The organism is Streptomyces aurantiaciflavus (genome assembly GCF_049808595.1).
Taxonomy (GTDB): domain Bacteria; phylum Actinomycetota; class Actinomycetes; order Streptomycetales; family Streptomycetaceae; genus Streptomyces.
Genome location: NZ_JBNCAQ010000013.1, coordinates 1 through 110,763, shown reverse-complemented (window position 1 = coordinate 110,763; position 110,763 = coordinate 1). Strand labels below are relative to the sequence as shown.

110 protein-coding genes, 1 pseudogene and 2 riboswitches are annotated in these 110,763 nt (G+C 72.5%); of the genes and pseudogenes, 50 read left to right on the top strand and 61 right to left on the bottom strand.

The window, feature by feature from the left end; translation table 11 throughout:
- The first annotated feature begins 136 nt into the window (after positions 1-136).
- Together ACPT94_RS17820 and ACPT94_RS17815 are read left to right on the top strand one after the other, a co-directional pair.
- Positions 137-388, top strand: a complete 252-nt coding sequence (locus ACPT94_RS17820) for a toxin-antitoxin system HicB family antitoxin (RefSeq protein ID WP_360342411.1) — start codon at positions 137-139, stop codon at positions 386-388.
- Positions 389-392: 4 nt separating this feature from the next.
- Positions 393-767, top strand: coding sequence for a fic family toxin-antitoxin system, toxin component (locus tag ACPT94_RS17815; protein WP_360342414.1), 375 nt, complete (start codon positions 393-395; stop codon positions 765-767).
- Positions 768-833: 66 nt separating this feature from the next.
- Here the strand turns inward: ACPT94_RS17815 and ACPT94_RS17810 are convergent, their stop codons facing one another.
- Positions 834-1,526 (bottom strand): class I SAM-dependent methyltransferase, encoded by a 693-nt coding sequence (locus ACPT94_RS17810; protein WP_360342417.1) that lies wholly within the window; start codon positions 1,524-1,526, stop codon positions 834-836.
- A gap of 101 nt (positions 1,527-1,627) precedes the next feature.
- Complete coding sequence (locus ACPT94_RS17805) at positions 1,628-2,314, bottom strand: esterase/lipase family protein (protein WP_360342420.1); 687 nt, start codon at positions 2,312-2,314, stop codon at positions 1,628-1,630.
- Between the two features lie 115 nt (positions 2,315-2,429).
- Between ACPT94_RS17805 and ACPT94_RS17800 the strand changes: the two genes are divergently transcribed.
- On the top strand, positions 2,430-5,144 hold the full coding sequence (locus tag ACPT94_RS17800; RefSeq protein ID WP_425246260.1) for a LuxR C-terminal-related transcriptional regulator: 2,715 nt from the start codon (positions 2,430-2,432) through the stop codon (positions 5,142-5,144).
- Positions 5,145-5,453: 309 nt separating this feature from the next.
- On the opposite strand, the gene bioD is transcribed toward ACPT94_RS17800, so the two are convergent.
- The 3 genes from bioD to bioB are packed head-to-tail and all read right to left on the bottom strand — an operon-like array spanning position 5,454 to position 8,663.
- Positions 5,454-6,176 (bottom strand): dethiobiotin synthase, encoded by a 723-nt coding sequence (gene bioD / locus ACPT94_RS17795; protein ID WP_425246259.1) that lies wholly within the window; start codon positions 6,174-6,176, stop codon positions 5,454-5,456.
- A gap of 2 nt (positions 6,177-6,178) precedes the next feature.
- Positions 6,179-7,459: an adenosylmethionine--8-amino-7-oxononanoate transaminase gene (locus ACPT94_RS17790; RefSeq protein WP_425246258.1), complete on the bottom strand. Its 1,281-nt coding sequence runs from the start codon at positions 7,457-7,459 to the stop codon at positions 6,179-6,181.
- Positions 7,452-8,663, bottom strand: coding sequence for a biotin synthase BioB (gene bioB / locus ACPT94_RS17785; RefSeq protein ID WP_360342429.1), 1,212 nt, complete (start codon positions 8,661-8,663; stop codon positions 7,452-7,454). The genes ACPT94_RS17790 and bioB overlap by 8 nt, the downstream gene beginning before the upstream one ends.
- A gap of 148 nt (positions 8,664-8,811) precedes the next feature.
- Here bioB and ACPT94_RS17780 point away from each other — a divergent pair, with 148 nt between their 5' ends.
- Positions 8,812-9,939, top strand: a complete 1,128-nt coding sequence (locus tag ACPT94_RS17780) for an 8-amino-7-oxononanoate synthase (RefSeq protein WP_425246257.1) — start codon at positions 8,812-8,814, stop codon at positions 9,937-9,939.
- A gap of 57 nt (positions 9,940-9,996) precedes the next feature.
- On the opposite strand, the gene ACPT94_RS17775 is transcribed toward ACPT94_RS17780, so the two are convergent.
- Together ACPT94_RS17775 and ACPT94_RS17770 are read right to left on the bottom strand one after the other, a co-directional pair.
- Positions 9,997-10,239 (bottom strand): DUF397 domain-containing protein, encoded by a 243-nt coding sequence (locus ACPT94_RS17775; protein WP_360342435.1) that lies wholly within the window; start codon positions 10,237-10,239, stop codon positions 9,997-9,999.
- A 9-nt stretch (positions 10,240-10,248) separates the two neighbouring features.
- Positions 10,249-11,109 carry a helix-turn-helix domain-containing protein gene (locus tag ACPT94_RS17770; RefSeq protein ID WP_360342438.1) on the bottom strand — a complete coding sequence of 287 codons (861 nt, stop codon included), beginning with the start codon at positions 11,107-11,109 and terminating at the stop codon, positions 10,249-10,251.
- Between the two features lie 213 nt (positions 11,110-11,322).
- Between ACPT94_RS17770 and ACPT94_RS17765 the strand changes: the two genes are divergently transcribed.
- Positions 11,323-11,781: an ATP-binding protein gene (locus ACPT94_RS17765; protein WP_360342441.1), complete on the top strand. Its 459-nt coding sequence runs from the start codon at positions 11,323-11,325 to the stop codon at positions 11,779-11,781.
- Between the two features lie 149 nt (positions 11,782-11,930).
- Here ACPT94_RS17765 and ACPT94_RS17760 read toward each other — a convergent pair whose 3' ends face one another.
- The 3 genes from ACPT94_RS17760 to ACPT94_RS17750 all read right to left on the bottom strand — a co-directional run bounded on the left by ACPT94_RS17760 (position 11,931) and on the right by ACPT94_RS17750 (position 13,917).
- Positions 11,931-12,404, bottom strand: coding sequence for a C40 family peptidase (locus tag ACPT94_RS17760; RefSeq protein ID WP_360343966.1), 474 nt, complete (start codon positions 12,402-12,404; stop codon positions 11,931-11,933).
- 3 nt (positions 12,405-12,407) lie between these two features.
- A riboswitch (cyclic di-AMP (ydaO/yuaA leader) is annotated at positions 12,408-12,549 on the bottom strand.
- Positions 12,550-12,965: 416 nt separating this feature from the next.
- On the bottom strand, positions 12,966-13,274 hold the full coding sequence (locus ACPT94_RS17755) for a hypothetical protein (RefSeq protein ID WP_360343969.1): 309 nt from the start codon (positions 13,272-13,274) through the stop codon (positions 12,966-12,968).
- Between the two features lie 7 nt (positions 13,275-13,281).
- Complete coding sequence (locus tag ACPT94_RS17750) at positions 13,282-13,917, bottom strand: ATP-dependent Clp protease proteolytic subunit (protein WP_360343972.1); 636 nt, start codon at positions 13,915-13,917, stop codon at positions 13,282-13,284.
- Between the two features lie 64 nt (positions 13,918-13,981).
- Between ACPT94_RS17750 and ACPT94_RS17745 the strand changes: the two genes are divergently transcribed.
- Complete coding sequence (locus tag ACPT94_RS17745; protein ID WP_360343975.1) at positions 13,982-14,260, top strand: type II toxin-antitoxin system Phd/YefM family antitoxin; 279 nt, start codon at positions 13,982-13,984, stop codon at positions 14,258-14,260.
- A gap of 124 nt (positions 14,261-14,384) precedes the next feature.
- Here the strand turns inward: ACPT94_RS17745 and ACPT94_RS17740 are convergent, their stop codons facing one another.
- Positions 14,385-15,398 (bottom strand): ABC transporter permease, encoded by a 1,014-nt coding sequence (locus ACPT94_RS17740; RefSeq protein ID WP_360343978.1) that lies wholly within the window; start codon positions 15,396-15,398, stop codon positions 14,385-14,387.
- A gap of 139 nt (positions 15,399-15,537) precedes the next feature.
- Here ACPT94_RS17740 and ACPT94_RS17735 point away from each other — a divergent pair, with 139 nt between their 5' ends.
- From ACPT94_RS17735 to ACPT94_RS17700, 8 genes are all read left to right on the top strand, one after another.
- Positions 15,538-16,185 (top strand): TetR/AcrR family transcriptional regulator, encoded by a 648-nt coding sequence (locus ACPT94_RS17735; RefSeq protein WP_360343981.1) that lies wholly within the window; start codon positions 15,538-15,540, stop codon positions 16,183-16,185.
- A 111-nt stretch (positions 16,186-16,296) separates the two neighbouring features.
- Complete coding sequence (locus ACPT94_RS17730) at positions 16,297-16,599, top strand: urease subunit gamma (RefSeq protein WP_360344269.1); 303 nt, start codon at positions 16,297-16,299, stop codon at positions 16,597-16,599.
- Positions 16,600-16,609: 10 nt separating this feature from the next.
- Entirely contained in the window at positions 16,610-16,921 is a 312-nt protein-coding gene (locus ACPT94_RS17725; RefSeq protein WP_360343984.1) for an urease subunit beta, read from the top strand.
- Positions 16,914-18,635 carry an urease subunit alpha gene (locus ACPT94_RS17720; RefSeq protein ID WP_360343987.1) on the top strand — a complete coding sequence of 574 codons (1,722 nt, stop codon included), beginning with the start codon at positions 16,914-16,916 and terminating at the stop codon, positions 18,633-18,635. Before ACPT94_RS17725 ends, ACPT94_RS17720 begins: the two co-directional genes overlap by 8 nt.
- 10 nt (positions 18,636-18,645) lie before the next feature.
- On the top strand, positions 18,646-19,320 hold the full coding sequence (locus ACPT94_RS17715; RefSeq protein ID WP_360343990.1) for an urease accessory protein UreF: 675 nt from the start codon (positions 18,646-18,648) through the stop codon (positions 19,318-19,320).
- Positions 19,321-19,457: 137 nt separating this feature from the next.
- Positions 19,458-20,135 carry an urease accessory protein UreG gene (gene ureG / locus ACPT94_RS17710; RefSeq protein WP_360343993.1) on the top strand — a complete coding sequence of 226 codons (678 nt, stop codon included), beginning with the start codon at positions 19,458-19,460 and terminating at the stop codon, positions 20,133-20,135.
- A gap of 1 nt (position 20,136) precedes the next feature.
- Complete coding sequence (locus ACPT94_RS17705) at positions 20,137-20,892, top strand: urease accessory protein UreD (protein ID WP_360343996.1); 756 nt, start codon at positions 20,137-20,139, stop codon at positions 20,890-20,892.
- A 140-nt stretch (positions 20,893-21,032) separates the two neighbouring features.
- Positions 21,033-22,631: an alpha/beta hydrolase gene (locus ACPT94_RS17700; protein WP_360343999.1), complete on the top strand. Its 1,599-nt coding sequence runs from the start codon at positions 21,033-21,035 to the stop codon at positions 22,629-22,631.
- An 82-nt stretch (positions 22,632-22,713) separates the two neighbouring features.
- On the opposite strand, the gene ACPT94_RS17695 is transcribed toward ACPT94_RS17700, so the two are convergent.
- From ACPT94_RS17695 to ACPT94_RS17670, 6 genes are all read right to left on the bottom strand, one after another.
- Positions 22,714-23,436, bottom strand: a complete 723-nt coding sequence (locus tag ACPT94_RS17695; protein ID WP_360344002.1) for a lysophospholipid acyltransferase family protein — start codon at positions 23,434-23,436, stop codon at positions 22,714-22,716.
- Between the two features lie 146 nt (positions 23,437-23,582).
- Positions 23,583-24,824 carry a PP2C family protein-serine/threonine phosphatase gene (locus ACPT94_RS17690; RefSeq protein WP_360344005.1) on the bottom strand — a complete coding sequence of 414 codons (1,242 nt, stop codon included), beginning with the start codon at positions 24,822-24,824 and terminating at the stop codon, positions 23,583-23,585.
- Positions 24,825-24,892: 68 nt separating this feature from the next.
- Positions 24,893-27,325: a SpoIIE family protein phosphatase gene (locus tag ACPT94_RS17685; protein WP_425246256.1), complete on the bottom strand. Its 2,433-nt coding sequence runs from the start codon at positions 27,323-27,325 to the stop codon at positions 24,893-24,895.
- A gap of 1,040 nt (positions 27,326-28,365) precedes the next feature.
- Positions 28,366-29,592: an ornithine--oxo-acid transaminase gene (rocD, locus tag ACPT94_RS17680; RefSeq protein WP_360344011.1), complete on the bottom strand. Its 1,227-nt coding sequence runs from the start codon at positions 29,590-29,592 to the stop codon at positions 28,366-28,368.
- Positions 29,589-30,401 carry a dimethylargininase gene (gene ddaH / locus ACPT94_RS17675; RefSeq protein WP_425246255.1) on the bottom strand — a complete coding sequence of 271 codons (813 nt, stop codon included), beginning with the start codon at positions 30,399-30,401 and terminating at the stop codon, positions 29,589-29,591. The genes rocD and ddaH overlap by 4 nt, the downstream gene beginning before the upstream one ends.
- 126 nt (positions 30,402-30,527) lie before the next feature.
- Positions 30,528-31,031: an Lrp/AsnC family transcriptional regulator gene (locus tag ACPT94_RS17670; RefSeq protein ID WP_360344016.1), complete on the bottom strand. Its 504-nt coding sequence runs from the start codon at positions 31,029-31,031 to the stop codon at positions 30,528-30,530.
- A gap of 90 nt (positions 31,032-31,121) precedes the next feature.
- On the opposite strand from ACPT94_RS17670, the gene ACPT94_RS17665 reads away from it, so the two are divergent.
- From ACPT94_RS17665 to ACPT94_RS17650, 4 genes are read left to right on the top strand one after another with little or no spacing between them, the layout of a single operon-like run.
- The gene (locus ACPT94_RS17665) at positions 31,122-31,886 is read left to right on the top strand and encodes a LytR/AlgR family response regulator transcription factor (RefSeq protein ID WP_189940031.1); all 765 of its coding nucleotides are present in this window, start codon (positions 31,122-31,124) and stop codon (positions 31,884-31,886) included.
- 2 nt (positions 31,887-31,888) lie between these two features.
- Positions 31,889-32,251 carry a hypothetical protein gene (locus ACPT94_RS17660; protein WP_360344271.1) on the top strand — a complete coding sequence of 121 codons (363 nt, stop codon included), beginning with the start codon at positions 31,889-31,891 and terminating at the stop codon, positions 32,249-32,251.
- Positions 32,252-32,270: 19 nt separating this feature from the next.
- Positions 32,271-33,986: a sodium/solute symporter gene (locus ACPT94_RS17655; protein ID WP_360344019.1), complete on the top strand. Its 1,716-nt coding sequence runs from the start codon at positions 32,271-32,273 to the stop codon at positions 33,984-33,986.
- The gene (locus ACPT94_RS17650) at positions 33,983-35,188 is read left to right on the top strand and encodes a sensor histidine kinase (protein WP_360344022.1); all 1,206 of its coding nucleotides are present in this window, start codon (positions 33,983-33,985) and stop codon (positions 35,186-35,188) included. Before ACPT94_RS17655 ends, ACPT94_RS17650 begins: the two co-directional genes overlap by 4 nt.
- A gap of 3 nt (positions 35,189-35,191) precedes the next feature.
- On the opposite strand, the gene ACPT94_RS17645 is transcribed toward ACPT94_RS17650, so the two are convergent.
- The 6 genes and pseudogenes from ACPT94_RS17645 to ACPT94_RS17620 all read right to left on the bottom strand — a co-directional run bounded on the left by ACPT94_RS17645 (position 35,192) and on the right by ACPT94_RS17620 (position 40,871).
- Positions 35,192-35,362 carry a hypothetical protein gene (locus ACPT94_RS17645; protein WP_360344025.1) on the bottom strand — a complete coding sequence of 57 codons (171 nt, stop codon included), beginning with the start codon at positions 35,360-35,362 and terminating at the stop codon, positions 35,192-35,194.
- A gap of 28 nt (positions 35,363-35,390) precedes the next feature.
- Positions 35,391-36,575: pseudogene (locus ACPT94_RS17640) on the bottom strand (septum formation family protein); the annotation flags it as partial.
- Positions 36,576-36,609: 34 nt separating this feature from the next.
- Positions 36,610-37,560 (bottom strand): cytochrome c oxidase assembly protein, encoded by a 951-nt coding sequence (locus tag ACPT94_RS17635; protein WP_360344031.1) that lies wholly within the window; start codon positions 37,558-37,560, stop codon positions 36,610-36,612.
- A 107-nt stretch (positions 37,561-37,667) separates the two neighbouring features.
- Positions 37,668-38,693 (bottom strand): 6-phosphofructokinase, encoded by a 1,026-nt coding sequence (locus ACPT94_RS17630; RefSeq protein ID WP_360344034.1) that lies wholly within the window; start codon positions 38,691-38,693, stop codon positions 37,668-37,670.
- Positions 38,694-38,883: 190 nt separating this feature from the next.
- Positions 38,884-39,612, bottom strand: coding sequence for a type 1 glutamine amidotransferase (locus ACPT94_RS17625; RefSeq protein ID WP_360344037.1), 729 nt, complete (start codon positions 39,610-39,612; stop codon positions 38,884-38,886).
- Positions 39,613-39,632: 20 nt separating this feature from the next.
- The gene (locus ACPT94_RS17620) at positions 39,633-40,871 is read right to left on the bottom strand and encodes a DUF1727 domain-containing protein (RefSeq protein ID WP_425246254.1); all 1,239 of its coding nucleotides are present in this window, start codon (positions 40,869-40,871) and stop codon (positions 39,633-39,635) included.
- A gap of 158 nt (positions 40,872-41,029) precedes the next feature.
- On the opposite strand from ACPT94_RS17620, the gene def reads away from it, so the two are divergent.
- Positions 41,030-41,584, top strand: a complete 555-nt coding sequence (gene def, locus ACPT94_RS17615) for a peptide deformylase (protein WP_425246253.1) — start codon at positions 41,030-41,032, stop codon at positions 41,582-41,584.
- Between the two features lie 80 nt (positions 41,585-41,664).
- Here def and ACPT94_RS17610 read toward each other — a convergent pair whose 3' ends face one another.
- A complete protein-coding gene (locus ACPT94_RS17610; RefSeq protein WP_360344046.1) occupies positions 41,665-42,306 on the bottom strand; it encodes a TetR/AcrR family transcriptional regulator in 642 nt (213 codons plus the stop codon).
- A gap of 170 nt (positions 42,307-42,476) precedes the next feature.
- Between ACPT94_RS17610 and ACPT94_RS17605 the strand changes: the two genes are divergently transcribed.
- Positions 42,477-43,703, top strand: coding sequence for an acyl-CoA dehydrogenase family protein (locus ACPT94_RS17605; protein ID WP_360344049.1), 1,227 nt, complete (start codon positions 42,477-42,479; stop codon positions 43,701-43,703).
- A 185-nt stretch (positions 43,704-43,888) separates the two neighbouring features.
- Here the strand turns inward: ACPT94_RS17605 and ACPT94_RS17600 are convergent, their stop codons facing one another.
- From ACPT94_RS17600 to ACPT94_RS17580, 5 genes are all read right to left on the bottom strand, one after another.
- A complete protein-coding gene (locus ACPT94_RS17600) occupies positions 43,889-44,125 on the bottom strand; it encodes a DUF6213 family protein (RefSeq protein WP_057580803.1) in 237 nt (78 codons plus the stop codon).
- A gap of 25 nt (positions 44,126-44,150) precedes the next feature.
- Positions 44,151-45,536 carry an NADP-dependent succinic semialdehyde dehydrogenase gene (locus ACPT94_RS17595; RefSeq protein ID WP_360344053.1) on the bottom strand — a complete coding sequence of 462 codons (1,386 nt, stop codon included), beginning with the start codon at positions 45,534-45,536 and terminating at the stop codon, positions 44,151-44,153.
- A gap of 72 nt (positions 45,537-45,608) precedes the next feature.
- The gene (locus ACPT94_RS17590; protein ID WP_360344056.1) at positions 45,609-46,133 is read right to left on the bottom strand and encodes an NUDIX hydrolase; all 525 of its coding nucleotides are present in this window, start codon (positions 46,131-46,133) and stop codon (positions 45,609-45,611) included.
- Entirely contained in the window at positions 46,130-47,668 is a 1,539-nt protein-coding gene (locus ACPT94_RS17585) for an ATP-dependent DNA ligase (RefSeq protein ID WP_425246252.1), read from the bottom strand. The genes ACPT94_RS17590 and ACPT94_RS17585 overlap by 4 nt, the downstream gene beginning before the upstream one ends.
- A gap of 29 nt (positions 47,669-47,697) precedes the next feature.
- Positions 47,698-48,675: an NAD(P)/FAD-dependent oxidoreductase gene (locus ACPT94_RS17580; RefSeq protein ID WP_360344062.1), complete on the bottom strand. Its 978-nt coding sequence runs from the start codon at positions 48,673-48,675 to the stop codon at positions 47,698-47,700.
- Between the two features lie 70 nt (positions 48,676-48,745).
- Between ACPT94_RS17580 and ACPT94_RS17575 the strand changes: the two genes are divergently transcribed.
- The 6 genes from ACPT94_RS17575 to ACPT94_RS17550 all read left to right on the top strand — a co-directional run bounded on the left by ACPT94_RS17575 (position 48,746) and on the right by ACPT94_RS17550 (position 54,049).
- Positions 48,746-49,336, top strand: a complete 591-nt coding sequence (locus tag ACPT94_RS17575; protein ID WP_425246251.1) for a helix-turn-helix domain-containing protein — start codon at positions 48,746-48,748, stop codon at positions 49,334-49,336.
- 85 nt (positions 49,337-49,421) lie between these two features.
- A complete protein-coding gene (locus tag ACPT94_RS17570) occupies positions 49,422-50,399 on the top strand; it encodes an NADPH:quinone oxidoreductase family protein (protein ID WP_360344068.1) in 978 nt (325 codons plus the stop codon).
- Positions 50,396-51,616, top strand: coding sequence for an acyl-CoA dehydrogenase family protein (locus ACPT94_RS17565; protein WP_360344071.1), 1,221 nt, complete (start codon positions 50,396-50,398; stop codon positions 51,614-51,616). Before ACPT94_RS17570 ends, ACPT94_RS17565 begins: the two co-directional genes overlap by 4 nt.
- Positions 51,613-52,704: an acyl-CoA dehydrogenase family protein gene (locus ACPT94_RS17560; protein WP_360344074.1), complete on the top strand. Its 1,092-nt coding sequence runs from the start codon at positions 51,613-51,615 to the stop codon at positions 52,702-52,704. The genes ACPT94_RS17565 and ACPT94_RS17560 overlap by 4 nt, the downstream gene beginning before the upstream one ends.
- A 173-nt stretch (positions 52,705-52,877) precedes the next feature.
- Positions 52,878-53,741 carry a phosphatidylinositol-specific phospholipase C/glycerophosphodiester phosphodiesterase family protein gene (locus tag ACPT94_RS17555; RefSeq protein WP_360344077.1) on the top strand — a complete coding sequence of 288 codons (864 nt, stop codon included), beginning with the start codon at positions 52,878-52,880 and terminating at the stop codon, positions 53,739-53,741.
- Between the two features lie 113 nt (positions 53,742-53,854).
- Positions 53,855-54,049 carry a hypothetical protein gene (locus ACPT94_RS17550; RefSeq protein WP_360344080.1) on the top strand — a complete coding sequence of 65 codons (195 nt, stop codon included), beginning with the start codon at positions 53,855-53,857 and terminating at the stop codon, positions 54,047-54,049.
- 12 nt (positions 54,050-54,061) lie between these two features.
- Here the strand turns inward: ACPT94_RS17550 and ACPT94_RS17545 are convergent, their stop codons facing one another.
- Positions 54,062-55,246 carry a phosphodiester glycosidase family protein gene (locus tag ACPT94_RS17545; RefSeq protein ID WP_425246250.1) on the bottom strand — a complete coding sequence of 395 codons (1,185 nt, stop codon included), beginning with the start codon at positions 55,244-55,246 and terminating at the stop codon, positions 54,062-54,064.
- Between the two features lie 646 nt (positions 55,247-55,892).
- Here ACPT94_RS17545 and ACPT94_RS17540 point away from each other — a divergent pair.
- A complete protein-coding gene (locus ACPT94_RS17540; RefSeq protein ID WP_425246249.1) occupies positions 55,893-58,322 on the top strand; it encodes a molybdopterin oxidoreductase family protein in 2,430 nt (809 codons plus the stop codon).
- The gene (locus ACPT94_RS17535; protein WP_360344086.1) at positions 58,319-58,813 is read left to right on the top strand and encodes a hypothetical protein; all 495 of its coding nucleotides are present in this window, start codon (positions 58,319-58,321) and stop codon (positions 58,811-58,813) included. The genes ACPT94_RS17540 and ACPT94_RS17535 overlap by 4 nt, the downstream gene beginning before the upstream one ends.
- Positions 58,814-58,953: 140 nt before the next feature.
- On the opposite strand, the gene ACPT94_RS17530 is transcribed toward ACPT94_RS17535, so the two are convergent.
- From ACPT94_RS17530 to ACPT94_RS17500, 7 genes are all read right to left on the bottom strand, one after another.
- The gene (locus ACPT94_RS17530; RefSeq protein ID WP_360344089.1) at positions 58,954-59,529 is read right to left on the bottom strand and encodes a Dps family protein; all 576 of its coding nucleotides are present in this window, start codon (positions 59,527-59,529) and stop codon (positions 58,954-58,956) included.
- Positions 59,530-59,807: 278 nt separating this feature from the next.
- Positions 59,808-60,257, bottom strand: coding sequence for a carboxymuconolactone decarboxylase family protein (locus ACPT94_RS17525; RefSeq protein ID WP_360344092.1), 450 nt, complete (start codon positions 60,255-60,257; stop codon positions 59,808-59,810).
- A gap of 79 nt (positions 60,258-60,336) precedes the next feature.
- Positions 60,337-61,365, bottom strand: coding sequence for a Gfo/Idh/MocA family protein (locus ACPT94_RS17520; protein ID WP_425246248.1), 1,029 nt, complete (start codon positions 61,363-61,365; stop codon positions 60,337-60,339).
- Entirely contained in the window at positions 61,362-62,390 is a 1,029-nt protein-coding gene (locus tag ACPT94_RS17515) for a Gfo/Idh/MocA family protein (protein WP_360344098.1), read from the bottom strand. The genes ACPT94_RS17520 and ACPT94_RS17515 overlap by 4 nt, the downstream gene beginning before the upstream one ends.
- A 28-nt stretch (positions 62,391-62,418) precedes the next feature.
- On the bottom strand, positions 62,419-63,291 hold the full coding sequence (locus tag ACPT94_RS17510; protein ID WP_360344101.1) for a carbohydrate ABC transporter permease: 873 nt from the start codon (positions 63,289-63,291) through the stop codon (positions 62,419-62,421).
- A complete protein-coding gene (locus ACPT94_RS17505) occupies positions 63,288-64,136 on the bottom strand; it encodes a carbohydrate ABC transporter permease (RefSeq protein ID WP_425246247.1) in 849 nt (282 codons plus the stop codon). Before ACPT94_RS17505 ends, ACPT94_RS17510 begins: the two co-directional genes overlap by 4 nt.
- A 131-nt stretch (positions 64,137-64,267) precedes the next feature.
- Complete coding sequence (locus ACPT94_RS17500; RefSeq protein WP_425246246.1) at positions 64,268-65,632, bottom strand: ABC transporter substrate-binding protein; 1,365 nt, start codon at positions 65,630-65,632, stop codon at positions 64,268-64,270.
- 218 nt (positions 65,633-65,850) lie between these two features.
- Here ACPT94_RS17500 and ACPT94_RS17495 point away from each other — a divergent pair, with 218 nt between their 5' ends.
- From ACPT94_RS17495 to ACPT94_RS17480, 4 genes are all read left to right on the top strand, one after another.
- Entirely contained in the window at positions 65,851-67,134 is a 1,284-nt protein-coding gene (locus tag ACPT94_RS17495; RefSeq protein WP_425246245.1) for an ROK family transcriptional regulator, read from the top strand.
- 118 nt (positions 67,135-67,252) lie between these two features.
- Positions 67,253-67,399: a hypothetical protein gene (locus tag ACPT94_RS17490; RefSeq protein WP_425246244.1), complete on the top strand. Its 147-nt coding sequence runs from the start codon at positions 67,253-67,255 to the stop codon at positions 67,397-67,399.
- Positions 67,400-67,552: 153 nt separating this feature from the next.
- Positions 67,553-69,271, top strand: a complete 1,719-nt coding sequence (locus ACPT94_RS17485; protein WP_425246243.1) for a VanW family protein — start codon at positions 67,553-67,555, stop codon at positions 69,269-69,271.
- Positions 69,272-69,708: 437 nt separating this feature from the next.
- Positions 69,709-72,027 carry a protein kinase domain-containing protein gene (locus tag ACPT94_RS17480; protein ID WP_425246242.1) on the top strand — a complete coding sequence of 773 codons (2,319 nt, stop codon included), beginning with the start codon at positions 69,709-69,711 and terminating at the stop codon, positions 72,025-72,027.
- A gap of 50 nt (positions 72,028-72,077) precedes the next feature.
- On the opposite strand, the gene ACPT94_RS17475 is transcribed toward ACPT94_RS17480, so the two are convergent.
- Together ACPT94_RS17475 and ACPT94_RS17470 are read right to left on the bottom strand one after the other, a co-directional pair.
- Positions 72,078-73,115, bottom strand: coding sequence for a PQQ-dependent sugar dehydrogenase (locus ACPT94_RS17475; RefSeq protein WP_425246241.1), 1,038 nt, complete (start codon positions 73,113-73,115; stop codon positions 72,078-72,080).
- Positions 73,116-73,219: 104 nt separating this feature from the next.
- Positions 73,220-74,212, bottom strand: a complete 993-nt coding sequence (locus tag ACPT94_RS17470; protein ID WP_360344125.1) for a glycoside hydrolase family 5 protein — start codon at positions 74,210-74,212, stop codon at positions 73,220-73,222.
- A gap of 362 nt (positions 74,213-74,574) precedes the next feature.
- On the opposite strand from ACPT94_RS17470, the gene ACPT94_RS17465 reads away from it, so the two are divergent.
- A complete protein-coding gene (locus tag ACPT94_RS17465; protein WP_360344128.1) occupies positions 74,575-75,027 on the top strand; it encodes an SRPBCC family protein in 453 nt (150 codons plus the stop codon).
- 127 nt (positions 75,028-75,154) lie between these two features.
- Here ACPT94_RS17465 and ACPT94_RS17460 read toward each other — a convergent pair whose 3' ends face one another.
- From ACPT94_RS17460 to ACPT94_RS17450, 3 genes are all read right to left on the bottom strand, one after another.
- On the bottom strand, positions 75,155-76,348 hold the full coding sequence (locus ACPT94_RS17460) for an FAD-dependent monooxygenase (protein WP_425246240.1): 1,194 nt from the start codon (positions 76,346-76,348) through the stop codon (positions 75,155-75,157).
- A gap of 111 nt (positions 76,349-76,459) precedes the next feature.
- Positions 76,460-76,792 carry a branched-chain amino acid transporter permease gene (locus ACPT94_RS17455; protein ID WP_360344134.1) on the bottom strand — a complete coding sequence of 111 codons (333 nt, stop codon included), beginning with the start codon at positions 76,790-76,792 and terminating at the stop codon, positions 76,460-76,462.
- Positions 76,785-77,531, bottom strand: a complete 747-nt coding sequence (locus tag ACPT94_RS17450; protein ID WP_425246239.1) for an AzlC family ABC transporter permease — start codon at positions 77,529-77,531, stop codon at positions 76,785-76,787. Before ACPT94_RS17450 ends, ACPT94_RS17455 begins: the two co-directional genes overlap by 8 nt.
- Before the next feature lie 62 nt (positions 77,532-77,593).
- Here ACPT94_RS17450 and ACPT94_RS17445 point away from each other — a divergent pair, with 62 nt between their 5' ends.
- A complete protein-coding gene (locus tag ACPT94_RS17445; protein WP_425246238.1) occupies positions 77,594-78,052 on the top strand; it encodes an Lrp/AsnC family transcriptional regulator in 459 nt (152 codons plus the stop codon).
- Positions 78,053-78,089: 37 nt separating this feature from the next.
- On the opposite strand, the gene ACPT94_RS17440 is transcribed toward ACPT94_RS17445, so the two are convergent.
- Together ACPT94_RS17440 and ACPT94_RS17435 are read right to left on the bottom strand one after the other, a co-directional pair.
- Complete coding sequence (locus ACPT94_RS17440; protein WP_360344143.1) at positions 78,090-78,716, bottom strand: DUF6629 family protein; 627 nt, start codon at positions 78,714-78,716, stop codon at positions 78,090-78,092.
- 96 nt (positions 78,717-78,812) lie between these two features.
- Entirely contained in the window at positions 78,813-79,763 is a 951-nt protein-coding gene (locus ACPT94_RS17435) for a LysR family transcriptional regulator (protein WP_360344146.1), read from the bottom strand.
- 81 nt (positions 79,764-79,844) lie between these two features.
- Here ACPT94_RS17435 and ACPT94_RS17430 point away from each other — a divergent pair, with 81 nt between their 5' ends.
- A complete protein-coding gene (locus ACPT94_RS17430) occupies positions 79,845-80,786 on the top strand; it encodes a DMT family transporter (protein ID WP_425246237.1) in 942 nt (313 codons plus the stop codon).
- A 224-nt stretch (positions 80,787-81,010) separates the two neighbouring features.
- Positions 81,011-82,162: an amidinotransferase gene (locus tag ACPT94_RS17425; protein ID WP_425246236.1), complete on the top strand. Its 1,152-nt coding sequence runs from the start codon at positions 81,011-81,013 to the stop codon at positions 82,160-82,162.
- 48 nt (positions 82,163-82,210) lie between these two features.
- Here ACPT94_RS17425 and ACPT94_RS17420 read toward each other — a convergent pair whose 3' ends face one another.
- The 4 genes from ACPT94_RS17420 to ACPT94_RS17405 form a co-directional block, all read right to left on the bottom strand.
- Positions 82,211-83,806: a polyamine aminopropyltransferase gene (locus tag ACPT94_RS17420; RefSeq protein ID WP_360344155.1), complete on the bottom strand. Its 1,596-nt coding sequence runs from the start codon at positions 83,804-83,806 to the stop codon at positions 82,211-82,213.
- A gap of 11 nt (positions 83,807-83,817) precedes the next feature.
- Positions 83,818-84,255, bottom strand: a complete 438-nt coding sequence (locus tag ACPT94_RS17415) for a DUF350 domain-containing protein (RefSeq protein ID WP_360344158.1) — start codon at positions 84,253-84,255, stop codon at positions 83,818-83,820.
- 75 nt (positions 84,256-84,330) lie between these two features.
- Positions 84,331-84,732 (bottom strand): DUF4247 domain-containing protein, encoded by a 402-nt coding sequence (locus ACPT94_RS17410; protein WP_360344161.1) that lies wholly within the window; start codon positions 84,730-84,732, stop codon positions 84,331-84,333.
- A complete protein-coding gene (locus ACPT94_RS17405; RefSeq protein WP_360344277.1) occupies positions 84,729-85,235 on the bottom strand; it encodes a DUF2617 family protein in 507 nt (168 codons plus the stop codon). The genes ACPT94_RS17410 and ACPT94_RS17405 overlap by 4 nt, the downstream gene beginning before the upstream one ends.
- Positions 85,236-85,650: 415 nt before the next feature.
- Between ACPT94_RS17405 and ACPT94_RS17400 the strand changes: the two genes are divergently transcribed.
- Positions 85,651-86,925: a glycosyltransferase gene (locus ACPT94_RS17400; protein ID WP_425246235.1), complete on the top strand. Its 1,275-nt coding sequence runs from the start codon at positions 85,651-85,653 to the stop codon at positions 86,923-86,925.
- Here the strand turns inward: ACPT94_RS17400 and rfbD are convergent.
- From rfbD to rfbA, 5 genes are all read right to left on the bottom strand, one after another.
- Complete coding sequence (gene rfbD / locus ACPT94_RS17395; protein WP_425246234.1) at positions 86,922-87,836, bottom strand: dTDP-4-dehydrorhamnose reductase; 915 nt, start codon at positions 87,834-87,836, stop codon at positions 86,922-86,924. The genes ACPT94_RS17400 and rfbD overlap by 4 nt on opposite strands.
- Positions 87,833-88,807: a dTDP-glucose 4,6-dehydratase gene (gene rfbB / locus ACPT94_RS17390; protein WP_425246233.1), complete on the bottom strand. Its 975-nt coding sequence runs from the start codon at positions 88,805-88,807 to the stop codon at positions 87,833-87,835. The genes rfbD and rfbB overlap by 4 nt, the downstream gene beginning before the upstream one ends.
- A gap of 79 nt (positions 88,808-88,886) precedes the next feature.
- The gene (locus ACPT94_RS17385) at positions 88,887-89,900 is read right to left on the bottom strand and encodes a hypothetical protein (protein ID WP_425246232.1); all 1,014 of its coding nucleotides are present in this window, start codon (positions 89,898-89,900) and stop codon (positions 88,887-88,889) included.
- A gap of 172 nt (positions 89,901-90,072) precedes the next feature.
- Positions 90,073-90,762 carry a dTDP-4-dehydrorhamnose 3,5-epimerase family protein gene (locus ACPT94_RS17380; RefSeq protein ID WP_425246231.1) on the bottom strand — a complete coding sequence of 230 codons (690 nt, stop codon included), beginning with the start codon at positions 90,760-90,762 and terminating at the stop codon, positions 90,073-90,075.
- A 4-nt stretch (positions 90,763-90,766) separates the two neighbouring features.
- Positions 90,767-91,705 carry a glucose-1-phosphate thymidylyltransferase RfbA gene (gene rfbA / locus ACPT94_RS17375; RefSeq protein ID WP_425246230.1) on the bottom strand — a complete coding sequence of 313 codons (939 nt, stop codon included), beginning with the start codon at positions 91,703-91,705 and terminating at the stop codon, positions 90,767-90,769.
- Positions 91,706-91,833: 128 nt separating this feature from the next.
- On the opposite strand from rfbA, the gene ACPT94_RS17370 reads away from it, so the two are divergent.
- On the top strand, positions 91,834-92,367 hold the full coding sequence (locus tag ACPT94_RS17370) for a P-loop NTPase family protein (protein WP_425246303.1): 534 nt from the start codon (positions 91,834-91,836) through the stop codon (positions 92,365-92,367).
- A 126-nt stretch (positions 92,368-92,493) separates the two neighbouring features.
- Positions 92,494-93,948 carry a WGR domain-containing protein gene (locus ACPT94_RS17365; RefSeq protein WP_360344182.1) on the top strand — a complete coding sequence of 485 codons (1,455 nt, stop codon included), beginning with the start codon at positions 92,494-92,496 and terminating at the stop codon, positions 93,946-93,948.
- Positions 93,949-93,974: 26 nt separating this feature from the next.
- Here the strand turns inward: ACPT94_RS17365 and ACPT94_RS17360 are convergent, their stop codons facing one another.
- The gene (locus ACPT94_RS17360) at positions 93,975-95,741 is read right to left on the bottom strand and encodes a protein kinase domain-containing protein (RefSeq protein ID WP_425246229.1); all 1,767 of its coding nucleotides are present in this window, start codon (positions 95,739-95,741) and stop codon (positions 93,975-93,977) included.
- Between the two features lie 287 nt (positions 95,742-96,028).
- Between ACPT94_RS17360 and ACPT94_RS17355 the strand changes: the two genes are divergently transcribed.
- Positions 96,029-96,319: a DUF6355 family natural product biosynthesis protein gene (locus tag ACPT94_RS17355; protein ID WP_360344188.1), complete on the top strand. Its 291-nt coding sequence runs from the start codon at positions 96,029-96,031 to the stop codon at positions 96,317-96,319.
- A 225-nt stretch (positions 96,320-96,544) separates the two neighbouring features.
- On the opposite strand, the gene ACPT94_RS17350 is transcribed toward ACPT94_RS17355, so the two are convergent.
- Positions 96,545-97,120, bottom strand: a complete 576-nt coding sequence (locus ACPT94_RS17350) for a GNAT family N-acetyltransferase (RefSeq protein WP_425246228.1) — start codon at positions 97,118-97,120, stop codon at positions 96,545-96,547.
- Positions 97,121-97,253: 133 nt separating this feature from the next.
- On the opposite strand from ACPT94_RS17350, the gene ACPT94_RS17345 reads away from it, so the two are divergent.
- Positions 97,254-98,768: a carboxylesterase/lipase family protein gene (locus tag ACPT94_RS17345; RefSeq protein WP_425246227.1), complete on the top strand. Its 1,515-nt coding sequence runs from the start codon at positions 97,254-97,256 to the stop codon at positions 98,766-98,768.
- 7 nt (positions 98,769-98,775) lie between these two features.
- On the opposite strand, the gene ACPT94_RS17340 is transcribed toward ACPT94_RS17345, so the two are convergent.
- Positions 98,776-100,341, bottom strand: coding sequence for a hypothetical protein (locus tag ACPT94_RS17340; protein WP_425246226.1), 1,566 nt, complete (start codon positions 100,339-100,341; stop codon positions 98,776-98,778).
- A 118-nt stretch (positions 100,342-100,459) separates the two neighbouring features.
- Here ACPT94_RS17340 and ACPT94_RS17335 point away from each other — a divergent pair, with 118 nt between their 5' ends.
- The 3 genes from ACPT94_RS17335 to ACPT94_RS17325 all read left to right on the top strand — a co-directional run bounded on the left by ACPT94_RS17335 (position 100,460) and on the right by ACPT94_RS17325 (position 102,008).
- On the top strand, positions 100,460-100,654 hold the full coding sequence (locus tag ACPT94_RS17335) for a hypothetical protein (protein WP_360344200.1): 195 nt from the start codon (positions 100,460-100,462) through the stop codon (positions 100,652-100,654).
- 144 nt (positions 100,655-100,798) lie between these two features.
- Positions 100,799-101,206 (top strand): hypothetical protein, encoded by a 408-nt coding sequence (locus ACPT94_RS17330; RefSeq protein ID WP_360344203.1) that lies wholly within the window; start codon positions 100,799-100,801, stop codon positions 101,204-101,206.
- Between the two features lie 82 nt (positions 101,207-101,288).
- Positions 101,289-102,008, top strand: a complete 720-nt coding sequence (locus tag ACPT94_RS17325) for a DUF6766 family protein (RefSeq protein ID WP_425246225.1) — start codon at positions 101,289-101,291, stop codon at positions 102,006-102,008.
- 36 nt (positions 102,009-102,044) lie between these two features.
- On the opposite strand, the gene ACPT94_RS17320 is transcribed toward ACPT94_RS17325, so the two are convergent.
- The 5 genes from ACPT94_RS17320 to ACPT94_RS17300 form a co-directional block, all read right to left on the bottom strand.
- A complete protein-coding gene (locus ACPT94_RS17320; RefSeq protein ID WP_360344209.1) occupies positions 102,045-103,235 on the bottom strand; it encodes an amidohydrolase in 1,191 nt (396 codons plus the stop codon).
- Between the two features lie 147 nt (positions 103,236-103,382).
- Positions 103,383-104,243 carry an energy-coupling factor ABC transporter ATP-binding protein gene (locus ACPT94_RS17315; RefSeq protein ID WP_425246224.1) on the bottom strand — a complete coding sequence of 287 codons (861 nt, stop codon included), beginning with the start codon at positions 104,241-104,243 and terminating at the stop codon, positions 103,383-103,385.
- A complete protein-coding gene (gene cbiQ, locus ACPT94_RS17310) occupies positions 104,240-104,989 on the bottom strand; it encodes a cobalt ECF transporter T component CbiQ (protein WP_360344215.1) in 750 nt (249 codons plus the stop codon). The genes ACPT94_RS17315 and cbiQ overlap by 4 nt, the downstream gene beginning before the upstream one ends.
- A 6-nt stretch (positions 104,990-104,995) precedes the next feature.
- On the bottom strand, positions 104,996-105,379 hold the full coding sequence (locus ACPT94_RS17305; RefSeq protein ID WP_360344218.1) for an energy-coupling factor ABC transporter substrate-binding protein: 384 nt from the start codon (positions 105,377-105,379) through the stop codon (positions 104,996-104,998).
- Complete coding sequence (locus tag ACPT94_RS17300; RefSeq protein WP_425246223.1) at positions 105,376-106,086, bottom strand: energy-coupling factor ABC transporter permease; 711 nt, start codon at positions 106,084-106,086, stop codon at positions 105,376-105,378. The genes ACPT94_RS17305 and ACPT94_RS17300 overlap by 4 nt, the downstream gene beginning before the upstream one ends.
- A 30-nt stretch (positions 106,087-106,116) precedes the next feature.
- Positions 106,117-106,299, bottom strand: a riboswitch (cobalamin riboswitch).
- A 203-nt stretch (positions 106,300-106,502) separates the two neighbouring features.
- Here ACPT94_RS17300 and ACPT94_RS17295 point away from each other — a divergent pair.
- The 6 genes from ACPT94_RS17295 to ACPT94_RS17270 all read left to right on the top strand — a co-directional run bounded on the left by ACPT94_RS17295 (position 106,503) and on the right by ACPT94_RS17270 (position 110,589).
- Positions 106,503-106,727, top strand: a complete 225-nt coding sequence (locus ACPT94_RS17295) for a heavy-metal-associated domain-containing protein (RefSeq protein WP_360344224.1) — start codon at positions 106,503-106,505, stop codon at positions 106,725-106,727.
- 404 nt (positions 106,728-107,131) lie between these two features.
- On the top strand, positions 107,132-107,614 hold the full coding sequence (locus tag ACPT94_RS17290; RefSeq protein ID WP_360344227.1) for a MarR family winged helix-turn-helix transcriptional regulator: 483 nt from the start codon (positions 107,132-107,134) through the stop codon (positions 107,612-107,614).
- Between the two features lie 80 nt (positions 107,615-107,694).
- On the top strand, positions 107,695-108,699 hold the full coding sequence (locus tag ACPT94_RS17285; protein WP_360344230.1) for a YihY/virulence factor BrkB family protein: 1,005 nt from the start codon (positions 107,695-107,697) through the stop codon (positions 108,697-108,699).
- Positions 108,700-108,772: 73 nt separating this feature from the next.
- The gene (locus tag ACPT94_RS17280) at positions 108,773-109,333 is read left to right on the top strand and encodes a phosphatase PAP2 family protein (protein ID WP_360344233.1); all 561 of its coding nucleotides are present in this window, start codon (positions 108,773-108,775) and stop codon (positions 109,331-109,333) included.
- Positions 109,334-109,485: 152 nt separating this feature from the next.
- Complete coding sequence (locus ACPT94_RS17275; RefSeq protein ID WP_425246222.1) at positions 109,486-110,181, top strand: DUF4328 domain-containing protein; 696 nt, start codon at positions 109,486-109,488, stop codon at positions 110,179-110,181.
- A gap of 102 nt (positions 110,182-110,283) precedes the next feature.
- Positions 110,284-110,589: an SCO0607 family lipoprotein gene (locus tag ACPT94_RS17270; RefSeq protein WP_360344283.1), complete on the top strand. Its 306-nt coding sequence runs from the start codon at positions 110,284-110,286 to the stop codon at positions 110,587-110,589.
- The last annotated feature ends 174 nt before the right edge of the window (positions 110,590-110,763 follow it).

The following is a 110,763-nucleotide window of genomic DNA, read 5'->3' as shown; positions in this document are numbered from 1 at the left end:
GGTGCCTCCTCGCTCGCGTGGACGTGCCGACATGCCTGTCCGGCCGAGCGTAGTGTGACCGGGCCCACACTCGGTATCCCTTTTCGGCCCGAGGCCGCCCTTGCCGGTGCTAGCAGCCCGGCGCTAGCGTCGAGGTATGGCGAAGACCCAGCTGAACGTACGCGTCGACGAGGGCACGGCCCGGGCCGCCCGTGAGCGCGCCACCGCGCGCGGCATGAGCGTCAACCGCTACATCGAGGAACTGGTCCGACAGGACACCGGGGAGGCGGGGCACACCTTCGTGGAGGCGGCCGCCGACTTCATGAAGCAGTACGAGACCGTCTTCGCCGAGGAGTTCGGCGCGGCACGCGAGGGCGCGCACCCCGGCACGCGCGAAGGTCGCCGCTGAACCCTTGGACCATCTCAGCATCGACCTCGCCTGGCTCCTGATGCTCGCCGAACAGAAGACACCGGGAGACCCACAAGTCACCGACTGGGGAGCCCTGGTGGCCGCCGTGGCACGCCACCGAGCCGAGATCTTCGACGTCCCCGTCTACGACACCCCGCACGCCCGGGCGGCATCGCTGCTCCAACTGCTCCTCCACGTCCCCGCCTTGGAGCGCTCGAACGCCCTCTTCGCCTGCTCCGTCGCCTACGCCTACCTCGTGGCCAGCGGGGCGAAGGTCGTCACCTCGCCCGAACAGGTCCGTGACCTGGCCCGCCTGGTCAAGAGCGGTGAGGCCTCGGTGTACGACATCGCGCAGGAGCTGCGCCAGTGGAGCCTGTGAGGCTCGCGCCGGCCTGGTGCGGATCGAGCCGGAGCCCTTTGAAGCTCCGGCCGGAACGCGCGCGGCTCAGCTCCCGTCCATGACCGGCCCCCAGGCCGTCCCCAGCACGCAGTAGGACACCGGCAGCCTCGGCCCCTTCTCCGGCAGCACCAGACTCCGGTACGGGCCGAGTTCGAACCCGGCGTCGCGCAGCGCCCCCACCGGATCGCGGGACAGATGGCAGCCGCCGCTGAGGTGCGGCCACACCGTCCGGTCCAGCGCCCGCTGGGTGCAGGTCATCGCCGGCCCGCCGCCCAGACCGTGCTCCAGGAACCGCACCTCGCCCCCGGGCCGCAGCACCCGCCGCAGCTCGGCCAGGGCCCGCGGCACGTCCCGCACGCTGCACAGCACCAGCGACAGCACCGCCGCGTCGAAGGCCTCGCTCTTGACCGGCAGCGCCTCCGCCGCGCCCGGGGCGACGTCGACGGGCACCTCGGCGCGCAGCGCCGCCTCCCGCGCCAGCTTCCGCAGGTGGCGCTCCGGTTCGATCGCGACGACCTCCGAGACCGTACCCGGGTAGTGCGCGAAGTTCAGGCCGTTGCCCGCGCCGATCTCGATGACCCGGCCGGAGAGCCCGGCGAGCAGCCGGCCGCGCAGGCCGCCGAGACCGGCACGGGTCTCCGCGGCCACGCTGAGCCGGGCGTAGCAACGGGCGAACAGCGGGTGGCGGACGGGATCGCCGGGCACCTTGCCGGAGCCGGTGGCGGACCGTGGCGGCATGGCGACCTCCCGGGCAGGACGGGCCTACCGGGATTCTCCCCCGTACGGACCCGCCGCACCCCCGCTGTCCTCACGTGATGCGTCACGGGACGCGTCACCGGTCACCGGACGAAATCGCGCACCTGCTCGTAGATCCCGTGGTCGTTGTTCGTGTCGGTGTGCGAGACGCAGCCGACACCGACGTTGGCCGCCCCGCTCAGCAGCGCCGAGGAGTCGGGGTTGATCGCCTCGTCGCAGTTCGACCAGTACGCGGCGTACGAGACGCTGCCCGGTGTCTCGTCGCCGGAGTTGAGCGCGGTGAGGAACGAGCTGTTCGTCTGCATCTCGACGCACGAGGTGTACAGCCACCCGCACAGCGAGGCGACCGACGTGCCGTGGTTGGTGCCCGCGACCGAGACGAAGTCGTCCACGTACGCCGTCCCGCCGAGGTTCTTGAGGTAGTAGCGGGAGCTCAGCGCGCCCATGGAGTGGACGACGAGGTCGACCTTGCTCGCGCCGGTCCGCGCGAGCACGTTCTGGATCTCGGTGGCCAGCTGCCGGGCGGTGGTGACGTTCGACTGGGACCAGCTGTACGACCAGGCGTCCAGTTCGGCGGCGGTGTAACCGTCCGCCTTGAAGTCCGCGACCCAGTCGGTCCAGCTACTGGAGGAACTGCTGATGCCGTGTACGAAGACGACCGGGTTGCGGGTCGCCGCCTGGGCCGGGGGAGCGGAGAAGGAGAGTGCCAGAAGGAGCGATGAGGCCACGGCCGAGAGGGCCGCGGCGATGCGACGCTTGTGGCGCTGCATGATGCCTCCTGAAACGGGTGGGGTCGCCAGGAGTGTCCGGTGGGGTCTACGCGCGCCGCATCGGTGAAATCGCCGGTCTTTACGGTTCAAGTAACCCATCGGTAACGTCATTTGGGTGGTGACTCCGGTGAACCCCCCACCTCTTGACCGCACTTCGCCACCGCCGCTCGCCGACGCGTGGCCGCGCCCGGCCTCCGCGCTTCCCGAACGTGTCCGCGTCCGGGTGCTGCGCCTGGTGTACGGCGACCCGCGCGCGGCCGCCGAACTCGCGGCGCGGCTCACCGAACGCCAGGTGGCCGGCCTCGATCCGCTCCCGGTCGAACCCGCCCGTCTCGCCCCCGGGTTGCTCGCCGCCCGCCGCCGCGCGGTGCGGGCGCTGCCGGACGACACACGGCTGCTGCTCCTGCTCGCCGCGGCCGACCAATACCCGGTCGCCACCCACGCCTTCCTGCGGGCCGTGGCCGCCGCCCGCCTCGACACACGGCCCCTGGAGGCCGCCGAGGCCGTGGGCCTCGCCCACGCCACCGCCGGCGGCGTCGGCTTCGTCGACCCCTGGACCCGGATCGCCGTGTACGACGCGGCCACCCCGGCCGACCGGCGCGACGTCCACCGGCTGCTCGCCCGGGTCCTGCACGGCGCGGGCGAGACGCCCCGGCGGTCCTGGCACCGGGGAGCGGGCGCCCTCGGCCCCAGCGAGCGGCTCGCGGCGGAGCTGACGGCCGCCGCCGCGCAGGCCCGCGCCGCCGGGGACCCGACCCTGGCCGCGGCCCTCGCCGAACGCGCCGCCGCCCTCTCCCCGGACCCCCGCGCGCACGCCCGCCTGCTCGCCGAGGCCGCCGCCGACGCCTGGAACTCCGGCGACGGCAACCGCGCCCGCCTCCTCGCCGCCCACACCCCCACCGAGGCCCTGTCCGGGATCCTCGCCCTGCGCACGGGGCACGCGGGGGAGGCGTTCGACGCGCTGGTGGAGGGCGCGGCTCATACGGGCGCGAGTGTCGCTCTGCCGTCTGCGGCGGCGGGCGGCGCGGGCGGGCGTGCCGGTCCGCCGTCCGTGCGAGCCGACGATGCCGGCGGGCGCGGCGCGTTGCCCGACGTCGGTGCCGGTGCCGCGTCGCCGTCTGCGGGGGCGACTTTCGTGGGGGCGGGTGGTGGGCTGGTCGGGCGTGGTGTGTCGGCGTCTTCGGGGTCGGTTGACGCGGGCGGATGCGCCGCCCGCGCGCCGGGTGCGAGTGTCGCGTCGCCTCCTGCGGGAGTGGGTGGTGCGGTCGGTTGCGCCGCGTCGCCGTCTGTGGGAGTGGGTGGTGCGGGTGGTTGTGCTGCGTCGCCGTTTGCGGGAGCGGGTGGTGCGGCTGGATGTGCCGCGTCGCCGTCTGTAGGAGCGGGTGGTGCGGCTGGTTGTGCTGCGTCGCCGTCTGCGGGAGCGCGTCGCGCGGGCGGGCGCGCCGTGCCGCCGGGCGCGGGTGCCGCGTCGCCGTCTGCCGGGGGAAGCGCCGTGGAGGCGGTCGCCGAGCTCACGGCGAGGTTCCACCAGGACCCCCGCCACCTCCTCGCCCGCGCCGGGGAGGCCGCCGTCTACACGGGTGACCTGCGCCGCTGCCGCGAGGCCGTGCGGGTGGCCGGGCGGCTGGGCATCGCGCCGCCGGGTGTGCTCGGCGGGCTCGCGGCGGCCGTCGACGGCCGGTACGAGGACGCGCGGGACCTGCTGGAGGCGACCGCCGGGCGGTGCGGTCCGGGTGGCGACCCCACCCTCCTCGTCCACGCGGCCATCGCCGCCCTGATGCTCGGCGACCACGCCCGCGCCGCCACGGCCACCGTCCGGGCGGCCGCGGCCGCCCGCATCCGAGGCGTCACACCCGTCGTGTCCCAGGCCATGGAGTTCCGCGCCTACGCCGACTTCTGGACCGGCCGTACCCGCGCCGCCGAGACCGCCGCGCTGGACGCCCTGCGCCAGGCGTACATCACCGGGCAGGACAACGGCGCCTGCCATCTGCAGGCCGCACTCGCGATGTTCGGGGCGCTCGCCGGCGACGCCGACCTGTGCCGTGAGCGGGCCGCAGCCGCCCGTTCCCACGCCCTCGCCCACGGCCTCGGTCTGCCCGCCGCGCTCGCCCAGTGGGCGCTCGCCTTCCTCGACCTCGGCCACGGCCGCCACGACGCCGCCGCGGCGAGGCTGCGCGCCCTCGCCGGGTTCGGACCCGGCCACGGCCACCGGGCCATCCGCCACCTGGCCACCCCGCACTACGTCGAGGCCGCCGTTCGCACGGGCGACACCAGGGTCGCCCGCGCCGCCCACGCGGACTACGACCGCTGGGCCCGCGCCGTCCGCAGCGTCGACGACCTTGCCCTCAGCGCCCGCTGCCGCGCCCTGCTCACCCCGGGCGCCGACGCCGTCGACCACTACCGCACCGCACTCGACCTGCACGCTCAGGGCACCCGCGCCTTCGAACGCGCCCATACGGAGCTGCTGTTCGGCGGCGCCCTGCGTCGGCTCCGCCGGCGCACCGAGGCCCGCGAGCGCCTGCACGCCGCCCTGGAGGCGTTCGAGGCCTTCGGCGCTCCCCACTGCGCCGACCGCGCCCGCGCGGAACTGCGCGCGCTGGGCGCACCCGCCCCCCGGCGCGCCCTCGAGAGCCCCACGACCCACCTGACCGCCCAGCAGCTCCGGGTAGCCCGCATGGCCGCCGACGGCGCCACCAACCGCGAGATCGCCACCCGCCTCGCCCTCAGCCCCCGCACCATCGACCACCACCTACGTGGTGTCTTCAACCGCCTCGGCATCCGCTCCCGCATCGAACTGGTCCGCCTGCTCGCGGAGGCGGACGAGGGTTAGGGCCTGTCCGGCGGATCAGGTCGCAGGAAACCGGCGGTGACTCATCCGTGCGGGTGAGCGGGGCGATGGGGGTGCCCCGGCGCGAGGCTGTTCAAGCACCCAGCACGCGTGTCACCGACGTCCCGGGACAGCACCTGGGGGATCCGTCGGATCAGGTCGCAGGAAGCGGCAGTGCTTCATACTCCGGGGGCGGGCCAGGCTGGGCTGTGCCCCGCCGGGCCCGCCCCAGGAGACCGAGGTCCGCGGACCTGAGCGCCGACGCTCCCGCCGACAGCGCTGCCGGCTGGCTTCCCGCACTTCGCGAGGTGCTCAGGCCCCGGGCGCCGCGCTCTCCCGGAACGTCTCCGCCTGCCACGTCCCGTCCAGTCGCGGCGCCAGCCAACCCGGCGCCGTGGCACGGAAGTCGGCGGGCGTGAGTGACCCGGCACCGGCCGGGAGCGCCCCCAGCAGCGGGGCCCCGGCGACGTCCGGCAGGTCGGTGACGTTGCAACGCATCGCCAGGTCCGGGGAGTCGGGCCAGCTGCCGATGACCACGCCCAGCAGCTCGACCTTCCGCGAGCGCAGTTCACGAGCCGTGAGTTCCGTCGTGTTCAGGGTGCCCAGGCCCGGCGAGGCCACCACCAGCACCGGCGCCCGCAGCAGCTCCGCCGCGTCGGCCAGGGTTCCGCCCGCCTCGTCGAACCGTACGAGCAGCCCGCCGGCGCCCTCGACGAGGACCAGGTCGTGCTCGGTGGCCAGCTTGGCGGCGGCCTCGGCGATCTCGCGGGGGCGCACCGGTTCACGACCCGCCCGTCGAGCCGCCGTCGCCGGGGCCAACGGGTCGGGGTAGCGGGCGAGTTCGGCCGTCGTGACGGCGCCGGCGAGGCGCGCGACCTCGTCGGCGTCCGCGCGCTCGTCCGGCCGCACACCCGTCTGGGCGGCCTTCAGCACGGCCACCGAACGGCCGGCCGTGAGGGCCGACGCGGCGACGGCCGCGGTGGTGACGGTCTTGCCGACCTCCGTGCCCGTTCCCGTGATCACCAGGATCGGCATGCTCATCCTTCCCGCGCCGCCGCGCACACCGCGTGCGCGATCCGCGCCACGTCCGCGTCACCGGTGACGTACGGCGGCATCGTGTAGATCAGGTCGCGGAACGGCCGCAGCCACACGCCCTCGCGTACGGCCGCCCGCGTCGCCGCCGCCATGTCGACGGCGTGGTCGAGCTGGACGACGCCGATGGCCCCGAGGACCCGTACGTCCTTGACGCCCGGCACCTCACGAGCCGCCGCGAGTCCCTCCCGCAGGCCCGCCTCGATCCGCTTGACCTCCGCGAGCCAGTCCTGTCCGAGCAGCAGCTCGACGGAGGCGCAGGACACGGCCGCCGCCAGCGGGTTGCCCATGAAGGTGGGGCCGTGGGCGAGCACCGGCACCTCGCCCCGCGAAATCCCGTCGGCCACCCGTGAGGTGCACAGCGTCGCCGCCATCGTCAGGTAGCCGCCGGTCAGCGCCTTGCCCACGCACATCACGTCCGGCGTCACCGCCGCGTGCTCCGCCGCGAACAGCGCGCCCGTGCGCCCGAACCCCGTGGCGATCTCGTCGAACACCAGCAGCACGTCGTGCGCGTCGCACGCCTCCCGCAGCACCCGCAGATACGCGGGGGAGTGGAAGCGCATCCCGCCCGCGCCCTGCACCACCGGCTCGACGATCACCGCGGCCAGTTCGCCGGCGTGCCGCTCGATCGCCGTGCGCAGCTGCTCGGCGTACGCCTCCTCGTACTCGGCCGGAGGCGGGTCGACGAAGACCTGGCGGGGCAGCACCCCGGTCCACAGGTCGTGCATCCCGCCGTCGGGGTCGCACACGGACATCGGCTGCCAGGTGTCCCCGTGGTAGCCGCCGCGCCAGGTCAGCAACCGCTGCTTGGCGGGACGGCCCAGCGAACGCCAGTACTGCAGGCACATCTTGACGGCGACCTCGACCGACACCGATCCCGAGTCGGCGAGGAACACATGCTCCAGCCCGTCGGGCGACATGTCGACAAGGAGCTTCGCCAGCCGTACGGCGGGCTCGTGGGTGAGCCCGCCGAACATCACGTGGCTCATCCGTCCGAGCTGCTCGCGCGCGGCCTCGTTGAGTACCGGGTGGTTGTAGCCGTGGATCGCCGACCACCAGGACGACATGCCGTCGACCAGCTCGCCCGAGCCGTCCGCGAGCTTCAGCCGGACCCCGCTCGCCGACTCCACGACGAGCGGGTCGACCCGGCCCGGCATCGGACCGTACGGATGCCACACATGCCGCCGGTCGAGGTCCAGCAGCTCGGACACGGCCGGTTCAGGCATTGGGCGCGAGGTCCGTCCCGGCACCCCGGCGGCGGACGGCCACCAGGTCCGTACGGGGCTCGCTCGACGGCGAAGGAGCCGGCGAACCGCACACACCGCCGCCCTCCCCCGACCCGCAGCCCGCACTCTCGTGGGACCCGCAGCCCCCGCTCTCGTGGGACCCGCACCCCGCGCTCTCGTGCGACCCGCAGCCCCCGCCCGCCCGGTGCTCCGGCAGCGTCACCTGGTCCGCGCCCTCCACCTCGAACCCGGCGTCGGCGATCATCTCCAGGTCCGCCTTGCCCGCCTGGCCCTCGCTGGTGAGGTAGTCCCCGAGGAAGATCGAGTTGGCGAGGTGCAGCGCGAGCGGCTGCATCGTGCGCAGATGGACCTCACGGCCGCCCGCGATGCGCACCTCGACGTCCGGGCAGACGAAGCGCACCATCGCGAGGATCCGCAGGCAGCGCTGCGGGGTGAGGTTCCACTCCTTGGCCAGCGGGGTGCCCTCGAACGGGATGAGGAAGTTGACCGGCACCGAGTCCGGGTCGAGTTCACGCAGCGAGAACACCACGTCCACCAGGTCCTCGTCGCTCTCGCCCATCCCGGCGATCAGACCGGAGCAGGCCGACAGACCCGCCGCGTGCGCCTTCTGGACCGTGTCGACCCGGTCGGCGTACGTGTGCGTGGTCGTGATGTCCGCGTACGTCCCCTCGGACGTGTTCAGGTTGTGGTTGTAGGCGTCGGCGCCCGCCTCCCGCAGCCGCTCCGCCTGGCCGTCGGAGAGCAGACCGAGGCAGGCGCACACCTCGACGTCCTCGTTCTGCTCCTTGATGGTCCTGATGGTCTCGGAGACCCGGTCCACGTCCCGGTCGGTGGGACCGCGCCCGCTCGCCACCAGGCACACCCGCTTGGCACCGCCGGCCAGCCCCGCGGCCGCCGCCTGCGAGGCCTCGTCGGGCTTGAGCCAGGTGTACTTGAGGATCCCGGCCGTGGAGCCGAGCCGCTGGGAGCAGTAGGAGCAGTCCTCGGGGCACAGCCCCGACTTGAGGTTGACGAGATAGTTGAGCTTCACCCGTCGCCCGAACCAGTGCCGGCGCACCTTGCCGGCCGCGGCCACCACATCGAGCAGGTCGTCGTCGGAGGTGGCCAGTACGGCCAGTGCTTCCTCGCGGGTCGGCAGCTCGCGCCGAAGCCCCTTGTCCACCAGCGTGTTCAGCAGGTCCATGAGAGCCGATCCTGTCTTACGGACCCGCTCCGGGCCAAGGTAGGGATCACACAACACACCCGGTTCGACGTGTGGGTATTGCCACACCATGGGTGGCCGGACCTGCCGCTAGTGTCTGTCCGCTACCTACAAAAGCCCCGGAGGACCCATGGCGTTCGGCTGGATCGACGAGCAGGCGGAGCTGCGCCGCCGCGCCGGACTCGTACGGACCCTGCGGCCCCGAGCGGCCGACTCGCCGCTCCTGGACCTGGCGAGCAACGACTACCTGGGCCTGGCCCGTCACCCGGAGGTCACCGAGGGCGCGGCCCGGGCCGCCCGGACCTGGGGCGGTGGCGCCACCGGCTCCCGGCTCGTCACCGGCACCACCGAGCTGCACGCGGAACTGGAGCGGGAACTGGCCGATTTCTGCGGCGTCGAGGCGGCCCTCGTCTTCTCCTCCGGTTACGCGGCCAACCTGGCCGCGGTCACCGCGCTGGCCCCGCACGGCGCCCTGATCGTCTCCGACGCGGGCAACCACGCCTCGCTCATCGACGGCTGCCGGCTGGCCCGCGGCACCACCCAGGTCGTCGCGCACGCCGACCCGGACGCCGTGCGCAAGGCGCTCGGCACGCACGAGGGCCCGGCCGTGGCGGTCTCCGACACGGTCTTCTCGGTCGACGGCGACGCGGCCCCGCTGGCCGCCCTCGCCGAGGCGTGCCGGGAGCACGGCGCCGGGCTGGTCGTCGACGACGCCCACGGGCTCGGCGTCCTGGGCGACGGTGGCCGGGGCGCCCCGTACGCGGCGGGTCTCGCGGGCGCCGACGACGTCGTCGTCACGGTCACCCTGTCCAAGTCGCTCGGCAGCCAGGGCGGCGCCGTGCTCGGTCCCGCGCGTGTGATCGACCATCTGGTCAACGCGGCCCGGACGTTCATCTTCGACACGGGACTCGCCCCGGCGGCGGCCGGCGCGGCCCTCGCGGCCCTGAGGCTGCTGCGCCGCGAACCGGAACGCGCGGCACGCGCGCGTGCGGTGGCGGGTGAGCTGCACGCGCGGCTGACGGCCGCGGGTCTGGAAGCGGTGCGTCCGGACGCCGCGGTCGTCTCCGTGCGGGCTCCGTCCCCGGAGCAGGCCGTGCGCTGGGCGGCGGACTGCCGTGCGGCAGGTCTGGCCGTGGGCTGCTTCCGTCCTCCTTCCGTGCCCGACGGCATCTCACGCCTGAGGCTCACCGCCCGCGCGGACCTCTCCGAGGCTCAGATCGAACGCGCTGTAGGGGTGATCGACGGGGCACGCCCCTGAGCGGGCGTGACGCGGCCGTGCACCCGGGGGTCGGACGGTCGGGTGGACGGCCGGGGGTCAGCGGAACGCGGCCGTGAAGCCCGACCAGCTCTCGGGGGAGAAGAGCAGGGCGGGTCCGGCCGGGTCCTTGGAGTCGCGTACGGCGAGCAGGCCGGCCCAGGGCCCGGAGGCCGGGCGGGCCGTCTCGACGCAGTTGTTGGCTCCCGTGCTGTAGCTGCTGCGCAGCCACCGCAGACCCCGCGGAGGGTGGTGGTCGTGCGGGTCGGTACTGGAAGGAACGTTGCGAGGCAGTGCGGTCATGGTGCCTCCTTACGCGCCGGAAGCTGTCGCGGCGATGTATTCCAGTGTGTCCTCGGGCGAAAGAGCGTGCGCCCGAAGGGCGTTGAAGGCCTCCGTGTAGGCCTGGAGGTCTTCTTTCCGTTCGAGATAGAGGCTACTCGTCAAGTGGTCGAGAACAACCACGTCCAGATCAGAAGTGCTCGAAAATGAGAAGATAACGAAAGGGCCGGTGACGCCGATATGCGCCCCGGCCGTGAACGGCAGTACCTGCAACCGCACTTGGGGCAACCGCGCCGCCTCCACGAGCCGTTCCAGCTGTCGTGCCATGACGTCGGGACCGCCCACCTCCCGTCGCAGCACCGCCTCGTCCAGCACCGCGTTCAGCTCCAGCGGAGGGTGCGCGCGCAGTACGTCCTGGCGGGCCAGCCGCACCGCCACCAGCGTGTCCAGCTGCTCCTCGTCGACGCCCTCCACGGCGGCCCGCGTCACCGCCCGCGCGTACTCCGGCGTCTGGAGCAGTCCCGGGACCACGGTAGTCTCCAGCGTCCGCATCGCGCTCGCCTGCGACTCCAGGCTGATGAAGTCCCGGTAGGCGGGCGGCAGCACCCCGCGGTAGGCGTGCACCCAGTGGTCACGTCCGCCGCTGTCGGCGGATCCGGCCAACGCCAGTATCAGTTCCCGCAGTCGGGCATCGGTGACGCCGTAGGCGTCGAGGAGTAACCGCACGTCGGCCGGTTTCGTGCCGCTGGTGCCGGTCTCGATCCGGCTCACCTTCGACTGGTGCCAGCCCACGAGCCGGGCCGCCTCGCCGCTGGTGAGCCCCGCACGGGCACGCAGGGCCCGCAGCTCGGCGCCCAGTTTCCGGCGGCGCACCGCGGGACCGTGCTGCATGGAGCGCTCCTTACTCCTTACGGGCCGCCCAAATACGCTCTGCCGTAGCAGAGTTCACCGCATCGAGCGACAGATATATGCACATGTTGGAGGATCGCCGGCCGTGACCGGCGCGGTAATGGCAGTCTGGCGGCGAAGCACCGGTCCGGGACCGTACTCGAACCATCCGCACCGTGTCGGACCCCGGTCCCGTGGGAAAGGGACGACCTCGCCATGGCAGACCATCTGGAAGCATCCGTCACTCTGCCGAGCGATCCCGCCTCGGTGTCCACGGCCCGCGCGTTCGTACTGACCACCGTGGGGGAGTGGGGTCTGCCGGCGGAGACGGAGGTGGCCGACACCATCCGGCTGATCGTCTCCGAACTCGCCACCAACGCCGTGCAGCACACCCTCGGGCAGTCCCCCACCTTCACGGTGGACCTCGTGCTCCACCGCGACGAACGGCTGCGCATCGGCGTCACCGACAGCCACCCGCGCTTCCCCAAACGCCTGCCGGCCGCCGTCCAGCAGGACAACGGCCGGGGCATGGTGATCGTCCGCTGGCTCGCCGCGGAGTGCGGGGGAAGACTCCGCGTCCGCCCGACCCGTGAGGGCGGCAAGACCGTCTTCATCGACCTGCCGTGGACGTCACCGGCGGAGCCGGTGGCGACAGCGGGGCAGCAGGACCCCTGACACCGGCCCGGGGCTCCCCCTGCTGCGAGGAACAGCGCGGGGCGGTGGCGGCGTCCCTGACGCCGCCACCCCGGCCGGGGCCCCCCCCCGGGGGGGGGCCGCGGGGGGGGCGGGGGGGCCGCCCGCCCCCCCCCCCCCGCCCCGGAGGGTCACTTGACCCGGCCGTACCAGACGCTCTTGGTCCAGATCTTCTGCAGCCGCACCACGTCCCCGGTCTTCGGGGAGTGCCAGATCTTGCCCTTACCCGCGTAGATCCCGACGTGGTAGACGTTCGACCCCGAGTGGAAGAACACCAGGTCTCCGGCCTTGCGGTTGCTCGCCGAGATGTGGCGGGTCTTGTTGTACTGCTGGGCAGCCGTACGGGGCAGCTTCTTGCCCGCCTTCTTGTACGAGTACAGCGTGAGCCCGGAGCAGTCGAACCTGTTCGGACCGGTGGCCCCGTACTTGTACGGGGAGCCCTTCTTGGAGGCCGCGACCTGGAGCGCCTTCGTCGCGGGGGTGGCCGCGGCGGCGTCACTGGCGACACCCGGGACCACGATCGAACCGCCCACGGCGGCGATCGCGAAGGCCGAGGCCGTACCGGCCCGAACCATGAGCGACGGGACACGATTGAGCGCAGTCATGCGCAACCCTTCGTCAGCCGCCTGTGAAGGATGACCTGTCGGATTCGGGCTGACAAAGTTGCCCGGCCGCTGTCGCGGCTTCACCCCAAGGGTTGCTCGGCCCGGCGCCTCCATGCGGAGTCGACCGTTCCGGCGACCCGTCGTGCTTGGGTCCTCCACTCCTGCCGATGCACTTCTGTCGACCGGTCATCCGGGCGGCGGCAGGACTCGGCGTCCGCCCGGACCGCCCCGCCGCTTGTGGCGGGGGCTTGTCGTCAGTCACGGATCTTGACTCACCGATGTCCGAAAATCCCAACGCAACCGAGGATTTGTGGGGTTACTCACCACTCACCCGTTCGGGTGGACACCCTGATGTTCGGTCAGATGTCAAGGTGACGAAAGGCCCCGGACCAGCGCCGGAACCCTGCATTCCGCACCGGGACTAGGCCGATTGCGCAACCGCTGTGGCCTGGAAAAAGAAGAGACGGCTACGCCGAACGTGGGTACGCCGTTTGGTCCGTTTCAACTCCGGTCCGGACGTCACGCTCATGGCGAACACCGCCCGGACCGGACGCGCGTGCGTCAACTGTCGGGGAGCGGCGGCACCGTGACGCGCGCCGTGCGGCGCTCCCCGTCCAGGACGCGCAGCGCCCGCGCGAGCGTCGGCGCGTGCAGCTCGCTCTCGCCGCGCTGGTGCATCAGCGTCAGCGCGTCCCGCAGCGCGATCGCCTTGCCGACCAGTGCCTGGGCGGCGCGCAGCCCGCGGTAGGTGTCGCCGTGGTGGGCGGGGTTGATGCGGCCCAGCAGGTCGGCCACCTCCAGGTAACGGTCGATCAACTCGGCCTCGGCACGCGTCAGCGCGGGCAGCGGCGGCAGCTCGGGAGGCAGCATCGGCGGCTCACCTCGCGCCCGGCGCGTCACCCGTGACCCGGCGGCCCGGGATGATCCGGTCCGCCAGCCCGTACTCCACGGCCGCTCGCGCGTCGAGGATCCGGTCGCGCTCGATGTCCGCGCTCACCTGCTCCGGATCGCGCCCGGTGTGCCGCACGAGCATCTCCTCCAGGCGGGCGCGGGTGCGGACCAACTCCTCGGCCTGGATGGCCAGGTCGCCGGTCTGACCTTCGACCGGCTCGGGGAGCGCCGGCTGGCGGATCACCACTCGGGCGCTCGGCAGTACGTACCGCTTGCCCGGGGCGCCGGCGGCCAGCAGCACGGCGGCGGACGAACCGGCCTGGCCGAGGCAGATGGTCTCCACGTCACAGGTGACGTACCGGAGCGTGTCGTAGACGGCCGTCATCGCGCTGAACGAGCCGCCAGGGGAGTTGATGTACAGCGAGATGTCCCGGTCCGGGTCCCGGTGCTCCAGGTACATGAACTGGGCCATCACATCGTTGGCCGAGATGTCGTCGATCGGCGTCCCCAGCAGGACGATCCGCTCCTCCAGGAGCTTGGAGTACGGGTCCAGCGTGCGGTGCCCGGAGCTGGTGCGCTCGGTGAACTCGGGCAGGACGTGGCGTGCGGACGGTCGGGTCATGGGAACCCCCTCCTTCTGCGTCTGTAAAAAATGTACAGGATGTACGTGACGTTAGAATGGGGTCATGGCCTACGAGATTCCGGTGACGCAAGCCAGGGCTGAACTCGCCGACCTGATCAACCGCGTGGTGTACGGCGGTGAGCGCGTCGTCGTGACGCGCCACGGCAAGCCCCTCGTCGCCCTCGTCTCCGCCGCCGACCTGGAGCGGCTGGACGCGCTCGACGCCCCGGCCGAGGAGCAGGTGATCAGCTCGGTCTCCGCCGTCCGTGAGGTCGCGTCCGCTCCCGGCGAACGGCAGCGGTTCGGGATCGCGGCGGAGCATCGGGGGTCCGGCCCCTCCTAGGACGCCTCCGGCTCGCCGGACGGGAAGGTGCCGGACGTGAGAAGACCGTGCACCCCCGTCCGCTCCTGCGGGGTGCACGGTCGGCCGGGTGGCCGGGTGGCCGGGTGGCCGGGTGGCGGGCGGGTCAGCCGGCGAGTGCGGGCTCCTGCTCGGCGGCCGGTTCGGGGATCTTCGTGCGCGCCTTCGTCGCACCGCCGAGCAGCACCGCCCCGAGGCCCAGCGCGGCCCACCAGGTGAGGGTGAGGGCGGGGCCGGTCGCGGCCGCGCCGTCGAAGAACGACACCGAGCGCAGCAGGCTCGTCCCGGCGCCCGGCGGCAGCCACTGGCCGATCGCGCCGGCCGGCTCGGGCAGCATCTGCGGGGCCGAGGCCGCTCCGGAGAACGGGTTGCCGAGGAACATCATCAGGAACGCCGCCAGGCCGATGCCCGCCGGGCCGATCAGCGCGGCGGTCCCGGCCACGGCCGCGCTCACCGCCAGCGTCGACAGGCCGAACGTCGCCGCCTCCGCCCACCAGTCACCCGTGAGCACGCCGAGCCAGCTGTGGGCGAGCGCCGCCGCGACCATGCCGACCAGGGCGGCGGCACCGGCCAGTGCGAGTGCGGCCCGGATCCCGCGCAGGCCGAGCAGGGTCACCACCGCGCCCGCGGCGATGCCGGCCAGCGCCAGCGGCAGCACACTCGCGGTCAGGGCCGCGCCGCGCGGGTCCTTCTCGGGCGCGGCGACGACGTCCACCGTCCGGATGCCGGTTCCGTCGGCGGCGGCCTGCTGCGCCACCGCCTGCTGCAACAGCTGGGCGACGGCCGGGCTGGCGGCCGAGGCGGTCAGCAGTTCGGGGCCCCGGGGGGTGACGACCACGGCGCCGTACACGGTGCGGTCCTCGATCGCGTCCCGGGCGGCGGCCTCGTCGTCGTAGCGGTGGATCTCGAAGGCGCCCTCGTGCCGCTGGAGCTGTTTCTCCACCTGGGCGGTCGCGGCGGCCGGGCCCGCCACGCCGAGCGGCAGGTCGCGAGGTGCGGTGCGGGCGGCGGGCCAGGCGAAGGCCCACAGGGCGAGCGCCGCGAGGAGGGGCACGAGGGCGACGACCGCGAGCGCGCGCCGGGCGGGGGCCCTGGTGGTGGGGGCGGAAGCGGTGAACATGAGGTCTCCTCTGGCTGTCCGAGCCGGTCGGGCTCTGGGAGCCGGTAAAAAGAAGGATCGTTCGTTTTAAGTACGCCACCACCGTGCGCCCGACGGGTGTCGCTTGTCAAGAAGGAACGTTCGTTTTAAGTTGGGCGCCATGGCACGCGTATCCCAGGCCCACCTCGACGCCCGCCGCCGGCAGATCCTCGACGCCGCCGCGCTCTGCTTCGCCCGCAACGGCTTCCACGCCACGTCGATGCAGGACGTGCTGAAGGAGGCCGACCTGTCGGCCGGGGCGGTGTACCGCTACTTCAGCGGCAAGGAGGAGCTGATCGCCGCGATCGTCTCCGAGGTGCTCGGTGAGGTCCGCGCGGGTTTCGACGCCGCGGCTCAGCTGAGCCCGCCCCCGCCGCCCGACCAACTCGTGGCCACCGTGCTCAGCCGGAGCCTCGCCCAACGGGAGAACATCGTCCTCGACGGCCTCCCCGCCTTCCCCCGCCTGGTCGTCCAGGTGTGGTCGGAGATCCCGCGCAACGACGAGCTGGCGGTCGTCCTGCGTGAGGGGTACGGCTCCGTGCGCGAGGCCTGGGGGCGGATCGTCGAGGCCTACCAGGGAGCGGGGAGGATGCGCCCGGACGTTCCGCCGGACCATGTGGCCCGCACGATGATCGCCGCCGTTCTCGGCTTCATCGCCCAGCAGTCCCTGTTCGGGCCCGCCCCGGTGGAGGTCCTGCGGGACGGCCTGCGCGCGTTGATGAGCATGACGGACGCCGAGCCGAAGGCCGCGGGATCACAGCTCGGTTAACTTGTTCGAAATGCGGTCCAACTAGCCTGCCCCTCCATGCCACCAGGGACTTTGCCCCGTGGCCGCGGCAACCGGGCCCCGCACGGCCCGGGCGAGGAGGTGAGGTGGGACGTGCAACTGACCCCGCACGAGCAGGAGAGGCTGCTGATCCACGTGGCGGCCGACGTCGCCGAGAAGCGCCGGGCCCGTGGGCTCAAGCTCAACCACCCCGAGGCCGTGGCCCTCATCACGGCGCACATCCTCGAAGGCGCGCGGGACGGTCGTACGGTCGCCGAGCTCATGGCCTCCGGCCGCAAGCTGCTCACCCGCGAGGACGTCATGGAGGGCATCCCCGAGATGATCCACGACGTGCAGGTCGAGGCGACCTTCCCGGACGGCACCAAGCTCGTCACCGTCCACGACCCCATCGTCTGAGAGGGCCTCGATGATTCCCGGAGAGATCCTTTTCGCCGAGGGCCCGATCGTCTACAACCAGGGGCGCGAGGTCACCCGGCTCACCGTCCTCAACTCCGCCGACCGGCCCGTCCAGGTCGGCTCCCACTACCACTTCGCCGAGGCCAACCCCGGTCTGCGGTTCGACCGCGCGGCCGCGCGCGGCAAGCGGCTGAACGTCGCCGCCGGCACCGCCGTGCGCTTCGAGCCCGGGATCCCCGTCGACGTCGAACTCGTACCGCTCACCGGGGCCCGCGTCGTGCCCGGTCTGCGCGGGGAGACCGGAGGTGCCCTCGATGCCTGAGATCTCGCGTGCCGCGTACGCCGACCTGTTCGGCCCGACCACCGGTGACCGCATCCGGCTCGCCGACACCGACCTGATCGTCGAGATCGAGGAGGATCGTTCCGGCGGGCCCGGACTCGCCGGGGACGAGGCGGTGTTCGGCGGCGGCAAGGTCATCCGCGAGTCCATGGGGCAGGCGCATGCCACGCGCGCGGAGGGGACACCTGACACCGTCATCACCGGCGTCGTGATCGTGGACCACTGGGGGATCGTCAAGGCCGACGTCGGCATCCGCGACGGGCGGATCACCGGCATCGGCAAGGCGGGCAACCCCGACACGATGGACGGGGTGCACCCGGACCTGGTGATCGGCCCGGAGACCGAGGTCGTCGCGGGCAACGGCCGGATCCTCACCGCCGGGGCGATCGACGCGCACGTCCACTTCATCTGCCCGCAGATCGCCGACGAAGCGCTGTCCTCGGGCGTCACCACGCTGGTCGGCGGCGGCACCGGGCCGGCCGAGGGCTCCAAGGCGACCACCGTGACGCCGGGCCCGTGGCACCTCGCCCGGATGCTGGAGGCGATGGAGCAGTACCCGCTGAACATCGGGTTCCTCGGCAAGGGCAACACCGTCTCGCACGAGGCGATGCTCTCCCAGATCCGCGGCGGCGCGCTGGGTCTGAAGCTGCACGAGGACTGGGGGTCGACCCCCGCGGTCATCGACGCCTCCCTCACGGTCGCCGACCGGACGGGGATCCAGGTCGCCATCCACACGGACACCCTCAACGAGGCCGGGTTCGTGGGCGACACGCTCGCCGCGATCGCCGGACGCGGCATCCACGCCTACCACACCGAGGGTGCGGGCGGCGGGCACGCGCCGGACATCATGACCGTCGTCTCCGAGCCGCATGTGCTGCCGAGCTCGACGAACCCGACGCGGCCGTTCACCGTGAACACCGCCGAGGAGCACCTCGACATGCTCATGGTGTGCCACCACCTGAACCCGGCGGTGCCGGAGGACCTCGCCTTCGCCGAGTCGCGGATCCGTCCGTCCACGATCGGCGCGGAGGACGTGCTGCACGACCTCGGCGCGATCTCGATCATCTCCTCGGACTCGCAGGCCATGGGCCGCGTCGGCGAGGTGATCATGCGGACCTGGCAGACGGCGCACGTGATGAAGCGGCGGCGGGGCGCGCTGCCCGGCGACGGCCGCGCCGACAACCACCGCGTACGTCGCTATGTCGCCAAGTACACGATCAACCCGGCGCTCGCGCAGGGACTGGCGAGGGAGATCGGCTCGGTCGAGACCGGCAAGCTCGCCGACCTGGTCCTGTGGGAACCGGCGTTCTTCGGCGTCAAGCCGCACCTCGTCCTCAAGGGCGGGCAGATCGCGTACGCGCAGATGGGCGACGCCAACGCCTCCATCCCGACCCCGCAGCCGATCCTGCCGCGCCCGATGTACGGGGCGATCGGCCGGGCCCCCGCCGCCAACTCCTTCAACTTCGTGGCGCCGCTCGCCGTCGAGGACGGGCTGCCGGAGCGGCTGCAGCTGGGCAAGAGGTTCGTCGCGATCGACTCCACGCGGGGCGTGACCAAGGCGGACATGCGGGAGAACGACGCCCGGCCGCGGGTCGAGGTCGACCCCGACAGCTTCGCCGTGCGCATCGACGGGGAGCTCGTCGAGGCGACGCCCGCAGCCGAACTGCCCATGGCCCAGCGCTACTTCCTCTTCTGACGGCGTCGGTATGACACGGGCAGCACTACTCGTCCTGGCCGACGGCCGCTTCCCCGCCGGAGGGCACGCGCACTCCGGCGGGGCGGAGGAGGCCGTCAAGGCCGGGCGGATCACCGGTGCGGCGAGCCTGGAGGACTTCTGCCGGGGGCGGTTGCACACGGCGGGGCTGGTGGCGGCGGCGCTGGCCGCGGCGGCCGCGGCCGGGGTCGCGCCGGCCGAGCTCGACGCGGCGGCCGACGCGCGCACGCCGTCGCCGGCGTTGCGGGCGGCGGCACGCAAGCTGGGGCGCCAGCTGATGCGGGCCGCTCGGGCGACCTGGCCGAGTGACGAACTGGCCGCCGTGGCAGAGGAGTTCCCCAAGGGGGCCCATCAGCCGGTCGTGCTGGGCCTGACGGCCCGCGCGGCCGGCCTCGGACCCGAGGACGCGGCGTACTGCGCGGCGTACGAGAGTGTGAGCGGGGCGGCGACGGCGGTGGTGCGGTTGCTGAGCCTGGACCCGTTCGAGGCCACGGCGGTGCTGGCCCGGCTGGCGCCGGAGCTGGACCGGATGGTGGACCGTGCGGTGACGGCGGGGACGGCCGCCCTGACCGAGGGCGTCGACACGCTTCCCTCGGCGTCCGCGCCGCTGCTCGAGATCGGGGCGGAGGCGCATGCGGGATGGCCGGTACGCCTGTTCGCCTCCTGACCCGCTCGCCCAGGTGGGCCGCAGGCGGTGCGACCGGGCGGGACATCGCCGGGCCGACGTGGCGGTGACCGGGGCGGGTGGGAAGTACCGGATGAGGTCGGAAGTAGCTCGGGCCAGGCTGAAGAGGAGCCGTATTCATGCATCTTGACCACGCTCATGACGGTCCCGTCGCCGTCAGCGCCGACGCTCGGCGTCCCGACGGCAGCCGGCGGGCTCTGCGGATCGGGCTCGGGGGGCCTGTGGGGTCCGGTAAGACGGCTACGGTGGCGGCGCTCTGCCGGGTCCTGCGGGACGAGTTGTCGCTGGCTGTCGTGACGAACGACATCTACACGCGGGAGGACGCCGAGTTCCTGCTGCGGGAGGCCGTGTTGCCGCCGGAGCGGATCACGGCCGTCGAGACGGGGGCCTGTCCGCACACCGCCATCCGGGACGACATCTCCGCCAACCTCGAAGCGGTGGAGGACCTGGAGGACGCCGTCGGGCCGTTGGATCTCGTGCTCGTCGAGTCCGGTGGGGACAATCTCACCGCCACCTTCTCCAAGGGGCTCGTGGACGCGCAGATCTTCGTCATCGACGTCGCCGGCGGGGACGACATCCCGCGCAAGGGCGGCCCCGGTGTCACCACCGCCGACCTTCTCGTCGTCAACAAGACCGACCTCGCGCCGTACGTCGGATCCGACCTCGCGCGGATGGCCGCCGACGCCAAGGCGCAGCGCGCCGAACTGCCGGTCGTCTTCCAGTCGTTGAGGAGCGAGAGCGGTGTGAGTGACGTGGCCGCCTGGGTGCGGGCGCGGCTCGCCGCATGGGCGGCGTGACATGAGGGGGGTGCACGCCACGGCGCGGATCCGGGCGCGGGAGGACGGGTGCGGCGGGACGTCGCTGCCCGTTCTCGAGAGCGACGGCCCCCTCGCGCTGCGGCGGACCCGGGGTGGGGATCAGGGCGAGGCCCGGGTCATGCTCGTCGGGGCCATGAGCGGGCCCCTGGGCGGCGACCGCTTCGCCGTCGAGGCGAGTGTCGAGCGGGGCGCCCGGCTGCGGTTGGGGTCGGCGGCCGCCACCATCGCCCTGCCGGGGCAGGTCAAGGGCGAGGCCCGCTACGACGTACGGATCGATGTCGACGACGAGGGTGAACTGCGTTGGCTGCCCGAGCCGTTGATCTCCGCGAAGGGCAGTGACCTGTACGTCACCACGCGCGTCGACCTCGCCCCGGGCGCGCGGCTCGTGCTGCGCGAGGAGCAGGTGCTGGGGCGGGCGGGGGAGGAGCCCGGACGGCTCAGCAGCCGGCTCGTCGTGCGGGTGGGTGGGCGTGCCGTACTCGACCAGGAGCTTGCCTGCGGGCCCGGCGCCCCGGGGGGCTGGGACGGGCCCGCTGTGCTGGCGGGGCGTCGCGCCCTGGGGCAACTGGTCGTCGTACGGCCCGAGTTCGGCGAGCACCCCGTGTCCGCCCGCGTCCTCGGCGAAAGCGCCGCCCTCGTGCCGCTCGCCGGGCCCGCCGCCCTGGTGACCGCCGTCGCGCAGGACGGGCTGCGGTTGCGGCGCGTTTTGGACGAGGCCCTCAACTCCCTGACGTGAGCGGCCCGTTCATCCGGTCAGCGGGACATTCCTCTCCGGTTATCGGATTGGCAAAGAACACCAACGACACCTGTTCTCAGGGACCTCACAGCCGAAAGGATCCCCGTACCAGTCGTCACCAGACACGGGGAGGGCCCCACTTGAGGGACATACGACCGAACAGGCGGACAGCGGCACTCGGCTCGGCCGGCGTGCTCGTCACCGCGACCCTGATGGCCGGAGCGATCGCCGCTCCCACGGCCAGCGCCACCAGCGGCCGGTCCGGGCAGGACCGGGAGATGCGGGGCGCCGCGATCGCCGCGGAGCGCGCCGCGAAGGCCGGGATCGACTGGCAGGACTGTCCCGCCGACTGGGGCCTGGAGAAGCCGATCCAGTGCGGCTGGGTCACCGTGCCGCTCGACTACGCCAAGCCGAACGGCAAGCAGATCAAGCTCGCCGTCGACCGCATCGGCAACACGGGCACGAAGGAGGAGCGCCAGGGCGCGCTCGTCTACAACCCCGGCGGCCCCGGCGGCTCCGGCCTGCGCTTCCCGCGCCGCGTGACCACCAAGGCCCCCGTCTGGGCCAACGTCGCCAAGGCCTACGACTTCGTGGGCTTCGACCCGCGCGGTGTCGGCAAGTCGGCGCCCATCTCCTGCGTCGACCCGCAGGAGTTCGTCAAGGCGCCCAAGGCCGACCCGGTCCCGGACTCCGAGGCCGACAAGCTGGCCCAGATCAAGCTGGCCCGTGAGTATGCCGAGGGCTGCGACGAGCGCAGCGGCGAGATGCTGCCGTACATGACCACGCCGAACACCGTGCGGGACCTGGACGTCATCCGGGCCGCCCTCGGCGAGAAGAAGCTCAACTACCTCGGCGTCTCCTACGGCACCTACATCGGCGCGGTCTACGGCACGCTGTTCCCGGGCCATGTCCGCCGCATGGTCGTGGACAGCGTCGTCAACCCGTCCCGGGAGAAGATCTGGTACGAGGCCAACCTCGACCAGGACGTCGCCTTCGAGGGCCGCTGGAAGGACTGGCAGGACTGGGTCGCCGCCAACGACGCCACCTTCCACCTCGGCACCACCCGCGCCGCCGTCCAGGACAAGTGGCTCCAGCTGCGCGCCACCGCCAAGAAGAGCCCGCTCGGCGGGGTCGTCGGCCCGGCGGAGCTGATCTCCTTCTTCCAGAGCGCCCCGTACTACGACTCCTCGTGGGTGCCGGTCGCCACCGTCTTCAGCAAGTACTTCGCCGGTGACACGCAGGCCCTGATCGACGCGGCCGCCCCCGACCTGACGGACACGGTCGGTAACGCCGCCTCCGAGAACGGCAACGCCGTCTACACGGCCGTCGAGTGCGCCGACGCCAAGTGGCCCACCAGCTGGCGGACCTGGAACCGGGACAACACCCGGCTGCACAAGGACCACCCGTTCATGACCTGGGCCAACGCCTGGATGAACCTGCCCTGTGCCTTCTGGCCGGCCAAGCAGCAGACCCCGGTGGACGTCAAGACCCACAAGGGCCTGCCGCCGGTGCTGATCGTGCAGTCCGAGCGTGACGCGGCCACCCCCTACGAGGGCGCCGTGGAACTGCACCAGCGCTTCAAGGGCTCCCGCCTGATCACCGAGAAGGACGCGGGCTCCCACGGCGTCACCGGTCTGGTGAACACCTGCATCAACACCCGGGTGGACAGCTACCTCCTCACCGGCAGGCTGGACGGCAAGGACGTGACCTGCGCCCCGCACGCCACGCCCAAGCCGTAGACACCGCTCCGTAAGCACCACCACGCAAGAACGAGGGGCGGCCGGATCGCACCGGCCGCCCCTCACCCCTGTCCACGGGGGATCAACTCAACGGCATCCGCGGGAACCTGCGCGCCTTCTCCTGGGCCGCCGCCTCCTCGGCCTTGACCACGGCCGCGTACTGGTCGACGTACTCCTGCTCGGACAGCGTCAGGATCGCGTACATGATCTCGTCGGTGATCGCGCGCAGGACCGCCTTCTCGTTCTCCATGCCGGCGTAGCGGGAGAAGTCGAGGGGCTTGCCGAAGCGGATGACGACGGGGTGGATGTTGGGGATCACCTTGCCCGGCGGCTGTGCCTCGAAGGTGCCGATCATCGCGCAGGGGACGACCGGTACGCCGGCCTTCAGCGCCATCACCGCGACGCCGACCTTGCCCTTGTAGAGGCGGCCGTCGTGCGAGCGGGTGCCCTCCGGGTAGATGCCGAGCAACTCGTCCTTGCTCAGGACGCCGAGGCCCTCACGGATCGCGGCCTGGCCGGCCTCCTTGCCGGAACGGTCGACCGGGATCTGCCCCGCGCTGCGGAAGAAGGCCGCGGTGAGCCGGCCCTTGATGCCGGGGCCCGTGAAGTACTCGGCCTTGGCCAGGAAGGTGATGCGCCGCTTGAGGACCGCGGGCATCAGGAAGTGGTCCGAGAACGACAGATGGTTGCCCGCGATGATCGCCGCTCCCGATGCCGGAACGTGCTCGAGCCCCTCTATCCGGGGCCGGAACAGCAGTCTCAGCAGCGGTCCCAACACCACGTATTTCAGGAGGTAGTAGAACAAGGGATCGCTCCTCAGGTCGGCGATCGGCGGGGCCGCCGTGTTCCAGCAGGTCAACCGGCATGGTGTGGGGTGTCAGTGTAGGCGGGGGCGGTTACGGCCGGAACCCGGCGTCCTGACGGGGTGTCATCGCGGGCAGGGGGCCTCCCTCACAGCCGCACGATCACGAGCGCCGTGTCGTCCGTGGCGCCGCCGGGCGGCAGCAGTTCCAGCAGGACGGCGTCGGCTAGGGTCTCGGGGTCCGCGGAGCGGTGGCCGGTGAGCGCGTCGGCCAGCCGGGCCAGGCCGGTGTCGATGTCCTCGTGCCGGCGTTCCACCAGGCCGTCGGTGTACAGCGTGAGGGTCGCGCCGGAGTCGAAGGTGGTGGTCGCCTGCGGCCTGGGCACCGGGTCGGGGCGGGCGTCGAGCGGGGCATCGGTGGCCCGGTCGAGGAACTCCACCCGGCCGTCGGGGTGCACCAGCACCGGCGGGGGATGGCCGGCGCTGCTGTAGGTGATGGTGTGGTGGTCGAAGTCGATGAACGTCGTCACCGCGGTCGCCGACTCGGCGCCGTCCACCACGTGCGCGTACCGGCCCAGCACGTTGAGGGCCTGGGCGGGGCCCTCGGCGACCCGGGAGGCGGCGCTGAGCGCGCTGCGCAACTGGCCCATCACGCCGGCGGCCTCCAGCCCGTGCCCGACGACGTCGCCGACGGAGACGCCGACGCGGTTGCCGCCGACGAGGTCGACGAGGTCGTACCAGTCCCCGCAGACGTTGAGCGCGCCGACCGCGGGCCGGTAGCGCACGGCCGCGCTGTGATGGCGGGCCAGGCGGCGGGGAGGCAGCATCGCCTCCTGGAGGGCGAGGGCCACCTCGCGCTCGCGGGCGTGGGCCAGGCGCAGGCGCTCGTTGAGCTCCTGGAGTTCACGGGCGCGTGTGTACAGTTCGGCCTCCAGCACCCGTCCCCGGCTTCCGGCCTGGCCGGCCGCGCGCCCGGCCCGGGCCCGGATCAGTTCGGTGACCTCCTCGACGCGGTGCACCAGCAGCACCACCGAGCCGTCCGGTCCGTACACCGGCGCGTTGACCGGGCTCCAGTAGCGCTCCTCCCACTCCCCGGGCCGGTCGGGCGACTCGACGTCGTAGCGCTGCAGGGCCATGGCGTCGCGCTCGCCGGTGGACAGCACCCGGTGCAGCGAGGCCTCCAGATTGCGCATGCCGTCCGCGGAGGGGTTGTTCGGGTTGTTCGGGAAGACCTCGAAGAGGTGGTGTCCGATCACCTGATCGCGCTCGCGGCCGGCCAGGCGCAGGAACTCGTCGTTGGCGTCCGCGAAGACCAGCGCCGGCGTCAGGAGGGACACCATTCCGGGCAGGGCCTGGAACACCGCCGCGTAGTCGATCGCCGTGTCGTTCATGGCCCATGCCCTATCTGCCGGTTTTGCGCCATTTTCGCACGAGGGTGCGACGTGCGGAGCCGACCGCGTCACACCCCGGGGCCCGTGAGCGACTGCTCGGCCCAGATGATCTTGCCGTCGGGGACGAAGCGGGTGCCCCAGCGGCGGGTGACCTGTGAGACCAGCAGCAGTCCGCGCCCGCCCTCGTCCGTGGTGCGCGGATGGCGCAGATGGGGTGCGGTGGCGCCGCCGTCGTGGACCTCGCAGATCAGGGTGCGCCCACGGATCAGACGCAGCCGGATCGGGCTGGAGGCGTAGCGGATGGCGTTGGTGACGAGTTCGCTCACCACCAACTCCGTGGTGAACGACAGCTCCGCGAGGTCCCAGTCGGCCAGTCGGCGGCTCGCGGCCTTGCGGGCCTCGGCGACCGCGGCCGGGTCGGCGGGCAGCTCCCAGTGCGCGACCCGGTCCGGGGACAGTCGCCGGGTGCGGGCCATCAGCAGGGCCACGTCGTCGAGGGGGCGGTCCGGGACGAGGGCGTCGATCACCGTCCGGCAGCGCAGGTCCAGCGAGGACGCCTGCCGCTCCAGGGCCTGCCGCAGACGGTCGCGGTCCGCGTCGAGCGCCCCCTCCTCGCCCTGGGCCAGCAGTCCGTCCGTGTGCAGCGCGAGCGTGCTGTCCGGTGCGAGCAGCAACTCGGCCGACTCGAACGACGGCCCGCCCGCGCCCAGGGGCGGCCCCTGCGGCAGGTCGACGAACGTGACCGTTCCGTCGGGCAGGACGACCGCCGGGGCGGGATGCCCGGCGGCGGCCATCGCGCACCGCCCGTCGACGGGGTCGTACACCACGTACAGGCACCCCGACCCCAGGGCCTCCGTCACGGACTCCGGCCCGCTGCCGTCCTCGTGGGCCGTGCGGGCGACCACGTCGTCGAGGTGGGCGAGGACCTCGTCGGGCGGCAGGTCCAGCGCGGCGAGCGTACGCACGGCGGTACGCAGCCGGCCCATGGCCGCGGCGGCGTCGATGCCGTGCCCGGGCACCTCGCCCACCACGAGGGCCACCCGCGCCCCCGACAGCGGGATCAGGTCGTACCAGTCGCCGCCCAGGCCGGTCAGTTCGTCGGCCGGCCGGTAGCAGGCGGCCACCTCGACGGCGTCCTGCTCGGGCAGGCTGTGGGGGAGCAGGCTGCGTTGGAGCACCAGCGCCGCGTCCCGCTCGCGGGTGTAGCGGCGGGCGTTGTCCACGCAGACGGCCGCCCGCGAGACCAGGTCCTCGGCCAGGGCGACGTCGTCCTCGCCGAAGGGCTCCTGGGTGGAGCGGCGCAGGAACGTCGTGACGCCGAGGGTGGCGCCGCGCGCCCGCACCGGCACGATCAGAGCACTCGGCGGCCCGGCGTGCTCCCCGCCGACCACCGGCAGGAGCGGTCGCCAGTCCTCGTGCTCCGGCCGGAGCCGCTCCGCGAGCCACGGCCGCCCGTCGGCCAGGCAGCGGACCGGCGGCGAGTCGGACGGATAGGCGACGACGGGTTCGGAGCGGGAGGAAGACGCCTCGGCACCGGTCCTGGACCGCTGTCCGGCCCGCCGCAGCGCCACGGACCCGTCCCCCCTCTGCCCCGCCCCCGGCTCCGCCCCCCGCAGCACCGCCTCCAGCAGGTCCACGGCCACGGCGTCGGCGAAGCCCGGCACCGCCACGTCGGCGAGCTCCTGCGCGGTCCGCACGATGTCCAGGGTGCGGCCGATCAGCCGGCCGGCCCGGTCCAGCAGGGCCAGGCGCTGCCGGGCGCGGTGGCGGTCGGTGATGTCCACGACCGTGTAGTAGACGCCCATCGGGTTGCCGTGGTCGTCGTCGAGGCGGGTGAACGACAGCATGTGCGCCGTCTCCCGGTGCGGCGCCGCCCGGAGCCGCACCACGTGCTCATACCCGATGACGGGCTCGCCGCTCTCCAGCACGCGGCGCATCTGGGCCTCCGCCGCCTCGGCGTCCAGCCCGGGTTGGATGTCCGCCAGCCGCAGGCCCAGCCGGCGCTCGGGCGGGCCGCCGCCGAACCGGGACAGGGCGGCGTTCGACCACACGAAGCGCAGGTCGGTGTCCACGATCGCTATGCCGATCGGCGACCCGTCCACCATCTGCTCCAGCACGGAACGGCTCATGCCCCAGCCGGGGGCTTCGCCCCGCTCGTTCAGCAGCACCAGCCAGCGCGCCGGGCCGCCGGGCTCGTCGGCCGACGTGATCCGCGCCATGACCGGAACCGGCTGCCCGTCCCTGCGCCGGGCCGACAGCAGCCCGGCCCATCCGCCCTCCTGGCGGCACCGCTCGAGCACGTCCGGCATCCGCCCGGCGTCCGCGTGGGTCACCAGCCCGCCCAGGTCCTTGCCCACCGCCTCGGCGGCCGCATATCCCAGCAACCGCTCGGCGTCCCTGGTCCAGCTCGTCACCACACCCCGCCCGTCGAGCAGCAGGGGCGCGGCATCCGCCACGTCGAACCGCCGACGGGCCACGTCGTCCTCGTCCTGTGTGCCCACGGTCGACCTCTCTGTCGCTGAGAGTGGTCTACCACCTCCTGCCTCCATCTTCACCCTGCCCGCCCGACCACGACGGCCCCACCCCCACCGACCCGCCCCACCCCACCACCCCCATCAGCCGCGCCCGCCCGGCCCGGGGCCTTGGCGGTCGTGAGGGTGCGGCCTGTGGCGGGCAGGCCAAACCTCACCCGAGGTGCGGACCGGGGGCCCTGCCCCGGCCGGGACGAAGCCTTGCTCAGCGTGGGGGCGGAGTCCTGCTCGGCGTCCGGGATGGGAGAAACGGAAGCCCCGCCCAGGGGGACGGAGTCCCGCTCGGTGTCCGGGCCGGGGGCCCTGCCCAGGTTGGGAGAACGGAAGCCCCGCTCAGTGTCGGGACGGGGTCCCGCTCGGTGTCTGGGGCCGGGAGCCCTGCCCCGGCCGGGACGAAGCCGCGCTCAGCGTGGGGGCGGAGTTCCGCTCGGCATCCGGGACGGGGCCCACCCGTTGTCGGGGGCGGCGGCGGCCGGGGTGAAGGGGAGCGGCGCCGCTTGCAGGCTGTGGCGGGTCAGCCTTGCCGGGGTGCAGGGGCGGAGCCCCGCTGGGGTCCAGGGGCTGAGCCCCGGCGGGGTTGGGGGGCTGGGCCCCGGCGGGGTTGGGGGGCTGGGCCCAGGCGGGGTTGGAGGGGCGGAGCCCCGGCGGGGTTGGAGGGGCTGAGCCCCGGCGAGGTGCAGGGGCTGAGCCCCGGCGGGGTCCGAGGGGCGGAGCCCCTGGGGACGGGAATCGGTAGGGGCGGCGGGGGCGAGGAACCGCGCGGGCGCACCCGGCTACGGCGCCCCGTGCTCGCTCAGCAGCTCGCCCAAGCCTCGCCCCGGGCCCTCTCCCCAAGACGCCCTCCAAGACGCCCTCCAGGACGCCCTCCAAGACGCCCTCCAAGACGCCCTCCAAGACGCCCTCCAGGACGCCCTCCAAGACGCCCTCCAGGACGCCCTCCAAGACGCCCTCAAGGCGCCCCCGCGGCCGCTCCTCGAAGGCGCCCGCCAAGGCCGCCCCCGCGGCCGCCCTCAGCCCCCTTGCCCCAACACCTTCTCCAACGCCCCCAGCGCCGACCCGAGTTCCTCCCCGGTGATCGTCAGCGGCGGCGCGAGCCGAATCGTCGAGCCGTGGGTGTCCTTCACCAGCACCCCCTCCCGCAGCAGCCGCTCCCCGATCTCCCGCCCGGTACCGACCGCGGGATCCACATCGACCCCCGCCCACAGCCCGCGCGAGCGGAAGCCGACGACGCCCTTGCCGACCAGCCCGGTCAGCCCGTCCCGCAGGGCCACCCCCAGCTCGGCCGCCCGGCGCTGGAACTCACCGGACTCCAGCAGCTCCACCACCGCCGTACCGACGGCCGCCGCCAGCGGATTGCCGCCGAACGTCGACCCGTGCTCGCCCGGCCGCAGCACCGACAGCACCTCCCGCCGTGCGACGACCGCCGACACCGGCACGATGCCGCCGCCCAGCGCCTTGCCCAGCAGCAGCACATCGGGCACGACCTCCTCGTGCTCGACAGCCAGCGTGCGGCCCGTACGTCCGAGGCCGGACTGGATCTCGTCCGCGACGAACAGGCAGTTCGTCCGGCGGGTCAGCTCACGGACCCCGGCCAGGTAGCCGTCGTCCGGGATCACGACGCCCGCCTCGCCCTGGATCGGCTCGATCAGCACCGCCGCCGTCGTCTCGTCGACCGCCGCCTCCAGCGCGGCCAGGTCGTTGTACGGCACGATCCGGAAGCCCGGTGTGAAGGGCCCGAAGCCCGTCCGCGCCGTCTCGTCCGTGGAGAAGCTGACGATCGTCGTCGTCCGGCCGTGGAAGTTGTCCGCGGCGACGACGATCGTCGCCCGGTCGGCCGGGACGCCCTTCACCTCGTACGCCCACTTGCGGGCCACCTTGATGCCGCTCTCGACCGCCTCCGCGCCCGTGTTCATCGGCAGCACCATGTCGAGGCCGGTCAACTCCGCCAGCCGCTCGGCGAATTCGGCGAGACGGTCGTTGTGGAAGGCGCGGGAGGTGAGGGTCAGCCGGTCCAGCTGGCGGTGGGCCGCCTCGATCAGCGCCGGATGGCGGTGACCGAAGTTGAGGGCCGAGTAACCGGCCAGCATGTCGAGGTAGCGGCGGCCCTCGACGTCCTCCACCCACGTGCCCTCGGCGCGCGCGACGACCACGGGCAGCGGGTGGTAGTTGTGCGCGAGCACGGGCTCCTCGGCCCGGATCAGGTCGGCGGAGGTACGTGTACGAGCGGGTGCGGTCATGAACGGATCTCCTGGGTGCAGCACTTGATGCCACCGCCGGCCTTCTGGAACTCGGACAGGTCGACGGGGACGGGGACATAGCCACGGTCGGCCAGGCGGGCGGCGAGGGCCTCGGCCCGGGGCGCGATGAAGACGTGGCGGCCGTCGGAGACGGAGTTGAGCCCGAAGGCCAGCGCGTCCTCGCGGGTCGCGAGCACCGCGTCCGGGTACAGACGCGCCAGCACCTCACGGCTGCCCGGCGAGAACGCCTCCGGGTAGTAGCAGACGTTCTCGTCGTCGAGGACGAACAACGCCGTGTCCAGGTGGTAGAAGTGCGGGTCCACCAGCGTCAGGCTGATCACCGGGTGCCCGAAGAACTCCTGCACCTCGCGGTGGGCCTCACGGGTGGTTCGGAATCCGGTGCCGGCCAGCATGTACCGGCCCGTCCACACCAGGTCGCCCTCGCCCTCGCAGACGGACTCGGGCCGGTGGACGTCGTAGCCCGCCGCCTTGAACCAGGTGTCGTAGTGGACGGATTCGGGGCGCCGCTCGGGCGCGTGGAAGAGGGATCCGAAGACACGGCCGTCCACCACGACCGCGGAGTTCGCGGCGAACACCATGTCGGGCAGGCCCGGGGCCGGCTCCACGGCGTCGACGGTGTGGCCGTGGGCGCGATAGGCGCGGATCAGCGACTGCCACTGCTCCTGCGCCAGGTCGACGTCGACGGGGGAGTCGGGATGCATCCAGGGGTTGATCGCGTACTGCACGGCGAAGTGTCTGGGTTCACAGACCAGGAAGCGCCGAAGGCGCGGCACACGGCTCACGGTCACAGAGGGGTTCCTCCGCTTTTCCTGCGGTGTCGACTTGGGGGGTGACACCACGGTAGAAAGCGAGCGGACGCCCGACAAGGAAGAAGAGCTGCGTGTCCACGCAGCGATGCTGCGTGTTTCCCCTGCTCAGCGCACGTCTGCTGCGTCGCCCGGAGCCGCGTGGGTGGCGCCCGCCTCCGGGCTGTCCGGCAGCAGGTGCGACAGCACCATCACACTGATCGTCTTCCGGATGAACGGCTCGACGCGGATGCGCTCCAGCACCTCCTCGAAGTGCTCCACGTCCCGCGCCCGCACATGCAGCAGCGCGTCCGCGCCGCCGGTCACCGTCATCGCCGCGGTGATCTCCGGATGGTTGCGCACCACCTCCGCGAGCCGCCGAGGGGGCGCCGCCCCCTCGCAGTACACCTCGACGTACGCCTCCGTGCGCCAGCCCAGCGCCGACGGCTTCACCGTGGCCGTGAACCCCGTGATCACGCCCGTGTCGCGCAGCCGGTCCACCCGGCGCTTGACCGCCGTCGCCGACAGGCCGATCGCCGTGCCGATCTCGGCGAAACTCGTCCTGGCGTTCGCCATGAGCGCGGTGAGGATCTTCCGGTCGAGTTCGTCGAAGGAGGCAGGCCCGCTGTTCATGCGGGCACTGTATGCGGGCACCGTACGCAGCGGATACGTCCACACCCGGCACGTGTCCAGACGTACGGATCGCCCCTACACTCCACGTTCATGCTGCGCGCCCTCGCCGTCGACGACGAACGCCCCTCACTGGAGGAGCTGCTCTACCTGCTCACCGCGGACCCGCGGATCGGGAGCGTGGAGGGCGCGGGTGACGCGACCGAGGCGCTGCGCCGGATCAACCGCGCCCTCGAGTCGGGTCCGGACGGCCCGGAGGCCATCGACGTCGTCTTCCTCGACATCCAGATGCCCGGCCTGGACGGGCTCGACCTGGCCCGGCTGCTCACCGGCTTCGCCCGCCCGCCCCTGGTCGTGTTCGTCACCGCCCACGAGGACTTCGCCGTCCAGGCCTTCGACCTCAAGGCCGTCGACTACGTCCTCAAGCCCGTCCGCAAGGAACGCCTCGCGGAGGCGGTCCGCCGCGTCGTCGAGATCCGCGCCGCCGAGCCGCGCGGCACCGCCCCGCGCATCCCCGTGCACGAGCCCGACCCGGACCACATACCCGTCGAGCTCGGCGGCGTGACCCGGTTCGTCGCCGTCGACGACATCACCCACGTCGAGGCCCAGGGCGACTACGCCCGGCTGCACACCGACCGCGGCAGCCACCTCGTACGGATCCCGCTGTCCACCCTGGAGGAACGCTGGCGGGCCCGCGGCTTCGTCCGCATCCACCGCCGGCATCTCGTCGCCCTGCGCCACATAGGAGAGCTGCGACTGGACGCGGGCACGGTGAGTGTGCTGGTCGGCGGCGAGGAGCTCCAGGTCAGCCGCCGCCACGCCCGTGAGCTGCGGGATCTGCTGATGAGGAGGCCGTGACGGTGCCGAACCAGGACCCCGCCGAGCGCCGCGTCGTCGTCACCGGCCCGCCCCGCCGCGCCCGCCGCACCTCCGGCTACTACCGCCCGCGCACCGAGATCGACGAGCAGACCACCCTGGGCCACACCTACGTCCGCTCCCTGATGCGCACCCAGCTGCGGGCCGCGCTCACCGTGTTCGCCGTCCTCGCCCTGCTCGTCGGCCCGCTGCCCCTGCTGTTCGCGGCGATGCCCGACGCGCGCCGCCTGCAATGGGCGGTCCTCGGCTTCGGCCTCTACGCCCCGCTGGTCCTGCTCGCCCGCTGGTACGTACGCCGCGCCGAACGCAACGAACGCGACCTCGTGCGCCTGGTCGAAGACCGATGAGCCGAGGGCCGGTATCGCCGTGAACTCGACCTTCGCCGTCCCCGCCGTCGCCCTCGTCGTCGTGGCGACCGTCCTCGTCGGCGCCTTCGGCCTGCGCATATCGCGCACGACCTCCGACTTCTACGTCGCCTCCCGCACCGTCGGCCCCCGCCTGAACGCGGCCGCCATCAGCGGCGAGTACCTCTCCGCCGCGTCCTTCCTCGGCATCGCCGGCCTGGTCCTCGTCCAGGGCCCGGACATGCTCTGGTACCCGGTCGGCTACACCGCCGGATACCTCGTGCTGCTGCTGTTCGTCGCCGCCCCGCTCCGCCGCTCCGGCGCCTACACCCTCCCCGACTTCGCCGAGGCCCGCCTCGCCTCGCAGGCCGTACGACGCCTCGCGGGCGCCTTCGTCGTCGGCGTCGGCTGGCTCTACCTGCTGCCCCAGCTCCAGGGCGCCGGGCTGACGTTGACGGTCCTGACCGGCGCGCCCGACAGCCTCGGCGGGCTGATCGTCGCCGTCGTCGTCACCGCGACCGTCGCCGCGGGCGGCATGCGCAGCATCACCTTCGTCCAGGCGTTCCAGTACTGGCTCAAACTCACCGCCCTCCTCGTCCCCGCCCTCTTCCTGATCCTCGCCTGGCAGGGCGACGGCGCCCCCCGGCAGGCCTTCGACGAACCGCCCGCCTTCCGCGAGCAGCGCTCCGTCCGCGTCGACGACACCCTCGACCTCAGACTCGACCGGCCCCTGACCGTCACGGTGAGCGGCACGGTCGACGGCCGCCCGCACGACAACGCCGAACTCAGCCTCCCCGCCGGCACCCACCGCATCGACCGGGGCACCCGCCTCACCTTCCCCGAGGGCACGACCGTCCCCACCGCCGACCGCGGCAGCAACGGCGGCATGTCCACCTCCCTCGCCGCCGGCCGCGAGGAACGCCCCCTGTACGCCACGTACGGGCTGATCCTCGCCACCTTCCTCGGCACCATGGGCCTGCCGCACGTCGTCGTCCGCTTCTACACGAGCCCGCACGGCGTCGCCGCCCGCCGCACCACCGTCGCCGTCCTCGCCCTGATCGGCGGCTTCTACCTCCTCCCGCCCGTCTACGGCGCACTCGGCCGCCTCTACGCCCCCGAACTGGCCCTCACCGGCGACGCCGACGCCTCCGTCCTGCTGCTGCCGGACCGGGTGATCGGCGGCCTCGGGGGCGACCTCCTCGGCGCACTGGTCGCCGGGGGAGCCTTCGCCGCGTTCCTGTCCACGGCCTCCGGACTCACGATGGCCGTGGCGGGCGTGCTCACCCAGGACGTCCTGCCCTCCCGCGGCGTACGCCACTTCCGGCTCGGCACCGGCCTCGCGATGGCCGTACCGCTCGCGGCGAGCATGCTGGTGGGCGGGCTGCCGGTGGCCGACGCGGTCGGACTCGCCTTCGCCGTCTCGGCGTCCTCCTTCTGCCCGCTGCTCGTCCTCGGCATCTGGTGGCGCCGGCTCACCCCGCCCGGCGCGGCCGCCGGGATGCTCGTCGGGGGCGGCTCGGCGTTCGTCGCCGTCGCGGCGACCATGGCGGGCCTCCCCGACACGGGCACCCTGCACGCCCTGCTCGCCTGGCCCGCCCTGTGGTCCGTACCGCTGGGCTTCCTCACCATGATCCTGGTGTCCCTGGCCACCCCGGGGCGGGTCCCGGCCGGTACGGCGGCGATCCTGGCCCGCTTCCACCTCCCGGAGGAGCTGCGGGCGGCGGAGGTGAAGGCATGAGCGGCTTCCTGGCGGGCCTGTGCATCGCGATCCTCCCCTTCCTCGCCCTCGGCTTCTGGCTGGGCCGGCGCACCTCCCGCCCCCAGAGTCTCGGCGACCTCGGCACTCCCGTCGAGCACGCCACCTTCCAGACCCTGCACACCGCCTCCCTCGCCGCACCCCCGCTGCGGGCCGGACTCACCGAGGAGACCGCCCGCAAGTCGGCCCGCCGGCTGCGCACCCTGCTCGGCACGGACGCCCTCTGCCTGACAGACCGTCAACAGGTCCTGGTCTGGGACGGGGTGGGCGCCCACCACCGCACCGAGATCATGGCCCGCCTGGCGGGACCGCTGGACACCGGCCGCGGCGAGGCCTTCCCGCTGACCTGCGACGCCCCCGACTGCCCCGTCCGCTGGGCCGTCGTCACCCCGCTCACCGTCGACGACCGCGTGCACGGCGCCCTCGTCGCCTGCGCACCCCGCGAGTCCGCCGTCCTCGTCCGCGCGGCCGGCGAAGTGGCCCGCTGGGTGAGCGTCCAGCTGGAGCTGGCCGACCTCGACCAGTCCCGCACCCGCCTCATCGAGGCCGAGATCAAGGCCCTGCGCGCCCAGATCTCCCCGCACTTCATCTTCAACTCGCTCGCCGTGATCGCCTCGTTCGTCCGCACCGACCCCGAACGCGCCCGCGAACTCCTCCTGGAGTTCGCCGACTTCACCCGCTACTCGTTCCGCCGGCACGGCGACTTCACCACCCTCGCCGACGAACTCCACGCCATCGACCACTACTTGGCGCTGGTCCGGGCCCGCTTCGGCGACCGCCTCTCCGTCACCCTGCAGATCGCCCCGGAGGTCCTCCCGGTCGCCCTGCCCTTCCTCTGCCTGCAGCCCCTCGTCGAGAACGCCGTCAAGCACGGCCTGGAGGGCAAGGCCGACAAATGCCATATCCAGATCACCGCCCAGGACGCCGGCGCCGAGGCCCTCGTCGTGATCGAGGACGACGGCACCGGCATGGACCCGGACCTGCTGCGCCGCATCCTGGCAGGCGAGACCAGCCCCTCCGGCGGCATCGGCCTGTCCAACGTCGACGACCGGCTCCGCCAGGTGTACGGCGACGACTACGGCCTCGTCATCGAGACCGCGCCCGGGGCGGGCATGAAGATCACCGCCCGGCTGCCGAAGTACCAGCCGGGAGTGCACTCGGCGGCCCGCCTCACCCCGGGCTGACCCTCACGTCGTGCGCATCACGACCAGCGCGAGCGTGATCAGCCCGAGCACGACCCAGCCGAACCACAGCCAGCCGTTGCTGCCGAGCGCCACCGTGTAGGCCGTCACCACCACGAGCCCGCCGAGGGTGAGCACCCCCATGGTCTTCGTGGAACCGTCCGTGGAACCGGGCATCGCGACACCCTCCTCCGGCACACCCTCCTCAGGGTGCGTCCCCCACCATGGTGCCCCCGTTCTGCTTCCGCACGGTGCAGACGACGTAATGCGTTCCGGACTTCCAGGCTCCGCCGCTGCTCCACGACCCGGACTCGTACACCGACGGATCGAAGCCGTGGCCGCCCGACGGCACGTCCCGCGCGCACGCCGCGTCCGACTCCGTCCGCGCCTGCGCGAGCGTCACCCCTGCCCCGAGCCGGGTGAACCCGACCACCAGCTCGTCGTACGGCCCGGCGCAGGACACCAGCCGGGCGTCCCGGTTCGACGGGGTCCGAAGGCAGTCCCGCTTCTGCATCGTCGCCGTGTCGGCGAACGCCGATCCCGGCCTGCGGTGCCGCCCCAGCGGCCCGTACACCGGCCCGTGCGCTCCCAGCACCAGACAGGCCGTACGCCGCCCCGCGTCCGCGACACCGTCCTGCGTCGGTACGACCGCGTAGCTGCGCACGTCCGCGAGCCGCCCCCGGAGCTGAGCGGTCAGCTCCTCGCACGCGGCCGCCCCCCGCTCCCGCGCCGCCCCCGCCGACCCGGCCGCGACGAACCCCATCACCTGGCCGTCGGCCACCCGGCACCCCGGGGCGAGCGTCAGCCGTGGCACCCCGCTGAAACGGGCGCCGCCGGGCCAGTCGGCGAGCACGCAGTCCCCGTCCCGCAGCGCCCGGCCCAGCCCGACGGCCTCGCCGTACGGCAGGACGGTCCCACCACCCGACGCCGGCCGGCCCAGGGCGTACCAGGCGCCGCCACCCGCCGGCGCCAGCGCGAGGAGCCCGGCGAGGGCGGTGGGCAGGACGCGCGAGCGCCGGTGCCCGCCCGCCGGGCCAGGGTGACCCGGACTCCCGCGCCACCGCGGCTCCGGCGACGGGCCGGTCCTCGTGCGCGGGTACGCCCCGTCCGGCCGCGGCGTGACGACGGCGGCGAGCAGGGCCTCCGTGGCCGCCGCGTCCGGCCGCCGCCCCGGATCCTTGGTGAGGAGCGCCCGCAGTACGGGCTCCAGCGCACCCGCGCGCACGGGCGGGCGTGGCTCCTCCGCGACCACCGCCGTCAGCTGGGCGAGCTGCGACTCCCGCTCGAACGGCCCCCGCCCTTCCACCGCGAAGTAGAGCGTGCACCCCAGCGAGAACAGATCGGCAGCCGGCGTCGGCGCCCCGCCCGTCGCCCGCTCCGACACCAGATACCGTTCCTAGAGGCCGATCAGAACGGAAAGCCTTTCAGCCCTCGCGCGCGTTCAGTGAGGCCAAATAGGCGTTGTAGGCCTCGAGTTCCTTGTCGCCGTCGCGGTCGGCGGCCCGGTCCTTGCGCTTCGCCTGCCGCTGCTCGGAGCCGTACCACTGGAACAGCAGCGCGATCAGTACCAGCACCGACGGAATCTCGCTGAACGCCCAGGCGATGCCGCCGGCCGCGTTCTGGTCGGCGAGCGCGTCGATGCCCAGGGAGGCGGGCGGGTTCTTGAACGACTCGACCATCGGCGCCGACGCCATCATCAGCGCGATGCCGAAGAACGCGTGGAACGGCATGCCCGCGAACAGCTCCAGCATCCGCAAGAGGTAGCCGGGCCGGTGCGGTCCGGGGTCCACGCCGATGATCGGCCAGAAGAACACCACACCGACGGCGAGGAAGTGCACCATCATCGCGATGTGCCCCGTCCTGGAGCCCATCAGGAAGTCGAAGAGCGGCGTGAAGTACAGCGCGTACAGGCTCGCGATGAACAGCGGGATCGTGAACGCCGGGTGGGTGATGATCCGCATGTACCGGCTGTGCAGCAGCATCAGCAGCAGCTCACGCGGCCCCTTGTGCCCCCTCCCCGCCGTCGGCAGCGCACGCAGCGCCAGGGTGATCGGGGCGCCGAGCAGGATCAGGATCGGCGACAGCATGCTGATCACCATGTGCTGCACCATGTGCACGCTGAACATGACCATCCCGTAGTCGTTCAGCTTGGTGCACATCACGAGGGCCACGGTCAGCACGCCGGCGACGTAGGAGACGGTCCGCGCGACCGGCCAGGCGTCCCCGCGCCGCCGCAGCCGTACGACCCCCCAGGCGTACAGGCCCAGCCCCACCAGACAGGCGACGAGGAAGAACGGGTCCGCCGACCACTGAAGACCCCGCCCCAGCGTGAACGGCGGCAGATCCATGGTCATGCCGTGCCCGCTGTGATCCATTTCCGGCGGCTCCTGATTCGTGGGGGGATGTGCGTTTTACCGCCTCAAGACTAGAGCGGCCCCCGGCGATCTCTGTCACCGGGGGCCGCTGGAGCTCACCGCTCTGCCTACAGGACGGTCTCCGCCTCCGCGTACCGCTCGACCGGCACGGTCTTCAGCGTCTCGACCGCCTCGGCCAACGGCACCATCACGATGTCCGTCCCCCGCAGGGCCGTCATCCGGCCGAACTCACCCCGGTGCACGGCCTCCACCGCGTGCCACCCGAACCGAGTGGCCAGCACCCGGTCGTAGGCCGTCGGCGTCCCACCGCGCTGCACATGCCCGAGGATCACCGGACGGGCCTCCTTGCCGAGCCGGGACTCCAGCTCGATGGACAGCTGCCGGGCGATCCCGGCGAACCGCTCGTGCCCGTAGATGTCCTTGCCGCCCTCGTCGAACTGCATGGTGCCGGGCCGGGGCTTGGCCCCCTCCGCCGCGACGACGATCGCGAACCGCTTCCCCGCCTCGAACCGCTCGCCCACCCGCCGGGCCAGCTCGTCGATGTCGAAGGGCCGCTCCGGTACGACGATGGCGTGGGCGCCGGCGGCCATGCCCGAGTGCAGCGCTATCCAGCCGGTGTGCCGCCCCATGACCTCGACGACGAGGACCCGCTGGTGGGACTCGGCGGTCGTCTTGAGCCGGTCGAGGGCCTCCGTGGCGACCCCGACGGCGGTGTCGAAACCGAAGGTGACGTCGGTGACCGCGATGTCGTTGTCGATGGTCTTCGGCACGCCCACGATGGGCAGGCCGCTGTCCGACATCAGCCGGGCCGCCTTGAGCGTGCCCTCACCGCCGATCGGGATGACGGCGTCGAGGCCGAGCTCCTCGAGGTGGCCGCGGGCCCGTTCCACGCCGTCCCGCAGATGCGAGGGCTGGACGCGGGAGGAACCGAGGATGGTGCCGCCGCGGGCGAGGATGCCGCCCACCGCGTCGAGGTCGAGCTTGAGGTAGTCGCACTCCAGGAGGCCCTTCCAGCCGTCCCGGAAACCGATGACCTCGTCGCCGTGGTCGGCGACGGCACGGTGCACGACGGACCGGATGACGGCGTTCAGGCCGGGGCAGTCGCCGCCGGACGTGAGGACACCAATGCGCATAGCCCGAAACAACCTTCTTCACGTGGGCCGGGTCCGGACCACGCTGTCCGGCTCGATCCCCGCCACCCTAGCGGCAGGAGGGGGCGGGGCCGAAGCACTCGTCCGCCTGCTGGACGTGCCTGCTCACCTGTGCGGATGCACCGTCAGACGGGCTGCTGACGGCACCCCGAAAAACAGGTGAACACACGGCTCAGGCCGGCTGCTGCGCCGCCGCGATGCGCTCGCCCCGCAGCGCCTCGTACCAGCGGTCGTCGGTCGGCGGGAGCGCGTTCACGTCGAGCGCCAGCTTCAGCAGCAGGTCGGCGATGAGCGGGTTGCGGGCGAGCACCGGGCCGTGCATGTACGTACCGAACACGGTGTCGTTGTACGCGCCCTCGGTGCCGTCGCCGGTGCCGTTGCCCTTGCCGATCTGGACGCGGGCGAACGGGCGGGCGGTCGGGCCGAGGTGGGTGATGCCCTGGTGGTTCTCGAAGCCCGTCAGCGGCGGCAGGCCGAGACGCGGGTCGATGTCGGCGAGGACGTCGCCGACGCACCGCTCGCCCTGTCCGCGGGTCGTGGTGACGTCGAGCAGACCGAGGCCGGGCTCGCGCTGACCGAGGTCGTTGACGAACTCGTGGCCCAGGATCTGGTAGCCGGCGCACACCGCGAACACGATCGCGCCGTTCTGCACCGCCTGGTACAGGTGCCCGTCGCGGCGCAGCCGCTCGGCCGCGAGCCGCTGCGGCCGGTCCTCGCCGCCGCCGATCAGGTAGATGTCGCCGGAGGTCGGGATCGGCTGGTCGCTGCGCACGTCGAGGCGTGCAACGTCGAGGCCGCGCTGCCGCGCCCGGCGCTCCACGACCAGGACGTTGCCCTGGTCGCCGTAGGTGCTGAGCAGGTCCGGGTAGACCCAGACGACCCGCAGTTGGTTGTCACTCATCACGTGATGGTCCCTCGTGCTCAGTTGCCGACGCGGCGGCGCAGGTCCTGGAAGGCGGTGTAGTTCGCGATGACCTCGATACGCCCCGGAGGCGCCGTCTGCACGGCCTGGTCGACGCTCTCGCAGACCTGGAAGTGCTGATTGGCGACCTCCAGGCGCACCGCGAGGTCCAGCTTGCGGTCGCCGATGACGAAGATCGGGTGGCCGGTCAGACGCGTGTAGTCGACGTCCCACAGCCAGGAGGTGTCGGTGCCGTCGGCGCCCCGCGCGTTCACGGACAGGATGACCGGGGTGGGCGGCGGGTCGATCAGGCTGAACGTTTCGAGCCAGCCCGCCGGGTTCTTGGCGAGCAACAGCCGCAGGTCGCGCTGCATGAACTGGACGACGTCGTAGCGGCCGGCGACGGCCTGCACCTGGTACATGCGCTCCAGCGCCACCTGCGGGGGCACCCCGAAGACGGCGGCGACGGCGGCCGAGGAGGCGGCGTTGGCCTTGTTGGCGCGGCCCGGCAGCTGGAGGTGGATCGGCCAGGCGGAGCCGTGCGGGTCGAGGACGTGGTCGCCGGAGAGCACCCAGCTCGGCGTCGGCCGGCGGAAACCGCACTCGCCGCAGAACCAGTCGTCGCCCGGACGCTGCATCACGCCACCGCAGGACGGGCAGGACCAGGCGTCGTCCTTCCACATCTGCCCGGCGGCGACCCAGATCACGTTGGGGGAGGAGGAGGCCGCCCACACCACCAGCGGGTCGTCGGCGTTGGCGACGACGACGGCCTTGGAACCGGCCAGCCCCTCCCGCCAGTTCTCCGCGAGCATACGGGTCTCGGCCGCGCGGTCGAGCTGGTCGCGGGAGAGGTTGAGCAGCGCGATGCACTTGGGGGCGGTGTCCCGGGCCACGCCCGCGAGGTACTTCTCGTCGACCTCGATCACGCCGTATCTGGCGTCCGAACCGCCCGCCAGCGCCGAGGTGATGCCGGCCGGCATGTTGGCGCCGAGCGCGTTGGACACGACCGGCCCGGCGGCGCGCAGCGCCTCCGCGATGAGCCGCGTGGTCGTGGTCTTGCCGTTGGTCGCCGAGACGAGGACGACGTCCAGGTTCTGGGCGAGCCGGGCGAGGAGGTCCGGATCGAGCTTGAGGGCCACCCGGCCGCCGATCACCGATCCACTGCCGCGTCCCGCGGCGCGCGACGCCGCAGCGACCGCCTTGCCCGCGGTCACGGCCAGCTTGGCCCGCGGCGTGAGCGGGTCCGAGTTGCCTGCCATCAGTTCTCGATCCTCCTTGCGTACGCGCCGCGCCTGAAGCCTGACGGCAACGTGGTAGGTGGTCAGCCTATCGAGATCCATTCGCACTCCAGAATCCCGGGACCGCCTCACGCTGCCTACGGCATGCGCGTGTCAGAAAGGACCGTACCCTTGCCGCCATGCGACACGGCTCCATCCCGGGCGCCCAGGGGCGCGTCCGGCCCCTCACCCTGCTCGGCGACCCCGTCCTGCGGGAACCCTGCCGCGAGGTCACCGACTTCGGCCCCGGACTCGCCGACCTCGTCGAGGACATGTTCGCCACGATGTACGCCGCCCGGGGCGTGGGCCTGGCCGCCAACCAGGTGGGGGAGTCCCTGCGGGTGTTCGTCTACGACTGTCCCGACGACGAGGAGGTCCGCCATCTCGGCCACGTGGTGAACCCGCGTCTCGTCGAAGCCGACGGCGTGGTGATCCGCGGCCCCGAGGGCTGCCTGTCCCTACCGGGGCTGGAGGCGGGAACGGAGCGCTACGACCACGCGGTGGTCGAGGGCTTCACGACGACGGGGGAGCCGGTCACCGTCCACGGCACCGGGTTCTTCGCCAGATGCCTCCAACACGAGTGCGACCACCTGGAGGGGAGGGTGTACGCGGACCGTGTGAGCGGGTGGCGCCACAGACGCCTGATGCGCCAGGTGACACGGGCTTCCTGGAGTGGGGGTAGCTCGCCCGCCTGAGCGGCGCGGGGCCGTGCCGGTGTGCGGCTCCGCCGCGTGGGCGCGGGTCACCCCACACGGCCCGCACCCGGACGCAACCCTCAGAACCCGGGACCGCCCATCTTGTCCCCCGCCGCCGCGAGGCGACCCCACAACAGATCCGCGAGACTCCGCACCAGCTCGGCCCGGGAGCAGGGCCGCTCCCCGAGCCACCAGTCACCTGCCGCATGCATCATCCCGACGATCCCGTGCCCCCAGACACGGGCCAGCTGCTGACTCCCGGGCCCGAGGTCCAGCCGGTCCTCGATGACCTGGGCCAGCTCCTCACCCATGCGCCGCAGCAGCGGAGCCGAGTGTTTGCCGACGTCGAAGCCCTGATCACCCGACGACCCCTCCGCCGGATGCATGAGGAACCGGTACACCTGAGGCCGGGCCTCGATGGCGGCGAGGTACGTGTCCAACGTGGCCTCGACCCGCTCCCGACGCTCGGCGGGAGCGTCCAGCGCCGCCCGCAGCGAGTCCAGCAGCGCGTCCGTGTGCCGCTTGGCAAGGGCCGCGTAAAGCCCGCCCTTGTCGCCGAAGTGGCGATAGAGAATCGGCTTGGTGATGCCGGCCTCGGCGGCGATCGCGTTCATGGACGCCTGGGGTCCGTCCCGGAGCACCACTCTGTCGGCGGCCTCCAGCAACTCGCGCCGACGGCGGTCGGCGGAGCGCTGCTGCTCGGTCCGCTGTGTGGTGTCCATGTGCTCTCCCCACCCGTGCTGATTTGGTGACGCCTGCGCAAACTAACACCTGACAGCGGCCTGACATCGAACGGGCTGCCGAGCTGTCATCAGGAGTTGACTTTTCCTACCGACGGGTAACAGACTCGAGTTACCGCAAGTAACATGCACGTGCCGCCGCTGGAGGGGACATGGCCGAGTTCACCATGGAGCTCAACGACGAACAGAAGGAGGTCCGGGACTGGCTGCACGGCTTCGCCGCCGACGTCATCCGCCCCGCGGCCGCCGAATGGGACGAGCGTGAGGAGACTCCCTGGCCGGTCATCCAGGAGGCCGCGAAGGTCGGCATCTACTCCCTCGACTTCTACGCCCAGCAGTACTTCGACCCCACCGGCCTCGGTATCCCGATGGCGATGGAGGAGCTGTTCTGGGGCGACGCCGGCATCGCCCTCTCCATCGTCGGCACCGGCCTCGCCGCGGTGGGCGTCCTCGCCAACGGCACCGAGGAGCAGATCGGCACCTGGATCCCCCAGATGTACGGCGACGCCAATGACGTCAAGGTCGCGGCCTTCTGCTCCTCCGAGCCCGACGCCGGTTCCGACGTGGCCTCCATGCGCACGCGTGCCGTGTACGACGAGGCCAAGGACGAGTGGGTGATCAACGGCACGAAGACCTGGGCGACCAACGGCGGCATCGCCAACGTCCACGTCGTCGTGGCGGTCGTCGATCCCGAGCTCGGTTCCAAGGGCCACGCCTCGTTCATCGTCCCGCCGAACACGCCCGGCCTCGCGCAGGGCCAGAAGTTCAAGAAGCACGGCATCCGCGCCTCGCACACCGCCGAGGTCATCCTCGACAACGTGCGCGTTCCCGGCGCCTGCCTGCTCGGCGGCAAGGAGAAGCTGGACGAGCGGCTGGCGCGGGCCCGCGAGCGGGCGAAGTCCGGCGGCGAGCGGGTGAAGAACGCGGCGATGGCCACGTTCGAGGCCTCGCGGCCGGCGGTGGGCGCGATGGCCGTCGGCACGGCCCGCGCCGCGTACGAGGTCGCCCTCGACTACGCCAGGACGCGTGAGCAGTTCGGCCGGCCGATCATCGACAACCAGGGCGTGGCCTTCCAGCTCGCGGACATGCGGACGTCCATCGACGCCGCCCGCCTGCTCGTGTGGCGCGCCTCCTGGATGGCGATCAACGGCAGGCCGTTCACCGCGGCGGAGGGTTCGATGTCCAAGCTGTTCGCGAGTGAAACGGCGAAGAAGGTCACGGCCCAGGCCGTGCAGATTCTCGGCGGCAACGGTTACACGCGGGAGTACCCCGTGGAGCGCATGCACCGCGACAGCGCGATCTACACCATCTTCGAGGGGACGAGCGAGATCCAGCGGCTGGTGATCGCGCGGACCCTGTCGGGGATGCCGATCCGGTAGCGCGTCCGCCGGTTGTGGGTGGCTGATCGGGCCCGCGCGGCGGAGCCTCACTTCGACACGGCCCCGCTCCCTGAGGCACGTGCACCGCACCCACCTCAAGGGGCGCGGGGCTGCATCGATCTGCGGCTCCGCGCCGCGGGCGCGACACGTCACGACGTACCCGCAGCCGGCGACAAGGAGCCGCCCTACGGCGCACCCCCGCTGCTGTGAGCGATGCACGCGACATCGATCCGATCCGCCAGCTTCGCCAGCTCGATGGTCAGCGCGGCGACGGTGTCCTCGTCGAGCCCCTCCGCCCCGGCCTCGACAAGATGCAGCCACCGACCACCCAACGTCCGCAACAGTTTGCTCACGTCGGCCGCGGCCACCTGCAAGGTCCCGCGGTCATCGACGATCAGAGGCAGAGTCACTTCGCGGTTCACACCTGGGATCGTAGCCGCGCAGCGCTCACGCACCGTGCCAAACGGTGGTGATGTTGCAGAACTCCCGGATTCCGTGCCCGGACAGCTCACGCCCGTAGCCCGACCGCTTCACCCCGCCGAACGGGAAGGCCGGGTGGGACGCCGTCATGCCGTTGACGTACACCCCGCCCGCCTCCAGATCCCGGACGAAACGGTCGACCTCGGCCTCGTCGCGGGTCCAGACGTTGGAACTCAGCCCGAACGGGCTGTCGTTGGCGATGAGGACCGCCTCGTCGAGGTCGGCGGCGCGGTAGAGGGTGGCGACCGGCCCGAAGGCCTCCTCGCGGTGGATGCGCATCTCGCGGGTGACGCCGGCGAGGACGGTCGGCGGGTAGTACCAACCGGGCCGGTCGGGGCGCTCGCCGCCGCACAGCACCTGCGCGCCGCCGCGCCTGGCGTCGTCCACCAGCTCCTCCAGGTCGCCGCGGCCCTGCTCGCTCGCCAGCGGGCCGACCTCCGTGTCCTCCTCCAGCGGGTCGCCGACCGTCAGCGCCTTCATCCCCTCGGTGAAGCGCTCGGCGAACCGGTCGTACACGTCCGTGTGCACGATGAACCGCTTGGCGGCGATGCACGACTGCCCGTTGTTCTGCACGCGGGCCGTCACCGCGATCCGGGCGGCCCGGTCGATGTCGGCGGAGGGCATGACGACGTACGGGTCGCTGCCGCCCAGCTCCAGGACCGTCTTCTTGATCATCTCGCTGGCGGTGGAGGCGACCGCGCGGCCCGCGGGTTCGCTGCCGGTGAGGGTGGCCGCCTTGATCCGCTCGTCGCGCAGGATGTCGTCGACCGCGGCGGAGCCGATGAGCAGTGTCTGGAAGCAGCCCTCCGGGAAGCCGGCCCGGTGGAAGAGGTCCTCGAGGTAGAGGGCGGTCTGCGGGACGTTCGACGCGTGCTTGAGCAGGCCCACGTTGCCCGCCATCAGCGCGGGCGCGGCGAAGCGGACCACCTGCCACAGGGGGAAGTTCCACGGCATCACCGCGAGGACCGGGCCCATCGGCCGGTAGCGGACCAGGGCGCGCGAGGCGCCGGAGTCCTTCACATCGGCCCCGGCCGGCTCCTCGTCGGCGAGCAGTTCCTCGGCGTGGTCGGCGTACCAGCGCATCGCCTTGGCGCACTTCGCGGCCTCGGCGCGCGCCTGCTTCACCGGCTTGCCCATCTCGGTGGTCATCACCCGGGCGATCTCCGGCTGGTCCTCGTCGAGGAGGTCGGCGGCCCGCTTCAGCAGCCGGGCGCGCTCGGCGAACGCCGTCGTGCGATACGTGCGGAACGTGGCCTCGGCGAGCTGGAGCCGGCGTTCGAGCTCCTCCTCGCCCATGGCCTCGTACGTCTTGAGCGTCTCGCCGTTCGCCGGGTTCACCGTCGCGATGGGCATGACCGACCTCCAAACTGGCTGTGCTTCGACCTTCCCGCGCCGCGGTGGGCCCCGCAACGCGTGCGCGTCCGCTCAGCCCGAGTGCTCCGCCAGCCGGTCGAGAAACGCGGCCTGGGCCCTCACGATCACCTCGCGCGCCCGCTCCAGGCCGTACCAGGCGACCCGGTCCAGCTCGGGGAACTCCTGGGTCCGCCCGGACCGCGGCGGCCACTCCATGACGAACGTGCCCGGCTCGATCGCCGCCGGGTCGAGGTCCGCCTCGACCGCCCAGGCCGTGACGATCTTGCCGTTCGTCTGGCGGACCTCGCCGAGCGGGAACGCCTCGCCGTCGGGCGGCGCCACCCCCAGCTCCTCCCGGAACTCGCGGCGGGCGGCCTCCCAGGCGGGCTCGTCGGGGTCGTACTCGCCCTTCGGGACGGTCCACGCCCCGGTGTCCTTCCGCGCCCAGAACGGGCCGCCCATATGCCCCAGCAACACCTCCGGACCGTCGTCGGTGTGCCGGAACAACAGCAGGCCCGCGCTGTGTTTCGTGAGTTTCCCCGTCTTCCCCGTCGCCTCCGTCTTCGCCGCCCTGCCCTTCCCCGTCCTCTCCGTCATGGCCGCACCTCCGGGTGCGCGGCGAGCAGGGTCTCCACCGTGTCCGCCTCCTGGGGGCGCTTGTCCTCGCGGTAGCGGACCACGCGGGCGAAGCGGAGGGTGACGCCGGCCGGGTAGCGGGTGGAGCGCTGCAGGCCGTCGTAGGCGATCTCGACGACGAGCTCGGGGCGTACGGTCACCCCCCAGCCGGTGTCCTCGACGGCCAGCTCCTTCAGGCGTTCGGTCTGCCAGGTGAGCATCGCGTCGGTCATGCCCTTGAAGGTCTTGCCGAGCATGGCGAGGCCGCCGTCGGCGGTGCGGGCGCCGAGGTGCAGGTTGGAGAGCTTGCCGGTGCGCCGGCCGTGGCCCCACTCGGCGGCCAGGACCACCAGGTCGAGCGTGTGCACGGGCTTGACCTTCAGCCAGGACGCCCCGCGCCGGCCCGCGCTGTAGGGGGCGGCGAGGGACTTCACGACCACGCCCTCATGGCCGCGCAGCAACGTCTCCTCGAGGAATTCCTCGGCTGCCGGGAGGTCCTGCGGGCCGGACACCACCGTCCGGCGCACCCGCATCGGCTCGGGCACCAGCCGGGCCAGCTCCGCGTGCCGCTCGGCGAACGGCAGGTCGAGCAGGTCCCGGTCGTCCACGGACAGCACGTCGAAGAAGACGGGGGAGACGGGGACGGACCGTGCGGCCGTCGCCACGTCCACGCGCGAGCCGACGCGGCCTGAGGTCTCCTGGAAGGAGCGGGGCCGGCCGGTGTCGTCGAAGGCGATGACCTCGCCGTCCAGGACGAAGCGGGAACAGGGCAACCGCAGGGCCGCGGAGGTCAGTTCGGGCAGACGGTCGGTGATGTCGTCGAGGGTGCGGGTGTGGATCCGTACGCTGTCGCCGTCCCGGTGGACCTGGACGCGGATGCCGTCCAGCTTCTCCTCGACCGCGCAGGCGCCGAGCTTGCCGACCGCCTCGGCCACCGAGGACGCCGTGTGCGCGAGCATCGGCAGGACCGGGCGGCCGACGGTGAGCCGGAAGCGGTCCAGGGCCGTCGGACCGTCCGTGAGCAGCGCCTGCGCCACCGTCTGGAGCGAGCCCGCCAGCATCACCGCCCGCCGGACGTCCGGCGAAGGCGCCCCGGTCGCCTCCGCCAGCCCCTCCACCGCGACCGCGTCCAGCGCGCCCTGGCGGACCTCACCGGTGATCAGCCCGAGCAGGAACCGCTGTTCCTCGGCCGTGGCCGCGCCCATCAACTCCTCGACCAGCCGGGCGCGTTCGGCCAGTGAGCCGGGGCCCGACACCTTGCCCAGCTCGGTGAGCCGGGCGTCCACCTCGCGCACGGTCAGACTCGGCGCGCCCGCCGGGGCGACCGGACGGCTGAGCACCTTCCAGCCCACGCCGAGCCGTCCCTGCGGGAGCCGTCCCGCCAGGTACGGGATGACGATCGGCACGTCGTCCGGCTCGGCGTCCCGGAAGAGTTCGGCGAGCAGGGCGATCTTGCGGGAGCGCGCCGAGGTGGCGGCGACATCCCGGGACACGTCGGCGAGCCGGGTCAGCAGCATGCAGCCATGGTGCACCGGCGGCGGCCGCCCTACACCTGCGCGGCCGCGGCGGCCCGGTCGAGGTCCGCCATCAGCAACTCCCCGTTGATCGCGGCCCCGGCCCGGTAGCCCCGGCTCGCCGCGTTCACGACCTGCTCGGCGAACCCGGAGGCGTTGCCCGCCGCCCACAGGCCGGGGACGGTCGTCAGACCTCGCCCGTCGACCACGGGGTACGTGCCGAACGGCGTCTCGGTCATCTCGGCGCCCAGCCGCTCCAGCAGCTCGTTGCGCGGGACGGCCCGGGGCGCGACGAACAGCGCCTCACGGCTGTGCACCGTCCCTCCCCCGGAGGGGGCGCCCGCGGCCAGCCGGACCCCGGTGAGCCGGTCGTCCTCGACGACCAGTCCGGCCACCTCACCCGGCACCACGGCCACGCCGGCCGCCGCCAGGCGACGCAGGTCCTCGCCGGACAGTTCCTCCTCGGAGACCGTGTGCAGGAAGAACGTCACGTCCTTCGACCACTGGGTCACCATCAGCGCCTGGTGCACGCTCGACGGGCTCGTGGCGAGCACGCCGAAAGCCTGGTCGCGCACCTCCCAGCCGTGGCAGTACGGGCAGTGCAGCACGTCCCGGCCGAAGCGCGCGGCGAGGCCCTCGACCGGGGGCAGCTCGTCCCTCAGGCCGGTGGCGACGACGAGCTGCCGGGCGCGGACGGTCCGCCCGCCCGCCAGCCGCACGGCGAAGTCCTCGCCGTCCTCGCCCTTCGTGGCGTCCACCGCCCGGTCCCGGACCAGCTGCACGCCGTACCGGGCGATCTCCTCGCGGCCGGCCGCCAGGAACTCGGCGGGCGGCATCCCGTCCCGGGACAGGTAGCCGTGCATGTGGGCGGCCGGCGCGTTGCGTGGCTCGCCCGCGTCGACGACCAGGGTGCGGCGCCGGGCGCGGCCCAGGACGAGGGCGGCGGACAGGCCCGCCGCACCGCCGCCGATCACGATCACTTCGTACGCCTCGGTGCTGTTCTCGGTCATGTGTGACCACCTCCACCGCGACAGTGGCCCGCCGTCTGCCACATTGACAAACATGTTTGCCGAAACTGCAATGTCCCTCATGAGTGACGACGACATGGACGAGGTCCTCGCGGAGGTCGGCCCGCGGCTGCGGCGCATCCGGAAGGAGCGGGGGGCGACGCTGGCCGGACTGTCCGAGGCGACCGGCATCTCGGTGAGCACGCTCTCCCGGCTGGAGTCGGGCCTGCGCAAGCCCAGCCTGGAACTGCTGCTGCCGATCGCGCGGGCGCACGAGGTGCCGCTGGACGAGCTGGTGGGTGCCCCGCCGGTGCGCGATCCGCGGGTGCGCACCCAGCCGATCGTGCGGCACGGGCGCACGTACTGGCCGCTGACCCGCCAGCCCGGCGGTCTGCAGGCCTTCAAGGTGCTGGTACCGCAGGCGCAGGACGAGCCGGAGCCGCGCACCCACGAGGGCTACGAGTGGCTGTACGTCATGGCCGGGCGGTTGCGGCTGGTCCTCGGGGGTCACGACTTCGTGCTGACCGCGGGGGAGGCCGTCGAGTTCGACACCCGGGTGCCGCACTGGTTCGGTTCGACGGGGGAGGGGCCGGCGGAGTTCCTCAGCCTGTTCGGACCCCAGGGGGAGCGCATGCACGTACGGGCGCGGCCCAGGCGGTCGTGACGCACCCGACTGTTCCCTGTTCGGCAAGCGACCGCTTAGTATGCGAGGGACCCGGTCAGACGACGCAGTCCCGTGGAGGCTCCGCATGCAGGCATGGCAGGTGCACGAGAACGGCGAGCCGAGCGAGGTGATGCGGCTCCGGGAAGTGGAGCGGCCCACGCCCGGCGAGGGCCAGGTCCTGCTGAAGGTGCGCGCCGCGAACATCAATTTCCCGGACGTGCTGATGTGCCGGGGCCACTACCAGGTCAGGCCGCCGCTGCCGTTCACCCCGGGCGTGGAGATCTGCGGCGAGACCGAGGACGGCCGCCGGGTGATCGCCAACCCCGCGCTGCCCCACGGCGGTCTCGCCGAGTACGCCGTCGCCGACGCCGCCGCTCTCCTCCCTGCGCCCGACTCGCTGGACGACGCCGAGGCCGCCGCGCTGCACATCGGCTACCAGACGGGCTGGTTCGGCCTGCACCGCCGGGCCGGGCTGGAGGCCGGCGAGACGCTGCTGGTCCACGCCGCCGCGGGAGGGGTCGGCAGCGCGGCCGTGCAGCTCGGCAAGGCGGCGGGCGCGACGGTCATCGGTGTCGTGGGCGGCGCCGACAAGGCCGCGATCGCCCGGGAGCTCGGCTGTGACGTGGTGATCGACCGGCGGAGCGAGGACGTCGTCGCCGCCGTCAAGGAGGCCACCGGCGGCCGGGGCGCCGACGTGATCTACGACCCCGTCGGCGGCGAGGCCTACGCCCAGTCCGCCAAGGTCGTCGCCTTCGAGGGCCGGATCGTCGTCGTGGGCTTCGCGAGCGGGACCATCCCCAGCCCGGGCCTGAACCACGCCCTCGTGAAGAACTACTCGATCCTCGGCCTGCACTGGGGCCTCTACAACACCAAGAATCCGAAGCTGGTCCAGCACTGCCACGAGCAGCTCACCGAACTGGCCGCCCGGGGCGCGATCAGGCCGCTGGTGAGCGAGCGCGTGCCGCTGGACGGTGCCGCCGCCGCGGTCCAGCGGGTCGCCGACGGCGTCACCACCGGCCGGGTCGCCGTCGTACCGTCGCTGGAGAACGGAGCCGCCGCATGACCGTCGACGCGAGCGAACTGAGGCGCCGCACACAGGAGTTGCTGGCCGCGCATCCTCCGGCCACCACCGAGCGCCTCGACTTCCTCAGGGCCCGCTTCGACGCGGGGCTCGCCTGGGTGCACTACCCCGAGGGCCTCGGCGGACTCGGGGCGCCGCGCTCGCTCCAGGCCGTCGTGGACGCCGAACTGGAGGCCGCGGGCGCCCCCGACAACGACCCGCGACGCATCGGCATCGGCCTCGGGATGGCCGCGCCGACCATCCTGCAGTTCGGCACGCAGGAGCAGAAGCAACGCTTTCTGCGGCCCCTGTGGACCGGCGAGGAGGTCTGGTGCCAGCTGTTCAGCGAGCCGGGCGCCGGGTCCGACCTGGCCGCGCTCGGCACCCGCGCCGTCCGCGAGGACGGGGGCTCCTCCCGCTCGAGCGAGGTCGAGAGTGGGGGAGACTGGGTCGTCAACGGGCAGAAGGTGTGGACGTCCAGCGCCCACGTCGCCCGCTGGGCCATCCTCATCGCCCGCACCGACCCGGACGTGCCCAAGCACCGCGGCATCACGTACTTCGTCTGCGACATGACCGACCCGGGTGTCGAGGTGCGGCCGCTGCGGCAGATCACCGGCGAGGCCGAGTTCAACGAGGTCTTCCTGACCGGCGTCCGCATCCCCGACTCCCGCCGTCTCGGCGAGGTCGGCGACGGCTGGCGGGTCGCGCAGACCACGCTGAACAACGAACGCGTCGCCATCGGCGGCATGCGGCTGCCCCGCGAGGGCGGCATGATCGGGCCGGTCGCGAAGACCTGGCGCGAGCGGCCCGAGCTGCGCACCCACGACCTGCACCAGCGGCTGCTGAAGCTCTGGGTCGAGGCCGAGGTCGCCCGCCTCACCGGCGAGCGCCTGCGCCAGCAGCTCGCCCTGGGCCAGCCCGGACCCGAGGGCGCCGGCATGAAACTCGCCTTCGCCCGCCTCAACCAGGAGATCAGCGGCCTGGAGGTCGAGCTCCTCGGCGAGGAGGGCCTGTCGTACGACGACTGGACCATGCGCCGCCCGGAGCTCGTGGACTTCACCGGACGCGAGGCCGGCTACCGCTACCTGCGCTCCAAGGGCAACAGCATCGAGGGCGGGACCAGCGAGGTCCTGCTGAACATCGTCGCCGAGCGCGTCCTGGGCCTGCCCGCCGAGCCGCGCACCGACAAGGACGTCGCATGGAAGGACCTGGCCCGATGAGCACACAGCCCGACCTGCTGTACTCGGAGGAGGAAGAGGCGCTGCGGGCCGCCGTGCGCGATCTGCTCGCCGACCACTGCGACGCGGCGGGCGTGATCGCCCGGACCGAGTCGGACGCGCCGCACGACCTGGAGGCATGGAAGGCCCTCACCGACGGCATGGGCCTCGCCGGACTCCTGGTTCCCGAGGCGCGGGGCGGCCAGGGCGCCACGCACCGGGAGGCCGCCGTCGTGCTGGAAGAACTGGGACGGGCCGTCGCGCCGGTGCCGTACCTGACCAGTGCCGTCGTCGCCACCGAGGCCCTGCTGGTGTGCGACGCCGACGACCTGCTCGCCGAGCTGGCGTCCGGGCGGACCATCGGCGCCCTCGCCGTCGCGCTGAACGTCCCGGCGGGCGGCGCCTACGCCGTCGTACGCCATGAGGACGGAGCCCTGCACGGGGAGTTGACCGGGGTGGCGGACGCCGTCGTGGCCGACGTGCTGCTGGTGCCCGCGGACGACGGCGGGTTGTACGCGGTGCGGGCGGAGGACGTGACCGTCACCCCGCAGGTGTCCCTGGACCTGACCCGTCCGGTGGCGAAGGTCGTCCTCGACGGGGCGCCGGGGCGCCTGCTGGGCGACGCCGAACCCGCCGTACGACGCGCCCTGCGGTCCGGCGCCGGACTGCTCGCCTCCGAGCAACTCGGGCTCGCCGACTGGACGTTGACCGAGACCGTGCGCTACCTGAAGGAGCGCAAGCAGTTCAACCGGCCCGTCGGCGGTTTCCAGGCGCTCAAGCACCGGCTGGCCCAGCTGTGGCTGGAGGTCGTCAACCTCCGTGCCGCCGCCCGGAACGCGGCCGACGCGCTGGCGAGCGGCGAGCACGGCGAGGAGGCGGCCGTGGCGGTCGCCGTCGCCCAGGCCTACGCGGCGCCCGTCGCCGTCCACGCGGCCGAGGAGGCGCTGCAGTTGCACGGCGGTATCGGCATGACGTGGGAGCACCCCGTCCACCTGTACCTGAAACGCGCCAAGGCCGACTCGATCGCGTACGGCACCGCGGGCGCCCACCGCGAGGCGCTGGCCCAACTGGTCGACCTGCAGGCCCCCTGATCGTCACCTGGTGAAGCCCGCCCCACCTGGGGCGGGCTTTTTCGTGTGCCCGCTCCGAAAGGAGTGAACAAGGGGCGGCGGGTCGGCCAACTCCTGGCAGGTGCAGGTTCGTTGGGGTCGGCTTCGTCTCATACTCCCTGTGGTTTCCGTCCCGCCCCACAGGGAGGCAGAGCATGGCCCTCATCACCCGTCGCAGAGCCCTGACCACCTTCGGCGCCGCGTTCGCGGGCGTGCTCGCCCCGCCCGCCGGCAGCGCGTTCGCCGACGAACGGAACAAGCACCGCCCCAGCCCGCTGTGGCGGGCCCACGCCCACAACGACTACGAGCACCCGCGCCCCCTCCTCGACGCCCTCGACCACCGCTTCGGCAGCGTCGAGGCCGACATCTTCCTCGTCGACGGACAACTCCTGGTCGCCCACGACCCCGTGGACCTCGACCCGGCCCGCACCCTGGAGTCGCTCTACCTGGCGCCGCTCGCCGCCCGCGTCAAGGCCGACCACGGCTCCGTGTACCGCGGTCACCGCACCCCGCTGCAGCTCCTGATCGACATCAAGACCGAGGGCGCGTCGACGTACCTCGAACTCGACCGTCAACTGCGGCGCTACAAGCACCTGTTCACCACCTACGCCCACGGCCGGGTGCACCGCGGCCCGGTCACCGCCGTCGTCTCGGGCGACCGCGCGGCCCGGGCGCCCATGGCGGCGCAGACCGTGCGCCACGCCTTCTACGACGGCCGCCTCGCCGACCTCGGCAGCACCGAAGCCTCCTTCGCCTCGCTGATCAGCGACAACTGGACGCTCAACTTCACCTGGCTCGGCGTCGGCGCCTTCCCGGCGGCGGAGCGGGAGAAGCTGCGCGCCATCGTCCGGGCGGCGCACGCCCGGGGGCAGAAGGTGCGCTTCTGGGCCACCCCGGACGTGGCGGGCCCCGCCCGGGACGCGCTGTGGGGCGAACTCCTCGCCGCCGGCGTCGACTACCTCAACACCGACGACCTGGCCGGCCTGGAGGCGTTCCTCGACGCGCACCGCTCGGCGTAAACCGCCGTAGACACCACTCGTTCGGGGGACAGGTCAGCCGCACGGATGAACCCTCCGCTACGCCACACTTACGGCCGAATGCCGCGAAAGCGGACGTGGCGGAGGAGGTTGATGTGGCCGTTTCCATTTCTGCGGTGCTGTTGCTGCTGATCCTGGCGGTGATCTTCGTGCGCAGCGGCGGACTGAAGATCTCGCACGCGCTGGTCTGTCTGCTGCTCGGCTTCTTCCTGGCCGGCACGAGCATGGCGCCCACCATCCACAGCGGCCTCACGGCGACGGCTGACATCGTCGGCAGCCTGCGGCCGTGAGGCCGTGCGGGATCACTGCGTGAAGACGCCGATGCCGTTCGGGACCGGACGCTCGGCGCCCCCGGAGGGGTGGTTGCGCACCGTGACCCCGGCGGCGCCCGGCGCGCGGGCGACCAGGGTCGTCGAACCGCCGCCGTCCAGGCTGAAGCCCTCGGTCGCGCCGAGGCTCTTCAGGGCCTTGGCGACCTCGGCGATCGTCAGGCCCTTGCGGTACGCGGCAGCGCCGTCCACCGCGAACAACAGGACGCGCTGCCCGCCGTTCGAGATGCCCACGGCCGTACGGACGGCCGAGGTCCGCGTGTCCAGCCCCGTCAGCGGCTGTCCGCCGGAGAGCACCGGGTAGCCCCCGAGGGCGAAGCGGTAGGCGCGCTGCGACGCGGCCGTGAGGCCGTACCGCACCGCGACCCGCTGGCCCTTGACGAACTTCCGCAGCCGCTGAGCGCCCGCCTCCCGCCCCACGAGCACCGTGGTGCCCGTCGCGACGGCGCCGCTGCCCGGGGTGGCCGAGGCCGACACGACCACACCCTTCTTCAGCGTCACCTCGTAGGTGCTGGTGCTGCACGGCGCGGCCCGGTCGGTGTCCGTGCCGCAGGTCGCCCGCGCCCGGGAGACGCCGCCCCAGGCGGAGGTGTACGCGCCGATGGAGTTCTCCGCCAGCGCGTACTGGTTGAGCCCGCCCAGCGGCAGGCGCCGGCCGAGGGTGCTGAGCGACCCGTTCAGCGCCAGGCTGTCCAGCCGGGCCCGCCCGTCGGTGCTGACGCCGACGACGTTCTTCGTGGTGGTGCCCGGCGGCAGTTCGGGACCGAACCGCTGGGCGTCCGGGACCGCGCCCTTGAGTACCGTCCCGTTCGCGATCGCCGGGCCCACATTGGCGCCGGTCGCGGCGACGCCGGGGTGCTGGTCCTCGGAGATGTTGAAGAAGTCGCCGTTGACGCCCGCGACGGCCTTCTGGGCGGTGGCCAGTTGGGAGACGGTGGCGCGGGAGGCCACCTTCCCCGGGTACAGCAGGCCCAGGCGGACATGGGTGTTCGTCAGGTCGACGCTCAGCACGTGCACGTGCGTCGTGCCGGCCGCGGCCGGCAGGTCGTACTGACGGTAGGCCACGCCCGCCGCGAGGGTGGTCCAGGTCGCGGCGCCGGCCGGTGCCGCGCCCACAAGCAGGCCCCCGGCGACCGTGCCGAGGGCCGTCAGAAGCACCAGCGACTTTCTGCGCTTCGTGGACCGTTCTTGATGTCGTGTCACAGACCCCCCTGGGTAGTTCGAGGCCGCAACTTTCTCATGACCTGCGAGGACGGCCGTCCGAGGGGGTGTGTACACCACAAGAACGAGTGAGAAATGGTGTGAATCCGGGTGGGTCAAGTGTTCTGACGGCCTACCGCGGTGCTCTGCTCGAGGAGGTGAGGTGGGAGATTTCGGCGCCGCTGCGGCTGACATCCTTGAAGCCGACTCCCTCCAGGCCGAGTTCGGCGGCGACCACGGCCGGGTGGTTGTGGTCGGAGCGGTCGCAGCCGGGCGGGTTCGCGGTCTGGTCGGGGATGCCGGGGCCGGCGGGGTAAGAGTGGCCCAGGGGCGCCCACGGTCCCCGCGCCGGACCGGGGCGTCGTCACCGCCGCCGCACCGGGTGACGCCCACCGCGGTGGCCGGCACGGCGCAGTGACGGCGGGGCCGGCGGCCCTGACCTCGATGACCATGCGGTCGGCCTCCGGGGTGGCCGGAGCGGCGGATCGGGGTCTCACCAGCGGCCGTACCAGGCGGTCGCCCGGTTTCGTGTGGGGCGCACGGGACGGCCGGATGGGGGTACTCGCCAGGCAGTGGTGGACCGGCGAGTGGAGGTGGCGTGGTCGTGAAGGAAACGGACCGCATCCAGGACCCCTGGGGAGCACGCACGCCCTACGGGCCCGGCGCCCCCTGGCCGACCCGCGCCGACACCCACCTGGCGTCCGGACTCACCGAGGACGACGTCGACCGGTGGGTGCCCTCGGCGTCCCTGCTGCACTCCAACGGCGACGCCATGGACATCGCCGTACGCGACGGGCGGATCGTCGGCGTACGGGGCCGGTCCGGGGACCGGGTGAACCGGGGCCGGCTGGGGCCCAAGGACCTGTACGGCTGGCAGGCCAACCACTCGCCGGACCGGCTGACCCGGCCGCTGGTGCGCGAGGGCGGGCGACTGGTGGAGACCGACTGGGACACCGCGCTGGACCGGATCGTGGCCCGCTCGCGGGAGCTGCTGGAGGAACAGGGGCCGGGCGCCCTCGGGTTCTACACCACCGGACAGCTCTTCCTGGAGGAGTACTACACGCTCGCCGTCCTCGCCCACGCGGGCATCGGCACCAACCACCTCGACGGCAACACCCGCCTGTGCACCGCCACCGCCGGTGAGGCCCTGAAGGAGACGTTCGGCTGTGACGGGCAGCCCGGCTCCTACGAGGACATCGACCACGCCGACACCATCGCCCTGTTCGGACACAACATGGCCGAGACGCAGACGGTGCTGTGGGCACGCGTCCTGGACCGGCTCGCCGGCCCCGAACCGCCCACCCTGCTCTGCGTGGACCCCCGCCGCACCCACGTGGCCGGCCACGCCCACCTGCACCTCGCTCCCCGCCCCGGCACGAACGTCGCCCTCCTCAACGCCCTGCTGCACGAGATCATCCGCACCGACCGCGTCGACCGGGCCTACGTCGAGCAGCACACCGTAGGCTTCGAGGAACTGGCCGCCGCGACCGAGGCGTGCACCCCGAAGTGGGCCGCCGACATCTGCGACGTCCCCGCCGCGGACATCGAACGCGCGGCGGAGATCCTCGGCGGCGCCGAGCGGCTGCTGTCGACGGTCCTGCAGGGCGTCTACCAGTCCCACCAGGCCACCGCGGCCGCCGTCCAGGTCAACAACCTGCACCTGATCCGCGGCATGCTGGGCCGCCCCGGCTGCGGGCTGCTCCAGATGAACGGCCAGCCCAGTGCGGAGAACACCCGCGAGTGCGGTGCCGACGGCGACCTGCCGGGCTTCCGCAACTGGCAGAACGACACGCACGTCGCCGACCTCGCCCGGATCTGGAACGTCACCCCCGAGAGCATCCCGCACTACGCGCCGCCCACCCACGCGATGCAGATCTTCCGCAACGCCGAACAGGGCTCGATCCGGATGCTGTGGATCACCGGCACCAACCCGGCCGTGTCCCTGCCGGAGCTGTCCCGCATCCGCGCGATCCTCGCCCAGGAACGCCTGTTCGTCGTCGTCCAGGACCTCTTCCTCACCGAGACCGCGCAGTTGGCGGACGTCGTCCTGCCCGCCGCGACCTGGGGCGAGAAGACCGGCGTCCTCACCAACGCCGACCGCACCGTCCACCTGTCGGAAAAGGCCGTCGACCCGCCCGGCGAGGCCCGCGCCGACCTCGACATCTTCCTCGCCTACGCCGCCCGCATGGACTTCCGCGACAAGGACGGCGGCCCGCTGATCACCTGGCACGACCCGGAGTCGGCGTTCGCGGCCTGGCAGCGGTGCAGCGCGGGACGCCCCTGCGACTACACGGGCCTGAGCTACGACCGCCTGCGCGAGTCCGGCGTCCAGTGGCCCTGCACCGCCGAAGCCCCCGACGGCACCCCGCGCCTCTACACCGACGGCATCGCCTTCGCCCACCCCGACACCTGCGAGAGCTACGGCAAGGACCTCGTCACCGGGGCGTCGGTGGAGCCCGTCGAGTACCGCTCCCTCAACCCGGACGGCAAGGCCGTCATCAAGGCCGCGGAGTACCTGCCCCCGCACGAGGAGGCCTCCGCGGAGTATCCGCTGCAGCTGATCACCGGCCGGACCGTGTACCACTTCCACACCCGTACGAAGACCGGCCGCGCCCCCGAACTCAACGCCGCCGCCCCGGACGTGTGGGCCGAGCTGTCCCCCTCCGAGGCTTCCCGGCAAGGCCTGTCCGACGGCGACCTCGTGCAGGTCACCACCCCGCGCGGCACGGTGCGCGCCCGGCTGCGGACCACCGTCATGCGCGACGGCACGGTGTTCCTGCCGTTCCACTACGGCTACTGGGACACCCCTGAAGGCCACCGCCCGCCCGACGGCGGCGCGGGCCGGGCCGCCAACGAGACGACGGTCACCGACTGGGACCCGGTCTCCAAGCAGCCCCTGTTCAAGACGGCCGCCGCCCGCGTCACCCTCGTCGCCCGCCGGGGCACCGGAACCGACGCGACCGCATCAGAGGCGACCGGAGCAGAGGCCACCGGTGCAGAGGCCACCGGAACGGACGGAGGGAGCCGGACATGACGACCGGAGTCAGCGCGACCCTGCGCGCCCTGCACGACGGCGAACGGTCCCTGGAACGGGACCTGTTGGCCGTGGCGGAGCGCCACCGCACCGACCACGAGGTCCACCACGTCGCCACGGACCTCGCCCGCTGGTCCCGCGAGCACACCGCCCGGCTGGCCGCGATCGGACGCGACCACGGCCTCGACCTGCCCGGACCGCCGGACGACCCGAGCCCCGGCGCCCTCGCCGCGCTGCGCGAGAAGACCGCCGAGGCGCTCGGCCGACGTCCCGCGGCGGGCCTGCTCCTCCTGCACGACCTGCGTGACCTCCACCTGGCGGCCGCCCGGAACTCACTGCACTGGGAGATGCTCGCCCAGGCCGCGCAGGCCCTGCGCGACGAGGAACTCCTGGGGCTGGTCAGCCGGTGTCATCCGCAGACACTGCGGCAGATGCGCTGGTCGAACACGCTGATCAAGGAGCAGGCACCGCAACTGCTCACCGCCGTCTAGTGTCCCGCGCCAGTAATTCCTCGGTAGATCCGTCGCGCCCTGGCGGTCAGGGTTCTGGACAGCCGACCAGGCGTGTTGGCCTCGTGAGTCTCAGCTGGAACTGCCTAGGAACTTCCGGCGCAGGACACTAGGCGACGGCCTTAGGAACGCACCAGAGGGGTGTCGACCAGGTGCTCGGCGAGGAACCAGGCCTGCAGTTCGCCCGTCCGGATCACCTGGGAGACCAGGAGGTCGTTGGTGCCGTCGTCGCCCAGCTCGACCGTGCGGGCGGCCGCGTCATGAGCGTCGGCCAGGATGACCTCGTGGGCCGCCAGCAGCCGCGAGAGCATCGCCGGGACCTCCTCCACCCCGTCCGGCGGGCGCGGGATCGAGGTGATCTCCGCGACGTGCCGGGAGTCGCCCACCGCGACGCCGCCCAGGGTCTGCACCCGCTCGGCGAGCGTGTCGACGAGGGCCAGCTGCTCGCCCGCGTGCTTGTCCAGCAGCAGGTGCAGCTGGTAGAAGGTCGCGCCGCGCAGCAGCCAGTGGTGCTTCTTGTAGAGGCCGTAGAGGATCTGCGTGTCCGCGAGGACCCTGTTCAGACGCTGGCAGGAGTACATGCGGGCGTCGTGGGACAGGCCGAGCGGGAACTGCTTGACCGTCCCGAACTCCTGGATCACCTCGCCCTTCTGGTGCAGCCACGGCTGGCTGCTCAAGGGGTGCGAGTCGGTGGTCATGGGCGCCTCCTGCGCTGCAGTGCCGAACGTACGCGCCGACGCTAGACAGGCCGGAGCCGGGCGAGTTGTCCGCCGGCGCACGCGGTCGAGTCCCTGAGCGCACCGTGCGCACCCAGGGACACGGCACGGACCCGCGCCCGTCCCAGGGCCTGTTGCGAGAGTGGCGCCTGCCGCGCGACGCCCGGCACGCCGAGAGCACGCACCGACGGCGACATCAGCCGCTCCGCGGCGGGCGCGCGGCCGCCCTTCGGGCGACGACGCCGCTTTCGCAGCAGGCCTCAGTGCACGGGATGCCTGCTCAGGATCGACACCCGGTTGAACGCGTTGATGGTGACCGCCACCCAGATCACCGCCGAGATCTGGTCTTCGGTGAGGACCTCCCGGGCCTCGGCGTAGGCGGCCTCCTGCGCGGCGGTGTCGGTCGGGTCGGTGGTCGCCTCCGCCAGCGCCAGGGCCGCACGCTCCAGGGGAGTGAAGAGGCCGGTGTCCCGCCAGGCCGCGAGCACACCCAGCCGACGCGTCGACTCGCCGCCGCGCAGGGCCGCCCTGGTGTGCAGGTCCAGACAGTACGCGCAGCCGTTGAGCTGCGAGACGCGCAGATTGACCAGTTCCACGACGGAACGCTCCAGGCCCGCGTCGGCGGCGGTCGCGCGCACGGCCTCGGACGTCTGGACCAGCGCGTGGTAGGCCTTGGGGCTCTGCTTGTCGATGAAGATCCGTCGAGTCACAGTTGAATATAGAACATGGGTGGCGGCTCGGGATCGCCTGAGCCGCCCGCAGTCCCCTCCGCCGGACGCCCCTCGCGGTTCAGCCCGGCAGGCCGTCTCCGCTCAACGGGGCGGGCTGCCCGCGCCGCAGTGACTCGTACGCGGCGAGCACGATCCGCAGGCTGCGCAGGCCCGCCTCGCCGTCCGGGCGGGGGCGGCGCCCGGTGCGGCAGGCGTCCAGGAACTCGTCCAGCATCGCCGCGTCGAGGTCGTCGCCGCCCGGCTCCCAGCGGTCGCGGCCGGCTGTCTCGTCGAAGCCGCCGAGCAGCCGGGGGAAGGCGTCGAACTCCACGATGCCGTGCTCGCCGACGCAGGTGAGGGTCAGGCCGCCCCACGTCGGGTGGTGCGCGGGCTGGCTCCAGCTGCAGTCGACGGCGGCCGTGACGCCGCTCGGGTAGCGGACGGTGACCAGGCCCGCCGTCTCCACGTCGAGACCGAGATCGGCGTCGAGGACCGTGTTGGCCTGCGCGTACACCTCCTCCGCCTGCTCGCCGCCGAGCAGCACGTCCATGAGGTCGGCGATGTGCACGGTGTGGTCCATCAGCGCGCCGCCGCCCGCAGTCTCCCGGTCGCCGAACCAGCGCCGTGAACGGGCCGGGTTCCAGCCGTTGTTGGTGCCGTACACGGCGACCAGCCGCCCGAGGTGGCCGTCCTCCAGGGCGTCGCGCAGCGCGGCGAACGCCGGGGCGAACCGCACCGGGTAGGCCGCCATGAGGCTCACCCCGGCCCGGGAGCAGGCCGCCACCATGGCCTGCGCGTCGGCCTCCGTCGTGGCGAGCGGCTTCTCGCACAGCACGTGCGCGCCCGCTGTCGCGGCCCGCTCCACCAGCTTTCGGTGCCGGGAGTTCTCGCTGGTGATCACGGCCGCGTCGAGCGGGGCCGCGAACACCTCGTCGAGCGTCGCGGCGTAGGGTACCCCGAGTCGCTCGGCCAGGGCCGGGCCGCGGTCGGGGTCGCCGGGCGGTGCGTCCGGATCGGCGGTGACGAGTTCCACGTCGTCGTGGTCCCGCAGCAGGCGGACGTACGCGGCCGCGTGGACGTGGGCGAAGGACAGGACGGCGATCCTCACGCTGCGTTCTCCTCAATTGCCTCGTTCACTCCGGTCCTCTCGAGCACGACGGCGCGGCCGGTCCGGGCCGACTCGGCCGCCGCCTCGGCGATACGGACGGCCGCCACACCGTCGGCCGCGCCGACCCGGGGCTCGGGCCCCCGGTCGGTGAACGCGGCGGCGAACTCCCTGATCTGCGTGGTGTACGGCGACTGACCGAAGTCACCCGAGGGGATGCCGTCGGCCCGCCCGGCGCCCGCACCGCCGACGATCCGCAGCCCGGGCGCGGCCAGCGAGTCATGGCTCACGGTCCCGCCGGTCCCGGCGATGTGGAAGGTCGTACGGAACGGGGTGCCCTGGGGCGCCCACACGCCCACGACCTGCGTCACGCACCCGCCCTCGTGGGTCAGCACGGCGGTGCCGGCCGCGACGGCCCCCATCGGCGCGGGGGCCGTCACGTGTCCCGCCGTGTGCGCGTGCACACGGACGACTTCGCCGAACAGCCAGCGTGCGATGTCGAAGTCGTGAATCATCTGGTCGACCAGGATCCCGCCGGACCGCGCCGGGTCGGCGAACCAGGGGCTCCAGGTCGGATAGCACCCGGTGCGGGTGAACCGCGCCACGGCCACCCGGCCCGGCGCGCCGCCCGCGACCAGGTCGCGCAGCCGGGCGTAGGCCGGGAAGAAGCGGACCACGTGGCCCGGGTAGAGCCGTACGCCCGCGGCCGAGGCGGCCCGGGCGACGTGCGCGGCGTCGGCGGCGGTCAGCGCGAGGGGCTTCTCGCACAGCACATGCGCTCCGGCGGCGACGGCCGCCAGGCAGATCTCGCGGTGGGTGTCGGTCGGCGTGCACACGTCGACCACGGTCGCTCCCGCGATCGCCTCCTCGCGCGAACCGACCGCGGTGGCGCCGAACTCCCGCGCCAGGCCGGGCGCCCGCCCGTCCGGCGCGTACACGCGGACCCGGGCGCCGAGCGCGGCCCAGGCGGACAGATGGGTGCGGGCGATGCCGCCCGCGCCGATCAGCGCCACATCGAGTTCTGCCATCGGAACGACCCTCCTGAGGCGATGTCGGTCAGCCCTTGAGCGCGCCGCTGAGGACGCCGTTGATGAAGTGCCGCTGGAAGAAGAGATAGACGGCGACGACCGGGGCGATCACGATGAGCGTCGCCGCCGCGAGCAGCGGCACGTCCACGTCGTACTGACCGGTGAAGAAGCCCAGCCCGGCCGGGGCGGTGCGCCGCGAGGGGTCCTGCACGAGGATCAGCGGCAGCAGGAACTGGTTCCAGCTCCACACGAAGTACAGCACGCCCAGCGTGGTCACGGCCGGGCGCGAGTTGGGCATCAGCACCCGCCAGAGCACCGACCACGACGACGCCCCGTCCAGCCGGGCCGCCTCGATCAGGGCGCGCGGCATGGTCAGGAAGTGCGCCCGCATCCAGAACACGCCGAACGGCATGAAGGCCGCGATCTCGGCCAGCGCCAGCCCCGGCACGGTGTCGGTCAGCCCGAGCGCCCGCAGGTCGTAGTAGAGCGGGATGACGGTGACCTCCGTCGGGATGGCGAGCCCGAGCAGCAGATAGCCGTGGAACGCGCCGCCGGCGGGGACGTCCATCGTGGCCAGCGCGTAGCCGGCGAGCGTCGCGCACAGCACGGCGGCCGGGACGACGGCCAGCGCGATCACCGCGCTGGAGCGCAGCAGCGACCCGAATCCGGCCGCGGACCAGGCGTGGACGAAGTTCTCCAGATGGATGCCGTCCGTCGGCAGCGCCAGGCCCGTCAGCGGCGTCCCGGCGGGCTGCACCGAGGCCAGCAGCAGCGACAGGAACGGCACGAGGACGGCGGCACAGAACACCACGAGCACCGCGGGCGCGGCGAGCCCGCCGCCCTTGGACGCGGGGACACGCGGGCCCAGGACCCTGGTTCCGGGGACGGTGCGGTTCGTCACAGTGCCTCCCTGGCAAGGCGGTTGACCACCAGCACGGCCGCCGAGATCACCAGGGTCAGCACCACTGCCAGCGCGCTCGCCAGACCCACCTGACCGCCGCCGAACGCCAGCCGGTAGATGAGGACGCCCGGCACGACGGTGCTGTTGCCCGGGCCGCCGCCGGTGGTGATGTAGACGAGGTCGAAGCTGGACAGCGCGGCGATGACCGTGATGGACAGGGCGACCGCGATCTCCGGCCGCAGCAGTGGCACGGTGACCGACCAGAACTCCCGCACCGGGCCCGCCCCGTCCATCCGCGCAGCTTCGTGGATCTCCCGGTCGATGCGCTGCGTCCCGGACAGGAACAGCACCATGCACAGGCCCGAGACCACCCAGGTGCCGATCAGCCCGACCGCGGGCAGCGCCCAGGCGAAACTGCCGAGCCACGAGTCCGTGAGCGACCCCAGACCCACCGCGCGGAGGGCCTGGTTGAGGGTGCCGTCGTCCGCGTACACCCACCGCCAGATCACCGCGACCGCGACCAGCGGGACGACCTGCGGCAGGAACAGCAGGGTGCGTACGGCGGCCGTGCCGCGCCGGCCGGGACGGCGGGCGACGATCGCGGCCGCCACCAGCCCCAGGCAGATCGGCAGCACGGAGAAGAACACGATCAGCGCTCCCGCGTGCCAGGCCGCCGCGCGCAGCTGCGGATCGGTGAGCACCCGGCGGTAGTTGGCGACCCCGACGAAGGACGGCAGGGTCACCCCGTCCCAGTCGTACAGCGACAGGTACGCGGTGTGCAGCGCGGGCGCGACGGCGAACAGCGTGTACGGCAGCAGGGCGGGCAGGACGTACAGCAGCGCCACGGCACGCCGGCGCCTGCGCCGGGTCCGCGCGTGCCGGGACGCCCGCGGCGGGCGGGCGCCGGCGGCAGGGACCGGGACGGGAGCGACGGCCCCTCGGGGGGTTCGGCGGGGTGTCCCGTGGGTCGTGGCGGTCATGAGTGGTACTGGTCGAAGTCGGCCTGCAGGGCGGCGAGGAACTTCTCCACGGAGACCTTGCCGCCCGCCAGCAGCTGGAGTTGGGTGGTCAGCGTGTCGGGCATGGTCGGTGTGGAGGCGTTCTGGATGAACGGCTCGAGGCCGGCGTCCTTGACGATGCTCTGCCAGCCGGCGGCGACATCGCCCAGCAGACCGCTCTGGGCGGGCATCGCGGAGGCGTCCGGGGCCATGAAGCCCGCCTTGGCGATGACGGGGGCGGCCTGTTCGGTGGCGCAGAAGTCGAGGAAGGCGGCGGCCGCCGCGGCGTTCTCGGTCCTGCTGGACACGCAGTAGTAGACGCCGGCGCCGGTGGTGCGCAGAGGACCGCCCGCCGTGACCGGAGGCATCGGGAACAGGCCCGCGTCGGCCCCCTGGCCCTTGGCGACCGCGGCCGCCGCCCAGTTGCCGCTGATGCGGAACACCCCCTCGCCCTTGGCGAAGGCCGCCGTGGCGTCGTTGTCACTGACGCCGTTGACCTTGGGTGTCACGTACCCCTGGTCGACCCAGCGCTTGAGGGTGGTCGCCGCCGTGACGGCCTCCGGCCCGGTGATCTTCGCGCCCTTGCGGCCGAACGCCCACGCCTGCCGGTCCGCCGGCTTCAGGTAGGCCGAGAGGAGCACGTTGAAGGGGTGGTTGAGGCCGCCGTCGAGGTTGCCCGCGACGAGCGCGGTCTCGCCGGCCGCCCTGGCCCTGGCGAACAGTTCCTCCAACTCGGCCACGGTGGCGGGCGGAACGGTGATCCCGAGCTTCTTCACCCTGCTCTTGTTGTAGTAGACGCCCTCGTACGACAGCCCGCCCGGCGCCCCGTAGAGCGCCCCGGTGCCGGTCGTCCTGCCGTCCGCCGAGAAGGTGATCTGATCTAGTCCGGGGAAGGTGTCCGCCCAGCCGTAGGCGGCGCCGTAACGGCTCATGTCCAGCAGGAGCCCGCCCTTGACCAGGTTCTGCATGCCGGAGACGAACTGGGCGATGTCCGGGGCGGAGTCGGCGGACATCGTCGTGTTGACGCTCTTGAGGTAGTCGTCCCAGCCGGTGTACTGCCGCTTGAACGAGATGTCGGGGTGCTTCGCGTGGAAGGCCGCGAGCAACCCGGGCGTCATGGTCGTGTCGTCGGCGTCGGCGACGACGAGGGTGATCTTCCCGGTCGGCACGGCGGTGGACACGGGGCCCGAACTGCTGGGGGCGGCCGACGACTTGGCCCCCGGCGTCAGGGAGCTGCCGCACGCGGCCAGCAGCGGGGCGCCCGCGGCGAGCGCGGCGGCCGAGGCGAGGAGCGTACGTCTGGACAGGTGACCGGAGGCGGGAGCGGGAGACGTGGGGCGCATGGCGTTCTCCAGGGACGGTGGAGACAGGGGTCGCCGGGTGGGGCCGGGCCGGTGGCGTGGGCGGGGCGCGGGGCGAGACATCCACGCTGTTTAATAACGCAGCTGCGTTATATAATCGACAGCGTCTCGGATGGCCGTCAAGAGCCGGACAGCCGTGGATTGAGCGATGGCGTGTCGAGCGCGGCGGCCTGACGGGGCCGTGCGGTGAGGAGGATGCGTTGGCAGTCCCGGACACCGTGACCGGGCCGGAGCCGGCCGTCTGGCCGCTCAGCGGCAGCGCCGGGCAGCCCGGCACACTCGACGCGCCGGCCGTCGTGGGCGTGGCGGACCTGCGGGTCACCAACGCGGCGGCCGTCCTCGCGGTCGTCCGCACGGCCGACCCGCACCCTCGGCTGTCCGAGATCGTCACCGCGACCAGCCTGTCCCGCCCGACGGTCGAGGCGATCGCCGAGGAACTGGTCGACAGCGGACTCATCGAGGTCGTCCCCGCGGTACCCACCCGCGGCCGACGCTCACCCGGCCGCCCCGCGCGCCGCTTCCGCTTCCGCCCGCACGCCGGGTACGTCGTCGGCGTGGACGTCCGGCCCCGCTCCGTCACGGCGTGCCTGGCCGACCTCGACGGCACCCCGGTCGCGGTGCGGCGCACCACCGTACGGGCCGACGTCAGCGGCGCGGCGCGCGCCGAGGCCGTGACGGCGAGCGCGCTGGGCGCGATGACGGACGCCGGTGTGGACGCGGCCCGCGTCTGGGCGGCGACCGTCGGTACGCCCGGCCTCGTCGACCGCCACAACACACGCGTACGTCAGGCCGACAACCTGCGGTCATGGGCCCGCACGGACATCGTCGGGATCGTACGCGACGCCCTGGGCTGCCCGGTCGCGGTGGAGAACGACGCGAACCTGGCCTGCCTGGGGGAGCGGTGGCGAGGGGTCGGGGCGGGCGGCACCCACAGCGACATGATCTTCGTGCTGCTCGGCGAACGCCTCGGCGCCGGCGTCATCGCCGGGGGCAGGCTGCTGCGCGGGCACCACGGGGCGGCCGGCGAGATCGGCTTCATCCGCTTCCCCGAGGAGAACGGAAGCGGGCGCGAGGGCATGAGCGGGGCCGGGGCCGCCGCGCCGGGGCGGCGACCAGGACTCGAGCCGTTGCCCGCCACCGCCATGTCGGGAGCCGCGGCGGGCGACCAGGCGGCGGTGGCCGAGGTCGAGGCGTACGGACGGCGGCTCGCGGAGGGTGTCGCGCCGGTGCTGCTCGCCCTGAACCCGGCCCTGGTCGTGCTCGGCACCGGCCGGTTCCCCTCGGGCGCGACCGCCCCCGCCGCCGAGCTGCTGCTCGCCGCGGCCCGGGAACACGCGGGCGCCCTGCTGGTCGACCCCCCGCACTGGAAGCTCTCCACCCTCGCCGACGACGCGGTCCTGACCGGAGCGGTGCACTTCGCGCTGTCGTCGGTGGAGGTGGTGCTGCGCACACGACCCACGAGCCTTCCCGCGCAAGGAGTGTGACGCCCGGTCAGCAACGGGGTGGCGCTGGGCGCACCGCACGTGCGGGAGGTGCGGCGCCGACCAGGGCGCCCGGCCGGGCGCGCCCGCCGCCCCGTGCGACGGGCGCGCACCGCACGGGGTGCATGCCACGGCCGAGCCGTACGAGGAGGGCGGCTCCACCGACCCGCGCAGCGAGACGCACTGGAGGGTCGGCTACAGGACGGGCGACCACATGGGGACGCCGACGTCCGGACGGCGGGCGGCCGTCGCCGGTGACGTCACGTGAAACGCGGGTCGGGATGGATCATGTGACCTGAAACATACGTGTTCTGGGACATACGCGCTCATCGTCCGTTATGGGTAGCTTGAGGTCCTTGCCCTGGAGACGTCGTCGCGTCATCGGGGTGCACCGCCTGCCGATCATCCCTCCAGGAGACCCATGCGCCGCCCCCGAATAGCCTCCGTGCCGCCCCTCGCCCTGGCCGGCGGCGCGCTGACCGTCGGCGTCGGCGCGCTGTATCTGGCGGGGCTGCTGCTCACGGGCGGCGAGATCGAGGCGGGTACGACGGTGCGCGGGGTGGACCTCGGGGGCCTCAGCCGTACGGAGGCCGTCCGCAAGCTGGACGAGCACCTGACGGCGGCCGGCTCGCGGCAACTGGCCGTGAAGGTCGGGGACCGCGGCGCGACCGTCGACCCGCGGCAGGCCGGACTCGCCTTCGACGCCGAGCGGACCGTCGACCGGGCGAGGCGCACCGCCTCCGATCCGTTCAGCGTGATCGGCGGGTTCTTCCACTCGCGGGGCGACGACATCGAGCCGGTCGTACGCCTCGACGAGAACAAGGCCCGCACCGCTCTCGGCAAGCTGGCGAAGACAGTCGACCGGACAGTCCGTGAGGGCGCCGTCACCTTCGCCGACGGCCGGGTCGAGCAGGTCGCCCCGCACCCTGGTTACGCACTGGACGTGGATGCCGCGGTCGGCACCCTGCGGACCTCCTTCCTGCGCGGCGCCGCCGACACGGTCACGGTCCTGCCCGCCCGCAGGACGGAGCCGAAGGTCACAGCGGCGGAGGTGCGGCGAGCGGTGCGCGACTTCGCACAGCCGGCCATGTCGGCGCCCGTGACGCTCACCACGGGCGGCAAGCGGTTCACCATCAGCCAGGCCGTGCTGGGCGAGTACCTGACGATGCGGCCGGACGACTCCGGCAGGCTGGCCCCGAAACTGGACGGCACGGGCCTGCGCCGGGCCCCCGCGGTGGCCCGCTCCCTGGCCGCCGTCACCACCACGCCCGCGAACGCCGGGCTGCGGCTGGACGGCGACCGGGTCGTGGTGGCCGACGACGCCCGGATCGGCGTACGGGTCACCGACAAGGCGCTGAGCAAGGCCGTGCTGCCGCTGCTCACCAAGTCGGGCGCCGCCCGCACCGGGGAAGTGGCCGCGCAACGGACCCAGCCGGAGGTGACCCGCGACAACGCCGCGCGGCTGGGACTGACGGAGAAGGTGTCCTCCTTCACCGTCCACTTCGAACCGGCCCCGTACCGGACGAAGAACATCGGGCGGGCCGCACAGCTCATCAACGGCTCCGTCGTCATGCCGGGCAGGACCTGGAGCTTCAACCGGACCGTGGGGGAGCGCACCGAGGCCAACGGCTTCGTCGAGGGCATCATGATCCTCGACGACCAGTTCACCAAGGCGCCGGGTGGTGGTGTCTCCTCCGTGGCCACGACCGTGTTCAACGCGATGTTCTTCGCCGGGGTCAGGCCCGTGGAGTACGGCTCCCACTCCTTCTACATCGAGCGTTACCCGGAGGGTCGTGAGGCGACGGTCGCCTGGGGCAGCCTCGACCTCAGGTTCGCCAACGACTCCGGCAACGCCCTCTACCTCCAGGCCGAGTCCACCGACACCTCGGTGACCGTCACCTTCCTCGGCACGAAGAAGTACGACGAGATCAAGTCGGTGAAGGGGCCCCGCACCCACGTGAAACAGCCGGCACGGAAGGTGAGCACCGACAAGAAGTGCGTGCCGCAGACCCCGCTCGAGGGCTTCGACGTCACGATCGAGCGAGTCTTCTACAACGACGGCAGGGAAGTGCGGCGGGAGCCGTTCCGCACCACCCACTACACCCCGCGTGACGAGATCATCTGCGAAGCCCCCCAGTGATCCGACAGCGGCCTGCCCGGCCTGGGAACCGTGGGAGCGGTGCGAGTCGGTCGGCCGCGGCTGGCGTCGACCGCCGGGCGGGGTGACCTTCAGCACATCGGAGGTCTTCGGCGGCGCGAGTGGTTTCAGCTTGCATTTGTTGCTCCTGACGCACTGTTGTCGCAGGGCGAGCACGTGTCACCCGACCTCTGACGCCGCGTCACATTTCTTGTCGCGCGCGGGAGACGGGACGAGCACCTGCCTTCAGCTGAGTGGTACCGGCTGTCAGGAAGTAGTCTCGTGCGCCACTTCAGCCTCTAGTCTGTGGCCAGACCCCCCACAGGGCCTTCCCCCGCAGCGTGGGCGGGACTCCCGCCCGTCACCACCGAGAACAGGCGGCTGAGGGCATGAATCCACTGCGCCCAGAAGATCCCGAGCAGCTAGGGCCCTACCGTCTCGTGGCCCGTCTCGGAGCAGGCGGTATGGGCCGGGTCTACCTGGCGACGTCGGCGGCGGGCCGCACCGTCGCGGTCAAGGTCATCCGTCCCGAGATGGCGGAGGACAAGAACTTCCGCATCCGCTTCCGGCGTGAGGTGGCGGCCGCGGCGGCGGTCGGCGGTGCCTACACCGCACCCGTGGTGGACGCCGCGCCGGACGACGAGACACCCTGGCTCGCCACCGCCTACATACCCGGTCCCACCCTGGCCGAGGCGGTCGCCGAACACGGGCCGCTGCCGGCGGAGACGGTCCTCGCGCTGGGCGCCGGCATCGCCGAGGCGCTGATCGCGGTGCACGCCGAGGGACTGGTGCACCGCGACCTCAAACCGTCCAACGTGCTGCTGGCCGCCGACGGCCCGCGCGTCATCGACTTCGGCATCGTCCGCGCCCGGGACGGCTACGAACTCACCGGCTCCGGCTCCCTGTTCGGCTCCCTCGAGTACATGTGCCCCGAGCAGGCCACCGGCGATCCGATGGGGCCGGAGGGAGACGTCTTCTGCCTCGGCTCGGTGCTCGCGTTCGCGGCGTCAGGACAGGCGCCGTTCAGCGGTGCCGCGGCGGCCGCCCTCCTCTACCAGGTGGTCCATGGCTCGCCCGACCTCAGCGGGGTGCCCGAGCCCCTCGACAAGATCATCAGCCTCTGTCTCGCCAAGGACCCGGCCCTTCGGATCGGCCCCGACCGGCTCTCCGCGGCCTGCGCTCCCGGCGGCGCGGAACAGGTGCTGACGGAGGGCTGGCTCCCCGCGCCGGTGGCCGCCATGATCGCCGGCTACCGGGCGGCCGCGACCGACCTCGACCACCTCCCGCGGACCCCGGCCCCCGCATCCGCGTCGGCCGACGGACCCGCCCCGCGGCCGCCCGCGTACGGCCGGCGCGAGTCGGACTGCGCGACGGCCGAGCGGTCCGCGTACGACACCGCCGTCGCCGACGGCCCGGCCGGCCCCGGTCGCACCCGAGGAGCCGGTGGCGAGGGCAGCCGCGCCGCTGGCGGAGCCGACGGCGCCGGTGGCAGGGGACTCGCCACCGGGCGGCCGGAACAAGGATCCTCCGTCCTCCTGGAGGAACCGGCGCCGGAACGTTCCGCCGCGCCCGTGCACCGCCGCGCCCCCGCCCGCTCCGGTGTCTCCCGGCGCGCGATCCTCGCCGCGACCGCTACCGCGGGCACGGCGCTCGTCGGGGGCGCGGCCCTCGTCGCCCGAGGCCGTACGGGCGGACAAGGGGTGCGCCCCCTCGGGCCGGCCCCCGAGCCGACCTGGATCTATCGCGGCGGCCCGCTGCTGCAGGCCCCGGCCGTCTTCCACGACGGCACGGCCCTGATGAAGACCCGCCCCGGCAACCTGGTCTGCCTCGACGTGGAGAACGGATCCCGGCCCAAGTGGGTCTACCAGGGCATCAGCGTCTCTCCCACCCCGGTCCTGTTGGCCAACGGCGCCGCGGTCGCGCTCGGCACCGGCGCGACACTCATCGGCGTCGACCCGGCCAGGGGCACCGAGCAGTTCACCCTCGACTTCGGCCAGGACTTCCAGTTCGACCAACTGCTCGGCAGCTACGACGGCTACGCCGTCTCGGTCCTCGGGGCCAGCCTGGAGCGCAAGTCGGCCGAGCAGGGCGTCGCGACCTCAACCAACTCGGTCTTCGCCGTCGACCTCCAGGCCCGCCAGGCCGTCGTCATACCGATCAACCCGGTGGACGTCGGCATTCCGCTGAAGCCCGTCATCACCGACGAGTACTTCGTCTACGCCGACGGGCTGCGCAACGTCGCGGTCCGCCACACCCGCGACGGCGGCAGCCTGCGCTGGCGGTACCAGGTGGGTTACGACCTCCGGCCGGGCCTGGCCGTGCTCGGCCGGACCGTCTTCGCCATCGGCTCGGAGTTCATCGCCCTGGACCTGGGCACCGGAAGACTCCGCTGGAAGGCGAAGGCCGAACGCGGCATGTTCGCCTCCCTCGGGGCGGGCGGCAACACCGTCTACGCCGTCGGCACCGACCCCTACGGCGTCCACGCCTTCAACGCGGCGAACGGCTCCCGGCGCTGGTTCTGCGAGACTCCCCGCCTCAACGTCGACAACCCGATCGCGGTGGGGGCGCACGCCGTCTATGTTCCGGCCTTCGAGAACAGGAACGGCTTCTACGCGATCGACACCGCCTCCGGCCGCCTGTTGTGGAACTTCACCGACGGCCGCGAGACCGGCGTCAACGACTGGCAGCTCTCCTGCGACGGAGCCGGACACCTCGTGGCCCAGCATTTCGACCGCGCCTACGGACTGCCTGTCACCTGAAAGCCGATGACGACAGCCATGCCGAGGACGACGGCCTTCGGAGATCCGGGTCAGCCGAGGTCGACCTGGAGGACCCTGTCCGCGTCCTTGCCCGCCTTGTCGGTGGTGACCCACAGCTTGTCCCGGCCCGGCACCTTCTCGGCGAGACGCAGCCGGCCGTAGGTGTTGACGTAGTGGGCGTCGGGGGTGCCGAGGCTCGTGCCGTCGATCGGGATGCGCCACAGCCGCTGGCCGCGCAGCGCGGCGACGTACAGTGCGCCGTCGGCGTAGGTGAGGCCGCTCGGGACGGCCTCGGCGGGACGCCACTGATGCTTGGGGTTGGTCATGCCGGCGACGGAGCAGGCCCCCTCGCAGGTGGGCCAGCCGTAGTTCTTCCCCGGCTCGATGAGGTTGACCTCGTCGTACGCGTGCTCGCCGATCTCGGTCTCCCACAGGCGGCCCTCCTCGTCCCAGGCGAGGCCCTGCGGGTTGCGGTGGCCGTAGGAGTAGACGAGGGTGCCGAAGGGGTTGCCGGGCGCCGGCTCGCCGTCCGTGGTCATGCGCAGGATCTTGCCGTTGAGGGACTTCTTGTCCTGGGCGTCGCCGGGCGTCCATGCGTCGCCGGTGGTCGCGTACAGGAAGCCGTCCGGGCCGAACTTGATGCGGCCGCCGTTCTTCCCGCCCTTCTTGATGCCGGTGACGAGCGTCTTGTACCCACTGAGCGTGGAGCCGTCGTAGGTCATCCGCGCGATCCGGTTGCCCTCCGCGGTGGCGTGGTAGACGTAGATCGAGTGGTCGTTGCTCCAGTCGGGTGACACGGCGATGCTGCGCAGACCGCTCTCGGGTTTGCTGTTCACGGTGTGCGGCACCGTGCCGACCTTGGTTTTGACCCCGGACGGGGTGAGCCTGAAGATCTGGAAGGAGTCGCGCTCACTGATCAGGGCGGAGCCGTCGGGCAGCCAGCTCAGGCCCCAGGGGATGTTCCACCCCGACGAGACGGTCGTGACGGCTGAGGGGATCTCGGGGGCGGGCACGGACGGGTTCGGCGCCGCGTGGCCGGTCGCGGCCTGCGCGGTCAGCAGCCCGGCCGCCACGGTCGCGGCGGCCACGGCACGGGTCGTGACGCTTCGGCGGAGCCTGACGGTGTGCACAGGCGGCGCATCCTCCTGGGAGTAACGGGTGACGACGTTCTTGTGTGAGGACGGCACGGCGGTCAGCCCCTGATCCGTTCGCGGGCCCAGACCCCGGCGGGCTTGAGCACAGCGGTGCCGGCGAATTTCCCGGCGTCGCAGGCGCCTTGCTTGTAGACCGAGAGATCGCGCCTGCTGTCGGAGATGCTCCACTTCGTCCAGCTGATCTTCTTCCTCGCCATCAGATCGACCCACTTCTGTGCCATGGCGAAGTCGTTGCCCCAGCCGTTCCACGACGGGGTGCCCCACTCCGTGACGAAGACCGGGAGCCTGGAGGAGGCGCGGTCCAGGGACGCCATCCATTTCTCACGGGCCACCGCCGCGTAGAAGTGGAACGTGTACATGACGTTGGCGGCACGGACGGGATCGGCGATGACTTCCTGCTCGTTGGAGCCGAGCGCCAGGCCGAACGTCGCCCAGGCAGGGGTCGGGACGAGAATCACGCTGTCGGGATCACGGCTCCGGATCACCGGAATGACCCTCTCCGCGTAGCGCCTGATGGTCGCCCAGGGCACGTGGTGGGGTTCGTTGGCGATCTCGTAGATCACGTTGCGCTTGCTCTTGTGGCGTTCGGCGAGCTGCTTGAAGAAGGTGAGCGCGTTGCCGAGATCCTCGTGCGGGTCGCCCGGGTGGATCGTGTGCCAGTCGACGATGACGTACATTCCACGGGCGGTGGCCATGTCGATCAGCCGGCTGGCCAGTTCGGTGTACTTCTTCGGGTTCTTGTTGTAGCCGCCTTCTCGCGCATACGTCGACACCCGCAGAACGCTCGCCTTCCAGTCGTAGGCGAGGGCGTCCAGCGCGGCACCGGTCAGGCACTGCGGGTACCACTGCGTGCCGTGCGTGCTCATGCCGCGCAGTTGGATCGGCTTGCCGGACTGGGAGCACAGATTCGTGCCGCAGACGCGGACCTTGCCGTATTGCTGGACCGGGGTTTTCGGCTTGGCCGCCGGGCGGCCCTCCTGTCCGTGCGCCGGATTCGCGGACAGAAGGCCGAGCGTCGCCGCCAGAGCCATTGAGCCTCGGACGATCCAACGGCCGCGGGATGTGGGTGAGCGCACCTCTTCCTCCAGTTCCCTGAGACGGTGCTGCACGGCAAATGTGACGAGAAAATCGTCATATGTGATGTAACGCCGACGCGCTTCGTCCGAGGGGCGGGGAATGTTCACTCCCCTGGGCGACGCCGCAGCTGACGCCGGCGGTGAATCCCACGCCGCAGCAGGCATTCCCGGCACTTCTTCTCGGGCCGGCCCCAACGGCCGCCCAGCTCATAGCGGTTGAGGACGTGGGCGCTGCGGACCGATGAGTTGTGGGGTCTGCGGGCGTCTACAGGCGCGACAGTCCCAAACAGGGGCACGAAAGACGAGGAGACGACGACATGAGCACCGAGCAGACCACCGCGGCCGACGGTTTCTCCTACGCGCTGACCCGCACGCTGGACGCCCCCGCGGCGAAGGTGTGGCGCGCGTGGACCACCCCCGAGCAGTACGCCCGGTGGGCCTACGCCGCCCCCGGCTCCGTCGAGATGGACGTACGGCCGGGCGGAGCGTGGAAGGCCACGATGGTCACACCGGACGGCGGACAGATCCCGCTGACCGGCTCCTACCTCCAGGTCACCGAGAACCGCCTCCTGGCGATCGGCATGGACGTGCCCGGCAAGCCCGCGCCCGCGACCATGTCCATGGAACTCGACGAGCAGGACGGCCACCGCACGCGGATCGTGCTCCGCCAGACCTGCGACACCGCCGAGGAACGCGACATGGCCGAGCAGGGCAGCACCATGCTCCTCGACAGCCTGAGCGCCTTCCTGGCCGAGGAGGCGGGGAGCTGAGCCTCTCGAACGCACCGGCCCGGCCGGGATCCAGGGCCGGACCGGGCCAGCCCAGGTCCAGACCCGCGGTCCTGCCCCGGCCGACCGGCTGGTGACACAGGGTGGCCCCGTACCCCGGCGGGGCCCCTCATGATGCGGCCTGCGTGCCAGGGGTGCCCTCCTCAGGGGTGTCGGCCGCCCACGCGGTCGACTGCGGGCTGAAGCCGTGCTCGGCCGCGTGGGCGGCCATACGGGCGTTGCGCGCCTCGGCCTCGGCCCCGTCCGGCAGGTGGTACTCCTCGCCGGCCCGCGCGGAACCGGCCTGCACACGCGTGGCGGTGGAGAGCCGAAGACGCACGTACCGGTCGAGCGCGGCGGGAACATCGGCCGGCGTCACGCCCGCCAGGGCGTCGCCGAGCACGGCCGCGTCCATGATCGCCTGCGCGGCGCCCTGGGCCTGGAACGGCACCATCGCGTGGGCACTGTCACCCAGCAGGGTCACCCGCCCGACGTTCCACCGCGCGAGCGGGGCCCGGGTGTGGATGCCGTAGCGGAACACCTGCCCGACGCGTTCGAGAACCCTGAGCACCCGCGCGTCCCATCCTTCGAACTCCCGCAGCTGCTCTCCCGGTTCGGCCCGTGCGGTCCACGACTCCCGCGCCGCCTCCGCCCGGAACACGGCCACGACGTTGAGCAGTTCCCCAGGACGTACCCAGTAGTGGACGAAGTGCCGGCCCGGTCCCACCCAGATCCCGTAGTCCGGTACATCGAGGTCGGCCACTTCGGCGGCCGGGAGCAGCGCCCGGTAGGCGGCGGTTCCGGAGTAGAGGGCCTCCTCCGCGCCGAAGAGCCACCGGCGGGCCGGTGAGCGCACCCCGTCCGCGGCCACGACCAGCTCCGCGTCCAGTCGCTCACCGCTCGCCGTCGTCACCCAGGCCGAGTCGTCGTCCTGGCCGATCCCCACGACCAGGGTGTTCAGACGCACTGACCGGGGCGGCACCGCGGCGGCCAGGGCCTGGTGCAGATCGGCCCGGTGGACCTGCAGATACGGCGCCCCGAACGCGTCCTCGGCCGCACGGCCCAGCGCGTAACGGCAGATCTCGGCCCCGTCGGACCAGGTGCGAAAGCTCAGGTGGGAGGGGCGGGCGGCCTGTGCGGCGACCGCGTCGAGCAGGTCCAGCCGGCGCAGCACGCGCGTGGCGTTGGGCGCGAGCTGGATCCCGGCGCCGACCTCGGTGAACCGCGCAGTGCGCTCGACGAGCGTGACCTCACAACCGGCGCGGCGCAGGCACAGCGTCGCGGCCAGCCCCCCGATGCCCGCTCCCACCACGATCGCCCTCATGCACCGACCTCACGACCTCACGTCGACAACATCGCGCGCCACGACCGTAGTGTGCCCGCCGGCACCGCCGGAAGGGACGGTTCGAGCCGAGAAAGGCCGTGCCGGGAGAGCTCATGTCGCCGCGAAGACCGTGCTGGCCAGCGCGACGTGGACGGCCGTGCCGCCGAGGATGCTCAGCAGGGCGTTGCGGCGCCACAGGTGCAGCCCGACGGTGACGCAGAGGGCGGCCACCGGGGCGACGGCGCGGGCCTGGGTGAGGGGGAGGTCGCGGAGGCAGTACACGACCAGGATCACCATGACGCCGGCGGGCATACGGGTGCTGAGGTACTGGACGGTGCCGCTCGCCCGGAGCGGGGCGAGGACGGCGAAGGGGAGGGCGCGCAAGGCCCAGGTCACGGCGGCGGCGACGGCGATGGCGGCGAGGGCGTGGTGGGTGTCAGTCATGGCTCGGCTTCCTGCCGGTGGAGAGGTGGCGGGCCAGGAGCCCGGCGGTGAAGAGGGCGAACGCGGCCAGGAGCATCTGGCCGGGGAACAGGAGCCGGGCGGCCAGGGCGCTCAGCAGGGCGAGCAGCGGGGTGGGCAGGTCGCCCCGCAGGTCCCGGAGGGCGTCGAGGGCGAGGACGGTGAACAGGGCGGTCAGAGCGAAGTCCAGGCCGGTGACGCCGTCCGGGATGAGGGAACCGAGCAGGGCTCCGGCGGTCGCGCTCCCGGCCCAGTACAGGTGCATGAAGAACTGCAGCCACAGGATGCGCCCGCTGGACCAGGTGCGCGCACGCTCGCTCGAGGTCAGGGCGTACGCCTCGTCGCACAGGGCGAAGGTGCTGTACGTCTTGGCGAGGCGACCCGGCACGCGGTGCAGGGGGAAGGACAGCGCGTAGAAGACATGGCGGACGTTCACCATGAAGGCGGTCGCGGCGATCGACGCGAGGGGGGCGACGGCGGTGACCATGCCGATGAGCAGGAACTCGAACGACCCGCCGTAGATCAGCGCGGCGGACAGTCCCGCCCACCACCAGTCGAGACCGGACTGGACGACGAGTGCCCCGAAGGCGAGACCGAGCGGCAGGAAACCCAGCCCCACGGAGGCGGAGTCCTCGAGAGCGGCCCGGGCCTCGGAGGTCCGGGAGGGAGGGGCGGGGGCCGGACGGGTCCGGCCACCGGCGACGGCGGGGCTTGTGCACATGTCGACATTTTATGAAGAACGAGCGCTCATATGGTTGCTGATTATGGCTCTATGATCACTTCGTGGGAAATGAAACCAGCCTCGATGCCTTGGACCGTGAAATTTTGTTTCACCTGCGTCAGGACGGGCGACTGACCAACGTGGAGCTCGCCAAGCGGGTCGGACTGACCCCGCCGCCCTGCCTGCGCCGGGTCAAGCGACTGGAAGAGGCGGGTGTCATCACCGGATACCGGGCCGTCGTCGATCCCGAGGCCCTGGGCCGCGGCCTGGAGGTACTCGTCGACGTCGAGATCTACGCCCAGGACCGCAAGACCGTCGAGGAGTTCGAGGACACCGTGGCCTCCTACGAGGAGGTCGTCGAGTTCCGCCGCATGTACGGCCGCCCCGACTACTTCCTCCGCGTGGCCGTGGCCGACCACGCCGCCTACGAGGCCTTCCTCACCGGCAAGCTCAGCGGCCTGCCCGCCGTCCTGCGCCTCGAATCCCACCTCACCATGAAGAGGATCAAGGCGGACGGCTGAACGTGTCGCCGCAGAACGTCGCCGCGCCGAGCAGGCGTCAGAGGCAGCCCACCGGGGCCGGCCGTGCCCGAACCCAGCCCAGCAGCACCACCGAGCACAGCGCCGCGAACGCGCACCAGGTCGAGACGAACTCCAGCCGCCACAGCGCCCAGCACACCAGCGCGCCCACCGCGGCCAGAACCCCCAGCACCAGAAGCCGCCCGTCGCCGGACAGCAGCAGAGAGCCCACGGTGGCCAGGAGGTAGCCCGCGACGAGCACCGGCGGATACGGGACGTCGAGTGCGTAGCCGACCGTGCGGCCACGGATCTCGGCCGTCACCGGGCTGGTCACCAGGCCGTACGCGAGCACCGCGGCGGTCACGGTTCCGACGGTGAGAGGGACCGCCAGGCGGCGCCGGGCGTGCGGTGGGGCGGCACACCACACTCCCACGGGCACCCACACGGCCAGCAGCGGCAGCGCGATGACGGCCCAGACGACGGTGGCGGGTCCGCTGCCCCCACCCGAGTGCCAGACCACCGACTCGACGATCTGGTGCGCCCCGAGCAACAGCGGCAGTGCGGCGAGCGGCAGGTCCCGGCGGCTGCGCAGCCGCGCCGCACAGGCCACCCCGACGGCCGCGACACCGGCACCCGCCACGAGATCGGCCGTAGCACTCCAACACATCACGCCACCATGAGGTCGACCGTCGTGTGCATCCGCCTTGCTGTGCGAGCCACGCTACGTCCCGCGCCACCGGTGTCGGGTGAGACGGAGAACGCGCTACCCCTCTGCCTCCGGCTCACCGGCGTCTTCCCGCTCACCGGCCTCGCCGCCCCGGCTCCGAACGGTTTCCGCCGCGCGCGACAGTTCCGCCAGCACCGTCCGCACGGCCCGGCGCGCCACACGCTCGGGGCGGTGCAGCACGTCGATGTGGCGGCGGGCGTGGATGCCGCTGAGCGGTCTGAGGACCACGGCCGGGTGCGGGCGGGCCGTCCAGCGCGGCATCAGGGCGACTCCGCCGCCGGCGGCGACCAACTCGGCGACCACCGATATCTCGTTGACGCGATGGGCGATGTCGAGCCGTCGGCCGGCGGCCGCGGAGACGGCCTCGACGGTGGCCATGAGCGGAAAGCCGTCGTGAACGGTGATCCAGGGCTGGTCGGCGACGTCGCGAGGGGTCAGGCGGGGCTTCGAGGCCAGGGGGTGATCGGCGGGCAGGGCGACGTCCAGGGGCTCGCGCAGCAGGGGGGTGACCGTCGCGGTCCGGGGCCACGGCGGCGCGTGGTCGAGCCGGTGGGCGATGACCAGGTCGTAGTGGCGGGTCAGGGGCGGAAAGTCCTCCTGCGCGACGTCCTCGTCATGGAGGGCGAGCCGGGGGGATCCCGGGGCGCGCAGACGCCGCAGCAGCAGGGGATAGAGCGCCGCGGCTCCGCTGTGGAAGGCCGCCACGGACACAGCGCCGTCGGGCTCCTCCACGAACGCGTCGATCGCGTGACGCGCCCGCGCCAGCGCCGTCTCCACCCCGATCGCCGCGTCGGCCAGGGCCTGCCCGGCGGCCGTCAGGACCAGCCGCCGTCCGTCGCGCTCGGTGAGCGGGACGGGGATCGAACGCTGCAGCAGCCGGAGTTGCTGGGAGATCGCCGAGGGCGTCACCCGCAGCGCCTCCGCGACCGCGGTGACACTTCCCAGCTCGCCCAGCTCCCGCAGGACACGCAGCTGTCTCTCGTCCACGGGCCGAGTGTAGCTTCGCTAAAGGGTTGGTTGAGCAACTGGTCGTTTACTTCACATTCCTGGTCGTGGATCGTGGGCGCCATGCCAGCCACCCGTCGTACGGATGTGGTGCTCCTGGCCGTCGCCGTCGTCTGGGGCTCCAGTTACCTGACGGCGAAGGCGGCCACGGACGCCACTTCGGTGTTGATCGTCCTGTTCCTGCGCTACGCCCTCTCCGCCGTCGCCTGCGTCGCGGTCGTCGCCGCAGCACGGCGACCCCGGTCCCTCACCCGGGACGAGATCAGGTACGGCCTCCTCCTCGGTGTCACCCAGGCCGCCGTCCTCGTACTGGAGACGTACGGCGTCGCGCACACCAGCGCGGCCAACGCGGGCCTGATCATCAGCCTCACCCTCGTCCTCACACCGCTCCTGGACCGTGCGGGACGCCGGGGCGGACCGCCGGCGCGGTTCTTCCTCGCCGCCGGTCTGTGCGTCGGGGGCGTCGGTCTGCTCGTGGCCGGCGACGGACTGCGCGCCCCCGGAGCCGGTGATCTGCTGATGCTCGCCGCAGCGGTGGTCCGGGCTGCGCATGTGGTGCTCGTCGGACGGGTCACCGAGGGCCGGACGCTGCGCCCGCTGCATCTGACGGCCGTACAGAGCGTCGTCGGTACGGCGCTGTTCCTCCTGCCCGCGGCGGGCGGACTGCCGGATCTCGCCCGGGCCGACGCGGCGACCTGGGCCCAGCTCGTCCATCTCGCCCTGTTCTGCAGCGTGTTCGCCTTCCTCGCCCAGACCTGGGCGGTGCAGCGCACCTCCGCGACCCGGGCCAGCCTCCTCCTGGGCACCGAACCGGTCTGGGCCGTCCTGGTCGGCATCGGCTTCGGCGACGAGCGTCTCACCGTGCTCTCCCTCCTCGGGGCCACGCTGATCGTCGCCGGAACGTACTGGGGCCAGGCCGTCGAACGCGCTCACCGCACCACCCCGCCCGAAGCACCCGGAACCGGCGACCGCAGGACTGCGCGGGACGCCGCACCGGCCACGTGAACGCACGGGGACAGCGGGGGAGACCGGGCTCCTCGGCCGAGTCCCGTACCGCCGAGCCCGGGCGCGCCTGCCGCAGCGGAGTCTTGGGCCGGACGGAGTATCCGTGGCCCGGTGTGCCGGGCGAGCGCTGCCGTCGTCCAGCAGCCTGGTGTCATCCACCCGGCACGGGGCATTCGTGGACTGGACGGGGCTGTCGCGATCGAAAGCGATCAAAGGTGGCGGTAGTGCAGAGGCTCAGCGTTCGGTCGGCAGCGGAGGGCGACGACACCCAGACGTCTTCCCACGCCGCGGAATCCCGTGTTTCTCCGGTCGGTTCACACAACGAGTGGGACCCGCTGGAGGAGATCGTCGTCGGACGCCTCGAAGGCGCGACGATTCCGTCCGGCCATCCGGTCGTGTCCTGCAACATCCCACCGTGGGCGGCGCGGCTGCAGGGCGTCGCCGCCGGGTTCAAGTACCCGCGCATCCTGATCGAGCGCGCCCAGCAGGAGCTCGATCAGTTCATCACGCTCCTGCAGTCGCTCGGCGTCACGGTGAGGCGCCCGGACGCGGTCGACCACAGGCGACGCTTCGGCACTCCCGACTGGTCGTCGCGCGGCTTCTGCAACACCTGCCCGCGCGACAGCATGCTCGTCATCGGCGACGAGATCATCGAGACCCCGATGGCCTGGCCGTGCCGCTATTTCGAGACCCACTCCTATCGCGAGCTCCTCAAGGACTATTTCCGGCGTGGCGCGCGCTGGACGGCGGCGCCCAAACCGCAGCTCACCGACGAACTGTTCGAGGCGGACTTCCGTACTCCCAAGGAGGGTGAGCCCATGCGCTACATCCTCACCGAGTTCGAGCCGGTGTTCGACGCGGCGGATTTCGTGCGCGCCGGGCGCGATCTCTTCGTGACGCGGAGCAACGTCACCAACCAGATGGGCATCGACTGGTTGCGCCGCCATCTCGGACCCGGCTACCGCATCCACGAGATCGAGAGCCGCTGCCGCACGCCCATGCACATCGACACGACGTTCCTTCTGCTCGCGCCGGGCAAGGTGCTGGTCAATCCCGAATACATCGACGTCGACCGCCTGCCCGACGTGCTGAAGTCCTGGGACGTCCTGGTCGCCCCCAAGCCCAACCGCATCAACGACCGCCTGCTCAAGGTCACCTCGATGTGCGGCAAATGGCTCAACATGAACATCCTCATGGTCGACGAGAAGCGGGTGATCGCGGAACGGCACCACACCGACATGCTGCGCGCCCTCGAAGGATGGGGATTCGAGCCCATTCCGTGCGACCTGCTGCACTACGCGCCGTTCGGCGGCTCGTTCCACTGCGCGACGCTCGACATCCGGCGTCGCGGCACCCTCGAATCGTATTTCGACTGACCGGCGCACTGGTCGCCGCCGCAGGAGCCGCGCGGGCTCACTGCAGGCTCAGTAGTTCTCCCACTCGTTCTGCACGTACTCCAGCACCGCCGGGTCCATCAGCGTGCTCGGCCGTACGTCCTCGCGGCGGCGGTCGACGGGGAACACCGTCGCCGCCTTCAGCACCGCGTCGTCCAGGTAACGCAGCCGCGGCACGTCCGGCGCCAGCCGCAGGGGTGGGGGCGTGCCGCCGCCGGGGGTGGCCAGCACGAAGCCCCAGTTGCCGAAGCTCGGCACGTCGACCTGGAATTCGGTGGTCGCGTACCCCGCCGCCTCGATCGTCGCCGCGATCGACCAGAACGTCTTCGGCGCGAAGAACGGCGACCCGCCCTGCACCATCACCTTGCTCTGCGGCGTCAGGACCTGGCCGAGCAGGTGGTAGAACTCCACCGAGTACAGCTTGGCCAGCGCCGCCGTGTCCGGGTCGGGGAAGTCGACGACGACCGCGTCGTAGCGCTGCCGGGCGCCGCGCAGCCAGTTGAAGGCGTCGGCGTTGACCACCTCGACCCTCGGGTCGTCCAGCGCCCCGTCGTTCAGCTCGTGCAGCGGCTCGAAGTCGCGTGCCAGCCGGGTCATCGCCGGATCCAGTTCGACGAGGGTCACCTGCCGCACGTCGGCGTAGCGCAGCACCTCGCGCAGCGCCAGCCCGTCGCCGCCGCCCATGATCAGCACGTTGCCCCGGCGGCCCGACAGCGTGGGGTGGACGAGCGACTCGTGGTAGCGGTACTCGTCCACGGAGCTGAACTGCAGGTCTCCGTTGAGGAAGAGCCGCATGTCCGGATCGCCCGTGAAGCCGGTGGAGCGGGTGACGACGATCTCCTGGTACGCCGTCGTCTCGGCGTGGACGATCGGGTCCCGGTACATCTGCTGCCGTGCGGTCACCTCCAGGTCGTCCGCCAGCACGTACGCCGTGCCGAGCACGGCCAGCACCGCCGTGACGCCGGCGAGCAGACCGATCCGGACGAAACGCCGGGTCTGCCGGCGGAAGATGAACACCACCACGATGACGCCGGCCACCGCGTTCACCGCGCCGACCACCAGCGCGCCCTTCAACTGACCGAACGTCGGCAGGAGCAGCAGCGGGAAGCACAGCCCGCCCACGAGCGCCCCGATGTAGTCGACGGCGAACATGTCGGCGACGGCGCTGCCCGCCTCCTGCCGCCGGATCCGCTGCAACAGCGTCATGAGCAGCGGTATCTCGGCCCCGATCAGCAGCCCGACCACCAGCGCGATCACGACCATCGCGGGCGTGTAGAGCTGCAGCCAGGCGAACGCCGCGTACAGCACCAGCACGGACAGCCCGCCGACCAGCGCCAGTGCCCCCTCCACCAGCGCGAACGCGCCCACCGCACGACGGCGCAGCGGTTTCGCGGCGAGTGAGCCGACGCCCATCGCGAAGACCATCACGGAGATGACCACGGAGGTCTGCAGCACGGAGTTGCCGATGAGGTAGCTGCCCAACGCGGTGAGCGCCAGCTCGTACACGAGGCCGCAGGCCGCGCAGAGGAAGACGGAGAGCAGCAGGAGGAAGCGCGCCCCCCGGGAGTGGCGTACGGCCGGGGGGCGGGACGGTGCCGCGGCGTCGGGCAGGGTGGTGGCGCTCATGGGTGCCGTGCTCAGGAGAGTGCCGCGCCGACCATGACGGCGGTGCCCAGGTACATGCCGGCCTGGACCCAGGCGGCGGGGTGCGGACGGCCGTCGTTGTCGTCGAGGACGACCGCGCCCATCTGGCCGGGAGTGAGCAGGCCGATCACGATCCCGACCAGCGTCATCACCAGCACGCCGGCCAGCCCGTACAGAAGCGTGCTCACCAGGCCGTAGCCCAGCCCCTCCTCGGACTCGCTGGCCCGGATGGCCTCCATGATGACCAGGCCCACGGCGAGGGACTGGCTGCCCAGCAGGACGGCCGCGCCGCGGTTGCGGTCCGTCCACACCACATGGAAGAGCTTGCCGGGCGTGACGAGGTCGAGGGCGATGAAGCCGGCGGCCATCACGGCGAGGCCCACCACTCCGTAGAGCAGGGCCTGGCCGGTCGACTCGAAGATCTCGGTCACTGCGTTGCCTTTCTTCAGGGCGTCGTCAGGGTCTGGGGGGCACGTGACGGTGAGGCCGGTTCACCCGGGTGGGCGTCATTTGCCTTCGCCGGGGCCGCCGCCGCGGAAGCTGGCACTGTCCGGGTCGGGCCAGTAGCCGAGGTACTGGCTGTGGCGGTGGTAGCCGCCCCGGTAGTCCTCGACCTCTATCTGGCTGCCGTTGCGGTACGGCGAGACGGTGACCATGTCGTCGCCGTAGCGCAGGAACTCCATACGGTCGCCGGAAGCGCGGTCGAGGGCCTTGCGCTGCTTGTGGATCGCGTCGGCGACCTGGGTCGGGGTGCTGTCCGGGTCGACCCAGCCCGCCCCGCCCGCGGTGTACGTGTCCCTGATCCAGCCGCGCGGCACCCCCGCCTCCCCGTCGGATGAGCAGGCGGTGAGCAGAGCCGCGGCCAGCACGGCCGCCACCGCTCCGCGGATGAGTCGGGCGCTCTTCATCGGGCCTCCAGCCGGGTGTGCGTCGATACGATCTGGCCGTTCTGCGGATAGGTGTGCCAGGTGCGCCAGACCAGCCCGCGGCCGGGCGGGCCGTCGGCCGCCTCGACGACCACGGCCGTCAGCGCCTCCGGCGAACCCGGGAAGACTCCGCACAGGCTGTCCTCGGTGGCGGCGACCCGGCCGAGGATCCGCGCCACCCGGGCGCTGAACTCCTCGGGGTCCAGTCGCCGGGTCTCGGCGCCGAAGTCGTAGGTCCAGCCGGGCAGATGCCGGGTGTGCGTCGCGGGCAGGCCTCTCACCGTGCCCCGCAGGCACGCCACGGTCTCCCGCACGGGGCCGGCGAACACCTGGTGCGAGGCGCCGAGCAGGCGCAGTCGCACGTCGAGCCCGCCCACCGTCACCGCGCGTTCGGCGAGCGCCGGCCGCTCGGGCAGGTCCAGGGAGAAGCAGAGCTGATCCGCGTCCGTGTCCAGATAGGGGGCGTCCAAGGAAATGGCGCGCAGTGGGACCCCCCCGGTCAGATCTTGCTACAAGCGGCGCCGAGTATGACACACGATGCTCAGAGGGTTTGAGGGGCGGGGGTGGGAATGACGGGCTCCGGTCGGGCGGAGCGGCCGCCGCACCGCCGCCGGCAGGGCTCCGAGGCCGCGTGCGCCGGTGGGGGACGCCGCCGCCGTGTCCGTGGGCGGGACGACGGCCGGTCGATCGCGCGTCTCCGGAGCGTGCATTCGGGTGGTCTGCACCTCGCCGTCGCCTGCCGAACGGCGAGGTCATCAGCGCGCGATCGTAACGTCGGGGGACATGACGGTGGCTCGATCCGTCCGTCGCGACCGGTTCTTCGCCGGGTTCTCGAGTACCGGCGGAATCACGGGATTTCGTAAGTCACTCACCGACATCGAGCCAAGTAGGGAGCACCAGATGACGTCGACCGCCACCCCGAGGTTCTCCGTCTTCACGCCCACTCACCGGCCCCGTTTCCTGGACGAGTGCCTGGCGACGCTGCAGGCGCAGACCTGTTCGGACTGGGAGTGGATCGTCCTGCTCAACAACGGCGCCCGGTGGCGACCGGAGCATCCCGACGAGAGGATCCGGCTGGAGATCGCGGACGACATCGTCGGCGTCGGCGCGGCGAAGCGCAGGGCCTGTGAACTGGCGCGCGGCGAGATCCTCGTGGAACTCGACCACGACGACCTGTTCGCGAAGGCGTGCCTGGCAGAACTCGGCAAGGCCTTCGACGCCCATCCCGAGGCCGTCTTCGTCTACAGCAACACCGCGCAGATCACCGAGGACGGGAAACGGGACGACAGCCGTTTCAACGAGGCGCACGGCTGGCACTACGAGGACGTCCGCGTCGACGGCCGCAAACTGCTCCAGGTCAGATCCATGGCTCCGACCCCGCACAACGTCTCCTACATCTGGTACGCGCCCAACCATGTCCGGGCGTTCCGCAAGGACGCCTATGTGAAGGCCGGCGGATACGACGCCGCCCGTACCGTCCTGGACGACCAGGACCTGATGTGCCGTCTGTTCCACGTCGGCGACTTCCACCACATCCCCCGCTGCCTGTACCTCCAGCGGATGCACCCCGCGAACACCCAACGGGACCCGGAGATCAACGCGCACATCCAGCGCGAGACGGTCGCCCTCTACGACAAGTACATCGAGGCCAACGCCCTCGCCTGGACCCACCGCAAGGGACTGATCGCGCTGGATCTCGGCGCGGCCCACCGCAAGCCGCCCGGTTACGTGGGCGTGGACAAGCGCCCGGGCAAGGGCGTCGACATCGTCGCGACCCTGCCCGGCAAGCTGGACCTGCCCGACGACTCCGTCGGCCTGATGCGGGCCGTGAACTTCCTCGAGCACGTGCCCGCGAAGGTGCCGCTGATCAACGAGCTGTACCGGCTGCTCGCACCCGGCGGCATGCTCCTCACCACGACGCCCAGCTCCGACGGCCGCGGCGCCTACCAGGACCCGAGTCATGTCGCGTACTACAACGAGAACTCGTTCTGGTACTACACGGACAACGCGTACCGCGCGTTCGTGCCCGACCTCGAGGCCAGGTTCCAGAGTTCACGGCTGGCCACCTACTTCCCGTCCGAGTGGCACTCCGAGAAGAACATCTCGTACGTGGTCGCCAACCTCATCGCGATGAAGGACGGCACCGAACGGTGCGGCGGCCCGCTGCTCGTCTAGGACCGGGCCCGTTCCGCGGATCGCGCCGCGGCGGACAGAGTGGCGAAGGCGGGCAGCTTCAGGGCCGAGGCCAGCTGGTCGTCCCACCGTGGGAGGGGGGCGAGGCCGGCCCGTCGCCAGTTGTCGTGGCCGAGTACGCCGAACGCCGGACGCGCGGCAGGGCGAGGGAACTTCTCCGAGCCGACCGGGCGGATCCGTTCGGGGTCGAGGCCGCAGAGGCGGAAGGTCTCACGCGCCAGTCCGCACCAGGTGGTGTGGCCCGCGGCCGTGCCGTGATAGACGCCCGCCGGCGCCCGGCCGGCCAGCGCGGCACGGCCGAGGGCGGCCAGCCGGCAGGCGAGCGCACGGCACCAGGTCGGCTGACCGTGCTGGTCGGCCACCACGTCCAGGGTCGCGCGCCGGGCGGCGAGTTCCAGCACGGTGGCCACGAAGTTGGGGCCGTGCCCGCCGTAGAGCCAGGCGGTGCGCACGACGTAGCCGGTGTGCGGCAGCAGTTCGGCGACTGCCCGTTCCCCCGCGAGTTTGCTCCGCCCGTACGCGTTGACGGGCCCCGTCGGCGCGTCCTCGCGGTACGGCCGGCAGGCGTCGCCCGGGAACACGTAGTCGGTCGAGACGTGCAGCAGGATCGCTCCGCCGTCCGCGCAGGCGCGTGCGAGGTGGCGGACGCCTGTGCCGTTCACGGCCGTGGCCGCCGCCTCGGACCGCTCGGCGCCGTCGACGTCCGTCCAGGCGGCGCAGTTGACGACCACCTCGTGACCGGCGACGGCCGCGCGCACGGCGGCCGGATCGGTGATGTCGAGCCGGTCCCGGCTGAGTCCCGTCACCAGGACCTCCGGATCACCGGCGAGCTCGGCCAGCACATCCCGGCCGAGGAGCCCGTGTGCGCCGGTCACCAGCCACTTGGTGGTCATCGCGACGCGGCCCGTTCCTTGAGCGGCTCCCACCAGGAACGGTTGTCGCGGTACCAGGCGACCGTGGTGGCCAGCCCCTCCGTGAAGGGCACCAGCGGGGCGTAGCCGAGCTGCTCGCGGATCTTGCTGTCGTCCAGCGAGTAACGCAGGTCGTGGCCCTTGCGGTCGGCGACGTAGGCCACCCGGTCCCAGTCCGCGCCGAGCGCGTCCAGCAACAGGCCCGTGAGCTTGTGGTTGCTCAGCTCGGTCCCGCCGCCGATGTGGTAGATCTCCCCGGCCCGGCCGCCGCGCAGGACGAGGTCGATGCCCCGGCAGTGGTCGGAGACGTGCAGCCAGTCCCGGAGGTTGCGGCCGTCTCCGTAGAGGGGGACCGTCTTCCCGTCGAGCAGGTGGGTGATGAAGAGCGGGATGAGTTTCTCGGGGAACTGGTGGGGCCCGTAGTTGTTGGTGCAGCGGGTGACGACGACGTCCAGGCCATGGGTGCGGTGGTGGGCGAGGGCCAGCAGGTCGGAGCCGGCCTTCGACGCGGAGTACGGGGAGTTCGGCGCCAGGGGCTGGTCCTCGGTCCACGAGCCTTCGCTGATGGAGCCGTACACCTCGTCGGTGGACACATGGACGAAGCGGCCGACGCCGTGCCGGTGGGCCGCGTCCAGGAGCACCTGGGTGCCCATCACATTGGTGCGTACGAACGGACCGGCCCCGTCGATCGACCGGTCGACGTGCGACTCGGCGGCGAAGTGCACCACCGCGTCCTGGCCCGCCATCACCTGGTCGACCACGTCCGGATCGCAGATGTCGCCCCGGACGAAGGTGTGTCCGGGGTGTTCCGCCACCGATGCCAGATTGGCCTCGACCCCCGAGTAGGTGAGGTGGTCGAGGACGGTGATCCGCGCGGTCGGATCCGCGCTCAGCCGCTGCCGGACGTATTCGGAACCGATGAATCCGGCGCCGCCGGTCACAAGGATGCGCATGACTGTCGGAGATCTCTTTCGGGACGGAACGCGGACGGTGCCCCGGGACCGAAGCCTCGGGGCACCCTCGCACAGGGGGTTAAGCCGACGTGGCGCAGAGCACGAAGGCCGTGATCGTCTGGTTCGAGGTGGTGCCGACGGTCCACCCGGTGGGCGGCGGACCGCCCGAGGGGAAGTCCATCCTGACCGCTCCCGTGTCGGTGACGAAGCCACCGCCGACGACGGTTTCGCCGGCGAGGCACGACGCGGTCGCCGTCATGGTGTCGGCGATGGTGTTGGTCCGCACGGTGATGCCGCCGAACCCGCCCTGAGCACCCTGGGCACCTTGGGCACCCTGTGCACCCTGTGCACCCTGCGCGCCCTGGGCTCCCTGTGCGCCTTGGGCTCCCTGTGCGCCCTGGGCTCCTTGGGCGCCCTGAGCTCCCTGGGCTCCCTGAGCGCCTTGCGCACCCTGGGCTCCTTGGACGCCCGCGCCTCCCTGGGCTCCCTGTGCACCTTGGGCACCCTGTGCACCCTGGGCTCCCTGGAAGCCGGCGCCTCCCTGGGCTCCCTGTGCACCCTGAGCGCCTTGGGCACCCTGGGTTCCCACGGCGCCCTGCGCACCCTGCGCGCCCTGGGCGCCCTGCGGACCGCGGGGGCCCTGCGCGCCCTGCGCACCCTGGGGGCCGCGCGGGCCCTGGGCGCCCTGCGGGCCGCGCGGGCCCTGCTTTCCGGGCTTGCCCTGCTTGCCGTCATGGCCGCGAGGGCCCTGCGGGCCACGGTCGCGGTCCCCGTGGTCATCAAGGCCACGGTCCGCGTAGTCCCGGCCGTGGTCCTCAGGGCCACGGTCGCGGACCATGGCGGACCTCGTGGTGCCGGCAGGACGCACCGGCGCCATGCCGTCGGTACCGGCCCGGCGGACCGCGTCCTCGATGGCCTCCGTGGGCACTTTCTGGGTGCCCAGCTGCGTCACACTGATGTCGGCGCCGGGCTGGTGCATGGCCTCAGCGATGGCCGTGGTGCTCGGCACCACGCTGAGCGCCACGGCAGCCGCGCCCGCCGACACCAGGGTGGCGGACTTCAGGCGCGAAATTCGGCTCGTTCTACGGCTCAAGAGAACCTTCCTCGGTTTGGGAGGGGATCGGACAGCAAGCGCGCACTCGGTGCGCTTCATATCGCTTGCGTGCCCATCCCCTTCGTCCACGGACGCCGACATTCATTCACTCGCCGTGAATGAAATATGACTAATTTGACCCGTCCTGTGGGCGAGGATCACCCGAGCGGCTTCAGTTCGGCCCGCAAACGGCTGACTTTCCCAGCGTCTTTCCCCTGGTTGCCTCCGGCTCCCGTTCGGGCGGCAAAAGGGAGCGGCCCTCTCGGACGCCGCTCATGAGGGTTCCGCGATACGCGGTGCAGTCATCGAACGAAGGAAGCAGGCCCTGCCGCTCGGCTTCCGCCAGCGTGGGCGCCGCGGCGTCCTTGTCGGAAAGGAGCGGGGCGAGATCGTCGGGCCAGGCGATGGCCAACGCCGGATCGAGCGGGTCGATCCCGAACTCGCGCTGCGGTGCGTATCGCTGCGAACACAGATAGACGACGGTGGAGTTGTCCTCCAATGCCATGAAGGCGTGGCCCAGCCCCTCGGAGAGGTAGACGGAGCGATGCGTCGTGTCGTCGAGCCGAACCGCCTCCCAGGTCCCGAATCCCGGGGAGCCGACTCGGATGTCGACCACCACGTCGAGGACGGCGCCGCTCACGCAGGTGACGTACTTGGCCTGACCTGGCGGGACCGCCGCGTAGTGGATGCCGCGGAGAGTGCCGCGTGCGGAGCGGGAGCAGTTGGCCTGTTCGAGTGGGAATCCCTGGCCGACGGCGTCCTGGAAGAAGCCGCCCTTGAACCACTCGTGAAATCGACCCCTGTCGTCCGTGAACACGGTGGGTGTGTCCACCCATGCTCCCTCGATACCAAGCGGTCTCACGTCCTTACGTCCTTCCGCTGCTCAGTTCGTTCGTGTCGCACACGACCTCCGGGCCGCGCTGGGGCATGACGACGTGCCGGGAATCGTCCAGCAGCCCCAGCAGATAGTGGCCGTACCCGCTCTTGAGCAGGGGCCGGGCGAGTTCCCGGAGCCGGTCGTCGTCGATCAGGCCGGCCCGCCAGACCGCTTCCTCGACGCAGCCGACCTTGAGGCCCTGGCGCTCCTCGATGACCCGGACGAACTCCGAGGCCTGGACCATGGAGGTGAAGGTCCCGGTGTCCAGCCAGGCGGTGCCTCGGTCGAGCCGGGTGACATGCAGCGCCCCGGCCTCCAGATAGACGCGGTTGAGGTCGGTGATCTCCAACTCGCCCCGGGGGCTGGGGCGCAGGCCGCGGGCGATGTCCACGGCCTGGTTGTCGTAGAAGTACAGTCCGGGCACGGCGTACCGGGATCTGGGGCGGGCCGGTTTCTCCTCGATGGACACCGCCCGGCCCTGTTCGTCGAACTCGACCACGCCGTACGCCGACGGGTTGGCGACCTGGTAGGCGAACACCCTGCCGCCTTTCACGTCGTCATGACGTGACAACCGGGTGCCGAGGCCGCTTCCGTGAAAGATGTTGTCGCCCAGAATCAGGGCGACGGACTCGTCGCCGATGAAGTCGGCGCCCAGCACCAGGGCATGGGCGATGCCCGCCGGACGTTCCTGTGCCAGGTGTGTGAGCCGCAGACCCAGTTGACTGCCGTCGCCCAGCAGTCGACGGAACTGGCTCTGGTCCTCGGGGGTGGTGATGATCAGAATCTCCCGGACGCCGGCCATCACCAGCGTGGAAAGCGGATAATAGACCATGGGTTTGTCGAAGACCGGCAGCAACTGCTTCGACACCGAGCGGGTCAGCGGCCAAAGTCGTGAGCCGGTGCCTCCGGCCAACAGAATTCCACGCACGGAATCACCATAGGTCAATAAGTCATCAATAAGGGTTTTCACGCGAATCGCGGTGTGTATGTCGTACGGCGTCCGTTCACCGCGCACACGCCCGATCCCACCGTCACGCCGGTAGCCTGACCGCCGTGATGGTGGGCACCGAAGAAACCCGGCTGGTCGTCCTGCGCGGCAACAGCGCCTCGGGAAAGTCGTCGGTCGCGGCCGGGCTGCGGGAGCGGTTCGGGCGTGGCCTCGCCCTGGTCGGCCAGGACAACCTCCGTCGCGTGGTGCTGCGCGAACGTGACCGGGCCGGCGCCGCGAACATCGGCCTCATCGACACCGTCGCCCGCTACGCCCTGGACGCCGGCTATCACGTCGTCCTGGAAGGCCTCCTCTACGCCGACCACTACGGCGACATGCTCGCGCGCCTGCGCGCCGACCATCGCGGCGTGACCCACGGCTACTACCTGCACGTGCCGTTCGAGCAGACCCTCGTCCGGCACGCCACCAAGCCGATCGCCCACGAGGTCGGCGAGGCGGACCTGCGTGACCGGTACCGGGAACTCGACCTGCTGCCCGGCGGCGTCGAGACCGTCGTCGGCGCCGACAGCACCCTGGAGCGGACCGTCGACCGCATCATGCTCGACACCGGTCTGACCGCCCTTCCCGCACTGGAGAACTGACGGCACGAAGCCTCGCCCTCGCGGCGGCGGGCGGCGGCGGGGCGATTGTCAGTGGCTCCTCGTACGGTGTGTGAGCAGTGGGACCTGGCGGAGAGGCCGCAGGTCCGCTCCGGGGAGGAATCTGCCATGTCCACTGGGTCCACCACCGCGTCGACGACGTATCTGGAGCTGTCGGAGGACGGCGGCGGCGCGCACAAGTTCTACGAGGTGGCGGTCGACGGCCTGGTGGTGACGGTGCGTTACGGGCGGATCGGCGCGGCCGGGCAGACCCAGACGACGACGTTCCCCACGGTGGAGAAGGCGCGCGCCGCGGCCGCGAAGAAGGTCGGGGAGAAGGTCCGCAAGGGATACGCGCCGGCCGTCGCCGGGCAGCGAGCGCCGCGGGCGGTGACCCGGCGTCAGGTGACCTCGGCGCCGTCCACCGCGCGCGCCGTGGCCCCCGTGCTGTGGCGGTTCCGCACCGGATCCTCGGCGTTCGGCATCCACGTCGACGACGAGCGCTGCTGGGTCGGCAACCAGGCGGGCGACGTCTACACCCTGGACCACGACGGTGGCGTCCTGGCCCGCTTCAGCCTGCCGGACGGGGTGAAGTGCCTGGTGGCCGACGACTTCTGGATCTACGCGGGCTGCGACGACGGCCGGGTCTACGACCTGTCCTCGAAGCTGCCGTTCGCGGCGTACGACATCGCGGCGGACGTCGACATCTTCTGGCTGGACATCCACGAGGGTGTTCTCAACGTCTCCGACCGCGACGGCCGGATCACCGTCATCGACCACGAGGACGAACACCAGTGGGCCCGCCGCAGCCAGGGCGAGCACGCCTGGATGATCCGCGCCGACGACCGGGCCGTGTACCACGGCCACCACCGGGGCGTCACCGCCTACGCGCCCGACGGCGGCGGCGAGCTGTGGCACACGCCCACCCGCGGCAGTGTCCTGTTCGGCTGGCAGGAGGACGACGCCGTGTACGCGGGAACCGGGCACCGCGTGGTCCAGCGGCTGTCGAAGGCGACCGGCGCGATCGAGGCCACGTACAGCTGCGACAGCGCGGTGTACTCGTGCGCCACCTCGCCCAGCGGGCGGTTCGTCTTCGCCGGGGACTCCGCTTCGTCCGTCTACTGCTTCGACCGTGACGGCACGCGTCTGTGGAAGCTCGGCACGGGCAGCGGCTCGGCTCTGTCGATGCAGTACCGCGACGAGCGGCTGTATCTGGTGACCACGGACGGCTCACTGGTGTGCGTGGACGCGAGCGAGGCGGCCATCTCCGCGGCGCAGGAGGGCACGGTGCCTCAGGCGCGGGACGTCAAGCTCGCCGCGGCCCTGCCCACCTACGCGCCGGCCACGGCCGCCACCGCGGTGGCCACCGTCGCCCAGGCCCCCACCGGAGCGGTCGTCGTCGAATGCGTCCAGGAGAACGGCCGCATGCGGGTGCACGTGGTGTCCGAGGGTTACGACTCCTCCTGGAACGTCCAGTTCCCGCGCGCCATACGGGAGCCCGGAGCGCGCTACGTCGTGGACGCCCTGCACACGGCGGCCGGCGGTTTCTACCGGGTCCGGGGCGACATCCGGCGACTGCTCTGAGCCGGGCGTTGCGGGCGACTTGGCCGTCACTCGGTGTCGCGCAGCGCGACCCAGGTGTCGTGGGCCACGACACCGTCGGCCGTGAGCCCCCGGGCGCTCTGGAAGCTGCGCACCGCCGACTCCGTGCCGGGGCCGAAGTCGCCGTTCACCCCGTCATCGCCCAGGGAGTAGCCGCGCTCGGTCAGCATGCACTGCACCTGCAGCACCCGCTTGCCGCTGTCTCCGGGGCGGGTGCGGCCGTTGCCGGCGTAGTACGTGCAGTCGGTGTTCCAGGGCCGGCCGCCGGGTTCGGCCGGTGCGGTGACGGTGGGGGACTGGGCCGGGGTGGCGGAGGGGCCGGCGTCCGCGGCGGGGGAGGCGGGAGAGTCCGGCCGGCCGCTGCCGCCGGCCGTGACGGAGGGCTCGGGCCGCGCCGTGCCGCCGCCGTCGGTGACGACGGCGCGTCCGCCGGGCGCACCCGCGGCGGAGGCCGCGTCAGGGACGCCGGACGTGCCCGGCAGGGCGGCGTTGCCGTGCCGTTCGCCGGGCGCGGTGCCGGTCGTCGACGCGGCGGCCTCCGGAGAGGCGGCGGTCGCCGGACCCTCCCCGCGCAGCAGGACGAAGGCGGTCGCGGCGACGGCGCACAGGACGGTGCCCGCGCCGACGGCCAGGACCCGCTTCCTGCGCACCCGGAGCCGGGCTGCCGCCGGACGTGCCCGGGCCGGTTCCGTCTCGGCGGAGGGTGCGGACGGCGGGTCCGCCGGTGCGGGTGGGGACGCCAGCGCCGCCACCGGCTTCACCCGGTGGTCCGAGGGGCGGAGGCGGACCGCCCGTTCCACGGGGAGGCGGTGCAGCGTCTCGTAGGCCCGTTGGCGGGTCAGCACCCGGCCGTGGAGCGGCTCCGGCCACGCGTGGGTGCCGGGCCGCGCCTCGGCCGTGCCGATCAGCTCCCGCGGCGTGGGGCGCCGCTCGGGCTCCTTGGCCAGACAGGCGGTCAGCAGCGCCCCCAGCTCCGGGTCGGCCGCCGTGACCGCGCCGATCACCTCCGCACTCGGCTCCTCGAACGCCACCCGGTGCATCACGTCGAGCCCCGTGCCGTCCCCGAAGGGGGCCCGTCCGGTCGCCGCGTACAGCAGGGTGCCGGCCAGCGAGAACACATCCGATGCGGTGTCGCAGTGGCCCGTCCGCAGATACTCCGGCGACATGTAGGCCGGGGTGCCGACCCGGTTGCCCGTGCCCGTGATCGCGCTGGCGTCCGCGGCCTTCGAGATTCCGAAGTCGATCACCTGCGCGCCCTGGAGCGACAGCAGCACGTTGGACGGCTTCAGATCCCGGTGCACCACTCCCGCGGCGGCCAGGGCGGCGAGCGCCCGCCCCAGTTCCGCGACCAACCGCCACACGGTGGCCGCCGTCAGGGCGCCGTCCTCGCGTACGGCGTCCGCCAGATCGAGCCCCGGAACGTACTCGGTGGCCATCCACAGCAGTTCCTCGTCCCACCCCGTGCCGCGTAACCTCGGCGTGTGCGGCGGACCCAGCCGGGCGTGCACCGCTGCCTCACGTGCGAAACGGCGCTGGAACCGGACGTCCTCGGCGTACTCCGGCCGGATCACCTTCACCGCGAACAGCCCCGGGGCGTCGTCGGCGGCCCGTGCCAGATAGACCCGGCCCATCCCGCCGCTGCCGAGCAGCGCCACCGGCACGAAGGGACCCACGCGGCCCGGGTCACCGACCCGCAGCGGCGAGGCCCCGGTCTGCCGGAGCGCGGCGGCTTCGTCGGCCGCGGACTCCGGTGATGATGGCCGCAGGTCAGACACGGAACTCCCGAAGTGATGTTCGTCGTAAACCAGTTCGCCTCGATGGCGACGGGAGAACGAGGCTAGCCCAGCCCGCCGCCTGTGATCAGGGGTTTCACTTACTTCTGCCCGCGCGGAGCGGACGCCCTGGTTCCAGTCGAGCCCCTGCCGTCGCCCCGGTCGACACTCGATCGGCGGACAGGCAAAACGATCCAACAGGTGAAGCGGGCGGCGTTCGATCAACTCCGGGTGTGCGGCACGGCGATTCTGAGGCGGTTCCCATCCCTTCACCAGCAAGGAGTTTCGCTGTGCGTGTACGTCGTGTCGTGACCGGCGCCCTCGGCGCCGCCGCCCTCGTGTTCGCGTCGCTGGGCGCGGCAACGGCCACCGCCGGGCCCGCGGCCGCCGATCCGTGCGGTTTCTACGAGACCGGCTCGGACGCCTACTACAACCACTGCACCTCCGACGGCTCCCGCGTGGTCATCAAGGTCGAGGTCGCCCTCGCACCCGACTACGAGCGGTGCGTCGGACCGGGCAGGACGTGGCTCGGCTCCGCCGACAGGATCCAGGGCGCCTACTACGTCGGCCGGACCTGCTGACGAACCACACCGCGGTGGGGGGGCCGGGGGGGGGGGGGCCGCCCCCCCCCCCGCGGGGGGGGCGGGGGCCCCCCCGCGCGGGGGGGGCGGGGCGGCGCCCCCCCCCCCCCCCCCCCCCCCGGCGGGGGGCGGGCGGGGGGGGGGGGGCCCCCCCCCCCCCGGCCGGCTGTTGACCCAGGGTCCCCGCCGACGACGGGCGCGTGGACGCCGCCCAGGACCCGCGGCCTACGGCAGGGCCGTGGCCGTCGAGGAACCGGACGCGAGGGGCGTCCCGGGGGACAGGAACACGACGACGTCCGTCTCCCCGCCCGGGAGCGGCTCGGGCTCCCGCCAGCCCAGGCGGCGGTAGAACGCGAGCGTGTCGTACGCCTCGTTCCAGGTCAGGAGCCAGGCCCGCCCGTCCGGTGCGGCGCCGGCGAGCGCGGACAGCAGACGCCGCCCGAGGCCGGTGCCCCGCGCGTGCGGCCGTACTCCCAGTTCGTCGATCTCGAAGGCGCCCGCCAACAGCCGCTCCACCCGGTCGGCGCCGAGCCGCCGGGTCACCTTGCCGTAGGCGCGGTCCGAGCGGAACGGCGTCCCGGTGGTCCAGCCGGTCGCGAAGCCGTCCACCGCGCCGGTGTCCGACAGCGCGAGAACCGCCCGGAAGCCGGGGCGGTGCGCGTCGCTCTCCAACCGCTCCCGGAACGCCGCCCGGGTCTCCTCGGCGTCCCGGTGCTGCCAGGGCGGCGCGGTGAAGACCTCGACGTACGCCTCCGTGAGCTCGTGGGCGACGGTGAGGACGTCCTGGCCGAAGTACCGCATGGCGCTCCCCTCGGATGGTGGTGTACCCGTTGAGCCTGTCGGTGGACCGCGGAATTCCGGCACTGTGGTTGATCTTTCAAGAAATCTGGGTGCATGATGACCGCCCGGACAGCGCCCCGCCGAGGAGTCACCCATGAGCACCGGAGAGTTTCCCGAGGTCAAGACCGAGGCGGGGGTGGTCTGCGGACGGCGTGAGGGCGGTCTGGCCGTGTTCCTCGGGATCCCGTACGCGCAGCCGCCGGTGGGCGAGGCGCGGTTCGCGGCGCCGCGGCCGGTGGCCCGCTGGGACGGGGTGCGGGAGGCGTTCGCGTTCGGGCCGCCTCCTCCGCAGGAGCCCATGGAACCCGACATGGCCCCGCCGGGGGATCTGCCGGCCGGTGACGACTGGCTGACCGTCAACGTCTGGACCCCGGACCCGGATCCGGCGGCCCGACGCCCCGTGATGGTGTGGATCCACGGGGGTGCCTACAAGTTCGGTTCCGCCGACGACCCCGCCTACGACGGAAGTCGTCTCTCCCGCGAGGGCGGCCTCGTCGTCGTCACCCTCAACTACCGGGTCGGCATCGAGGGTTTCGCGCGGATCGAGGGCGCCCCGGCGAACCGGGGGCTCCTCGACCAGCTAGCGGCCCTGGAGTGGGTGCGCGAGAACATCACCGCGTTCGGCGGCGACCCCGAGCAGGTCACCGTCTTCGGCGAGTCGGCCGGCGCCGGGTCCGTCGCCGCGCTGATGACCATGGAGCGGACCAGGGGCCTGTTCCGGCGGGCGATCACGCAGAGCGTGCCGGGCACGTTCTTCTCGGACACGCTGGCCGGCGACATCGCCGGGACCCTCGCCGGTGAGCTCGGCCTGCGCCCCACGGTCGCCGACCTGTCCGGCGTCGACCCGCGCAAGCTGCCCGAGGCGGGGGCCGCCGTCACCGCCCGCATGCGCGAGTACGCGCACCGGTGGGGGCCGGTGGCCCTCACTCCGACCCCCTTCTCGCCCGTCGTCGACGGCGAGGTCCTGACCGCCACACCGTGGGAGGCCCTGGCGGCCGGCGCCGCCCGCGACGTGGAACTGATCACCGGACACAACCGCGACGAGTACCGCCTCTTCCTTCTCCTCGCCGGACTCCTCGGCCGGGTGGACGAGCGGCTGGCGTCGACCGCGCTCGGCCTGTTCGGTCCGACGCCCGACGCCGAGCAGGCGTACCGCGCCGCGTTCCCGGACGCCTCGCCGGAGTACCTGTTCGAGCTGGTGCAGTCCGACTGGCTGTTCCGCATGCCCTCCCTGCGCCTGGCGGAGGCACACGTGGCCGGCGGCGGCCGGGCCCACCTGTACGAGCTCACCTGGCCCGCCCCGGCCAACGGCGGCGCACTCGGCGCCTGCCACGGACTGGACGTACCCCTGACCTTCGGCGTGTACGGCGGCCTCGGCGCCATGCTGATCGGCCCCGTGCCGTCCCCCGAGACGGAGGCGCTCTCCGCCCGCGTCCGGTCCGCCTGGACGTCGTTCGCCGCCACCGGCGACCCGGGCTGGCCCGCCTACGACACCGAGCGCCGCCTCGTCCAGCTCCTCGACACCGAGCCCACCGTCGCCCCCTACCCGGAAGACGCCTCCCGCCGGCTCTGGGAACGGCACCCCTTCGCGGAACTGCCACTGCTGTGACGGGGACTCAGAACCCCGACCCCAGCGTCTGCGTCGCGTAGGCGCACTCCGTGTAGATGTAGCCGGACTGGAGCTTGGCCGTGTCCGAGGCCGGCGAGGAGAGACTGTCGTTCGGCTTGTGCACGAAGTACGTCGTGCCGGGCGGCAGACTGATGGTGCGCTCCGGGTAGTTCCTGCCGCTGTCGCTGCACGGCTCGAAGGACGGCGAGAGGGTGCTGCTGAGCGAGTACGTCCTGCAGCTGCCGCAGGCCCTGAGGGTGAAGCGGCCGGTGACCGGGCCCGTGTAGAGGACCGTGATGTCGTCGGGGCTGTCGTTCTGCACCGTGACCGAGATGCTGCCGCCCGTCCGCGTCGTGGGCAGGCTCTTCCCGGCGGCCGGCACCGTCTGCGCGATCTCCGCGGCGATCGCGATCTTCTCCGCCCTGGCCCGGTTCGTGTGGTTCTTGTTGGCCTTGACGAACTCGTTCATGGTCTTCTGCGCGGCCTCGAAGTCACCGTCCTGGTACTGGTCCACGCCGCACAGGTACGTGCCCGAGCCGGCGTTGGCGGTGGCCCGTCCGGCGTCCTCGGCGAGGGCGGCGTCCACGCCCGCCTCCGCACCGGGCAGGCCGTCGATCTCGGAGCTGAGACTCCGCAGCCGTTCGACCGCCGTGCAGGGCTCGGCGCCGCGCAGGTCCTTCGCCGCCCGGGTGACGGCGGCGCCCACGGCCGGCTCGACCTTCGCGGCCTGCGCCGACTCGGGGAAGTCGGTCAGCAGTTCACCGAACCGCTCGGGCCAGGCGGACCCGCCGCTCGCCAGGTCCTTCGCCGCGCACTCGTACAGCGAGGTGGCCAGACGGTCGTCGGGCCAGGTTCTCAGCTCCCCGAGGTCCGTCGCGGGCATGCTCTTCGGGACCGTCCGCAGATAGGTCAGCGGCTCGATCGCCCCGCAGTGGTCGCCCTGCGCGTACACGGCGCCGACCGTCGAGTAGAAGGTCCTCATCCGGGCCGGCACCCGGTCGGCCGCGCGAGAGCCGGAGTGGTCGGCGCTCAGGTCCTCGTAGAGGGACAGCGCCTCGCGGTAGCCGTCCTTGCCGAGGGCGAACGTCTGCTTGCCGGACTGCGCCACCAGCCGGTCGGCCCGGTCCAGCCGGTCGAGCAGCATCTGCTCCACCGCCTCGTCCCGCGCGTCGTCGTACAGCACGACGCCCCCGGCCGGTACGGCGAGCAGGACGAGCCCCAGCCCGAGGGCGATCGGCGCCGGTCCGGGCCACGCCGACCGGGCCCGCAGGCCCACGCGCGCGCCGTGCGCCGCCACCGCGGCGAGGAACACGGCGTACACGACGAGGGCGAATCCCGGGACGCCGTCCGGCTCGGCGGGCAGCGCCACGAGCAGCAGGGCGGCGGTGGCGATCCAGCAGAGCGCCATGAGTCCCCAGCGGCGCACGAGCCCGTACCCCAGGCCCAGACCGCTGAGGTTGAGCACCGCCACCGCGACGGCCCGCACGCCGTCCGCCGGCGCCGGCGGCGGGGCCGGCGGCATCGGTGGGACGAAGTACCCCTGGCCGTACGTGCCGTACTGATCCCCGGACATGGCCGCCCCCCCGTCAACAGCGCCCACACGCCTCTGATTTGTCAGTGTACGGGCGAAGAGTGAGATTCGAACAGGGCGGCGCCGGGCCCGAGTTGTACTCTCCGGGGCAGGGGGTGGCATGACGGAGCGCGACTGGTACGACGACAGTGACTACCGCGATGCCGTGCGGCGGGCGGGACGTACGACACGGTGCGCGTGGTGGGCCATCGGGGGCGTGGCGGGTCTGTTGGGCGTGGCCCTGATCGCCCTGATCGCCGTGCTGGCCGCCGTCTGCCTGGTGATCGCTTTCGGGATGGTCGCCGTCGCGGACTAGCCCTCTCCCCGACGGCCCACGGTCAGTCCCGGGGAACGGTGGGGTTGTCCGCTGGGTGGGGGACCTGTGGGCGTGGAAGCCGTCCGTGTGCCGCCGGGTGCGGTGTACTGCCGGGCAGGTCGGCACGGATGCGGAGGTGGTGGGGTGGCCGGACGAGCGTGGAGCGCGGCCGTCGCGGTCGTCCTCGCCGGCACCGTCGGCGCGTGCGGCACGGTCTCGGAACGGCGCGACGACGTACGGGCGGCCACGGCCGCGTTCGAGAAGGCACTCGGCGAGAGAGCTTACGGCCGGATGTGCGCGGCCCTCGCGCCGGGCACCAGGGAGGAACTGGAGCAGTCGGCCGGCACCCCCTGCCCCGAGGCGCTCAGCGAGGAACCCCTGCCCGCGGGCGGTGACCTGCGGGGGAGCGACGTCTACGGCAACCAGGCGCGGGCGGTGCTCGCCGGCGACACCCTGTTCCTCTCCCACTTCACCACCGGCTGGAAGGTCGTCGCCGCCGGCTGCCGGCAGCGGCCGCACCTGCCCTACCAGTGCCAGATCAAGAGCGGGTGAGCGTGCGCACGATGTTCACGGCGATCCTGCTGCTCGTCGCGGTCGGCCTCGCCTACCTCGCGGCCGTGGGACTGATGCAGCGGTGAGCGGGCCCACGGCCGGGACCACGGCCTCGCCGCCCCGAGGCCCGAGGAGCTTCCTACGGGACAACGGACTGGGGCTGTTCTTCACCGTCGCCTTTCTGCTGACCCTCGTCGGGCAGGCGATCGCGGGACACGCCGACTTCAACAACCAGATGCTCGCCGACCAGTTGCAGCCGGTCGGTTTCGGCGCGTACGTGACGTCCTCCGACTTCGCGGTCGACGTGGCGGAGAACTGGCAGTCGGAGTACCTGCAGTTCTCGCTCTACATCGGTGCCACCGTCTGGCTGCTGCAGCGCGGCTCACCGGAGTCCAAGGAGCCCGGCAAGTCCGGCCCCGAGTCGGACCGGGACCAACTGGTCGGCGAGCACGCCAGGGACAGTTCACCCAGGTGGGCCGCGGCCTCCGGCTGGCGGCGCACGCTGTACTCCAACTCCCTGCTGCTGGTCATGGGCACGATCTTCGTACTCTCCTGGCTGGTGCAGTCGATCACCGGTGTCGCCGCGTACAACGAGGTGCAGTTGCGGCAACTCCAGGCCCCGGTCGGCTGGTTCGACTACCTCGGCGCCGCCGACTTCTGGAACCGCACCCTGCAGAACTGGCAGTCCGAACTGCTCGCCGTCGCCTCGATGGCGGTGCTGTCGATCTACCTGCGGCAGCGGGGCTCACCGGAGTCGAAGCCGGTGGGCTCCGCGCACGACGCCACCGGCGTCGAGGGCTGACGCACCGCCCGACGACCCGACCACGGGCGACCGCGCTCAGCGCGGCGCGCCGACGGCGCCTCGCAGCCCGCTCCACGCCGCGGCCCGCAGGTCCGCGTCGTACAGCACGTCCACCGCGGTGCACGCCAGCGCCTCCGTGGCGGCCGACAGCACCCGCCGGGCCCGCTCGGACGCCGCCGCGACGGCGAACTCGGGCGTGTGGTCCGAGCCGTCCTCGTCCATGATCGCGACGAACGGGTGGATGGCCGGCACCCGGGCACTGACGTTGCCGATGTCCGACGAGCCCAGGTACACACCGGGCGCGGGCGGCGTGAGCGCGATCCCGGTGCGGCCCAGATGCGCGGCGAAGCGCCCGGAGAGCGGCTCGCTGTCGCGGAAGTGCTCGTAGCGGACACTGGCGCGTTCGACCGCACAGGTGGTGCCGGTGGCCCGCGCCACTCCCGCGGCGGCGGAGCGCAGCTGCCCGGCCAGGTCGTCCAGGGCGCCCGTGGTGGCCGCGCGCAGACCGAACAGGCCCTCCGCGAACTCGGGGACGATGTTCGTGGCCGTGCCTCCGTGCGTGACGATGCCCTGGACGTGCGAGGCCTCCGGCAGGCGGCGGCCGAGCGCGGACAGCACGTTGAACAGCTCGATCAGGGCCGCGAGCGCGTCGACGCCCTCGGTGGGGTTGCCCGTGGGATGGGCGGCCCGGCCGTGGAAGCCGACCCGGTACTGCTCCTGCGCCGTCAGCGGCGCCCGGGCCCAGTCGTACACGCCCGGGTGGAACATGAGCGCGGCGTCCACGTCGTCGAAGACGCCCGCCTCCACCTCCAGGGCCTTGCCCCCGCCGCCCTCCTCGGCCGGGCTGCCCACCGCCAGCACCGATCCGGCGTCCGGATCCAGCGCGGCACGGGCGGCGAGCGCGGCGCCCAGACCGGCGGCGGCGATCAGGTTGTGCCCGCAGGCGTGCCCGAGGCCGGGCAGGGCGTCGTACTCCAGCAGCAGCGCCACCGCGGGGCGGCCCCGGCCCCAGCGGGCGGTGAAGGCGGTCGGCATGCCGGCCACGTCCTGCCGCACGTCGAATCCGGCCCGGCGCAGCTCGTCCGTCAGGAGCGTGGCCGCCCGCCGCTCGGCGAACGCGTACTCGGGGTCGGCGTGCAGCGCCGTCGCGACGCCCCAGAGCGCGTCCGCCCGGCTCAGGACGTCTTCGTGGACACGGCGGTAGGCGGAGTCGTGGGCGAAGGACACGCGGCCTCCCGGGCGTCGGCGGACCTTTCCTTCCGTGACACCGGGTTCCACCGCGCGGCCCGCCGACACCCGCCGGGGTCATGGCCCGTCCTTCGGATCAGGCCGCAGACGCGGGGCCCGATCCGAACGACACGACCTGACAGAGCCCTACCCGCCGTCGGCCGGGACCGGGGGAGCGGTGGGCGCCTTCGGCAGGGCGGCCAGTTCCTCGGGGCTGCGGGGGCCGGGTTCGCCCTCGGCCAACAGGCCCTGGGCGCACAGCAGTCGCGTGGCCGCGATGCCCCAGGGCAGCCGGAGGCCCGCCTGATGGAGGAGGTCCGTGCGGGCCAGGGCGGTGGCCGCGGGGCCGGTGTGGGCGCCGGAGGGGGTGAGCAGGGCAGCGTCGTCGGCCCAGCGCAGGGCGAGGTCGACGTCATGGGTGGCCATCACCACCGTCGTGCCGGACGCGCGCAGGGCGTCGAGGGTGGCGAGGAGGCGCTCCTGGCCGTCGGGGTCGAGCCCGGCGGTCGGTTCGTCGAGGATCAGCACGCGCGGCCGCATCGCGACGGCGCCCGCGATCGCGGTCCGCTTGCGCTGGCCGTAGGAGAGCAGATGGGTGGGCCGGTCGGCCAGGGCGGTGATGTCCAGCGCGGCGAGCGCCTCCTCCACCCGGGCCCGCACCTCGGCATCGGGCAGGCCGAGGTTCAGCGGCCCGAACGACACGTCCTGCGCGACCGACGCGGCGAACAGCTGGTCGTCCGGGTCCTGCACCACCAGCTGGACGGTCGTCCGCAGCCGGGTCAGCCCCTTGCGGTCGTACGTCACCGGCTGCCCCTCGACCGTCAACACGCCGGTGTGCGGGCGCAGTCCGCCGCTGAGCAGCCGCATCAGCGTCGTCTTGCCGCTGCCGTTGCGGCCGAGCAGCGCGAGCGCGCGTCCTTCGCGCACCTCGAAGTCGAGGCCGTCGAGCACGGCGGGGCCGTCCTCGTACGCGAAGGAGGCGCCCCGCAGGACGACCAGCTCGCTCATGACAGGGGCCTTTCCAGTACGAAGGTGAGGGCGGCCAGGGCCACGAGGAGCCCGGCGCCGGCCACCGTGAAACGGACGGAGACACGGGCCTCGGGCACCAGCACGCGCAGGGTGCCGTCATAGCCGCGTCCGGCGAGCCCGGCCTGCAGCCGCGCCGCCCGGTCGAAGGCCCGTACGAAGGCGGTGGCCCCGAGCCCGGCCAGGGAACGCCACTCGGCGGCCCGTGAGGTGTGCCCGAGCCGGGCCGCCTGCGCCTCCCGGATCAGGCGCACGGAGTCCAGCAGCAGGAAGCTCATGCGGTACGTGACCATCGCGACGTCCACGACCGGCGCGGGCACACCCGCCCGCACCAGACGCGGCAGCAGGTCGGACATCGGCGTGGTGAACGCGAACAGCAGCACGCCGAGGGAGGCGGCCGAGGAGCGCAGCATCAACTCCCCGGCGCGCACGGCCCCGCCGTCGGCCAGGCTCACGAACCCGCCGGGCCCGCCCACCTGCACGAGCAGCGTCACCGCGCCGGTCGCGCAGAACCCCAGCGGCACCCGGTAGGCGCGCCACAGCCGGCGGGCCGGCACACCCGCCGGGCCCAGCAGCAGGGCGAGCGCCGTCACCAGCACCAGGGCCGCGCCCGGCCACGGCGGCAACGAGATCGCCAGCACGGTCAGGCCGAGTCCGAGTACGGCCTTGTCCACGGGATGGCGGTGGCGCCAGCGGCTGCTGTGCGCCGCCGCGTCGATCGGCAGCACGAGCGCTCAGACCCGTCCCGGCGTGGACTTCTCGGTGTCGGGCACGCCCGCCGCGTCCGCGGGGTCCTGCGCCTCCAGCTCCGCCCGCGCCCGCTGTTCGCCCTGACGCCGCCCCCGGCGCAGACCGAAGTAGTAGGCGAGGACACCCGCGCCCAGGGCCGCCTGGAGGGAGAACAGCGCCGACTCGATCTCCCCGGAGGGCGGTTCGTACAGGGGCGAGAACCACGGCTTGTAGTCCGGCTCGATCTCGGTGATCGCCGTCTCCGCCTCGCCGTCGGAGCCCGCGAACGGCTGCTCCTTGTGGTCGCCGAGCCCCAGGGCCAGCGGCAGCACGGCCAGCGCGATCACCACGACCAGCAGCAGGACGTTGATCTTCGTGTTCCGGCTCATCGGGCCACCGCCTGCGTCCCGGCCGGCTTCTGCTCGGCCCGCTCGCCGGCCACGAGGACACCGAGCCGGGTCAGTTCGCCCTTGCTGGACTGCACCAGCAGCCGCATCACCAGCACCGTGAGGAGACCCTCGCTCACCGCGAGCGGGATCTGCGTGACGGCGAAGATGGAGCCGAACTTGCCCAGCGCGCCCAGGAACCCGCTGCTCGGGTCGGGGAACGCCAGCGCCAGCTGCACGCTGGTGACGCAGTAGGTGGACAGGTCGGCGACGAACGCGCCGAAGAACACCGTGACCATCAGCGGCACGTCGTACCGCCGCAGCAGCCGGTACGTCCCGTAACCCGTCCAGGGGCCGACGATCGCCATCGAGAAGACGTTGGCGCCCAGTGTGGTCAGGCCGCCGTGGGCGAGCAGCAGCGCCTGGAAGAGGAGGGTGATGGTGCCGAGCACCGCCATGATCGGCGGCCGGAAGAGGACGGCGCCCAGGCCGGTGCCGGTGGGATGCGAACAACTCCCGGTCACCGAGGGCAGCTTGAGCGCGGACAGGACGAACGTGAAGGCTCCGGAGGCGCCGAGCAGCAGGGTGCTCTCGGGGTGCTCCTTGACTTCACGGCTCAGTGCGCGGACTCCGTGGACGACGAACGGCGCCGACGCGACGCCCCAGGCGACAGCGTGCGCCGGAGGAAGGAAACCCTCGGCTATGTGCATGGCTCAGCAGACCCTCTCCAGCACCTCGTGGATGGTTGACGCGCCTTGGCCGGTCTCCTGGCTGACGGGTACCACCGCCCGTACTCCGCCTTCCCGGGTCCGAGGACCCAGTGGCTGCCCGCGAGGGCCGGAGCCGGACTTCCCGATCACAGTGGCGAGGGCCGCACCGGCATCACACCGGATTTCCCGTTCACCAAGGCGTGGCGACAGTAGTGCGCCGACAGGGGCGCTGACAAGCGGCAACGGGGCGCGCGGACGGCGGACGACGGCTCACGCACCGGCGCACGGGTGGCCGCGGCGGCGCGGTACGCGCTTGCTGAACACGGTGGTGATCCACCCCGTACCTGCTGCCGCAAGGCCCCGGGACGCCACCCGGGGGCGCAGTCACCGGTGAACTGACGACAGGAGCACCCGCCATGGCCGAGAAGACCTACGCCGTGTCCGGTATGAGTTGCGGCCGCTGCGCCGCCGGCGTCGCCGAGAAGCTGGTGGAGGTGTCGGGTGTCAACGAGGTCGACGTCGACGTCCGGGCGGGGCTGGTCACCGTGCGTGGCGAGCTGCTCGACGGCGACGCCGTGCGCGCGGCCATCGACGAGGCGGGCTACCGGGCCACGGAGTTCGCGCGGCGCGCGGCGGCCTGAGAGACGCCGGGCGTGCGCCGGCCGCCGGCGCCGCTCAGTCCCGGGCGCGAGGCCGCCCGGCCGTGGTGCGTGCCGTCGGCCGCCGCCACCACGGGCGGCCGGGCCGGCGCGGTCCCCGAACGGCGGCCGGGCCGGTCCGGGCGGACCACCGGAGGGGCGCCGTCCGGCATCGGGGCCGCGGCGGCCCGGCAACTCCCATGGCGGGCACAGCGGTCCCTCGACGCGGCCGCGTCGGTCCAGGCGGACCGTCAGAGGATCGTCGTCCGGCATCGGCCGACCGCGGCGGCTCGTCGACTCCCCTTGCACGGTGGCTTCTCGACGCGGCCGCGCCGGTCGTCCCCGGCGCGTGTCCGGCCGACGGGGCCGCCTAGTACGCTGACGGGCGTCCCCGTGCCTGCGAGAGGGTGACCGTGACCGCCTTCCGCCATCGCCCGGAGCCCGACGAGGTCGCACGGGTCACCTCGACGGCCGCCGAGCTGCTGGAAGTCCTGTGGGGCCGGGCCTCGACCGCGCCCGCCTCCGCGTCCCAACTCCGGGTGCTGCTGGTGCTCGAGCACCAGGACGGCATCAACCTGCGCACCCTCGCCGCCTCGCTCGCCTCCACGCCACCGTCGACCAGTCGGCTGTGCGACCGGTTGCAGACCGCGGGCTTCGTCGAACGCGTCGTGAGCCCGGCCGACCGGCGTGAGGTGCGGCTGCATCTCAGCGGCCGGGGCCGGGCCTTCCTCGCGGATCTGCGGGTGCGCAGGGAGCGGGAGTTGCGGGCGGTGCTGGCCCTGATGCCGGCCGCCAAGCAAGTCGCGCTGCTGGAGGGACTGGAGGCCTTCTGCGACGCGGCGACGCTGTCCCACGACGACACCGAGGACGCCGGCAGCCGGACCGCCTGAACCGCGGGTGCGTCGAGTGCGCGGCTCCGTCCCACCTCCGTCCGACGCATGAGCCGGGCCGCGGGGGATACCCCGGAGCCATGGCACGGACATCGAAATCCCGGCCGACGCCGGGCCCGATCGAGCAGGTGGAGCGGCAGGCGCCGGACGAGCCCGGCCAGCTGCCGAAGCGGTCCTGGCGGGCGGTGCTGAAGGGCACGCTGACGGAGTTCAAGGACGACGAACTCACCGACCGCGCGGCCGCCCTGACGTACTACGGGGTGCTGTCGCTGTTCCCGGCCCTGCTGGTTCTGGTGTCCCTGCTGGGCGTCGCCGGCCGGTCGGCGACGGACCAGGTCCTGGAGAATCTGCGGAAGCTCGCGCCGGGCTCGGCCCGGGACATCGTCAGCGACGCGGTGCAGCAGCTCCAGGGCCGTGGCGGGGTCGGCTCCGTCATGGCGGTCGTCGGCCTGGTCCTGGCGGTGTGGTCGGCCTCCGGGTACGTCGCCGCCTTCATCCGCAGCGCCAACGCCGTGTACGACATGCCGGAGGGCCGTCCGGTGTGGAAGGTGCTGCCGGTCCGGGTCGGCGTGACGGTGGTGCTGCTCGTGCTGGCGGTGATCAGCGCGCTGATCGTGGTGTTCACGGGTGCCCTGGCCCGCCGGGCCGGGACCGCGCTCGGCATCGGGGACACGGCCCTGACGGTGTGGTCGTTCGCGAAGTGGCCGGTGCTGGTCGTCCTGGTCACCGTCATGATCGCGCTCCTGTACTGGGCGACGCCGAACGTGAAGGGGCGCGGTTTCCGCTGGATCACCCCGGGCAGCGTGCTGGCCCTGGTGATCTGGCTGGTCGCCTCGGCCGGGTTCGCTTTCTACGTCGCCAACTTCGCCTCGTACAACAAGACCTACGGCACGCTCGCCGGCGTGATCGTGTTCCTGGTGTGGCTGTGGATCAGCAACATCGCGATCCTGCTGGGCCTGGAGTTCGACGCGGAACTGGCCCGCCAGCGCGCCGTCGCGGGCGGACTGCCACGTGACGAGGAGCCGTACGTGCCGCCCCGCGACACCCGCGCCTGGACCGAGGAGGACGAGCGGCGCCTGGAATGATCGGCGCGAGGGCGTGCACGAGGGCGTGACGGCTGCGGCGTCAGGAGGGGAACAGCGTGGGAAGTCGCAGGTCATGAGCGTGTTGGCGGATCTGCGGGAGCAGGACGGACGACTGGCGCGGCGCGTGGCGTCGTGGCGGTCGGACCGAGCCCGGCGCGTGCTGCCGACGGTGGAGGAGGCGGCCCAGCACACCAAGCTGTGGTGGGGTGCCGCGCTCCTCATGGCCGCGGCGGGCGGCCTGCGGGGGCGCGGGGCCGCGACGGCGGGCGTGGTGAGCATGGCCCTGGCGGAGGCGGCGTCCAACGGCGTCGCCAAGCAGCTGTGGAAACGGCGCCGGCCGCCCGAGGAGTGGACCTCGCACGAGGAGGTCCACGACCGGCCCGACTCCTCGTCCTTCCCCTCCGGCCACACCGCGGCCGCCGTCGGCTTCACCGCCGCCGTGACCCGGGTCTGGCCCTGGGCGGGCGCCGCCTGCGCGTTCCCGGCGGTCATGATCGCCGCCGAACGCGTCCACACCGGCGCCCACTACCCCTCCGACGTCGCGGCCGGAGCCGCGATCGGCCTGGCGGCGGCCGTCCTGACCCGGCGCGCGCCCGGCCTCGCGGTACGGGCACTGGCCGCGAAGGTCAGGTGAGGCGGTCTTCGGGACGACGGTGCCGATCGCGCCGCCGACGGCCTGTACGGCAGCCCGGGACGCGCCGCCGACGCCGGCCCGGCCCCGCGCGTCACGACGCGACAGATGCCCCCGGTGGCGAACGGTGTGACCCCGGCAGCGAGGATGTCCCGGTGAGCGATCTCCAGGACCACCGCGCTGACGACCCCGCGCCTGTCCCCACCCTGCGTCCGGTCCGGGCGAGTGCCCGCTGTGCCGCCCTCGCCCTGGGCCTCGCCGGCCTGGCCTGGGCCGGCCGGGCCGTGTGGCAGGTGCGGCTCGCCGTGGCCGGGGAGCCGGCCGGCGGGCCGCCGGACCAGGGCGGCGGACAGCACCGCCCGCTGATCGGACTCGAGGACGCCTATCACATCGTCACTTCCGTGGGGAACGCCGTCACCGCCCTCTGCGCGGTGGCGTTCCTGGCCTGGTTGTGGCGAGTACGCGACAACGCGCAGGTCCTGTCCGGTCGGCCTCCGCGGTACTCGTGGATCTGGGTTTACGGGGGCTGGGTCGTCCCCGTCGCCAACCTGTGGGTGCCGCGCGGGATCATCGCGGACGTCCACCGCTCCGGAGCCCCGGGAGAGCGGCTGCCGCGTGCCCTGAACTGGTGGTGGGGGCTGTGGCTGGCGGGGATGCTCAGCGGCGTGGGGCTGATGTACACCGGCTCCACGGACGACGTCATCGCGCGCGCCTACACGGACGTCGCCGGGCTGCTGGCCGCCGACGCGGCCGTCGTGGGCGCGGCCGTCGCCGGTGTCCTCCTCGTCCGCGCGGTCTCCTTCGCTCAGCAGGCGCGGATCGACTCGGGTAGGCCGGCCCGGGCCGGCTGAGTACGCGTACTCATGAGGGCCGCTCGCGCCTCGCGCAGGCTGGTCGCACAAGACGACGAGAGGGAGTCAAACGTGCGTACCGGCAACCGAGCCCAGCCCCCGATGTCCGCGATCGGCCGTGGGGTGAGGCGGTCCGTCCTGGGCCTGTCGCTGGTCGGTCTGAGCGCCGCGCTGCTCACCGGCTGCTCCCTTCAGGACGCGACCTGCGGAGGCGGCGAGTACCCGGTCCTGGCCGTGGGGAGCAGCGGCAGCGACTGCGTGCCCAACGGCGAGGAACCGCCGACGGGATACGCGCGCTACCCGGAGGGCAAGGTCCCCGAGCACGTCGGCGACGAGTGGGACGAGTACTGGAGCACCCGCACCCTCGACGAGAACGGCAGGATCATCGAGGTGCCCGCGGGGGAATGAGCGGGCTGGGGCCTGTTGCGAAAGTGGCGTCGCGCGGCAGGCGCCACTTTCGCAACAGACCCTAGTGCCGCGGCAGGCAACGTTTGCCCGTTGAGGAGCGGGGTCCGGTGCGTGCTCTCGGTGTGCCGGCCGGAAGCCCTCGTACTGGATGTACTTGGGCTTTCGGCCGGTGCG

Coding starts and splice junctions, on each gene's coding strand:
- ACPT94_RS17820 (WP_360342411.1), top strand. CDS start 137: ATGGCGAAGACCCAGCTGAACGTACGCGTCGACGAGGGCACGGCCCGG.
- ACPT94_RS17810 (WP_360342417.1), bottom strand. CDS start 1,526: ATGCCGCCACGGTCCGCCACCGGCTCCGGCAAGGTGCCCGGCGATCCC.
- ACPT94_RS17805 (WP_360342420.1), bottom strand. CDS start 2,314: ATGCAGCGCCACAAGCGTCGCATCGCCGCGGCCCTCTCGGCCGTGGCC.
- bioD (WP_425246259.1), bottom strand. CDS start 6,176: ATGCCGATCCTGGTGATCACGGGAACGGGCACGGAGGTCGGCAAGACC.
- ACPT94_RS17790 (WP_425246258.1), bottom strand. CDS start 7,459: ATGCCTGAACCGGCCGTGTCCGAGCTGCTGGACCTCGACCGGCGGCAT.
- bioB (WP_360342429.1), bottom strand. CDS start 8,663: ATGGACCTGCTGAACACGCTGGTGGACAAGGGGCTTCGGCGCGAGCTG.
- ACPT94_RS17780 (WP_425246257.1), top strand. CDS start 8,812: ATGGCGTTCGGCTGGATCGACGAGCAGGCGGAGCTGCGCCGCCGCGCC.
- ACPT94_RS17775 (WP_360342435.1), bottom strand. CDS start 10,239: ATGACCGCACTGCCTCGCAACGTTCCTTCCAGTACCGACCCGCACGAC.
- ACPT94_RS17770 (WP_360342438.1), bottom strand. CDS start 11,109: ATGCAGCACGGTCCCGCGGTGCGCCGCCGGAAACTGGGCGCCGAGCTG.
- ACPT94_RS17765 (WP_360342441.1), top strand. CDS start 11,323: ATGGCAGACCATCTGGAAGCATCCGTCACTCTGCCGAGCGATCCCGCC.
- ACPT94_RS17760 (WP_360343966.1), bottom strand. CDS start 12,404: ATGACTGCGCTCAATCGTGTCCCGTCGCTCATGGTTCGGGCCGGTACG.
- ACPT94_RS17755 (WP_360343969.1), bottom strand. CDS start 13,274: ATGCTGCCTCCCGAGCTGCCGCCGCTGCCCGCGCTGACGCGTGCCGAG.
- ACPT94_RS17750 (WP_360343972.1), bottom strand. CDS start 13,917: ATGACCCGACCGTCCGCACGCCACGTCCTGCCCGAGTTCACCGAGCGC.
- ACPT94_RS17745 (WP_360343975.1), top strand. CDS start 13,982: ATGGCCTACGAGATTCCGGTGACGCAAGCCAGGGCTGAACTCGCCGAC.
- ACPT94_RS17740 (WP_360343978.1), bottom strand. CDS start 15,398: ATGTTCACCGCTTCCGCCCCCACCACCAGGGCCCCCGCCCGGCGCGCG.
- ACPT94_RS17735 (WP_360343981.1), top strand. CDS start 15,538: ATGGCACGCGTATCCCAGGCCCACCTCGACGCCCGCCGCCGGCAGATC.
- ACPT94_RS17725 (WP_360343984.1), top strand. CDS start 16,610: ATGATTCCCGGAGAGATCCTTTTCGCCGAGGGCCCGATCGTCTACAAC.
- ACPT94_RS17720 (WP_360343987.1), top strand. CDS start 16,914: ATGCCTGAGATCTCGCGTGCCGCGTACGCCGACCTGTTCGGCCCGACC.
- ACPT94_RS17715 (WP_360343990.1), top strand. CDS start 18,646: ATGACACGGGCAGCACTACTCGTCCTGGCCGACGGCCGCTTCCCCGCC.
- ureG (WP_360343993.1), top strand. CDS start 19,458: ATGCATCTTGACCACGCTCATGACGGTCCCGTCGCCGTCAGCGCCGAC.
- ACPT94_RS17705 (WP_360343996.1), top strand. CDS start 20,137: ATGAGGGGGGTGCACGCCACGGCGCGGATCCGGGCGCGGGAGGACGGG.
- ACPT94_RS17690 (WP_360344005.1), bottom strand. CDS start 24,824: ATGAACGACACGGCGATCGACTACGCGGCGGTGTTCCAGGCCCTGCCC.
- rocD (WP_360344011.1), bottom strand. CDS start 29,592: ATGACCGCACCCGCTCGTACACGTACCTCCGCCGACCTGATCCGGGCC.
- ACPT94_RS17670 (WP_360344016.1), bottom strand. CDS start 31,031: ATGAACAGCGGGCCTGCCTCCTTCGACGAACTCGACCGGAAGATCCTC.
- ACPT94_RS17665 (WP_189940031.1), top strand. CDS start 31,122: ATGCTGCGCGCCCTCGCCGTCGACGACGAACGCCCCTCACTGGAGGAG.
- ACPT94_RS17650 (WP_360344022.1), top strand. CDS start 33,983: ATGAGCGGCTTCCTGGCGGGCCTGTGCATCGCGATCCTCCCCTTCCTC.
- ACPT94_RS17645 (WP_360344025.1), bottom strand. CDS start 35,362: ATGCCCGGTTCCACGGACGGTTCCACGAAGACCATGGGGGTGCTCACC.
- ACPT94_RS17635 (WP_360344031.1), bottom strand. CDS start 37,560: ATGGATCACAGCGGGCACGGCATGACCATGGATCTGCCGCCGTTCACG.
- ACPT94_RS17630 (WP_360344034.1), bottom strand. CDS start 38,693: ATGCGCATTGGTGTCCTCACGTCCGGCGGCGACTGCCCCGGCCTGAAC.
- ACPT94_RS17625 (WP_360344037.1), bottom strand. CDS start 39,612: ATGAGTGACAACCAACTGCGGGTCGTCTGGGTCTACCCGGACCTGCTC.
- ACPT94_RS17620 (WP_425246254.1), bottom strand. CDS start 40,871: ATGGCAGGCAACTCGGACCCGCTCACGCCGCGGGCCAAGCTGGCCGTG.
- def (WP_425246253.1), top strand. CDS start 41,030: ATGCGACACGGCTCCATCCCGGGCGCCCAGGGGCGCGTCCGGCCCCTC.
- ACPT94_RS17610 (WP_360344046.1), bottom strand. CDS start 42,306: ATGGACACCACACAGCGGACCGAGCAGCAGCGCTCCGCCGACCGCCGT.
- ACPT94_RS17605 (WP_360344049.1), top strand. CDS start 42,477: ATGGCCGAGTTCACCATGGAGCTCAACGACGAACAGAAGGAGGTCCGG.
- ACPT94_RS17595 (WP_360344053.1), bottom strand. CDS start 45,536: ATGCCCATCGCGACGGTGAACCCGGCGAACGGCGAGACGCTCAAGACG.
- ACPT94_RS17590 (WP_360344056.1), bottom strand. CDS start 46,133: ATGACGGAGAGGACGGGGAAGGGCAGGGCGGCGAAGACGGAGGCGACG.
- ACPT94_RS17585 (WP_425246252.1), bottom strand. CDS start 47,668: ATGCTGCTGACCCGGCTCGCCGACGTGTCCCGGGATGTCGCCGCCACC.
- ACPT94_RS17580 (WP_360344062.1), bottom strand. CDS start 48,675: ATGACCGAGAACAGCACCGAGGCGTACGAAGTGATCGTGATCGGCGGC.
- ACPT94_RS17575 (WP_425246251.1), top strand. CDS start 48,746: ATGTCCCTCATGAGTGACGACGACATGGACGAGGTCCTCGCGGAGGTC.
- ACPT94_RS17570 (WP_360344068.1), top strand. CDS start 49,422: ATGCAGGCATGGCAGGTGCACGAGAACGGCGAGCCGAGCGAGGTGATG.
- ACPT94_RS17565 (WP_360344071.1), top strand. CDS start 50,396: ATGACCGTCGACGCGAGCGAACTGAGGCGCCGCACACAGGAGTTGCTG.
- ACPT94_RS17560 (WP_360344074.1), top strand. CDS start 51,613: ATGAGCACACAGCCCGACCTGCTGTACTCGGAGGAGGAAGAGGCGCTG.
- ACPT94_RS17555 (WP_360344077.1), top strand. CDS start 52,878: ATGGCCCTCATCACCCGTCGCAGAGCCCTGACCACCTTCGGCGCCGCG.
- ACPT94_RS17535 (WP_360344086.1), top strand. CDS start 58,319: ATGACGACCGGAGTCAGCGCGACCCTGCGCGCCCTGCACGACGGCGAA.
- ACPT94_RS17530 (WP_360344089.1), bottom strand. CDS start 59,529: ATGACCACCGACTCGCACCCCTTGAGCAGCCAGCCGTGGCTGCACCAG.
- ACPT94_RS17515 (WP_360344098.1), bottom strand. CDS start 62,390: ATGGCAGAACTCGATGTGGCGCTGATCGGCGCGGGCGGCATCGCCCGC.
- ACPT94_RS17500 (WP_425246246.1), bottom strand. CDS start 65,632: ATGCGCCCCACGTCTCCCGCTCCCGCCTCCGGTCACCTGTCCAGACGT.
- ACPT94_RS17485 (WP_425246243.1), top strand. CDS start 67,553: ATGCGCCGCCCCCGAATAGCCTCCGTGCCGCCCCTCGCCCTGGCCGGC.
- ACPT94_RS17470 (WP_360344125.1), bottom strand. CDS start 74,212: ATGGCTCTGGCGGCGACGCTCGGCCTTCTGTCCGCGAATCCGGCGCAC.
- ACPT94_RS17465 (WP_360344128.1), top strand. CDS start 74,575: ATGAGCACCGAGCAGACCACCGCGGCCGACGGTTTCTCCTACGCGCTG.
- ACPT94_RS17460 (WP_425246240.1), bottom strand. CDS start 76,348: ATGAGGGCGATCGTGGTGGGAGCGGGCATCGGGGGGCTGGCCGCGACG.
- ACPT94_RS17455 (WP_360344134.1), bottom strand. CDS start 76,792: ATGACTGACACCCACCACGCCCTCGCCGCCATCGCCGTCGCCGCCGCC.
- ACPT94_RS17450 (WP_425246239.1), bottom strand. CDS start 77,531: ATGTGCACAAGCCCCGCCGTCGCCGGTGGCCGGACCCGTCCGGCCCCC.
- ACPT94_RS17440 (WP_360344143.1), bottom strand. CDS start 78,716: ATGTGTTGGAGTGCTACGGCCGATCTCGTGGCGGGTGCCGGTGTCGCG.
- ACPT94_RS17430 (WP_425246237.1), top strand. CDS start 79,845: ATGCCAGCCACCCGTCGTACGGATGTGGTGCTCCTGGCCGTCGCCGTC.
- ACPT94_RS17420 (WP_360344155.1), bottom strand. CDS start 83,806: ATGAGCGCCACCACCCTGCCCGACGCCGCGGCACCGTCCCGCCCCCCG.
- ACPT94_RS17410 (WP_360344161.1), bottom strand. CDS start 84,732: ATGAAGAGCGCCCGACTCATCCGCGGAGCGGTGGCGGCCGTGCTGGCC.
- ACPT94_RS17400 (WP_425246235.1), top strand. CDS start 85,651: ATGACGTCGACCGCCACCCCGAGGTTCTCCGTCTTCACGCCCACTCAC.
- rfbD (WP_425246234.1), bottom strand. CDS start 87,836: ATGACCACCAAGTGGCTGGTGACCGGCGCACACGGGCTCCTCGGCCGG.
- rfbB (WP_425246233.1), bottom strand. CDS start 88,807: ATGCGCATCCTTGTGACCGGCGGCGCCGGATTCATCGGTTCCGAATAC.
- ACPT94_RS17370 (WP_425246303.1), top strand. CDS start 91,834: ATGGTGGGCACCGAAGAAACCCGGCTGGTCGTCCTGCGCGGCAACAGC.
- ACPT94_RS17365 (WP_360344182.1), top strand. CDS start 92,494: ATGTCCACTGGGTCCACCACCGCGTCGACGACGTATCTGGAGCTGTCG.
- ACPT94_RS17350 (WP_425246228.1), bottom strand. CDS start 97,120: ATGCGGTACTTCGGCCAGGACGTCCTCACCGTCGCCCACGAGCTCACG.
- ACPT94_RS17345 (WP_425246227.1), top strand. CDS start 97,254: ATGAGCACCGGAGAGTTTCCCGAGGTCAAGACCGAGGCGGGGGTGGTC.
- ACPT94_RS17340 (WP_425246226.1), bottom strand. CDS start 100,341: ATGTCCGGGGATCAGTACGGCACGTACGGCCAGGGGTACTTCGTCCCA.
- ACPT94_RS17335 (WP_360344200.1), top strand. CDS start 100,460: ATGACGGAGCGCGACTGGTACGACGACAGTGACTACCGCGATGCCGTG.
- ACPT94_RS17315 (WP_425246224.1), bottom strand. CDS start 104,243: ATGAGCGAGCTGGTCGTCCTGCGGGGCGCCTCCTTCGCGTACGAGGAC.
- ACPT94_RS17305 (WP_360344218.1), bottom strand. CDS start 105,379: ATGAGCCGGAACACGAAGATCAACGTCCTGCTGCTGGTCGTGGTGATC.
- ACPT94_RS17300 (WP_425246223.1), bottom strand. CDS start 106,086: ATGCACATAGCCGAGGGTTTCCTTCCTCCGGCGCACGCTGTCGCCTGG.
- ACPT94_RS17295 (WP_360344224.1), top strand. CDS start 106,503: ATGGCCGAGAAGACCTACGCCGTGTCCGGTATGAGTTGCGGCCGCTGC.
- ACPT94_RS17285 (WP_360344230.1), top strand. CDS start 107,695: ATGGCACGGACATCGAAATCCCGGCCGACGCCGGGCCCGATCGAGCAG.
- ACPT94_RS17280 (WP_360344233.1), top strand. CDS start 108,773: ATGAGCGTGTTGGCGGATCTGCGGGAGCAGGACGGACGACTGGCGCGG.
- ACPT94_RS17270 (WP_360344283.1), top strand. CDS start 110,284: ATGTCCGCGATCGGCCGTGGGGTGAGGCGGTCCGTCCTGGGCCTGTCG.